Source organism: Variovorax sp. J2L1-78, assembly GCF_030317205.1.
Lineage (GTDB): Bacteria > Pseudomonadota > Gammaproteobacteria > Burkholderiales > Burkholderiaceae_C > Variovorax > Variovorax arabinosiphilus.
Genome location: NZ_JASZYB010000001.1, coordinates 226,069 through 336,439, shown reverse-complemented (window position 1 = coordinate 336,439; position 110,371 = coordinate 226,069). Strand labels below are relative to the sequence as shown.

Annotated in this window: 111 protein-coding genes, 2 tRNA genes, 5 pseudogenes and 1 riboswitch (1 of these 119 cut by a window edge); of the genes and pseudogenes, 46 read left to right on the top strand and 72 right to left on the bottom strand. The window is 66.3% G+C overall.

Translation table 11 applies throughout. The annotated features are described in order from the left end of the window. A protein-coding gene (gene ssuE, locus QTH86_RS01645) for an NADPH-dependent FMN reductase (RefSeq protein WP_286646403.1) crosses the window boundary here: on the bottom strand, positions 1–450 show its 5' portion. 135 nt of this gene lie to the left of the window's left edge; 450 of the gene's 585 nt are visible here — the first part of the coding sequence; the start codon lies at positions 448–450; its stop codon lies off the left edge, out of view. Between the two features lie 19 nt (positions 451–469). Continuing rightward, entirely contained in the window at positions 470–1,504 is a 1,035-nt protein-coding gene (locus QTH86_RS01640; RefSeq protein ID WP_286646404.1) for a sulfate ABC transporter substrate-binding protein, read from the bottom strand. A 165-nt stretch (positions 1,505–1,669) separates the two neighbouring features. Here QTH86_RS01640 and QTH86_RS01635 point away from each other — a divergent pair, with 165 nt between their 5' ends. The 3 genes from QTH86_RS01635 to QTH86_RS01625 all read left to right on the top strand — a co-directional run bounded on the left by QTH86_RS01635 (position 1,670) and on the right by QTH86_RS01625 (position 4,427). Beyond that, a complete protein-coding gene (locus tag QTH86_RS01635; protein WP_262078033.1) occupies positions 1,670–1,942 on the top strand; it encodes an oxidative damage protection protein in 273 nt (90 codons plus the stop codon). A gap of 4 nt (positions 1,943–1,946) precedes the next feature. Beyond that, on the top strand, positions 1,947–3,791 hold the full coding sequence (gene mnmC / locus QTH86_RS01630) for a bifunctional tRNA (5-methylaminomethyl-2-thiouridine)(34)-methyltransferase MnmC2/FAD-dependent 5-carboxymethylaminomethyl-2-thiouridine(34) oxidoreductase MnmC1 (protein ID WP_286646405.1): 1,845 nt from the start codon (positions 1,947–1,949) through the stop codon (positions 3,789–3,791). A gap of 186 nt (positions 3,792–3,977) precedes the next feature. After that, a complete protein-coding gene (locus QTH86_RS01625; protein WP_286646406.1) occupies positions 3,978–4,427 on the top strand; it encodes a hypothetical protein in 450 nt (149 codons plus the stop codon). A 34-nt stretch (positions 4,428–4,461) separates the two neighbouring features. Here the strand turns inward: QTH86_RS01625 and QTH86_RS01620 are convergent, their stop codons facing one another. From QTH86_RS01620 to QTH86_RS01575, 10 genes are all read right to left on the bottom strand, one after another. Continuing rightward, entirely contained in the window at positions 4,462–6,435 is a 1,974-nt protein-coding gene (locus tag QTH86_RS01620; protein ID WP_286646407.1) for a S8/S53 family peptidase, read from the bottom strand. After that, positions 6,432–7,433, bottom strand: coding sequence for a phosphatase PAP2 family protein (locus tag QTH86_RS01615; protein WP_286649368.1), 1,002 nt, complete (start codon positions 7,431–7,433; stop codon positions 6,432–6,434). Before QTH86_RS01615 ends, QTH86_RS01620 begins: the two co-directional genes overlap by 4 nt. A gap of 116 nt (positions 7,434–7,549) precedes the next feature. Continuing rightward, positions 7,550–9,322 (bottom strand): adenylate/guanylate cyclase domain-containing protein, encoded by a 1,773-nt coding sequence (locus QTH86_RS01610; RefSeq protein ID WP_286646409.1) that lies wholly within the window; start codon positions 9,320–9,322, stop codon positions 7,550–7,552. 229 nt (positions 9,323–9,551) lie between these two features. Next, positions 9,552–11,981, bottom strand: a complete 2,430-nt coding sequence (locus QTH86_RS01605) for a PepSY domain-containing protein (protein WP_286646410.1) — start codon at positions 11,979–11,981, stop codon at positions 9,552–9,554. Between the two features lie 2 nt (positions 11,982–11,983). Next, a complete protein-coding gene (locus QTH86_RS01600; RefSeq protein ID WP_286646411.1) occupies positions 11,984–14,101 on the bottom strand; it encodes a TonB-dependent siderophore receptor in 2,118 nt (705 codons plus the stop codon). 165 nt (positions 14,102–14,266) lie between these two features. Beyond that, positions 14,267–15,556, bottom strand: a complete 1,290-nt coding sequence (locus QTH86_RS01595; protein WP_286646412.1) for an EAL and HDOD domain-containing protein — start codon at positions 15,554–15,556, stop codon at positions 14,267–14,269. 341 nt (positions 15,557–15,897) lie between these two features. After that, positions 15,898–16,581: a Vgb family protein gene (locus QTH86_RS01590; protein WP_286646413.1), complete on the bottom strand. Its 684-nt coding sequence runs from the start codon at positions 16,579–16,581 to the stop codon at positions 15,898–15,900. 44 nt (positions 16,582–16,625) lie between these two features. Then, a complete protein-coding gene (locus QTH86_RS01585; protein ID WP_286646414.1) occupies positions 16,626–17,846 on the bottom strand; it encodes a helix-turn-helix domain-containing protein in 1,221 nt (406 codons plus the stop codon). A 10-nt stretch (positions 17,847–17,856) separates the two neighbouring features. Beyond that, positions 17,857–18,327 carry a metallophosphoesterase family protein gene (locus QTH86_RS01580; RefSeq protein ID WP_286646415.1) on the bottom strand — a complete coding sequence of 157 codons (471 nt, stop codon included), beginning with the start codon at positions 18,325–18,327 and terminating at the stop codon, positions 17,857–17,859. A 102-nt stretch (positions 18,328–18,429) separates the two neighbouring features. After that, a complete protein-coding gene (locus QTH86_RS01575) occupies positions 18,430–20,142 on the bottom strand; it encodes a methyl-accepting chemotaxis protein (RefSeq protein ID WP_286646416.1) in 1,713 nt (570 codons plus the stop codon). 242 nt (positions 20,143–20,384) lie between these two features. Here QTH86_RS01575 and QTH86_RS01570 point away from each other — a divergent pair, with 242 nt between their 5' ends. Further along, positions 20,385–20,789 carry a hypothetical protein gene (locus QTH86_RS01570; RefSeq protein WP_444813536.1) on the top strand — a complete coding sequence of 135 codons (405 nt, stop codon included), beginning with the start codon at positions 20,385–20,387 and terminating at the stop codon, positions 20,787–20,789. 116 nt (positions 20,790–20,905) lie between these two features. After that, positions 20,906–21,376 carry a hypothetical protein gene (locus QTH86_RS01565; protein WP_286646417.1) on the top strand — a complete coding sequence of 157 codons (471 nt, stop codon included), beginning with the start codon at positions 20,906–20,908 and terminating at the stop codon, positions 21,374–21,376. Here QTH86_RS01565 and QTH86_RS01560 read toward each other — a convergent pair. From QTH86_RS01560 to QTH86_RS01550, 3 genes are read right to left on the bottom strand one after another with little or no spacing between them, the layout of a single operon-like run. Further along, entirely contained in the window at positions 21,306–22,613 is a 1,308-nt protein-coding gene (locus tag QTH86_RS01560; RefSeq protein ID WP_286646418.1) for an SAM-dependent methyltransferase, read from the bottom strand. The genes QTH86_RS01565 and QTH86_RS01560 overlap by 71 nt on opposite strands. After that, on the bottom strand, positions 22,610–23,404 hold the full coding sequence (locus QTH86_RS01555; protein WP_286646419.1) for a DUF1365 domain-containing protein: 795 nt from the start codon (positions 23,402–23,404) through the stop codon (positions 22,610–22,612). The genes QTH86_RS01560 and QTH86_RS01555 overlap by 4 nt, the downstream gene beginning before the upstream one ends. Next, positions 23,401–24,789 (bottom strand): NAD(P)/FAD-dependent oxidoreductase, encoded by a 1,389-nt coding sequence (locus QTH86_RS01550; RefSeq protein WP_286646420.1) that lies wholly within the window; start codon positions 24,787–24,789, stop codon positions 23,401–23,403. The genes QTH86_RS01555 and QTH86_RS01550 overlap by 4 nt, the downstream gene beginning before the upstream one ends. 207 nt (positions 24,790–24,996) lie before the next feature. On the opposite strand from QTH86_RS01550, the gene QTH86_RS01545 reads away from it, so the two are divergent. After that, positions 24,997–25,554 carry a sigma-70 family RNA polymerase sigma factor gene (locus tag QTH86_RS01545; protein ID WP_286646421.1) on the top strand — a complete coding sequence of 186 codons (558 nt, stop codon included), beginning with the start codon at positions 24,997–24,999 and terminating at the stop codon, positions 25,552–25,554. Continuing rightward, positions 25,554–26,207 carry a ChrR family anti-sigma-E factor gene (locus tag QTH86_RS01540; protein ID WP_286646422.1) on the top strand — a complete coding sequence of 218 codons (654 nt, stop codon included), beginning with the start codon at positions 25,554–25,556 and terminating at the stop codon, positions 26,205–26,207. Before QTH86_RS01545 ends, QTH86_RS01540 begins: the two co-directional genes overlap by 1 nt. A 15-nt stretch (positions 26,208–26,222) precedes the next feature. On the opposite strand, the gene QTH86_RS01535 is transcribed toward QTH86_RS01540, so the two are convergent. The 4 genes from QTH86_RS01535 to QTH86_RS01520 all read right to left on the bottom strand — a co-directional run bounded on the left by QTH86_RS01535 (position 26,223) and on the right by QTH86_RS01520 (position 29,225). Further along, a complete protein-coding gene (locus QTH86_RS01535; protein WP_286646423.1) occupies positions 26,223–26,636 on the bottom strand; it encodes a DUF2177 family protein in 414 nt (137 codons plus the stop codon). A gap of 75 nt (positions 26,637–26,711) precedes the next feature. Next, positions 26,712–27,347 carry a DUF6134 family protein gene (locus QTH86_RS01530; RefSeq protein WP_286646424.1) on the bottom strand — a complete coding sequence of 212 codons (636 nt, stop codon included), beginning with the start codon at positions 27,345–27,347 and terminating at the stop codon, positions 26,712–26,714. Further along, positions 27,344–28,132 (bottom strand): DUF1295 domain-containing protein, encoded by a 789-nt coding sequence (locus QTH86_RS01525; RefSeq protein WP_286646425.1) that lies wholly within the window; start codon positions 28,130–28,132, stop codon positions 27,344–27,346. Before QTH86_RS01525 ends, QTH86_RS01530 begins: the two co-directional genes overlap by 4 nt. Further along, a complete protein-coding gene (locus QTH86_RS01520; protein ID WP_286646426.1) occupies positions 28,125–29,225 on the bottom strand; it encodes an SAM-dependent methyltransferase in 1,101 nt (366 codons plus the stop codon). Before QTH86_RS01520 ends, QTH86_RS01525 begins: the two co-directional genes overlap by 8 nt. 67 nt (positions 29,226–29,292) lie before the next feature. On the opposite strand from QTH86_RS01520, the gene QTH86_RS01515 reads away from it, so the two are divergent. The 9 genes from QTH86_RS01515 to QTH86_RS01475 all read left to right on the top strand — a co-directional run bounded on the left by QTH86_RS01515 (position 29,293) and on the right by QTH86_RS01475 (position 37,516). Next, a complete protein-coding gene (locus QTH86_RS01515; protein WP_286646427.1) occupies positions 29,293–29,523 on the top strand; it encodes a small membrane protein YohP in 231 nt (76 codons plus the stop codon). 52 nt (positions 29,524–29,575) lie between these two features. Then, positions 29,576–30,475, top strand: coding sequence for a transglutaminase family protein (locus QTH86_RS01510; RefSeq protein WP_286646428.1), 900 nt, complete (start codon positions 29,576–29,578; stop codon positions 30,473–30,475). Between the two features lie 264 nt (positions 30,476–30,739). Further along, complete coding sequence (locus QTH86_RS01505) at positions 30,740–32,533, top strand: nitrite/sulfite reductase (protein WP_286646429.1); 1,794 nt, start codon at positions 30,740–30,742, stop codon at positions 32,531–32,533. Then, positions 32,530–32,928 carry a DUF934 domain-containing protein gene (locus QTH86_RS01500; RefSeq protein WP_286646430.1) on the top strand — a complete coding sequence of 133 codons (399 nt, stop codon included), beginning with the start codon at positions 32,530–32,532 and terminating at the stop codon, positions 32,926–32,928. The genes QTH86_RS01505 and QTH86_RS01500 overlap by 4 nt, the downstream gene beginning before the upstream one ends. 227 nt (positions 32,929–33,155) lie before the next feature. Next, complete coding sequence (locus tag QTH86_RS01495) at positions 33,156–33,776, top strand: phosphoadenosine phosphosulfate reductase domain-containing protein (protein WP_286646431.1); 621 nt, start codon at positions 33,156–33,158, stop codon at positions 33,774–33,776. Between the two features lie 10 nt (positions 33,777–33,786). Beyond that, positions 33,787–34,737 (top strand): sulfate adenylyltransferase subunit CysD, encoded by a 951-nt coding sequence (gene cysD, locus QTH86_RS01490; protein ID WP_286646432.1) that lies wholly within the window; start codon positions 33,787–33,789, stop codon positions 34,735–34,737. Continuing rightward, positions 34,737–36,059: a sulfate adenylyltransferase subunit 1 gene (locus tag QTH86_RS01485; protein WP_286646433.1), complete on the top strand. Its 1,323-nt coding sequence runs from the start codon at positions 34,737–34,739 to the stop codon at positions 36,057–36,059. Before cysD ends, QTH86_RS01485 begins: the two co-directional genes overlap by 1 nt. 84 nt (positions 36,060–36,143) lie before the next feature. Continuing rightward, positions 36,144–36,473 carry a ferredoxin FdxA gene (gene fdxA / locus QTH86_RS01480; RefSeq protein WP_286646434.1) on the top strand — a complete coding sequence of 110 codons (330 nt, stop codon included), beginning with the start codon at positions 36,144–36,146 and terminating at the stop codon, positions 36,471–36,473. A gap of 8 nt (positions 36,474–36,481) precedes the next feature. Further along, a complete protein-coding gene (locus QTH86_RS01475) occupies positions 36,482–37,516 on the top strand; it encodes an NAD(P)/FAD-dependent oxidoreductase (RefSeq protein ID WP_286646435.1) in 1,035 nt (344 codons plus the stop codon). Here the strand turns inward: QTH86_RS01475 and QTH86_RS01470 are convergent. Together QTH86_RS01470 and thiD are read right to left on the bottom strand one after the other, a co-directional pair. After that, positions 37,513–38,496: an NAD(P)H-quinone oxidoreductase gene (locus tag QTH86_RS01470; RefSeq protein ID WP_286646436.1), complete on the bottom strand. Its 984-nt coding sequence runs from the start codon at positions 38,494–38,496 to the stop codon at positions 37,513–37,515. The two genes, QTH86_RS01475 and QTH86_RS01470, sit on opposite strands and share 4 nt — an antisense overlap. A 99-nt stretch (positions 38,497–38,595) precedes the next feature. Continuing rightward, a riboswitch (TPP riboswitch) is annotated at positions 38,596–38,698 on the top strand. Positions 38,699–38,794: 96 nt separating this feature from the next. Further along, positions 38,795–39,652 (bottom strand): bifunctional hydroxymethylpyrimidine kinase/phosphomethylpyrimidine kinase, encoded by an 858-nt coding sequence (gene thiD, locus QTH86_RS01465; RefSeq protein WP_286646437.1) that lies wholly within the window; start codon positions 39,650–39,652, stop codon positions 38,795–38,797. A 47-nt stretch (positions 39,653–39,699) separates the two neighbouring features. On the opposite strand from thiD, the gene QTH86_RS01460 reads away from it, so the two are divergent. The 7 genes from QTH86_RS01460 (at position 39,700) to QTH86_RS01430 (ending at position 45,468) form a co-directional block, all read left to right on the top strand. Continuing rightward, positions 39,700–40,797, top strand: coding sequence for an FAD-dependent oxidoreductase (locus QTH86_RS01460; protein ID WP_286646438.1), 1,098 nt, complete (start codon positions 39,700–39,702; stop codon positions 40,795–40,797). Then, complete coding sequence (gene thiS / locus QTH86_RS01455; protein ID WP_286646439.1) at positions 40,785–40,982, top strand: sulfur carrier protein ThiS; 198 nt, start codon at positions 40,785–40,787, stop codon at positions 40,980–40,982. Before QTH86_RS01460 ends, thiS begins: the two co-directional genes overlap by 13 nt. Before the next feature lie 3 nt (positions 40,983–40,985). Beyond that, complete coding sequence (locus QTH86_RS01450; protein ID WP_286646440.1) at positions 40,986–41,804, top strand: thiazole synthase; 819 nt, start codon at positions 40,986–40,988, stop codon at positions 41,802–41,804. Further along, positions 41,801–42,712 (top strand): thiamine phosphate synthase, encoded by a 912-nt coding sequence (locus tag QTH86_RS01445; RefSeq protein WP_286646441.1) that lies wholly within the window; start codon positions 41,801–41,803, stop codon positions 42,710–42,712. Before QTH86_RS01450 ends, QTH86_RS01445 begins: the two co-directional genes overlap by 4 nt. Before the next feature lie 35 nt (positions 42,713–42,747). After that, on the top strand, positions 42,748–44,880 hold the full coding sequence (locus QTH86_RS01440) for a TonB-dependent siderophore receptor (protein ID WP_353505989.1): 2,133 nt from the start codon (positions 42,748–42,750) through the stop codon (positions 44,878–44,880). A gap of 68 nt (positions 44,881–44,948) precedes the next feature. Then, positions 44,949–45,024 (top strand) — tRNA-Asn (locus tag QTH86_RS01435). Between the two features lie 168 nt (positions 45,025–45,192). Continuing rightward, positions 45,193–45,468 (top strand): thermonuclease family protein, encoded by a 276-nt coding sequence (locus tag QTH86_RS01430; RefSeq protein WP_444813780.1) that lies wholly within the window; start codon positions 45,193–45,195, stop codon positions 45,466–45,468. Here the strand turns inward: QTH86_RS01430 and QTH86_RS01425 are convergent. The 4 genes and pseudogenes from QTH86_RS01425 to QTH86_RS01410 form a co-directional block, all read right to left on the bottom strand. After that, positions 45,465–46,100: pseudogene (locus QTH86_RS01425) on the bottom strand (terminase large subunit domain-containing protein); the annotation flags it as partial. The gene QTH86_RS01430 and the pseudogene QTH86_RS01425 overlap by 4 nt on opposite strands. After that, a complete protein-coding gene (locus QTH86_RS01420) occupies positions 46,075–46,620 on the bottom strand; it encodes a helix-turn-helix domain-containing protein (RefSeq protein ID WP_286646443.1) in 546 nt (181 codons plus the stop codon). The pseudogene QTH86_RS01425 and the gene QTH86_RS01420, both read right to left, overlap by 26 nt. A 73-nt stretch (positions 46,621–46,693) precedes the next feature. Next, a complete protein-coding gene (locus QTH86_RS01415) occupies positions 46,694–47,293 on the bottom strand; it encodes a hypothetical protein (RefSeq protein WP_286646444.1) in 600 nt (199 codons plus the stop codon). 295 nt (positions 47,294–47,588) lie between these two features. Then, positions 47,589–47,665, bottom strand: a tRNA-Met gene (locus QTH86_RS01410). Positions 47,666–47,712: 47 nt separating this feature from the next. On the opposite strand from QTH86_RS01410, the gene QTH86_RS01405 reads away from it, so the two are divergent. Continuing rightward, positions 47,713–47,928 carry a hypothetical protein gene (locus QTH86_RS01405; protein ID WP_286646445.1) on the top strand — a complete coding sequence of 72 codons (216 nt, stop codon included), beginning with the start codon at positions 47,713–47,715 and terminating at the stop codon, positions 47,926–47,928. A 183-nt stretch (positions 47,929–48,111) separates the two neighbouring features. Here QTH86_RS01405 and QTH86_RS01400 read toward each other — a convergent pair whose 3' ends face one another. The 8 genes from QTH86_RS01400 to QTH86_RS01365 all read right to left on the bottom strand — a co-directional run bounded on the left by QTH86_RS01400 (position 48,112) and on the right by QTH86_RS01365 (position 51,798). Next, a complete protein-coding gene (locus tag QTH86_RS01400; RefSeq protein WP_286646446.1) occupies positions 48,112–48,510 on the bottom strand; it encodes a hypothetical protein in 399 nt (132 codons plus the stop codon). Between the two features lie 37 nt (positions 48,511–48,547). Beyond that, on the bottom strand, positions 48,548–48,799 hold the full coding sequence (locus tag QTH86_RS01395; protein WP_286646447.1) for a hypothetical protein: 252 nt from the start codon (positions 48,797–48,799) through the stop codon (positions 48,548–48,550). 34 nt (positions 48,800–48,833) lie between these two features. Next, positions 48,834–49,382: a hypothetical protein gene (locus QTH86_RS01390; protein WP_286646448.1), complete on the bottom strand. Its 549-nt coding sequence runs from the start codon at positions 49,380–49,382 to the stop codon at positions 48,834–48,836. A 291-nt stretch (positions 49,383–49,673) separates the two neighbouring features. Continuing rightward, positions 49,674–50,393: a hypothetical protein gene (locus tag QTH86_RS01385; RefSeq protein ID WP_286646449.1), complete on the bottom strand. Its 720-nt coding sequence runs from the start codon at positions 50,391–50,393 to the stop codon at positions 49,674–49,676. Positions 50,394–50,396: 3 nt separating this feature from the next. Continuing rightward, positions 50,397–50,711: a hypothetical protein gene (locus QTH86_RS01380; RefSeq protein ID WP_286646450.1), complete on the bottom strand. Its 315-nt coding sequence runs from the start codon at positions 50,709–50,711 to the stop codon at positions 50,397–50,399. Positions 50,712–50,729: 18 nt separating this feature from the next. Then, positions 50,730–51,341 (bottom strand): hypothetical protein, encoded by a 612-nt coding sequence (locus QTH86_RS01375; protein WP_286646451.1) that lies wholly within the window; start codon positions 51,339–51,341, stop codon positions 50,730–50,732. Positions 51,342–51,440: 99 nt separating this feature from the next. After that, entirely contained in the window at positions 51,441–51,587 is a 147-nt protein-coding gene (locus tag QTH86_RS01370; protein WP_286646452.1) for a hypothetical protein, read from the bottom strand. Positions 51,588–51,597: 10 nt separating this feature from the next. Further along, positions 51,598–51,798 (bottom strand): hypothetical protein, encoded by a 201-nt coding sequence (locus tag QTH86_RS01365; protein ID WP_286646453.1) that lies wholly within the window; start codon positions 51,796–51,798, stop codon positions 51,598–51,600. 25 nt (positions 51,799–51,823) lie between these two features. Between QTH86_RS01365 and QTH86_RS01360 the strand changes: the two genes are divergently transcribed. After that, on the top strand, positions 51,824–52,489 hold the full coding sequence (locus QTH86_RS01360; protein ID WP_286646454.1) for a hypothetical protein: 666 nt from the start codon (positions 51,824–51,826) through the stop codon (positions 52,487–52,489). Positions 52,490–52,563: 74 nt separating this feature from the next. On the opposite strand, the gene QTH86_RS27090 is transcribed toward QTH86_RS01360, so the two are convergent. The 12 genes and pseudogenes from QTH86_RS27090 to QTH86_RS01310 form a co-directional block, all read right to left on the bottom strand. Further along, a complete protein-coding gene (locus QTH86_RS27090) occupies positions 52,564–52,677 on the bottom strand; it encodes a hypothetical protein (protein WP_506555347.1) in 114 nt (37 codons plus the stop codon). 62 nt (positions 52,678–52,739) lie between these two features. Continuing rightward, positions 52,740–52,883: pseudogene (locus QTH86_RS27025) on the bottom strand (helix-turn-helix domain-containing protein); the annotation flags it as partial. Positions 52,884–53,581: 698 nt separating this feature from the next. Beyond that, complete coding sequence (locus QTH86_RS01355) at positions 53,582–53,749, bottom strand: hypothetical protein (RefSeq protein ID WP_286646455.1); 168 nt, start codon at positions 53,747–53,749, stop codon at positions 53,582–53,584. A 187-nt stretch (positions 53,750–53,936) separates the two neighbouring features. Then, positions 53,937–54,553 (bottom strand): annotated as a pseudogene (locus tag QTH86_RS01350) (cysteine dioxygenase family protein); the annotation flags it as partial. Positions 54,554–54,583: 30 nt separating this feature from the next. Then, positions 54,584–55,177, bottom strand: a complete 594-nt coding sequence (locus QTH86_RS01345) for a TetR/AcrR family transcriptional regulator (protein ID WP_286646456.1) — start codon at positions 55,175–55,177, stop codon at positions 54,584–54,586. A 173-nt stretch (positions 55,178–55,350) separates the two neighbouring features. Beyond that, positions 55,351–56,145 carry an ABC transporter ATP-binding protein gene (locus QTH86_RS01340; RefSeq protein WP_286646457.1) on the bottom strand — a complete coding sequence of 265 codons (795 nt, stop codon included), beginning with the start codon at positions 56,143–56,145 and terminating at the stop codon, positions 55,351–55,353. Continuing rightward, complete coding sequence (locus QTH86_RS01335) at positions 56,142–57,155, bottom strand: ABC transporter ATP-binding protein (RefSeq protein ID WP_286646458.1); 1,014 nt, start codon at positions 57,153–57,155, stop codon at positions 56,142–56,144. The genes QTH86_RS01340 and QTH86_RS01335 overlap by 4 nt, the downstream gene beginning before the upstream one ends. Then, positions 57,152–58,075 (bottom strand): ABC transporter permease, encoded by a 924-nt coding sequence (locus QTH86_RS01330; protein WP_286646459.1) that lies wholly within the window; start codon positions 58,073–58,075, stop codon positions 57,152–57,154. Before QTH86_RS01330 ends, QTH86_RS01335 begins: the two co-directional genes overlap by 4 nt. Then, positions 58,072–59,112, bottom strand: coding sequence for an ABC transporter permease (locus QTH86_RS01325; RefSeq protein ID WP_286646460.1), 1,041 nt, complete (start codon positions 59,110–59,112; stop codon positions 58,072–58,074). Before QTH86_RS01325 ends, QTH86_RS01330 begins: the two co-directional genes overlap by 4 nt. Then, positions 59,109–60,710, bottom strand: coding sequence for an ABC transporter substrate-binding protein (locus tag QTH86_RS01320; RefSeq protein ID WP_286646461.1), 1,602 nt, complete (start codon positions 60,708–60,710; stop codon positions 59,109–59,111). The genes QTH86_RS01325 and QTH86_RS01320 overlap by 4 nt, the downstream gene beginning before the upstream one ends. A gap of 40 nt (positions 60,711–60,750) precedes the next feature. Continuing rightward, positions 60,751–61,914 (bottom strand): acyl-CoA dehydrogenase family protein, encoded by a 1,164-nt coding sequence (locus QTH86_RS01315; protein WP_286646462.1) that lies wholly within the window; start codon positions 61,912–61,914, stop codon positions 60,751–60,753. A gap of 31 nt (positions 61,915–61,945) precedes the next feature. Next, entirely contained in the window at positions 61,946–63,130 is a 1,185-nt protein-coding gene (locus QTH86_RS01310) for an alkene reductase (protein ID WP_286649367.1), read from the bottom strand. A 303-nt stretch (positions 63,131–63,433) separates the two neighbouring features. On the opposite strand from QTH86_RS01310, the gene QTH86_RS01305 reads away from it, so the two are divergent. Further along, complete coding sequence (locus QTH86_RS01305) at positions 63,434–63,778, top strand: ketopantoate reductase C-terminal domain-containing protein (RefSeq protein ID WP_286646787.1); 345 nt, start codon at positions 63,434–63,436, stop codon at positions 63,776–63,778. A gap of 561 nt (positions 63,779–64,339) precedes the next feature. On the opposite strand, the gene QTH86_RS01300 is transcribed toward QTH86_RS01305, so the two are convergent. Genes QTH86_RS01300 through QTH86_RS01290 form a run of 3 tightly spaced genes read right to left on the bottom strand, consistent with a single transcriptional unit; the run spans position 64,340 to position 66,903 of the window. Beyond that, the gene (locus QTH86_RS01300) at positions 64,340–65,737 is read right to left on the bottom strand and encodes a DUF5666 domain-containing protein (protein WP_286646464.1); all 1,398 of its coding nucleotides are present in this window, start codon (positions 65,735–65,737) and stop codon (positions 64,340–64,342) included. Then, positions 65,734–66,570, bottom strand: a complete 837-nt coding sequence (locus QTH86_RS01295) for a DUF6502 family protein (RefSeq protein ID WP_286646465.1) — start codon at positions 66,568–66,570, stop codon at positions 65,734–65,736. The genes QTH86_RS01300 and QTH86_RS01295 overlap by 4 nt, the downstream gene beginning before the upstream one ends. 39 nt (positions 66,571–66,609) lie before the next feature. Then, complete coding sequence (locus QTH86_RS01290) at positions 66,610–66,903, bottom strand: hypothetical protein (RefSeq protein WP_286646466.1); 294 nt, start codon at positions 66,901–66,903, stop codon at positions 66,610–66,612. Positions 66,904–67,529: 626 nt separating this feature from the next. Between QTH86_RS01290 and QTH86_RS01285 the strand changes: the two genes are divergently transcribed. The 5 genes from QTH86_RS01285 (at position 67,530) to QTH86_RS01265 (ending at position 71,651) form a co-directional block, all read left to right on the top strand. After that, positions 67,530–67,772 (top strand): hypothetical protein, encoded by a 243-nt coding sequence (locus QTH86_RS01285; RefSeq protein ID WP_286646467.1) that lies wholly within the window; start codon positions 67,530–67,532, stop codon positions 67,770–67,772. Between the two features lie 3 nt (positions 67,773–67,775). Further along, the gene (locus QTH86_RS01280; protein WP_286646468.1) at positions 67,776–69,173 is read left to right on the top strand and encodes a glycosyltransferase family 87 protein; all 1,398 of its coding nucleotides are present in this window, start codon (positions 67,776–67,778) and stop codon (positions 69,171–69,173) included. A 91-nt stretch (positions 69,174–69,264) separates the two neighbouring features. Beyond that, the gene (locus QTH86_RS01275; protein WP_286649366.1) at positions 69,265–69,705 is read left to right on the top strand and encodes an IS3 family transposase; all 441 of its coding nucleotides are present in this window, start codon (positions 69,265–69,267) and stop codon (positions 69,703–69,705) included. A 408-nt stretch (positions 69,706–70,113) separates the two neighbouring features. After that, complete coding sequence (locus QTH86_RS01270; protein ID WP_286646470.1) at positions 70,114–70,380, top strand: hypothetical protein; 267 nt, start codon at positions 70,114–70,116, stop codon at positions 70,378–70,380. A 296-nt stretch (positions 70,381–70,676) separates the two neighbouring features. After that, positions 70,677–71,651: a helix-turn-helix domain-containing protein gene (locus tag QTH86_RS01265; RefSeq protein WP_286646471.1), complete on the top strand. Its 975-nt coding sequence runs from the start codon at positions 70,677–70,679 to the stop codon at positions 71,649–71,651. On the opposite strand, the gene QTH86_RS01260 is transcribed toward QTH86_RS01265, so the two are convergent. The 9 genes from QTH86_RS01260 to QTH86_RS01220 all read right to left on the bottom strand — a co-directional run bounded on the left by QTH86_RS01260 (position 71,648) and on the right by QTH86_RS01220 (position 79,274). Continuing rightward, the gene (locus QTH86_RS01260) at positions 71,648–72,568 is read right to left on the bottom strand and encodes a transporter (RefSeq protein ID WP_286646472.1); all 921 of its coding nucleotides are present in this window, start codon (positions 72,566–72,568) and stop codon (positions 71,648–71,650) included. The two genes, QTH86_RS01265 and QTH86_RS01260, sit on opposite strands and share 4 nt — an antisense overlap. A 75-nt stretch (positions 72,569–72,643) precedes the next feature. Continuing rightward, positions 72,644–73,228: a nitroreductase family protein gene (locus QTH86_RS01255; protein WP_286646473.1), complete on the bottom strand. Its 585-nt coding sequence runs from the start codon at positions 73,226–73,228 to the stop codon at positions 72,644–72,646. Beyond that, positions 73,225–74,571 carry an FAD-dependent oxidoreductase gene (locus QTH86_RS01250; RefSeq protein WP_286646474.1) on the bottom strand — a complete coding sequence of 449 codons (1,347 nt, stop codon included), beginning with the start codon at positions 74,569–74,571 and terminating at the stop codon, positions 73,225–73,227. The genes QTH86_RS01255 and QTH86_RS01250 overlap by 4 nt, the downstream gene beginning before the upstream one ends. Before the next feature lie 16 nt (positions 74,572–74,587). Beyond that, a complete protein-coding gene (locus tag QTH86_RS01245) occupies positions 74,588–74,893 on the bottom strand; it encodes a ferredoxin family protein (RefSeq protein ID WP_286646475.1) in 306 nt (101 codons plus the stop codon). Positions 74,894–74,926: 33 nt separating this feature from the next. Continuing rightward, positions 74,927–77,071, bottom strand: coding sequence for a molybdopterin-containing oxidoreductase family protein (locus QTH86_RS01240; RefSeq protein ID WP_286646476.1), 2,145 nt, complete (start codon positions 77,069–77,071; stop codon positions 74,927–74,929). A gap of 118 nt (positions 77,072–77,189) precedes the next feature. After that, positions 77,190–77,387 carry a hypothetical protein gene (locus QTH86_RS01235; RefSeq protein ID WP_286646477.1) on the bottom strand — a complete coding sequence of 66 codons (198 nt, stop codon included), beginning with the start codon at positions 77,385–77,387 and terminating at the stop codon, positions 77,190–77,192. Continuing rightward, positions 77,384–77,689: a DUF2274 domain-containing protein gene (locus QTH86_RS01230; RefSeq protein WP_286646478.1), complete on the bottom strand. Its 306-nt coding sequence runs from the start codon at positions 77,687–77,689 to the stop codon at positions 77,384–77,386. Before QTH86_RS01230 ends, QTH86_RS01235 begins: the two co-directional genes overlap by 4 nt. Then, positions 77,686–77,985, bottom strand: coding sequence for a TrbI/VirB10 family protein (locus tag QTH86_RS01225; RefSeq protein ID WP_286646479.1), 300 nt, complete (start codon positions 77,983–77,985; stop codon positions 77,686–77,688). The genes QTH86_RS01230 and QTH86_RS01225 overlap by 4 nt, the downstream gene beginning before the upstream one ends. An 80-nt stretch (positions 77,986–78,065) precedes the next feature. Beyond that, complete coding sequence (locus QTH86_RS01220; RefSeq protein WP_286649365.1) at positions 78,066–79,274, bottom strand: multidrug effflux MFS transporter; 1,209 nt, start codon at positions 79,272–79,274, stop codon at positions 78,066–78,068. Positions 79,275–79,358: 84 nt separating this feature from the next. Here QTH86_RS01220 and QTH86_RS01215 point away from each other — a divergent pair, with 84 nt between their 5' ends. Then, complete coding sequence (locus QTH86_RS01215; protein ID WP_286646481.1) at positions 79,359–80,309, top strand: AraC family transcriptional regulator; 951 nt, start codon at positions 79,359–79,361, stop codon at positions 80,307–80,309. A 686-nt stretch (positions 80,310–80,995) separates the two neighbouring features. On the opposite strand, the gene QTH86_RS01210 is transcribed toward QTH86_RS01215, so the two are convergent. Then, on the bottom strand, positions 80,996–81,181 hold the full coding sequence (locus tag QTH86_RS01210) for a hypothetical protein (RefSeq protein ID WP_286646482.1): 186 nt from the start codon (positions 81,179–81,181) through the stop codon (positions 80,996–80,998). Between the two features lie 472 nt (positions 81,182–81,653). Here QTH86_RS01210 and QTH86_RS01205 point away from each other — a divergent pair, with 472 nt between their 5' ends. After that, positions 81,654–82,076 (top strand): hypothetical protein, encoded by a 423-nt coding sequence (locus QTH86_RS01205; protein WP_286646483.1) that lies wholly within the window; start codon positions 81,654–81,656, stop codon positions 82,074–82,076. A 411-nt stretch (positions 82,077–82,487) separates the two neighbouring features. On the opposite strand, the gene QTH86_RS01200 is transcribed toward QTH86_RS01205, so the two are convergent. From QTH86_RS01200 to ligD, 3 genes and pseudogenes are all read right to left on the bottom strand, one after another. Continuing rightward, positions 82,488–83,093: an alpha-ketoglutarate-dependent dioxygenase AlkB gene (locus tag QTH86_RS01200; protein ID WP_286646484.1), complete on the bottom strand. Its 606-nt coding sequence runs from the start codon at positions 83,091–83,093 to the stop codon at positions 82,488–82,490. Positions 83,094–83,211: 118 nt separating this feature from the next. Further along, positions 83,212–85,290 (bottom strand): hybrid sensor histidine kinase/response regulator, encoded by a 2,079-nt coding sequence (locus tag QTH86_RS01195; protein WP_286646485.1) that lies wholly within the window; start codon positions 85,288–85,290, stop codon positions 83,212–83,214. Between the two features lie 112 nt (positions 85,291–85,402). Beyond that, positions 85,403–87,970 (bottom strand): annotated as a pseudogene (ligD, locus tag QTH86_RS01190) (DNA ligase D). A gap of 169 nt (positions 87,971–88,139) precedes the next feature. On the opposite strand from ligD, the gene QTH86_RS01185 reads away from it, so the two are divergent. From QTH86_RS01185 to QTH86_RS01175, 3 genes and pseudogenes are all read left to right on the top strand, one after another. Further along, positions 88,140–88,319 (top strand): DUF3606 domain-containing protein, encoded by a 180-nt coding sequence (locus QTH86_RS01185; protein WP_286646486.1) that lies wholly within the window; start codon positions 88,140–88,142, stop codon positions 88,317–88,319. 431 nt (positions 88,320–88,750) lie between these two features. Then, positions 88,751–89,041 carry a YciI family protein gene (locus tag QTH86_RS01180; RefSeq protein ID WP_286646487.1) on the top strand — a complete coding sequence of 97 codons (291 nt, stop codon included), beginning with the start codon at positions 88,751–88,753 and terminating at the stop codon, positions 89,039–89,041. Positions 89,042–89,201: 160 nt separating this feature from the next. Then, positions 89,202–89,803: pseudogene (locus tag QTH86_RS01175) on the top strand (transposase); the annotation flags it as partial. 138 nt (positions 89,804–89,941) lie between these two features. Here QTH86_RS01175 and QTH86_RS01170 read toward each other — a convergent pair. Continuing rightward, positions 89,942–90,664 carry a TetR/AcrR family transcriptional regulator gene (locus QTH86_RS01170; protein ID WP_286646488.1) on the bottom strand — a complete coding sequence of 241 codons (723 nt, stop codon included), beginning with the start codon at positions 90,662–90,664 and terminating at the stop codon, positions 89,942–89,944. Between the two features lie 96 nt (positions 90,665–90,760). Between QTH86_RS01170 and QTH86_RS01165 the strand changes: the two genes are divergently transcribed. The 4 genes from QTH86_RS01165 to fahA are packed head-to-tail and all read left to right on the top strand — an operon-like array spanning position 90,761 to position 95,127. Then, complete coding sequence (locus tag QTH86_RS01165) at positions 90,761–91,762, top strand: tripartite tricarboxylate transporter substrate binding protein (protein ID WP_286646489.1); 1,002 nt, start codon at positions 90,761–90,763, stop codon at positions 91,760–91,762. Positions 91,763–91,795: 33 nt separating this feature from the next. Further along, positions 91,796–92,560, top strand: a complete 765-nt coding sequence (locus QTH86_RS01160; protein ID WP_286646490.1) for an enoyl-CoA hydratase/isomerase family protein — start codon at positions 91,796–91,798, stop codon at positions 92,558–92,560. A gap of 1 nt (position 92,561) precedes the next feature. Further along, a complete protein-coding gene (locus tag QTH86_RS01155) occupies positions 92,562–93,791 on the top strand; it encodes a CaiB/BaiF CoA transferase family protein (RefSeq protein ID WP_286646491.1) in 1,230 nt (409 codons plus the stop codon). Further along, on the top strand, positions 93,784–95,127 hold the full coding sequence (gene fahA / locus QTH86_RS01150; RefSeq protein WP_286646492.1) for a fumarylacetoacetase: 1,344 nt from the start codon (positions 93,784–93,786) through the stop codon (positions 95,125–95,127). The genes QTH86_RS01155 and fahA overlap by 8 nt, the downstream gene beginning before the upstream one ends. Positions 95,128–95,148: 21 nt before the next feature. Here fahA and QTH86_RS01145 read toward each other — a convergent pair whose 3' ends face one another. Further along, positions 95,149–95,637 carry a MarR family winged helix-turn-helix transcriptional regulator gene (locus QTH86_RS01145; protein WP_286646493.1) on the bottom strand — a complete coding sequence of 163 codons (489 nt, stop codon included), beginning with the start codon at positions 95,635–95,637 and terminating at the stop codon, positions 95,149–95,151. Between the two features lie 191 nt (positions 95,638–95,828). Here QTH86_RS01145 and QTH86_RS01140 point away from each other — a divergent pair, with 191 nt between their 5' ends. Both QTH86_RS01140 and QTH86_RS01135 read left to right on the top strand, forming a co-directional pair. After that, on the top strand, positions 95,829–97,211 hold the full coding sequence (locus QTH86_RS01140; protein WP_286646494.1) for an MATE family efflux transporter: 1,383 nt from the start codon (positions 95,829–95,831) through the stop codon (positions 97,209–97,211). Next, positions 97,208–98,149, top strand: coding sequence for a 2-dehydropantoate 2-reductase (locus tag QTH86_RS01135; RefSeq protein ID WP_286646495.1), 942 nt, complete (start codon positions 97,208–97,210; stop codon positions 98,147–98,149). The genes QTH86_RS01140 and QTH86_RS01135 overlap by 4 nt, the downstream gene beginning before the upstream one ends. A 207-nt stretch (positions 98,150–98,356) precedes the next feature. On the opposite strand, the gene QTH86_RS01130 is transcribed toward QTH86_RS01135, so the two are convergent. After that, a complete protein-coding gene (locus QTH86_RS01130; protein WP_286646496.1) occupies positions 98,357–99,034 on the bottom strand; it encodes a TetR/AcrR family transcriptional regulator in 678 nt (225 codons plus the stop codon). 138 nt (positions 99,035–99,172) lie between these two features. Here QTH86_RS01130 and QTH86_RS01125 point away from each other — a divergent pair, with 138 nt between their 5' ends. From QTH86_RS01125 to QTH86_RS01110, 4 genes are all read left to right on the top strand, one after another. Then, a complete protein-coding gene (locus tag QTH86_RS01125) occupies positions 99,173–99,958 on the top strand; it encodes an SDR family NAD(P)-dependent oxidoreductase (RefSeq protein WP_286646497.1) in 786 nt (261 codons plus the stop codon). 366 nt (positions 99,959–100,324) lie between these two features. Then, positions 100,325–101,539 carry an NADH:flavin oxidoreductase/NADH oxidase gene (locus QTH86_RS01120; protein WP_286646498.1) on the top strand — a complete coding sequence of 405 codons (1,215 nt, stop codon included), beginning with the start codon at positions 100,325–100,327 and terminating at the stop codon, positions 101,537–101,539. 24 nt (positions 101,540–101,563) lie between these two features. Next, complete coding sequence (locus QTH86_RS01115) at positions 101,564–102,565, top strand: Bug family tripartite tricarboxylate transporter substrate binding protein (protein WP_286646499.1); 1,002 nt, start codon at positions 101,564–101,566, stop codon at positions 102,563–102,565. Between the two features lie 42 nt (positions 102,566–102,607). Next, entirely contained in the window at positions 102,608–103,387 is a 780-nt protein-coding gene (locus QTH86_RS01110) for an alpha/beta fold hydrolase (protein ID WP_286646500.1), read from the top strand. On the opposite strand, the gene QTH86_RS01105 is transcribed toward QTH86_RS01110, so the two are convergent. The 8 genes from QTH86_RS01105 to QTH86_RS01070 form a co-directional block, all read right to left on the bottom strand. Continuing rightward, positions 103,365–104,135 carry an IclR family transcriptional regulator gene (locus tag QTH86_RS01105; protein WP_286646501.1) on the bottom strand — a complete coding sequence of 257 codons (771 nt, stop codon included), beginning with the start codon at positions 104,133–104,135 and terminating at the stop codon, positions 103,365–103,367. The genes QTH86_RS01110 and QTH86_RS01105 overlap by 23 nt on opposite strands. Before the next feature lie 41 nt (positions 104,136–104,176). Continuing rightward, the gene (locus QTH86_RS01100) at positions 104,177–105,109 is read right to left on the bottom strand and encodes an alpha/beta hydrolase (RefSeq protein ID WP_286646502.1); all 933 of its coding nucleotides are present in this window, start codon (positions 105,107–105,109) and stop codon (positions 104,177–104,179) included. After that, positions 105,106–105,591 carry a DUF6841 family protein gene (locus QTH86_RS01095; protein ID WP_286646503.1) on the bottom strand — a complete coding sequence of 162 codons (486 nt, stop codon included), beginning with the start codon at positions 105,589–105,591 and terminating at the stop codon, positions 105,106–105,108. Before QTH86_RS01095 ends, QTH86_RS01100 begins: the two co-directional genes overlap by 4 nt. A gap of 1 nt (position 105,592) precedes the next feature. Next, the gene (locus tag QTH86_RS01090) at positions 105,593–106,393 is read right to left on the bottom strand and encodes an enoyl-CoA hydratase/isomerase family protein (RefSeq protein ID WP_286646504.1); all 801 of its coding nucleotides are present in this window, start codon (positions 106,391–106,393) and stop codon (positions 105,593–105,595) included. Between the two features lie 120 nt (positions 106,394–106,513). Beyond that, a complete protein-coding gene (locus QTH86_RS01085) occupies positions 106,514–107,740 on the bottom strand; it encodes a multidrug effflux MFS transporter (protein WP_286646505.1) in 1,227 nt (408 codons plus the stop codon). After that, the gene (locus QTH86_RS01080; protein WP_286646506.1) at positions 107,737–108,366 is read right to left on the bottom strand and encodes a TetR/AcrR family transcriptional regulator; all 630 of its coding nucleotides are present in this window, start codon (positions 108,364–108,366) and stop codon (positions 107,737–107,739) included. Before QTH86_RS01080 ends, QTH86_RS01085 begins: the two co-directional genes overlap by 4 nt. 155 nt (positions 108,367–108,521) lie before the next feature. After that, positions 108,522–109,175, bottom strand: a complete 654-nt coding sequence (locus QTH86_RS01075) for a 2-hydroxychromene-2-carboxylate isomerase (RefSeq protein WP_286646507.1) — start codon at positions 109,173–109,175, stop codon at positions 108,522–108,524. Beyond that, positions 109,175–109,903: an SDR family oxidoreductase gene (locus tag QTH86_RS01070; RefSeq protein ID WP_286646508.1), complete on the bottom strand. Its 729-nt coding sequence runs from the start codon at positions 109,901–109,903 to the stop codon at positions 109,175–109,177. Before QTH86_RS01070 ends, QTH86_RS01075 begins: the two co-directional genes overlap by 1 nt. Between the last annotated feature and the right edge of the window lie 468 nt (positions 109,904–110,371).

The window sequence follows — 110,371 nt, the reverse complement described above, 5'->3', positions numbered from 1 at the left end:
GCCCTCGGGCGTCAGCGTGACCTGCGAATCGGTGGCGTAGACACCCGGCAGGATCTGCCGCGCGGCCAGCGCCTGCAGCACCGGGCGCAACGCGTAGTCGAGCGCCAGCATGTGGTGCGGGCTGCCGCCGGTGGCCAGCGGCAGCACCGTCTTGCCCTTGAGGGCGTCCTGCGCGAGCAGGTCGAGCAGCACCTTCAGGATGCCGCTGTAGGCGGCCTTGTAGACCGGCGTGGCGATCACCACCACGCGCGCCTCGGCGACCTGCGCGATCACGCGCTCGACCGCCGGATGGCTCCAGTCGGCATGCAGCAGCGGCTGCGCGGGCAGGTCGCGCACGGCGATGCGTTCGATCCGGGCGCCCCGGCCTTCCAGCCGCTGGCCCACCGCTTCGAGCAGGGCCGACGAACGCGAAGGCGTGGTCGGGCTACCGGCAATCAAAAGAACAGTCACGCGATGCTTCCGGCTGGGGTCACTTGTTGGTGTAGATCTGGTCGAAGGACCCGTTGTCCGCGAAGTGCGCCTTGTCGGCCTTCTCCCAGCCACCGAAGGCCTGGTCGATGGTGAAGAGCGTCAGCTTGGGAAACTGCTTGTCGTACTTCGCCTTGGCCTTCTCGGAGGTCGGGCGGTAATAGTTGCGGCCGGCGATGTCCTGGCCTTCGTCGGAGTAGAGGTACTTCAGGTATTCCTCGGCGACGGCGCGCGTGCCCTTCTTGTCGACCACCTTGTCGACCACCGCCACGGTGGGCTCGGCCAGGATGCTGATGGAGGGCGCGACGATGTCGAACTTCTCGGGGCCGAATTCCTTCAGCGCCAGGTAGGCCTCGTTCTCCCAGGCCAGCAGCACGTCGCCCACGCCGCGCTGGACGAAGGTGATGGTCGAGCCGCGCGCGCCGGTGTCGAGCACCGGCACGTTCTTGTAGAGCTTGGCGACGAAGTCCTTGGCCTTGCTGTCACCACCGTCCGGGCCGCCGTACTTGCGCTTGGCGAATTCCCAGGCGGCCAGGTAGTTCCAGCGCGCGCCGCCCGAGGTCTTGGGGTTGGGCGTGATGACCTGCACGCCCGGTTTGATGAGGTCGTCCCAGTCCTTCAGGCCCTTGGGGTTGCCCTTCTTCACCAGGAACACGATGGTCGAGGTGTAGGGCGCCGAGTTGTGCGGCAGGCGTTTCTGCCAGTCGGCCTTGACCAGGCCGCCGTGCTTGACCAGTGCGTCGGTGTCGCCGGCCAGCGCGAGCGTGGCGACGTCGGCGTCGATGCCGTCGATGATCGAGCGCGCCTGCTTGCCCGAGCCGCCGTGCGACTGCTTGATCACCACGTCCTGGCCGGTCTTGCCCTTCCAGTAGGCGGCGAAGGCCTTGTTGTAGTCGACATACAGCTCGCGCGTGGGGTCGTACGACACGTTGAGCAGATTCACCGTCTGGGCGAAGGACGGCACGGCCGTGAGGGCCATGCCGCTCGCGAGGGCGGCGCCGAGGGAAAGCTTGATAAAGTCGCGGCGAAGGCTCATGGTGGTCTGCTCTCTGTTCTGCGCAAGGGGCATATCGATGAAGTCGCCGATTCTGAATACGGCATAAGGAACAGGGAACGACTGAGTTCTCAGTTCTAAATAGCGAAATCAACTAAGCGGGTGGCGCCCACGGCACGCCCGGCAACCCACACGAAGGCAAACAAAATGGCACGCATGGTCCAGTGCATCAAGCTCGGCAAAGAGGCGGAGGGGCTCGACTTCCCGCCCTACCCTGGCGACCTCGGCAAGCGGCTGTGGGAAAACGTCAGCAAGGAAGCCTGGGCCGCCTGGCTCAAGCAGCAGACGATGCTGGTCAACGAGAACCGCCTGAACCTGGCCGACCAGCGCGCCCGCGAGTACCTCAAGCGGCAGATGGAGAAGCACTTCTTCGGCGAAGGCGCCGACGTGGCGCAGGGCTACGTGCCGCCCGCGGCCTGACGCGGTGGCCGAGCCGGTCGCCTGGCGCGCCGACGGCGTGCCCCTGAGCGAACGCTTCGGCGATATCTACCACACGGAAACCGGCGCACTGGCGCAGTCGCGCCATGTGTTCCTGCGCGGCTGCGGGCTGCCCGGGCGCTGGGCCGGCCGGCCGCAATGGCGCGTCCTCGAGACGGGCTTCGGCTTCGGCCTGAACTTCCTGGCGACCTGGCACGCATGGCGCGGCGATACGCAGCGCCCCCGGCTGCTGCATGTCGTGTCGATCGAGGCCCACCCGGTGTCGCGCGACGACCTGCTGCGCGCAGCCACCGCCTACCCTGAACTTGCCGAGCTGGCGCGCCTGCTGGCCGCGCAGTGGCACGGGTTGCTGCCCGGCTTCCACCGCCTGTCCTTCGACGATGGCCGCGTGCTGCTCACGCTGTGCATCGGCGACGTGCAACCCATGCTGCGCGCCCAGCGCTTCGAGGCCGACAGCATCTTCCTCGATGGCTTCAGCCCGGAGTGCAACCCCGCCATGTGGTCGCCCGAGACGCTGAAGGCCATCTCGCGCTTCGCCCGGCGCGGCACGGGCATCGCCACCTGGACCATCGCCCGCGCCGTGCGCGACGCCCTGGCGCAGAACGGGTTCGCCGTGAAGAAGGCGCCCGGCCTGCCGCCCAAGCGCGACTGCCTCGAAGGTGAGTTCGCGCCGGCGTGGACGGTGCGAACCCGCACGCCGCCGGCCCAGGCGGCGACGCCCGGCCACTGCGCAGTGATCGGGGCCGGCCTGGCCGGTGCTGCGGTGGCCGCCAGTCTGGCGCGCCGCGGCTGGCAGGTAACGGTGCTCGACGCCGCCGATCGGCCCGCCACCGGTGCCTCCGGCGTACCGGCGGCCGTGTTCGCGCCGCATGTGTCGCCCGACGACGCCCTGCTCTCGCGGCTCACGCGCGCGGGGCTGCGCCTGACCCGGCAGCAGTTGCAGGACCGGCTCGAGGAAGGCGTCGACTGGCGCGCCAGCGGCGTCATCGAGCGCCGCGCGCCGGGCGATGTCCGGCTGCCGACCGGCTGGTCGGCCGAAGGGCCGAACGAATCATGGCGAGCCGATGCGGCGCAACTGCGATCGGCCGGCCTGCCCGAAGACACGACCGCGCTCTGGCATGCCGGCAGCGGCTGGGTCAAGCCCGCGCGACTTGTGGCGGCATGGCTGGCGCAGCCGGGCGTGACCGTGCGCTGCGGTGCGCGTGTGGCGCGCATCGAGGGCTGTGATGCGTCAACGGATTGGCGGCTGTTCGACGGCGAAGGCCGGTTGCTCATCGACGCCGACCGCGTGGTGATCGCCGCTGGCGCCGACAGCGCCGCACTCGCCCCGCGATTTCCCCTTCAACCGGTGCGCGGTCAGGTCGCCTGGGGCCGCATGGTCTCGGCGCCCGATCTGCCCACGCCACCGCTCAACGGCGACGGCCACTTCATCGCCCACGTGCCCGATGCCGATGGCGCGTATTGGCTAACAGGCGCCACCTTCGACCGCGACAGCCGCGAGACGACGGCACGCGAGGCCGACACCGAAGCCAACCGTGAGCGCCTCGCCCGGCTGCATCCCGGCGCAGCGGCGATGCTGGACGGTGCGTTCTCTCACGGCCAGGTGCAGGCCTGGGCCGGCGTGCGCTGTGCATCGCACGATCGGCGCCCGATGGTCGGGCCCTGCGATGCCGATGCCCCGCAGGGCCCCTGGCTGTGCAGCGCGCTCGGCTCGCGCGGGCTCAGCTTCGCGGTGCTGTGCGCTGAATGGCTCGCCGCGCAGTGGCATGCCGAGCCGTGGCCGCTGCCGATGGCACTGGCGCAATCGCTGTCGACGACCCGCGTTCGTTGACCACCCTCAGGAAGGCGATCCGGCTGAGCGCCGAGCTGGCGCCACCGGCCGTCATCGCACACCACGTCGGCACGACCTGTCGAAAGCTGTGAGCAGGCTCACATCCCTTTCGGCCGCCGATCGGCACAGTGACATCCGTGACGGCAGCGATCCCCGCTCACCGCACGCACATCCGGAGTACACATCATGAATGCCAAGCACATCCTCAGCATCTCTGTCCTGGCGCTGGTCGCGCCCGTCTTCGCTCAGACCGTCCCGGCCGAAGCCTGGGTGGGCGCGCCGCTGCACGCCGTGAGCGCGGCCAGCCGCGACGAGGTGATCGGCGAATTCATCGCCGCGCGCGCCGAAGCGTCGGCGCCGCAGGAACTGCGCGTCGGGCCCGCGCCGACGCCGACCGGCGCACTGACCAGCGCCGAGGTCGCCGCCGACCTGAACCTGTGGATCCGTTCGGGCATGGCCCAGGTGGCGGGTCAGGAGAACTTCGACCCGAACGCGCCGGCCTTCCGCGCGCAGCTGGCGGTCTTCGAACAGATGCGCCACGGCCCGGCCTTCGTGGCCGAGGTCGAGCGCATCCGCCACGGCGGGCTGGCCGTGATCACCAGCGCGCAGCTGGACGACGGCACGTCGACGCGCTGACACGGGTGATGCCCGCATGGCCATCGCACCGCGGTCAGGGTGGGTCCAGCGGCCCGCAACCGAACACCGGGTCCTGCTGCCCCGCGGGGCACCCCGGTGGCGCCCCCGGGCCGGCCAGCAAGCGCGCGAGTTGCGGCGACGCTGCGCTGGTGCCGACCAGCCTGACCGTGCAGCCGCCGAGCGTGCCCGCGCCCGACACGCCTCGCCGTGCCGACGATTCGTCGGTGGGCAGCGCATGGTCCGGCCCCTGCCGCCCGACGCCGCGCAGGGGGCCGATCGAGGCGTACGGGCTGGCACACCGTCCGAACGACCGATAACCGCCTGCCACCTTCACGCGCGCGTGATTTCCGGTCGCAATGCCATTGAAGGCGCCCGCTTCGTCCAGCAGCGAGCCGGTGGCGGCCGGCGATTCGCGCACCGGCCGCTGTGCCGCGGATGCGCCGTGAAGCGCCTCCCAGGGACCGTCGACGAAGCGTGAGCCCTTGGCGGCGCTCCGGGCGCCCATGTTCGGCGACGTGCGCGCCACGTAGGCATGCAGCACCACGCCGGGCGCGGCGATGTCCACTCGAATTGTCCAGTCACCGTGCAACGCTGCCTGCAAGCCTGTGGTCGGCGGGACGACGAGGAGCCAACAGCAATCCTTGGCCGTCTCCACGCACTCCAGGATCGGTGGCTCGCCCGCGTAGCCGGAGGGGGCCAGCAGCTCGCCGCTGATGGTCGCCCGGTGGGCCGTGTCGACCCAGAGCTCGACGAAGACCGGGACGGGATTGTCGGGCGGGATTCGCCACGTCCACTCCACGTGCTTCTTCTCGGCGGTCGACACAAACCGCAGGTGGCCGTTGCTGAGCCTCGAGTTGCCCGAGGGAAGCACCACCTGAAGACGCGGTCGGTCCGGGCGTCCATCGTAGAAATCGGCCATGGCGGCCAGAAAGCCCTCGAGTGCCGCCGTGCCGTTGTGCGGTCCGGTGGACGGGCCATAGCTGATGTTCACGATCAGCTCGGGACTCTTGCCATCAGGCAGGCACGACATGATGTAGCGCAACCCTTGGGTGATGTGGTCGTCGAGCCAGAGGCCCGACGCATCCTCGACAGCGGCACGCGGGATCTGGACGAACACGATGTCGGTGTCTGCGTCGCTCGCCACATCGGTGGCAGGTGCAAAGCTCGGCGGCGCGACACGGTCAGGACTGACGCGTGCGCTGGGTGGCAGGCGCCCGGCCAGCAGGTCGAGCACATGGCTGCCGTGCGTTGCCCGGCGGCGCAGCGACGTGAAACCAGACTGTGCATAGCAGCCAGCCTCGTCGATCGTCTCATCCGCGTCGGCGAAGCGCCGAATCCATGCGTCGATGCCGATCTCCGGCGGGTTCTGCTTCGGCGCATCGGCACGCAAGAACTCCAGCCCATAGCCGAAGTCGGGCGGCACCCTGCCGAAGTTCAGCGGCGCGAGCGACGTCGATGCATCGATCGGACTGCGCGTCTGCTGGTCCCAGATCGCGAACACGCGCGAATTCAACCCGAGCTTGCGCAGGCGTGGATGCGCGAAGGCACATCCATCGTCAATGACGCCGATGACCGTCTTCGCCAGACTGCGTGGACGCTCGCTGTCGTAGTGCAAGTCGCCTCTGGCCTCCAGCAGGTTGGAGGTCGAGCGGACCGGCATCGCCAACGTGACGCTGACGGCCAATTTGCCCCAGAGCGCCGCCCAGCCCGCGTGCCGCACGATCACCGTGTCTCCGCGCACACTGACGTAGGGCGCGTCATCCTCGGTCGGCCCGATCTCCGGTTCGCCCGGCAGGCGCGGATCGGCGCGGGTCACCGCGTCGAAGAAGGATTGCGCACTCACGCCCGGCTTCAGCTGAACCAGCAAAGCAAGGCGCCCCCCCGATGCCTCCAACGTGAAGTACCTGAATTCGGTATCGATCGCATAGCGCAGATATGGGCCGAAAGAATCGGGGTGCGGCGACGCGTTGTCGATCTGGGGCAGATCCGTTCCTTGCGACCGATTCATGGCAGATCACCGAAGAGGCCCGACCACTCCTGGGCGGCGCTGCTCCACAGCGCGGCCAGGAGCGGCGTCTCGACGGCGCTGCCATTCACCGCCCCGCTGTAGAACTGGTTGCCCGCCAAGTCCTGCTGCGCATGAAAGGGGTTGAAATCCGTGGAGGGGTGGTCATCGGCGAAAGTCGCGTTGAAGGTGCGGTGCATGAACGAACTTGCCGCCCCGCAGCGCGCCTCGAAAAACTCTGCGATGGCGACGCCGAGCATCCGGCCCGCCATGCTGTCGACGGGGAAATGCACGCCCGCGACCACGCGGTTGGTCGCAATACGCGCCGCCTGCCGCGCCAACTGCCCGGTCACCGTGACATGGCGCGCATCCAGATCGAGAAGCCGGCCAAGCATGTGCGCGACCGCATGCGCCTGCGTCGCGTGGCCGCTGGGAAAGCTGCCATGTCCCGGTGTCGTGATCATCGGCTGGATCTGCGGGTTGTATTCCACCGGTCGCCAGCAGCCCAGCGCATGCTTCAGGCGCATCTCGATATAGACGCAAAGCTGCAGCAGGACGTTGATGAGCTCGAAGGTCCGGCGCGTGCGGGCGGGATGCATGTAGACGATCGACGACCAGAAGGCGTACTGGGGATCGATCTGCGCCATGATTTCCGTGGCACGTTCGCTGCGCAGGTCCGCCCACGACGCCACGAGTGCGAGCTGTTTTTCGAAGGTCGCGGTACGGGGCCGCTCGATCGTGGCGATGGTCGCCTGCACACCGGAGGCGCCGGTGAACTGGACAGACGCAGCGGTGCCGGTGAAGCCGAAGTCGATCCCGCGCAACAGTTCGCCGACCGCGACATAGGCGCGCACCCAGGGTTCCCAGCGTTCGATCGGATGGACGGCGCCGATGGCAGGAAGCGGCGGCGCATAGGAGGTGGCGTCCTCCAGGAGCACGGTGGCTTCGCGCGCCTGGATGAGCGCATCGACCATGACCGAATTCACGTACGCATCGCCCAAGGTGCCGACGATGGCACCTCCTGCACCGCCAGCGCCCCCTGCACCGCCCGCCCCGCCGGCGCCTCCTGCACCACCCGCACCACCGGCACCCCCCGCGCCGCCCAACATGAGTTGACTCATTGCAGTTCTCCTCGTCGTTGAAAAGACGTGGTTCGCGCAGGCAGCCCGGCGGCGGCCAGACTGCGTGCCCAGGCATGACCGGTGGCCAGCGTGCCGTTCGGCATGCGTTCGATGTAGCTGTCGATGGTCAGGTCGGGCTCGAGATGCAGCACTTCTCGCAGAGCTTGCGAGGCCTCTGCGATGCGCTGCTGCGCAACGAGCGCGATGGTGAGCACCCGCCAGGTCGACGAATGCAGGCGGTTTCGCGCCAACGAGGCGCGCGCGAGCGCTTCGGCCCGCCCGTGGTCCTGCGCCGCCAGTGCCGCCGTGGCGGCGAGCGACTCGTAGTAGTAGCGCTGCGGATCAATCGGCGAAAGCGCGAGCGCGCGCTGTGTGGCATCGACCGCGCGTGCGCCCTCACCCTCGAAAGCTTCAATGGCCCCCATGTACAGCCACGCCATCGCGCAGTTCGGGTTGGCGCCGATCGCCTGGGCGCATCGGCGACGCGCACTCGTGAGGTCCTTGCGCAGGTGGCAATGCACGAACCCTTCGATCGCCATTGAGCGCGCGTCCGACGGATCGCAGGCCAGCGCACTGCGCGCCGCCGCCAGCGCCTGTTCAGCGTCATGCGCCCGGCTGTCCGACAGGCCGCGCGTACCACGCAGCACGTACCAGTTCGCCAACCAGGCCCGCGGTGCGGCGACGCGACCGTGCCGCTCGATGAGCTGCTCGAGCACCTCGTGCGCGCGGTTGAACCCCGTGCGACTGGCGCGGTGCATGAGGTTGATGCCGCCAGCCAGCAGCGAGTAGCTGGCCAGGGTCGGCAACGGTTGCGTCGACACGCGCTCCATCTCGGCGTCGAACACGGCGACATGGACCGCCTGCGCGAGCTGCTGCGCGAGTTCGCTGTGCGCCTCCAGCAGATCGTCGATGCTGCCGACGAGGCGATCGGCCCAGACCACCTCCTGCGTCTGCACCTCCGTCAGTTCGGCCGTGACGAGCAAACGCCCGGCGTTCACCGCGTACCCGCCGCCCAGCACATAGGTCGCGCCCAGATGCGTCGCGATCGCCTGCAAGGCATCGGCGCGGTCGCGAAAGAAACTCGTCGAAAGACGCGAGATCACGCGGATGTTCGGCGAGCGCGACAGGCGATCGATGACGCCATCGGCGATCAGGTCGCCAACCGCCGCATGCTCGGCACCGGCGCTTCGCATCGAGAACGGGATCACGGCCACGGTGGGCTGCATCGGCGTGCGGTCGTCGCGTCGGTTGACCACCGGCGGACGAACACCCGGCCGGCTCGCGCGGTAGGCCCGGACGCCATCGCCAAAGCTCTTGATGTAGCAGATGCCCAGGTCTTCGCAGTCGATGTCGACGTTGCCGGCGATCTCGTCGCGCGCTTCGACGCTCAGGATCGTCTCACCAGGCCCCGCGATGCTGCCCAGCCGGGCGGCCATGTTGACACCTGCGCCATAGAGATCGATGCCGTCGGTCCAGGCCTCGGTGGCATGAATGCCGGCCCGCAAGACGACCTTGGCATCTTCTGGGAGCCCGGCGTTGGCCTGCGTCAGGTGCTCATGCAGGAGGAAGGCCGCACACACCGCGTCAGCGACCACCGGGAAGCGTGCCATCAAGCCATCGCCCAGGCTTTTCACCAAAGCGCCCCGCATCTGCGGCAGCACGGCATGGCGCGCGTGGCGCACACAGTCGGCCCAGACCCGCACGGTGGTGGCTTCGTGCCGCTGCATCAGCCCGACGGAATCGACGATGTCGACGACCAGGACCGCCATCGCCTCCGGCGCCTGGAGAACATCATCGGCAGGCCCTGCGCTCGAGACAGGCAATGCCGAGTCCGGATCGGAAGACGGACGCTTCTCGACGGCCATGGTGCTCCTCGCAACGGTCCGACGGACTGAAGGGAAAGTCGGCGTCAGTCTAGTAAGGAACCCCTGATCTCGCGGCTAAAAAATTGTGAATCTGTGTCACGACATCGCCGAGCCCCGTTCCGAAGGCTCAGCGTCAATACACGTCCCGCCGATACCGCCCCCGCGCGATGAGCTCGTCGAACGCAGCCACACCCAGGATGTCGGCGAAGGCCGCGTCGACGCCCGGCGCCATGCCGGCCAGGCTGCCGCAGACGTAGACAACGGCGCCGCCGTTCACCCACGCGGCCAGTTCGTCGGCGGCGGCGCGCAGCTTGTCCTGGACGTAGATGCGCTCGGGCTGGTCGCGGGAGTAGGCGATGTCGGCGCGTGCCAGCAGGCCACGTGCGCGCCAGTCTGAAAGTTCGTCGACGAAGAACGCGTCGTGCCGCGATGCGCGTTCGCCGTAGACCAGCCAGTTGCGCCCGTGCCCGCGGCGCACGCGTTCGCGCAGATGGGCACGCAGCCCGGCGAAGCCCGAGCCGTTGCCGATGAAGATGCAGGGCTGCGCGTCGTCCACCAGCGTGAAGGACGGGTTGGCGACCAGCCGCAGCGGCACCTCGTCGCCGAGGGCGGCCCCTTCGGTCAGCCAGCCCGAGGCCACGCCCAGGCCGTTCGCGTGCCGTGCCTGGCGCACCAGCAGTTGCAGGGCGCCGTCGGACGGCAGCGAGGCCACCGAGTAGCTGCGCGGCGCCACCGGGGCATCGCCTGCCGCCGGTGGCGCGGGCGGCAGCACCTCGACCAGCGCGCCGGGCGCCCAGGTCGCCGCCGACGGGCCGGACAGTTCGATCTCGTAGAGCGGATCGCCTTCGCTGCCCGGGTTGAGCAGGCGGCGTCCTTTCAGGTACCAGGGCTCGAACGCCGGCGCACGGGCCGCGGTGTCGGCCGTGCTCCACGACGAGGCCGCGTCGCCCCCCAGTCCGAACACGCGTGCCAGCGCCGCGCGCCAGGTGCCGAGCGCGGCGCCGTCGTTCGCATCGACCTCGACCATGGGGAACAGCGCCTGCGCGCTTTGCGTGCGCAGGTCGTGGTCGAGCTTGCGGCCGAACCCACAGAAGGCCGCATAGCGTCGGTCACCGAGTGCGAGCACGCCGTACTGCAGATGCCGCAGGTCCGGCCCGAGCCGCGCGAAGCCGCGTGCGAAGGCGCGCGCGGTGTCGGGCGGGTCGCCTTCGCCGAAGGTGCTGACGATCCACAGGGCCTTCTTGAAATGCGCCAGCACGTCGGCCGTCAGTTCCGACACCGGCTTGACCACCGCCGCGATGCCGGCCGACTGCAGCGCGCCGGCGGTCTGCAGGGCAAGCCCTTCGGCCTGCCCCGTCTGCGTGGCGAAGGCGATGAGCACCGCTTCGCCACCACTTGCGGGCGCGCCCTCGCCCAGCCGCGCGCGCTCGGCGCGCACCGCCTTCTTCGTGCGGCGCCGGCCGAGGTAGAGCATCCAGCCAGTGATCGCGAACAAGGCCATCGCTAGGCTGCTCGCCGTCATCACGATGCGCCCCGGCAAGCCCCAGTACGTGCCCATGTGCATCGGGTAGATGCTGTTCACCAACCGGCCCGCGAGCGGCTTGTCGGCATAGCGTTCGTGCTGCGACGGCTCGCCGGTCGCGGCGTTCAGGTAGAGGCGGTTGCGGGCTCGTTCATGCTCGGGCACCGCGCGCAGGTAGGTGGCCTCGACGTTGGACGCGTTGCGGGCCGGCAGTTGCAGCGTGACCTGGCTCCAGTCGCCCTGCGTCACGTCGCCGAAGGATTGCCAGACGCGCGGCAGGTCGAGCTTCACGGGTGCAGGCGGCGATGCGGCCTTGGCACCGCCGCCCTGCGCGCGCTGCGCACGCATGGTGCGACCCTCTCCCGCCGCATCGTCGACCCATGTGCGGACCGTATCGAAGCCCCAGTAAACGCCGGTCAGGCTCGACACGAGGTACACGACCAGCGCGACCGTGCCGACCACCGCGTGCAGGTTCCAGAGAAAGGCCCGGCCGGTGAGCCCGAAGTCGAGCCGCAGCCACGCGCGCCAGGCGAGCGGCCGCCGTGGCCAGCGCAGGTACAGCCCCGACAGCGACAGCACCAGCAGGCCGGCCGCGAGCGTGCCGGTGACGGACTTGCCGGTATCGCGCGGCAGCAGCAGCCAGCGGTGCAGGCGCTCCATGAATTCGAAGAAGTCTTCGCCCTGCGGCTCCGGCAGCAGCGCCGCGGTGTACGGGTCGACCAGGCGCGCCTCGCCGCGACGTTCTCCGGGCGCCGGCGCGAAGCCGATGCGGGCTGGCCGGCCCGGTTCGGAGAAGACCCGGATGTTGGCGACGCGATGCCCGGGGGAGTGGGCCTGCACCCGATCCATCAGTTCGGCCGGCGTGAGCAGGCGCGCACCCGGTGGCGGTGCCACGTGCCGCAGGCCGGGGTTGATCGCCTCCACGATCTCGGCACGGAACGACAGGGCGGCCCCGGTCACGCCGATCACCACCAGCACCGTGCCGGCCGTGATGCCGATGAACCAGTGGATCTGGAACCAGACGCGTCGCAAGGAACCCATGGTCAGAAGTCGACCTTGAGGCCGGCGCGCAGGGTGCGCGGCGTGCCCACCGCCAGGCGCGTGCCGGCGGCCGACCAGTAGCGCTTGTCGGCCAGGTTGTCGACGTTCAGCTGCCAGGTGGTACGACGGCCCATCAACTGGCTCACGTAGCGCACGCCGGCGGCGTAGATCGTGTAGCCGGGGATGAAGCCCTGGTTCAGGTCGTCGATCGGGCGACGGCCGGTGAAGTAGGCACCGCCGTTGACGGACAGGCCCGGCAGCGCGTCGATGTCGTAGGCCAGGAACAGGCTGGCCGTCTTGCGCGCGGTGTTCTCGGGCATCTTGCCGTTGTACTGCGCATTGATGTCGGCGAACTCGGCATCGAGCCACTGCGCCGACATCTGCCAGGCCAGGGCCCGGGTCAGCCGGCCCTGCGCCGACATCTCGATGCCGCGGTAGGTCTGGCGGCCGTCGGCCACATAAACGTTGGCGGCATTCGTGTACGTGCCGGGCCGTTCGATGTCGAACAGCGCGGTCGACAGCAGCGTGCCGCTGCCGGTGAGCCAGCGCAGGCCCAGTTCCTTCTGCTTGCTCACGCCGGGTGCCATGCGGGTGTTCTGGTTGGCCGTGCCCGCCGGGGCGATGTCGCCCTCTTCCACCCCCTGCGCATACGACACGTAACCCACGAGGTCCGGCGTGAACTTGTAGCTCAGCGCGGCCAGCGGCGTGGTCTTGCTCACGTCGTAGCCGATGCGCGGCAGCGTGGCGCTCGCGTCCTGCGTGCTCTCGTACTGCGTGTGGCGCGCGCCGATCACCAGTTGCCATTGCGGCGTCAGCGTGAGGCGGTCGAGCGCGTAGAGGCCGAGCTCTTCGCTGTCGAGCCCGCCGCTGGTCGGCCGCGTGGGCAGCGCCGTGGAATTGAGCGTGCCGATCGACACCGGGTTGTAGAGGTTCTGCACCGTCGTCGCACCGCCGTAGGTGCGCTGGTAGATCGGGTCCTGGGTCTTGGCGCTGCGCGCTGCGCCGAGGGTCAGTTCATGCTGCACGCCACCGGTGGCGAAGGTGCCGAAGAGCTCGGTGCGGAACAGGTCGGAGCTCTGCTCCAGATGCTGGTCGTTGCCGGTGATACGGCCGACGCCCGTGCGCACGTTGTAGTTGCTGAACGACGCCAGGCGCCGGTCGCGCTCCCCTTCCGAATGGCCGGCCTCGACCATCAGCCCCCAGGTGTCGGTCAGCGCATAGTCGGCACGCAGCTGCGTGTTGGTCACCTTGGCATCGAAGACCGCGGAGAGCGGCCCCAGCCGCTTCGTCGGGTCGGGCAGCGCCGGCAGCGCGATCACGCCGTTGACCGCTGCGAGCCGCGTGATGCCGGCCTGCTCGACGATCTCCTTGTGGTACTGCTCGACGTCCGCGCGCAGCGTGAGACGGCTGTTGACGCGCCAGTCGAAGGCCGCCGAGCCGAACTGGCGATTGCCGTCGATGCCGTCGATCGACGAGCCGATGCGGCCGCCAGCGGCGTTCACGCGCAGGCCGAACTGGTTCTCGTCGCCGAACTGGCGGCCGATGTCCATCGAGCCCTGCGCCGTGCCATGCTCGTCGAACACCAGGCCCAGCGAGGTCACCGGTGTGGCGCTCGCCCGCTTCGTCACGAAGTTGATCACGCCGGCCGGCGTGGTGAAACCGTAGTACAGCGCCGAGGCGCCCTTGAGGACCTCGACGCGCTCCTTGTTCTCCATCGGGATCTCGGAGATGTTCGGGATCGCGAGCGAGCCGTTGAGCCGGTAGTTGGTGCGGTTCTCCACCGGGATGCCGCGGATGACCAGCTGATCGAAGGTGTCGCCGCCGTTCTGCTGGCGCGTGACGCCGGCCGTATTGCGCAGCACGTCGTACACGCCCGCGGCGCCCTGCAGCTCGATCACCTCGCGCGTCACGGTGTTGACCGTGGCGGGCACGTCCATCAGGTTGGTGCCGCGGAAGGTGCCGGCCTCGACGGTGCTGGGCACGAAGCCGTTGGTGCGCGAAGCATCGACATTGACGGTGGCGAGTTCGCCGGCCACGCCGCCGGTGGTGGACGTGGTCTGGGCGTGAACCTGCGCCAACGGCACGGCGGCCAGCGCCAGGCCGAAATACAGCCTCCTCATTGGGGGGACTTCCTCGTGTCTGCTGAGTGGTCGGCGGATCGCCGATCCGCGCGTGCAACCGTGCAGCGCTAGGGATAACCCCGATTATTATCGATAGTAATTCTCATTAGCAACGGGACATGGTGGGTTGCGCGCCACAGTCCCGCCCCGCCCGCAGCGTCGGCCTCAGTAGGTCACTTCGGCCGGATTCACGTCCAGCGCCCAAGCCATCGCGGCGAGATGCGACGCATTGACCTTCTCGGCGTCGACCCCGATCGACGCCGCCAGCGCGGCCGCCTCGCCGACATCGACCTCGCACGCTTCAGCCAGCGCGACGAAGGGGCCGTAGAGACCGCCGCGCGTGCGGACGGCTTCCTGCACCGCCTCGGGCAGTTGCACCTTGGCCAGCACCTCTTCCATGGGCACGCCCAGCACGCGGTCGATCAGCGAGAACATGCCCGCCACGAACAGGTTGTTGGCCTCGTCCGCCGGCAGCGTGCCCTGCCCCATCAGTTCGACGAAACGGCCGCGCATGATCGACTTCTTGGTCATGTACGCCATGCTGTTGGCCTTCTTGCTGGTCGCCAGCAGCAGCGACAGCCAGCGGAACAGGGGCCCGAAGCCGAGCAACGCGACCGCGTGGTGCAGCGAATGCACCTCCACGTTGTGGCCCATGGTCAGCGTGTTGATGTGGTGCAGCAGCCGGGCCGTGAGCGCCTGGTCGTGCGCGAGCGCCGCCTCGATGGACCGCACGTCCTCGTTGCGCTGGATCATCTGCATGACGCGGATGATCAGCACGGACTCGGGCTGCAGCGTGACACCCGCCTGCAACGGCGCCGCGATGGCTTCCTTGCCGCGCACGAAGGCGTCCAGCCGGCGCGCGGCGCAGGCGTCGAACGCGGCCCAGCTGGCGATGCGGGTGGCGATCGGATGGATCGCGGGTGTTCCCGGCCCCCGGAGATGCCGCGCGCCGTCGACCAGCTCCTTGCGCCCCTCCAGCATGTCCAGGTGCGTGATGCGGGACAACGCGCCGAACGGGTCCGGCGCTTCGGCAGCGTCTGCTTCCTCGACGGCGTCGGACACCGGGGGTTTGTTCGACACCGTCGGCGGGGCGGGCAAAACGTCCACGTCGCACAACATGATGCCGAAACCCTGTGCACGCAGCGCGTCGACCGTGGGCCAGATCTTCTTGTCCGCCAGTTCCGCCAGGCGCAGGCAGAGCACGACGCTTTTCGGCGGCAGGGCCTGCAGTTCCTCGAAGGCCAGGCCCTCGGCGGTCGCGTCCAGGTAGACCATCAGCCTGCCCAAGCGCCAGCCGGCCTTGACGCTGTTCAGGTTCGACGCCACGGTGGACAGCAGCGCGCGGAAGTCGTCGGAAGCGCTCGTGCTGCCGGACGCCGCGTGCCATTCGAACTTGTAGCCCTTGATGTGCCGTTGCGCGTCCAGGTGGAGCGCGTAGGTCAGAAAACCGTCCACCGGCGCAGGTCCGGCCGGTTCTGCGACGGCCACTGCGATCGCCTCTTGGGCGGGGGGTGGGACGGCTTCGGGCTCGTGCCGCCGGAAGAAATTGAATGGCATTGCCGTTATTCCATGCCGACGCACACAGCGCCGTATTGTTTCAAACGCCGCCTCGATGCGAGGCGGCATTTAAATCCCATGGATTAAGTAAATCAGCCTACTTCGCGGCACCGAGGAAACCGATGAATATTTCCAGGTTGCCGCGAATGGTAGCCGAGAGCAACAGCGAAAAAATTTCTGAAAACACCACTGTAGAAAACCGGTTTTGGAGCCGATATCAGTCAAATTTCCATTTGAATTCAACTGTCTTTGGCCGGCACGCCGGGCCGCCGCACCGCGCGAACCTTGCCGCTGCCGCCCCCGCCGCAATAGAAGAGATCGGCGCCGTCGGATTCCAGCCCGCTGATGCCGGTGCCAGCTGGCATCGCGAGCCGCTCGAGCACCGCGCCACTGGCCGCATCGATGCGGCGCAGCTCGCTCTCGTCGCCCTCCCAGGTGCCGTGCCACAGCTCGCCGTCGACCCAGGTCACGCCGGTGACGAATCGGTTGGATTCGATGGTGCGCAGCAGCGCCCCGGTCGCCGGGTCGATCCGATGGATCTTGCGGTCGCGGTACTGCCCCACCCAGAGGCTGCCTTCGGCCCAGGTGAGGCCCGAATCCGCACCGTGGCCCGGCGCCGGGATGCTCGCCAGCACGTCGCCGCTGGCCGGGTCGATCTTGTCGATGCGCGATTCGGCGATCTGCCAGAGGTGGGTGCCGTCGAACGCGGTGCCGGCGTCGCAGGGGTGCTCGATCGTGCGCAGCGTCTTGCCGTCGCGGCCGTCGAAGGCCACGAGCCGGGTGCCGGTGGCGGCCCAGACCAGGTGGCCGTCGTGCGTCACGCCGTGCACGGCCGCAGCGTCGGGGAAGGGGCCGAATTCGCGCACGATCTCGGCGGTGCGCACAGCGGGTTCGGTCGATCTGTCGAGGGTCTCGGGGGTCATCAGTGGCTCCTTCGGCACGCACACATCGGTGCCGTGGATGCACTTTAGGCAGGCGGCAGCGTGGTGGGGAGTAACAAGATCGTCGCGAATCCGGCGAGCGATGGCGCCAGCCAGCGGCGCGATCGCGCCCGGCCGACGGCGCGCACGCGGGCCTCGGCTTCCAGCGTGGCCAGCGCGCGCTGCACCGTGCGCTGGCTCGCACCCAACGCCAGGGCCAAGGCCGAGGTCGACCACGCCGCGCCGTCGGACAGCAACGCCAGCAGCGCCGCCGAGTCGCCGTCGATCGGCGGCGCCAGCACCGCGACGTCGCGCCCGTCGTTCGGCCGCAGCACGAAGCCGCGCGCCGTGGCATCGATGTCGGCGAAGGGCTTGGCCAGCGCACGCAGGCGGCCGATCTCGACGCGCAGGCGCGCCCGGTGCGTTTCGTCGGGACGGCGGGTGCGAAAGGCGCGGGCGATCAAGACCTCTCGCCCCACATCGCCCGGCCACGCCTCGCCCAGCGCGCGGACCAGCACGAACAGCACCGGCCGACGCGCCAGCGACAGGGCCTCGTCGCCCCGGCGCAGCCCATGGCGGCACGCATCGACGACCAGCGCCCCGCTGCCGAGGCACGCGGCGACCTCGTCCAGGCGCAGCACCTGCTCGCCCGCCACGCCCTGAAGCCGCGCCGCCGGGCGCTCGAGCACGCCCTGCGCATCCGCCGCCTCGGCCATGAGCGCTGGCACGCCCGAGCGCGCCGCCGCGGCCTGCGCACGGGCGAGCGCTGCACGCGCCGTGTCCACGCGCAGCGCGCGCAGTTCCAGTTCGGCCGCGACGAGCTCGGCCACCGCCGCCAGCGCGGGCGTCAGCCCGTGGGGATCGACCCGCGCCAAGGCGGCGCGTGCGTCGTCGAGCCGGCCGAGGAGCAGCCACCGGCGCGCGGCGATCAGCCGTGCGTGCACGCCGTTCGCGGCGTCGCCGCGGGCTTCGAGCGTGTCCACGGCGGCGGCGAGATGGCGCGGCGACTCGGCCAGGTCGCGCAGGGCCAGCGCGACCTCCGCCTCCGCGACGACGCAGCGCGCCTGCGCCAGCGGCTCGTGCGAGCCGAAGGCATGGGCCGCATGCCGCAACAGCTCGCGCGCCCGGGCATGCTCGCCGAGCTGCGCCATCGCGATACCGCGCTGCGCCAGCGCCGGCGGGTCGTCGCGCAGCGCCACGCGCTGGAGCGCACCGAGCGCATCGCCCATGGCGAGGGCGCGCGCGGCGGTGGCGATCAGCGCATCCATCGCGTGAGGCTCAACGCGAATTCGGCACGAGCGTGACCAGCCGCGGCGTTACGCGGCCTTCGGCGATGCGAAGCTCCCCCACCGAAATCGGCAGCGTGAAGCGGCGCGGCCCGGCGCTGCCCGGATTGACGTAGAGCACACCCGCGCGCTCGGTCAGCGACGGCCTGTGCGAATGGCCGCTGACCACCACCTGGACGCCGGCCTCGGCAGGCACGATGTCCAGCTCGGCGATGTCGTGCACCGTATGCAGCCGGATGCCGCCCAGCGCGAGCGTCAGCGAGACGGGAATGGCCGCGGCCCAGGGTGCGTGGTCGTTGTTGCCGCGCACCACCGACAGCGGGGCGATGGCGGCGAGGCGTTCGAGGATGTCCGGCCCGCCGATATCGCCGGCGTGGACGAGGTGGTCGCATCCCGCCAGAAAGGCGAGCGCCTCGGGCCGCAGCAGGCCGTGGGTGTCCGAGATGAGGCCGATGCGCAGCATGGGCCGATTCTGCCGTCGGACAGTGGTGGCCTAGGGTCGGCTTTCCCCGGTGTTTCGCTGCGCGATCAATGCCAGCTGCGCCTCAGTGCGCACGTCGGCAGATCAGAACGACGCCCAATCGTCGGCGCTCGACACGACCACGTCGCGGGCAGCGCTCGGCTCGCGCTTGCGCGTCGGTGCGGAAGACGGGCGTGCCAGGGCGGCCCTTGAAGCGACCGCCGGCCGGCGTGTCGCCTCACCGCTCGCACTGCTCGCACTGCTCGCGTCGCTGTCCAACGTGAACACGCTCACCACCTGCGACAGGCTGCCGGCCTGCTCCTGCAGCGAAGCAGCAGCGGCCGCAGACTCTTCCACCAGCGCCGCGTTCTGCTGCGTGACCTGGTCCATCTGCGTGATGGCCTGGTTGATCTGCTCGATGCCCTGCGTCTGCTCGTGGCTCGCCGCGCTGATCTCGCCCATGATGTCGGTCACCCGGCGCACGCTGGCCACGATCTCTTCCATCGTCTGGCCCGCTTCGGCCACCTGGTGGCTTCCCGCCTCGACCTTGCTGACCGAGTCGTCGATCAGGCCCTTGATCTCCTTGGCCGCTGCGGCCGAGCGCTGTGCCAGGCTGCGCACTTCCGAGGCGACCACGGCGAAGCCACGGCCTTGCTCGCCGGCGCGTGCCGCTTCCACCGCCGCGTTCAGCGCCAGGATGTTGGTCTGGAAGGCGATGCCGTCGATGACCGCGATGATGTCCACGATCTTCTTGCTCGACGCGTTGATCGAGCCCATGGTGTTGACCACCTGGCTGACGACGGTACCGCCGCGAACGGCCACTTCGGAGGCCGAGGCCGCCAGCTGGTTGGCCTGGCGGGCGTTGTCGGCGTTCTGCTTGACCGTCGAGGTCAGCTCTTCCATCGACGCGGCCGTCTCTTCCAGCGAGCTGGCCTGCTCTTCGGTGCGCGAGGACAGGTCCTGGTTGCCCGAGGCAATCTGGCTCGAGGCCGTGGCGATCGTGTCGGTGCCCTGGCGAACTTCGCCGACCACCTTGGCCAGGCTGTCGTTCATGGCCTTCAGCGCGCTGAGCAACATCCCGGTTTCATCCGTCGTCTTCGGCTCGATGCGGCTGGTGAGGTCGCCCGCGGCGACGGTCTGCGCGATCTGCACGGCTTCGCGCAATGGCCTGGCGACGATGCGAGCCACCCAGAAGGCGAGGGCCAGGCCGATGGCGATGGCGCCGAAGATCACACCGATGACCCACGCGCGAGACGAGAGATAGAGCGCCGTGGCGTCGTCGCTGGCCTTGTCGCCGCCGTTGACGCTGATCTGGATCAGCTTGTCCAACTGCTCGACGATTTTCCGGTAGGCGTTGAACACATCGCCGCGGACGAAGGCGCGTGCTTCTTCATCGCGCCCGGCGGTGGACAGGGCGAGCAGCTTGTCGTGAACAGCCAGGTAAGGCGGCATCGCGGCCAGCATCTGCGTCGTGATCTCCTTCTGTTCGGCCGTCGAGGAGATCTTCTGGTAGGTCACCAGGCTCTTCTGCAATTCGGACCAGATGCCGGCCATCGATTTCTCGTAGAAGGCGCGATCTTCGCTGCTCTCGGACAACAGGTGGTTGAGTTCGGTCGACCGGTAACGCGCCAGGATGATCTTGATCTCGAGCAGGACGCGTGCGCTGGGCATCCAGTTGTCGGCCAGGTCGGAGGCCTTCTGGTTGACCTTGCCCAGTTGAACGACGGAGAACGCGCCCAGGCCGGCCATGAGGGTCAGGACGATGACGAAGGACAGAAGCAGCTTGTTGGCCAACTTCAGGTTGTAGAACGCTTTCATGGTGCTTTCGACGAAGAGGGGTGCCGACGTCCGGCGGCGCGAGAAGGAGAATGAACGTCTTCGTCTATCGGCGGCTCGCCGCCAAAATTAAGGGTAACCCCCTAGATCGATCCGATGCCCTTCGACACCTTCGGAAGCCTCTGTCACGGCCTGCACCGGATGACGGCACAGTTTGTTTCGCAGTGCCTGTCGACTTCGGCGGGGGTTCGGGCGTTGGAGTGCACACCACTTCACCACGGTCCATGACACACCCCACCCTGCGCCGCCTCGGCACGACGACTTTCTTCTTCATGGCCCTGCTGGCCGGTGCCGGCGCACAGGCGCGCACCGACATCGGGGTCAGCATCGGCGTGCCCGGCGTGGTGGTGTCGCCCGGCTATGCGCCGGCGCCCATCTACGTGCCGCCACCGCCGCCCGTGTACTACGCGCCGCCACCGCCGGTGTATCGCCCGCCCGTGTATCTGCAGGCGCCGCCCGTGGAATACGTGCCTGCGCCGGGCTATGCGCCCTACTACGCCGTGCCGCGTCCGCGCTATTACGACGACCGCCGCTACCCGCCGCCCGGCTATCGCCGCGACCGCGACCATGACGGCATTCCGGATCGCTACGACGGCTACGACAACCGGCGCGACTACTACCGACGCTGATCGGGCGGCGGCTCGCGAGGCTGCGTCCGACGGGCAGAGCCTGTCCTCGGCCGATTCGACGCCATGGCGTTCAAGGTCCAGAATGCGCTTCCCGCAGCCTGCTTCGAGGTATGGACATGGACCGGACATTCGATGCGATGACGGCGGCACTCGAGGCAGGCGGCCTGGTCGCTGCGCTGAAAGTGCTCAACGATCGAGTCGTTCAACGCTACAGCGCCGTGTACCGCCTGACGCCTGATCGGCGGCTGGAAAACGTGGCGTTCGTCGACAAGCTGGCAATGCCTTACCCCGAGCACCTGCTGGCCGTGCCGTATGGCATGAGCTTCTGCCAGTTCACTTTCGCCGACGGCGAATTTCGGACCTCGGACTCCTCGATGGACCGCCGCCTGGAAGGGCATCCGTACAAGGGGCTGGTCAATTCGTACCACGCCGTCTCCATCGTCGGCGACAACGGGGACATCACGGGATCGATCTGCCATTTCGACCTGGATGCCGCCCCGCTCGCCGATGCGGATTTCAAGCTGCTGCGGTCGGCTGCCCGTGCCCTTTCAGCCTATCTGCCGCCTTCGACATCCGTGACAACCTGAGCAGCCGCACGTCGACCCGTCCGGCGCGAAAGCCGGCCTCGCAGTAGCTCAGGTAGTACTCCCACAGCCGCTTGAAGGCGGCGTCGAAGCCCAGCGGCTCGATGGTGGGCCAGGCCGCCAGGAAGCGGCGTCTCCACTCGGCCAGCGTGGCCGCATAGCTCATGCCGAAGGACTCGGCCACCTCGAGCCTCAACCCGACGCGCGCGGCCTGTGCGCGCAACGCCTCCACCGGTGGCAGCATGCCGCCGGGGAAGATGAAGCGCTGGATGAAGTCGGGCGTGGCGCGGTACGACGCGAACTGCGCCTCGTCGATGGTGATCACCTGCACCACCGCCACGCCATCGTCGGCGAGCCGGTCGCGCAGCGTGTCGAAGTACACCGGCCAGTAGCGCTCGCCCACCGCCTCGAGCATCTCGATGGACACGATGCGGTCGTAGCGGCCATCGACGTCGCGGTAGTCCTGCAGGCGCAGGTCGATGCGCGCCTCCAGCCCCTGCGCCTTGACCTGTTCGCACGCGTGCGCCAGTTGCTCGGTCGACAGCGTGAGGCCGGTGACCTGCGCGCCGCCCTCCCCGCCCATCGCCAGCGCCAGCGCACCCCAGCCGCAACCGATCTCCAGCACGGTCGAGCCCGGCTGGAGCTCGAGCAGCTCGACGATGCGCGCCAGCTTGGTGGCCTGCGCCTCTTCGATCGTCTCGTCGCCGCGGGCGTACAGCGCGCTCGAATAGATCATCTGCGGATCGAGCCACTGCGCATAGAAGGCATTGCCCAGGTCGTAGTGGAAGGCGATGTTCTGGCGGCTGCCGCGCCGCGTGTTCGAGCGCAGCCGGTGCGCCACGCGGCCGATCCATCGCGCCGGCAGCGAGGGCTCGTAGGCGCGACCGCAGCCGGCCTCGTTGCGGATGCCGAATTCGAGCAGTGCGCTCAGGTCCGGGCTCGACCAGTCGCCGTCGCGGTAGCTTTCGGCCAGGCCGATGTCGCCGCGCAGCACCATGCGCGCGAGTGGTCGCCAGCGGTGCAGCGTGACCGCGGCATGCGGGCCGGGCTGCGCGCCGCGGCCGAGCACGCGCTCGCCGTTGGGCAGTTCGACCAGCAGCGATCCGCAACCCACGCCGCGCAGCAGGCGCACCAGCAGACGGCGCAGCGGTCGCCGCGTCCACGAGGCCATCGTGCTGCCATCAGCCAGGTGCAGGACATCGGCCTCCAGGCCGTTCGGTGCGGAGGTGGAAGTGCTCATGGTTCGGGGCTTGCCACGATGGTGACGGGCTGTGCGGGTGCCGGCGGGCAGCGGCGAAAGGGTGCGCCCTTCAGCCACAGCCGCAGGGCTTCCCAGTGAATGGCCACCACCACCTTCAGGGTGAGCAGCGGATGCGTGACGAAGGCCAGCGCCAGCGCGCCGTCCGTCAAAGACTTGCGGCGAGCGTCGATGCGCGCGACGAGCACCGGCCCGTCGGCATCGGCCACGGTGATGCCCACTGCCAGCCCGGGTCGATCGGGCGCCGGCGGCTCGATGCGGAAGGCGTAGCGCATGTCCAGGTCCATGAAGGGCGACACGTGGAATCGCTTGGCGCAGTGCTGGTCGATGTGCGCGGCCTCGCGTTGCGCCCCGTCGACCGGGATCAGGTAGCTGTGGCGCTGACCGAAGGTGTTGTTCACCTCGTAGAGGACGGCCTGCAGCCCGCCCTCGGGCCGCTCGCAGTAGTACACGCTCAGCGGGTTGAAGACATGGCCGAGGATGCGCGGCATGGTGAGCAGCCGGATCGCGCCGCCGCCCGCCAGCCCGGCCGCGTGCAGCTGGCGCTCGACATGCGCGCGCAAGCCGCCGCCATCGCCGGCGCCGTAGTCGCGCTCATGCAGGCTGAACAGGTTGAAGCGGTTCAGCGAGAACAGGCGCAGCCGCCCTGCCAGCGCAGGCAGCGCATCGATGTCGAGCAAGAGCGAGAACACGCGGTACCGCAACCGGTGCCGCACCGGCTTCAGCCGTTGGTGCATCACCCGGCCGACGTAGAGCGCGCCGTCCGCCGTCAAGCCAGCGCCCCACTCGTCGATGTTGCCGCTGTCGTGCCCAGGCGGATGCGTCCGGATTCGTTGGCCACCGACCACGGCCGGCGCACCCCGCCCAGCGTTTCGGCCACCGCCAGCCCGGCCTGCAGGCCATCCTCATGGAAGCCCGCGCCGAAGTACGCGCCGCAGAACCAGGTGCGGTGGCGGCCCTGCAGCGACCACAGGTCGTCCTGCGCACGGATCGCCGCCATGTTGAACAGCGGGTGCTCGTAGATTTCGCTGCGGATCAGGTGTTCCGGCCGCGGCTCGCGGGTCGGGTTGAGCGTGAGGAACAGCGGCGTCTCCGTTGGGAGGTCCTGGAGTCGGTTCATCCAGTAGGTGACGCACGGCGGCTGCTGGCGGCGGCGGTCGGCCGCGTAGTTCCAGCTCGACCACACGGCGCGGCGCTGCGGCATCAGCGCCGGGTCGCTGTGCAGCACGGCGCGGTTGCGGCTGTAGCCGAAGGCGCCCAGCATGCGCTGCTCGTCGTCGCTGGCGTCGGGCAGCAGGCGCAGCGCCTGGTCGGCGTGCGTGGCGATCACGACCTGGTCGAAGCGCTCGGCGCTGCCCGCGCCCTCGGTCCGCACGCACGCGCCACCGGCATCGCGCCGCACCTCGACCGCCGCGCTGTCGAGCCGCAAGCGATCGCCCAGGCCCTCGGTCAGGCGTTCCACGTAGCGCGCGCTGCCACCGGTCACGGTGCGCCAGCGCGGGCGGTTGGTCAGCTGCAGCAGGTGATGGTTCTCGCAGAAGCGCACGAAGGCTTCGGTCGGGTAGTCGCCGACGCGCGCGGCCGAGGTCGACCAGATGGCCGCCGCCATCGGGTAGAGATGGTCGTCGCGGAAGGCCTGGCCGTAGCCGCGTGCGTCGAGGTAGCTGTCGAGCGGGATCAGCCCGAAGCGCTCGGCATCCTGCGGCGCCTGGCGGTAGAAGCGCACCAGGTCGCGCAGCATCGACCAGAAGCGCCCGCTGACCAGGTTGCTGCGCTGCGCGAACAGGCCGCGCAGGTCGGTTCCTGAATACTCGAGCGCACCTTGGTCCAGACTCACGGCGAAGGACATTTCCGAGGGCTGCGTCGCCACACCCAGGTGCGCGAACAGCGCGCTCAGGTTGGGGTACGCCGCCTCGTTGTAGACGATGAAGCCGGTGTCGACCGCGATCCGACCCGAGGCGCCTGGCACCTCCACCGTGTTGCTGTGGCCGCCGGGCCGGCTGTCGGCCTCGAACAGGGTTACGCGGTGGCGCTGCGACAGCAGCCAGGCGGCCGACAGCCCCGAGATGCCGCTGCCGATGACGGCGATGTCGAGCACCGCGCGGTCCGAGCCGAGGGCGGGCGGCAGGCCATCGTCGTGAGCGGTGGCGAAGGTCATGGGCGTCTCCGGAAATTTATGCGTCGCACCTTGTACGCAGCCACGCCCGGTTTGGATTCGTTGCAGTATCACCGTGATCTAATCGCGCCGAAGGTGCGTATGCCGAGCATGAACACCGTCCGACAACCCACGGCGCCAGCCTCTTCGCGGAATCCATCGCGCTCACCCTGGCTGTCGATCGTGACACCGCACCCAGGCCGCGACACGATGCCCACAAGCGAAGAACTCAACAGGCTGGCCCAGGCCGTGGCGCGCTCCGCCGACCGCCAGGCCTTCGCGGCCCTGTTCAAGCATTTCGCGCCCCGCGTGAAGACCTACCTGGTGCGTCTGGGTACCGCCGACGGCCTGGCCGAGGAACTGACGCAGGAGGCGATGGTGAGCGTCTGGCGCAAGGCCGCCACCTTCGACGCCGAGCGCGCCAGCGTCTCGACCTGGATCTTCACCATCGCGCGCAACCTGCGGGTGGACCACTTTCGCCGCATGGGCAACCGCACCGTCGAGGCCGAGGCGCCAGACGGCGAGGAGATGCCCGATACCCAGCCCCAGCCCGACGAACTGCTGCTCACGCACCAGCGCGAGGCCGGCCTGCGCCAGGCGATGGAACGGTTGCCGGCCGAGCAGCTGCGCGTGCTGCGCCTGTCTTTCTACGAGGAGCAGCCCCATGCGCAGATCGCCCAGGAGCTGGGCATTCCGCTGGGGACGGTCAAGTCGCGCGTGCGGCTCGCCGTGCTGCACCTGCGCCGACTTCTCGACGGACTCGAATGATGACGATCCAACACCATCCCGACGACGATCTGTTGCTGGCCCTCGCGGCCGGCAGCCTGGCGCGCGGCCATTCGGTGGTCGTGGCCAGCCACCTGGAACATTGCGCACATTGCCGGCAGCGGGTCGAACTGCTCGAAGCCGTGGGTGGCGCGATGCTGGACGCGCTCCCGCCGGCCCTGCTGGCGCCCGAAGCGCTGGCCCGCACGATGGCCGCCATCGACGCGCCCGTGAAACGCACCGGTGCCCGCCCGTCGGCGCCGCACCCCGCGTTGCCGGCCGGCATGTGCTGGCCGCAGTCGCTGGTCGGGTGCAGCGCCACCCGCTGGCGCTGGCTCGGCCCCGGCATGCGCTGGAGCCGCGTGACGCTGCCCGACGACGCGGCCGCCAACGTCTTCCTGCTGCGCATCGGTGCCGGCAAGAACCTGCCCGCGCACACGCACAGCGACTGCGAGCTGACCCAGGTGCTGTACGGCGCCTTCCATGACGGCCGGGCCCGCTTCGGCCCCGGCGACTTCGACGAGGCCGACGGCAGCTTCGAGCACCAGCCGGTGGTCGAGGCCGGCGGCGAATGCATCTGCCTGGCCTCGGTCGATGGCCGCGTGCTGTTCAAGGGCGCGATCGCGCGCACGCTGGGCGCGCTGGTCGGGATGTGACAGCGCCCCGGCCGCTCAGCGGCCGGTGATCGCCATCGTGATGCGCGCTGCCGCCGCAGCCGACACCGCCGTCACGAAGGTGCCCCAGCAGAGGTCGGCGATCGTGACCGTCCACGACCAGTCCTTGAGCGTGGCCTGGTTCGTGAGGTCGTAGGTCGCATAGGCCATCAGCCCCAGCATCGCGCCATAGCCCAGCGCGGTCGTCCAGCGCCCGCTCTGCAGCGCCGGCGTCACGGCGAACACCACGACGCCCGCGATGTAGATCAGATAGAACGCCGCGGCGGGCGCCAACGCGAAACGCTCCAGCATGATCGCGCCCATCGCGGGCCGGTACAGCCGGTCGGCCATCGTGCCGAGCCAGATGGCGTCGAGCACCAGGAAGACGACGGCCGTGGACACGTAGGCGATGGCGTAGTGCCGGATGGACATGGGGGACTGCTCCTGGAATCGATGGTGCGGCACGGATCGTGCCTCGACGCCTTACGCATCAAGCCCGCGCCCGGATCACTTCAGGCGATAGCTCAGCTTGCGCCCACCGCCGACGGTCGAGTCCAGCCCGACCCACTCGCCCTGCGCGGTGTACCAGACATCCACCGGCTGCGCCGGCCCGTCGATGCGCCAGCGCACGGCCGGCACCGTCTGCCCGCGCGCCTCGACCGTACCGCTGGCGACGCGACTGACCTGCACGGCTTCATGGCGGCCGGTCTGCGCATTGAGGAGCCGCGTCTGCTGGCGGATGGCGGGGTTCCAGTAGGCGAAGCTCATGACGCAGCCCTCGATCGACCGCGTGCCCTCCGGCATCACCACCTTCAGCGCGTCGCCGGCGGCGTCCGCCGCGACGCGGCTCGCGCGGCCGTCGTCGTCGGTGCTCGCCACGAGCGAGCGCAGGCAGTTCCCGCGCCACTGCTCCTCTGCCCGGTGCGTGTAGCGGTACACGGTCAGGCCCATCAGCTTCACCGCGAAGCGCGCATCGCTCAGCACCGTGTGCGCCTCGGGCGGCCCGCCGACCGTGAAGCGGTGCTCGCCGATCGGCTTGTCGTCGAGCAGCACCTGGAAGTCGTAGGTGGCGTCGGCGGCCACGCACATCAGCGGCGCGGCGCTCAGACATGCCGCGATGCCGAAGCGCCACCGCGCCCTCACGCCGCGTCCTTCGGCGGCCCCGGCACGAAGGCGTTGGTGCGCGCGATGTAGTCGCGGTAGGCCGGGCGACGCTCGCCGATGTCCTTCTCCAGCAGACTCACGCCCGACACCTTCAGCAGCAGCACCGTCATCAGCAGCGGCGACACCACGCTCCAGGCCGCGCCCGAGCCCGCACCGGCCAGCGCGACCAGCCACAGCCCCCACCACACGCAGGCCTCGCCGAAGTAGTTGGGATGGCGGGTGTAGCGCCACAGGCCACGGTCCATCACCTGGCCGTGGTGGCGCGGGTCGGCCTTGAAGCGCGCCATCTGCGCGTCGCCGATCGCTTCGAAGACGATGCCGAAGGCGGCGAGCGCCAGCCCGGCGATGTCGAGCAGGCCCCATGGCCGGCTGCCTCCGAGAACGGCCAGGAAAGGCGCGGCCACGACCCAGGCCAGCCCTGCCTGCAGCAGGAACACCAGGTACAGGCTCTTCACCCCGAAGTGGGGCTGGTTGCGTTCGCGGATCTGCCGATAGCGGCGGTCTTCCCCGTGGCCCCAGTTGCGCCAGGTGATGAACAGGCTCAGCCGCAGCGCCCACAGGCTGCCCAGCACCAGCATCCACAGCGCTCGCCCGCTGGCGTCGGGCGTCTGCAGGAAAAACGTCCAACCGGCGCCGACGATGGCGAGCGACCAGACGCGGTCCACCACGCTCGCGTCGCGTCGCACCAGGCTCGCCACCCAGGTGACGAGCAACACGCCCACCGTGAAGGCCAGGCCGGCGAAGACCCCTCGAAGCTCAGGCATCGGCGGCCAGCGGTGCGGTCCGAGTCGATGCCGGCCGGGCGGTGACGACATGCACCCGCTTCTCGAACAGGTAGTGGCTGACCCACCAGCGCTGGCCGCCGTCGTAGCCGAACAGCTCCGACACCGACAGGAAGAACAGCCGCCACCGGATCCACCACACCGAGGCGTCGGCGCCGTAGGTCTGCCTGAAGAGCGGCATCAGCGTTGCGGCGCGATCGTCCATGTTGCGCAGCCACGCCTCGGCGGTGCGCCGGTAGTGGGTGCCATTCCAGCGCCATTGCTGCAGCACCCGCAGGTCGTCCTGGCAATGCAAGGCGAGGTCGTCGCTCGGCATCATGCCGCCCGAGAAGAAGTGGCGGCTCATCCAGTCGCTCGCATCGCGTTCGACGAAGGGGTACGGCGCCCCGCGGTGGGCGAAGACGTGCATGAAGAAGCGGCCCTCGTCGCGCAACCAGCGCGCCACGTTGGCGAAGGCCCGCGGCCAGTTGCGCAGATGCTCGAACATCTCGACCGACACCACGCGGTCGAAGCGCGCCGCCGTGTCGAACACGTTGATGTCGCAGGTGACGACCCGCACGTTGGTCAATCCCAGGCGCTGGGCCTCGGCCTCGATGTGGACGCGCTGCGAGTGCGAGTTCGACAGCGCGGTGATGCGGCTGCCCGGGTACTGCGTCGCCATCCACAGCGTGAGCGAGCCCCAGCCACAGCCGAGTTCGAGCACGTCCTGCCCGTCGACCAGGCCGGCGCGCAGGCAGGTGGCCTCGAGCGCCGCAGCCTCGGCGGCCGACAGCGTCTCGACGCCTTCCGGCCAAAAGCAGCTGCTGTATTTGCGGTGGGCACCCAGTACCTCGCCGAAAAAGGCGGCGGGCACCTCGTAGTGCTGCTCGTTGGCTTTCTCGGGCAGCGGCGCCAGTGTGGCCCCGCGCATCTCCTGCAGGAAAGCAGCCGTCAACTCGGCCGCCGCCCCCGTGTCGTCCGCACGCATCTCGCCAAGGCGCGCCTTCAACAGACGGCGAATGCCGAGGCGGATGAAACGGTCGGGCACCCGCCCCCGCTCGACGGATCGGATCGCGATTTCGGTGGCATGCGGCATGGGCGTTTCCTCGGGCACGGCCCCCAGATGCGGAAAGGCCTGCCAGCCTTACGCAGCGAGCGACGCCGTGGATCAGCCGCTGTCGCCTCTTGTCGCCTTGCCATGCCGTGGTTCGCTCCTACATCACGACTGCGCGCCCACCGAGCGCCCGGAAGCCCGGTTCGCGGCACGCTGTGCGCTGTTCGAACTCACCTCCCCGACTGGAACCCCTTTCATGAAAATCGTCCTGTGGATCATCTTCATCATCTTCCTCATCGGCCTGGCCGTCGTGCTGGGGCTCGGCAAGCTGATCTTCTGAATCCGCCCGCCTCCGCTTCGCCGCAGACACCTCGCGCGCGCAGAATGGCGCCATGCCCATCCGCTACGACATCGTCCACACCACGGTCTACCGCTACCGCACGCCCGTGACCTTCGGCGAGCACCGCGTGATGTTCCGCCCGCGCGACAGCCATGACCTGCGGGTGCTGGCGACCGACCTGCAGGTGAGCCCGGAGGCGATCGTGCGGATGATCCAGGATCCGCACTCCAATTCGGTGGCGCTGGTGCAACCGATCCGGCCGGCTACCGAACTGCGTCTGGTGTGTTCGTTCACCATCGAGCGGGCCGACGTGACGCAGGACCTGTCGCTGCTCTCGCCTTCGGCCGAACACCTGCCCTTCGCCTACTCCGTGCAGGACCGGTTCGACCTGGAGCACTACCTGCGTCCCCACCACGACGACCCGGAGGGCAAGCTCATCGCCTGGGCCCACCAGTTCTTCCGGCACGACGGGCCCACTGGCACGCGCGACCTGCTGGAGCGCATGAACCAGCACATCAACCAGAACTTCCGCTACGAGACACGCGACGAGGAAGGCACGCAGACGCCATTGCAGACGCTTGCGTTGTCCAGCGGCAGCTGTCGCGACTATGCGCTGCTGATGATGGAAGCGGCGCGGCGCCTGGGCGTGGCGACACGCTTCGTCTCGGGCTACCTGTACGACGCGGCGCTCGACGACAACACCGTCGTCGGCTCCGGCGACGCGATCACCGGCGCAGGCGCGACGCACGCCTGGCTGCAGGCCTACCTGCCGGGCGCCGGCTGGGTGGCCTACGACCCGACCAACAACCTGCTGGGCGGCAGCCAGCTGATCCGCGTCGCGGTGGCGCGCGACCCGGCCTTCGCGGCGCCGGTGTCCGGCAGCTGGTTCGGAGAGCGCGATGCCTACGAGAGCCTGGAAGCCACCGTCCAGGTCAAGCGCCGCGCCGGCTGACGCCCCGGGGTCTCGACGGGAGCGCGCCTGTTGCCGCAGGACGACCCCGTCGGCGTAGGCACCGCTCGGTCGTGCCGGCCAGCGTGGCGCGCCCTTATCCGGACAAGGCCTCCGATCGCCCGCCAACCCGCATGGCCACTGGTGAATATGCTTATCCGCATAATGCGTGAACCAAAAAATAGTTGGTTTTGACAAGCGGCGACCCTACAGTCGACGCCCTTCTTGGCGGTACCGACCGCAGGCCGCGCTCAAGCCCCCTACACGATGTATCAATACACAGATTTCGATCGCCAGTTCGTGCGCCAGCGCGCGGCGCAGTTCCGTGACCAGCTCGAACGCTGGCAAGCCGGCAAGCTCGCCGAAGACGAATTCAAGCCGCTGCGCCTGCAGAACGGCTGGTACGTGCAGCGCTACGCCCCGATGCTGCGCGTGGCGGTGCCCTACGGCGAACTGTCGAGCAAGCAGTTGCGCGTGCTCGCCCGCATCGCCCGCGAGTACGACGAACCCGAAGCCGAGGTCTACCGGCGCGCCACCGAGAAGCAGGGCCTGCTGGGCACGAAGCACATGCCGACCCATTACGGCCACTTCACCACCCGCCAGAACGTCCAGTTCAACTGGATTCCCCTGGCCAAGAGCGCCGACGTGATGGACCTGCTGGCCACGGTCGACATGCACGGCATCCAGACCAGCGGCAACTGCATCCGCAACATCACGAGCGACGAGCGCGCCGGCGTCGCGCATGACGAGATCGCCGACCCGCGCCCCTTCGCCGAGATCATGCGGCAGTGGAGCACGCTGCACCCTGAATTCGCCTTCCTGCCGCGCAAGTTCAAGATCGCGATCACCGGCGCCGCGGAAGACCGCGCCGCCACCGGCTGGCACGACGTGGGGCTGCACCTGGTCAAGAACGAGGCCGGCGAGCTGGGCTTCCGCGTGCAGGTGGGCGGCGGCATGGGCCGCACGCCGATCATCGGCACGGTGCTGCGCGAGTTCCTGCCGTGGAACCAGATCATGAATTACCTGGAAGCCGTGGTGCGGGTCTACAACCGCTACGGCCGCCGCGACAACATCTACAAGGCGCGCATCAAGATCCTGGTGAAGGCCGAGGGCCAGCGCTATATCGACGACGTCGAGGCCGAGTACAAGCAGATCATCGAGCACGACGGCGCGCCGCACACCATCACGCAGGCCGAGTTCGACCGCGTGGCCGCGTCCTTCGTGCCGCCCGCGCTCGCCACCCGCGTGCTGCAGAGCGCCGAGAAGACCGAGGCCGAACTGCGCCAGCACGCCGCCGACGACGTGATGTTCGCGCGCTGGCTGGCCCGCAACGTGGCGCCGCACCAGAACCCCGCGCTGCGCGCCGTCACGCTGTCGTTCAAGCGCCTGAAGCAGGCGCCCGGCGACGCGTCGGCCGACCAGCTCGACACCGCCGCACGCCTGGCCGACCGCTTCAGCGCCGGCGAGGCCCGCGTGACGCACGACCAGAACCTGCTGCTGCCCTGGGTGCACGCCGAAGACCTGCACGCGCTGTGGCTGGCGGCCCGCGAGGCGGGCTTCGCGAGCGCCAACGTGCGCCTGCTGACCGACATGATCGCCTGCCCCGGCGGCGACTTCTGCGACTTGGCCAACGCCCGCTCGATCCCCATCGCCGAAGCCATCACCGAGCGCTACCAGGACCTGGACGAACTCGATGACCTGGGCGAGATCGACCTGCACATCAGCGGCTGCATCAACAGCTGCGGTCACCACCACAGCGGCCACATCGGCATCCTCGGCGTCGACAAGGACGGCAAGGAGTGGTACCAGGTCACGCTGGCCGGCTCCGACGGCTCCGACCTGAGCGGCACGCCCCAGGCCGGCAAGGTGGTCGGCCCGTCCTTCACCGCGGCCGAGGTGCCGGAGGTGATCGAGGCCGTGCTCTCGACCTACCGCGACACCCGCCAGGTCATCGACGGGAAGCGCGAGACCTTCATCGACACGCTGCGCCGCGTCGGACCCGATCCGTTCAAGGCGGCCGCCAACGGCGCGCGCTTCAAGGCCGAAGAGGTGGCCGCATGAACAAGACGCTGAAGCTCGTGGCCGCCGAAGACCACGTCGACGACGGCGACCCGAAAGTGCTGCAGCTGGCGAACGACGCCGACCCGCTCGCCATCGCCGTGTGCCTGCAGGACATCGACCGCATCGACCTGCACTTCCCGAAGTTCACGGATGGCCGGGCCTACAGCCAGGCCTTCCTGCTGCGCCGTCGCATGGGCTTCCAGGGCGAGATCCGCGCCACCGGCGACGTGCTGATCGACCAGTTGGTGCAGATGCAGCGCATGGGCTTTTCCAGCGCCGTGCTGCGCGAAGGTGTCGACGCATCGGCAGCGCAACGCCAGTTCGACCGTTTCGCGGCCTTCTACCAGGGCGATGCGGTGACGGCCGACCCGATCTTCAAGCGCGAGCACGCCTGACGGCCCCTCGGTGAGCACACCCAGGCCGCGCCTCGTGCGCGGCTTTTTTTCGTGCGTTCGATGCGTGACCCGGTGACAGCCCATATCCAGGGGGACGCCCGAATCGCCCCGCAACCCGCATGAACAGGGGTGCATTTGCTTATCCGCATAAAGCGCGAACTAAAAGATCGTTGGCTTCCATAAGCCGGCTCCCTACAGTTCGGGCTCCCCACGGAAAACTTCGCCCCATGCGCATCGATCTCGCACACGTCAACACCGAACTGGGCCGCAATGCCAGCGGCTTGGTCGACTGGGCCATCGGCCTCGGCCAGCCCGCGATCATCACCACCAACTTCCGCCCCTTCGAGGCCGTGATCCTGCACATGGTCACGCGCGCCAAGCCGGACGTGCCGGTCGTGTGGATGGACAACGGCTACAACACCGAGGCCACCTACCGCTTCGCCGACGAAGTGACGAAGCAGCTCGGGCTGGACCTGCACATCTACCTGCCGCGCCGCTCGCGGGCGCACCGCGAAGCGGTCGACGGCCCCACGCCGGCGCTCGACGACCCGCGCCATGCGGCCTTCACGGAAGAGGTGAAGCTGGAGCCCTTCGCCCGCGCCTTGCGCGAGACGGCGCCGAAGGTGTGGTTCACCGCGCTGCGCGCCACCGACACGGCCGTGCGCGCGCAGATGGACCCGGTCAGCCTCAACCCCGACGGCCTGATCAAGGTCGCGCCGCTGCTGCACTGGTCGTCGAAAGACCTCTACGACTACTGCGAGGCGCACGGCCTGCCCAACAACTTCGATTACGTGGACCCGACCAAGGGCGAAGACAACCGCGAATGCGGCTTGCACCTGTCGCACTGAGGACCCTCCGATGAACGCCCGCACCGACTCCGAACTGCTGCAACCGATGCACTCTCCCGCGCAACTGTCCAACACGCACCTCGACGCACTCGAGGAAGAAGCGATCTTCATCCTGCGCGAAGTCGCCGCCGCCTTCGAGCGCCCGACGCTGCTGTTCTCGGGCGGCAAGGATTCGCTGGTGCTGCTCAAGTGCGCCGAGAAGGCCTTCGGCGCGGGGCGTATCCCGTACCCGCTGCTGATGATCGACACCGGCCACAACTTCCCCGAAGTGACCGACTTCCGCGACTTCCGCGCCAAGGAGCTGGGCGCCGAGTTGGTCGTGCGCAGCGTCGAGGATTCGATGGCGCGCGGCACGGTGCGGCTGGCGCACCCGGGCGAGTCGCGCAATGCGCACCAGTCGGTCACGCTGCTCGAAGCCATCGAGGAATTCCGCTTCGACGCGCTCATCGGCGGTGCCCGCCGCGACGAGGAAAAGGCGCGCGCCAAGGAACGCATCTTTTCGCACCGCGACGCCTTCGGCCAATGGCAACCGAAAGACCAGCGCCCCGAACTCTGGACGCTGTTCAACACGCGTCTGGCACCGGGCGAGCATTTCCGTGTGTTTCCCATCTCGAACTGGACCGAGCTCGACGTGTGGCAATACATCGAACGCGAGAACGTCGCGCTGCCTTCGATCTACTACACGCACAAGCGGGAAGTGGTCGAGCGCCGCGGCCTGCTGGTGCCGGTAACGCCGCTGACCCCGGCGCGCGACGGCGAGACGGTGCAGACGCGTGACGTGCGCTTCCGCACCGTGGGCGACATCACCACGACCTGCCCGGTCGCCAGCCTCGCGGCCGATGCCGGCGACGTGGTGCTGGAGACGCTGAGCGTCGACGTGAGCGAGCGCGGCGCGACGCGCATGGACGACATGACTTCGGAAGCTTCGATGGAGAAGCGCAAGAAAGACGGGTACTTCTGATGACCGCCACCACCCTTGAATCCACCATCGCCGCCGACACCGGCGCAGCCCTGCGCTTCATCACCTGCGGCTCGGTCGACGACGGCAAGAGCACGCTGATCGGTCGTCTGCTGGTCGACAGCAAGACCGTGCTGCAGGACCAGCTGGCCGGCGTACAGCGCGGCGGCGAAACCGACCTGGCGCTGCTGACCGACGGTCTCTCGGCCGAGCGCGAGCAGGGCATCACCATCGACGTGGCCTACCGCTATTTCGCGACCGCCAAGCGCAAGTTCATCATCGGCGACGCGCCGGGCCACGAGCAATACACGCGCAACATGGTCACGGCGGCATCGAGCGCCGACGCGGCCGTCGTGCTGGTCGACGCGACCAAGCTGGGCTGGGCGGCCGAGGTGACCGACGGCGAAGTCGTGAAGGGTGAGCTGCTCGCCCAGACGCGCCGCCACACGCTGCTGTGCCATCTGCTGCGCGTGCAGTCGATCGTGTTCGCGGTCAACAAGCTCGACGCCATCACGGATGCCGAGCTGGCCTTCGAACGCATCTCGAACGCGCTGAACGCCTTCGCTGCGAGCGCGGGCGTGCAGGTCGCCGCCATCGTGCCGATCTCTGCCCTCAAGGGCTGGAACGTCGTGTCGGCCCACGAAGGTTGGTGCGGCTACCAGGGCCCCGCCCTGCTCGACCTGCTCGAAGGCCTGCCGGTGACCGCGCAGGACGAGGCTGTGCCCTTCGCCTTCCCGGTGCAGTGGGTGGAGAAGTTCTCGTCGTCGTCGGACACCTCGCAGGGCCGACGCGTGTTCTGGGGTCGCGTCGCCAGCGGCCATGTCGAGCCCGGCCAGCAGGTCACCGTCATGCCGAGCGGCCAGAGCGCGACGGTGGCGCAGGTGCTGGGCCACACGCGCCAGTCGAAGACGGTGCATGCCGGCCACAGCGCCGGCATCGTGCTCGATCGCGAACTCGACGTATCCCGCGGCGACTGGCTGCTGGCGCCAGGCGCCTTCACGCCGGTGCGCGAGATCACCGCCACGGTCGCCTGGCTCGACGACGAGCCGCTGGTGCCCGGCCGCGTCTACTGGGCGCTGCAGGGCCACCGCTGGGTCAAGGCCAAGGTGGCGCGCATCGTCGACCGGGTCGACATCGCCACGCTCGAAGCCCGGCCGGCCGACCAGCTGGAAGCCAACGCGATCGGCGACGTAGTGCTGGCGCTGCAGCAGCCGCTGGCGGTGCTGCCCTTCACGCGCTCGCGCACGCTGGGATCGCTGGTGCTGGTCGACACGGCCACCCACAAGACCGCGGCCGCGGTGCTGGTTCGACCGGCCGCCGCCTGACGCCTCCCGCGAACCTTTAAAATGCGGGGTTTCCCCCGATTTCACTACGCCGACACCCGGCGGCACAGGCCGGCACAGACTCTCATGACCCACGTCGTTTCCGAAAACTGCATCCGCTGCAAATACACCGATTGCGTCGACGTGTGTCCCGTGGACTGCTTCCGCGAAGGTCCCAACATGCTGGTGATCGATCCGGACGAATGCATCGACTGCGCCGTCTGCATCCCCGAATGCCCGGCCAACGCCATCTTTGCCGAAGAAGACCTGCCGGCCGACCAGCTCGCCTTCATCAAGCTGAATGCAGAACTGGCCCTGGCCGACGGCTGGAAGAGCATCACCAAGCGCAAGCCGCCGCTGCCGGACGCCGACGACTGGAAAGACAAGCCCAACAAGATCTCGGAACTGGTGAAGTAAGCCCTCCGATGTCGGCGCGCCCACCGATCGAGACCGACGCGCTGATCATCGGCGCCGGGCCGGTCGGGCTGTTCCAGGCCTTCCAGCTCGGCCTGCTCGAGATCTCCTGCCACATCGTCGACGCCCTGCCCCACGCGGGCGGCCAGTGCGTCGAGCTGTACGGCGACAAACCCCTCTACGACATCCCCGGCACGCCGGCCACGACCGGCCGCGGCCTCGTCGATTCGCTGCTGCTGCAGGTCGCGCCATTCAAGCCCGTGATGCATCTGGGCCAGCGCGTCGAGACACTGGCGCGCGAGCCCGACGGGCGCTGGCGCCTGTCGACCGACCACGCCACCGAATTCCTCGCGAAGACCGTCATCATTGCGGCCGGCGTCGGCGCCTTCGTGCCACGCCGCCTGGCCATCGAGGGCGTCGAGGCGTTCGAGGGCTCGACGCTTTTCTATCACCCCGACACCCTCGACCGCTTCGCGGGCCGGACGGTCGTGGTGAACGGCGGGGATGACTCGGCGCTCGACACCGCCCTGGCACTGGTCGGCCAGGCCGCCCATGTGACGCTGCTGCACCGGCGCGATGGCTTCCAGGCCGATCCGGCCAAGGTCGCGGCACTGCGTGCGCACATCGGGGACGGCACGCTCAGCTTCGTCGTCGGCCAGCCGTCGGGATTCGACGGCAGCGAGCTGGAAGTCACGCTGCCCGACACGCGCATCGTGTCGCGCTCGATCGACGCCTTCATCGCCTGCCTCGGCATCTCGCCGCGGCTCGGCCCGATCGCCGACTGGGGGCTCGAACTCGAGCGCAAGCAGGTGCCGGTCGACACCGAGAAGTTCGAGACGCGCGCGCCCGGTGTCTTCGCGGTCGGCGACATCAACACCTACCCGGGCAAGAAGAAGCTGATCGTCTGCGGCTTCCACGAGGCCACGCTGGCCGCCTGGGGCGCCGCCGCCCTGGTGTTCCCCGGCAAGGCGATCCACCTGCAGTACACGACGACCAGCACACGCCTGCACCAACTGCTGGGCGTGGGTGGCTACGCGGGCGGTTAAGGCACCGACAGCACGATCTTCCCGACGCTGAGGCCGGACTCCATGCGCCGGTGTGCGTCGGCCGCCTGCGCCAGCGGCCACACCGTGTCGATCACCGGCTGCAGTTCACCCGAGCCGAACTGCGCCAGCCAGCGCTGCGCGAAGCGCCGCGTCATCGCCTGCTTCACGGCCGGCGTGCGCGACTTCATCACCGTGCCCATGATCTGCAGATGACCGAAGAGCAGGCGGTCGATCGGCATGCTCGCGCCCGCCGTGCCGCCCATCACGCCGACCTGCACCAGCCGCCCACCGTCGGCCAGCGCGCGCACATTGCGCTCGAAGTAAGGCGCGCCGACGAAATCGATCACGACATCGACGCCGCGCCCGCCGGTTTCGGCCGCGACGACCTCCGCGAAGTCCTGCGCGCGGTGGTCGATGCCGACGTCGGCGCCGAACGCGCGCACACGGTCGAGCTTGTCGCCGCTGGCGCTCGCGAACACCTGGGCGCCGATCGCATGGGCCAGCTGCACCGCCGCCGAGCCGACGCCACCCGCCGCCGCGTGGATCAGCACGCGCTCGCCGGCCTCGAGCCGGCCCAGGTGCACCAGGGCCTCGTGCGCGGTCACGAACACCTCGGGCACGGCGGCCGCCTGCACATCGTCGAGGCCATGCGGCACCTGCACCGCCATGCGGTGGTCGATGCGCGCGATCTCGGCGTACGCGCCGCCGCCCACGATGCCCATCACGCGGTCGCCCAGCGCAAAGCCGGACACGTTCGCGCCCATCGCGATCACCTCGCCGGCGATCTCGAGGCCCATCAGTGTCGAGTCGCCGAAGTCCGCGCGGCCATAGGCACCCCGGCGCTGGTTCAGGTCGGCACGGTTGACGCCCACCGCGCGGTTGCGCACCAGCAAATCGTCGGGGCGGAGCACGGGCTCGGGAACATCGGTCAGTTGCAGAACGTCGGCCGTGCCGAAATCGTCGAAGGTGATGGCTTTCATGCAGAGATCAGGAATCGGGATGAGGCGCGTGAGCCTACCCAAGACGCGCGACCTGCGCCGGTGTGACTAGAATCACCCTCGCTGCGCGCAACCCGCGCAGCGATCCGCTAGGGGTGCCGACGCACGCGAGTGCAACGGCTGAGAGAGTCCCTTTGAACCTGATTGAGGTAATCCTCGCGCAGGGAAGCCGGCCCGACACGCCGCAATGCCGCACCGCCGATCGGTCGCGTCGCTTGTGCTTTCGGGCCATGCCCACCTGCCAAACACTTTGCATGGAGCAAATGGATGGCACACATGATCACTGCGGCAGCCGATGCGTCGGCACCGGCGCGAAGCCGTGGTTGAGCGGGCCGTGCCCGCCACCGGTCTGGACGTCGACGCCCGCCGCGATCGCGCCGAGCACGTAGCGGCGCGCCAGGCCCACGGCGTCGGGCAACGCATGGCCCAGCGCGAGTTGCGCGGCGATGGCCGACGAGAGCGTGCAGCCGGTGCCGTGCAGGTTGCGGCTGGCGATGCGTGCCGAGGCGTAGCGATGGCGCGCCCCGCCCTGCTGCCCGAGCAGGTCGACCAGGTCGTCGCCCGGCAGATGCCCACCCTTGAGCAACACGCCACGCATGCCTTGCATCAACAGGGCGTCGACTGCACGGTCGAGCGCATCGATGTCGCCGATGCCGTGGCCGATCAGCCATGCCGCCTCGTCGAGGTTCGGGGTCACCAGCACCGCGCGCGGGAACAGCAGCGTCACCATCAGGGCCACGGTCTCCGATGCGATCAAGCGGGTGCCGCTGGTCGCGACCATCACCGGGTCGAGCACGACGTTCGGCAGGTGGTAGTGCTCGATGGCCCAGGCGACCACCTCGACGCTTTCGGGCGTCGGCAGCATGCCGAGCTTGACCGCGTCGACGCCGATGTCCTCCACCACCGCCCCGATCTGCGCCTTCAGGAACGTGGGCGGCACGGCATGGATGCCGGTAACGCCGCGCGTGTTCTGCGCGGTGAGCGCGGTGATGGCCGTCATGCCGTAGCAGCCGAGTGCCGCGAAGGTCTTGAGGTCGGCCTGGATGCCGGCACCGCCACCGCTGTCGGAGCCGGCGATGGAAAGCACGCGGGCATAGCGCTGCGTCGGTGGCGCGTCGGTGGCGGGCAGGTTCGTCATCTCGAAAATTATGGGCGATGGGTGCGATGCACCGTCGCGGCGACGCGATGAGCTCCTTGCCTTTCGACGCGGCAACCGTGCTCGGCGCCGGCCTGATGGGCCGCCTGATGGCGCTCGGCCTGGCGCGCGCCGGGTGCCAGGTCGCCGTGTTCGACGCGGGTGGCCCGGAGGCCGAGGGCGCCGCCGCGCGCGTGGCCGCCGCGATGCTCGCGCCGCTGGCCGAATCCGCCGTGGCACCCGCGTCGGTGGTGCGCATGGGCCATCACGCCCTCGCACGCTGGCCCGCGCTGCTGCAGTCGCTCGACACGCCGGTCTTCTTCCAGCGCGAGGGCACGCTGGTGCTGTGGCACCGGCAGGACGCGGCCGAAGCGGCGCGCCTGGCGCGCGTGCTCGAACACACCGGCGAACAGGTACCCGCACTGCCGGCGATGCAGCGCGTCGACGCCGATCGCATCACGGCGTTGGAACCGTCGCTGGGCACCCGCTTCGCGCAGGGCCTGTTCCTGCCGGACGAAGGCCAGCTCGACAACCGCGCGCTGCTCGATGCACTGCGCTCTGCATTGGAAGCGATGCCGAACGTGCGCATGCACTGGCATGACGCCCGCTCGCTCGACGACTTTTCGCCCGCACCGAACGAACGCGTGATCGACTGCCGGGGCCTTGGCGCCCGCAATCAATGGCCATCGCTGCGTGGCGTGCGCGGCGAGGTGATCCGGGTGCACGCGCCCGAGGTCGCCCTCACGCGGCCGGTGCGGCTGGTGCACCCGCGCTACCCGCTCTACATCGCGCCCAAGCCCGATGGCGTGTTCGTCATCGGCGCCACCGAGATCGAGTCGGCCGACCTGTCACCGGCCAGCGTGCGCTCGACGCTCGAACTGCTGAGCGCGGCCTATGCGGTGCACAGCGGTTTCGCCGAAGCACGCATCCTGGAGATCGCGACGCAGTGCCGGCCAACGCTGCCCGACAACCTGCCGGCCCTGCGCCAACCGCGCCCGCGCGTGCTGCAGATCAACGGCCTGTACCGGCACGGCTTTCTGGTGGCGCCCGCGATGCTGGACATGGCGATGGAACTGCTGGCCACCGGGCACTCGGCACTGGCCGAGCGCTTCGACCTGCCGATGGAGGCCATGGCATGCACGTGCTGATCAACGACACGCCGCACACCTTGCCCGAGCCGGCCACGGTGGCCGATGCGCTCGTCGCGATGAACGCCGTGCCGCCCTATGCGGTGGCGGTGAACCGCGAATTCGTGCCGCGCTCGGCCTATGCCGCGCACGCGCTGAAGAACGACGACCGGCTCGAAGTCATTCGCCCGGTGACTGGAGGCTAGCCCATGCACGCATCGACATCCGACGACCCGCTGGTGCTCTACGGCCAGACCTTCCCCAGCCGCCTGCTGTTGGGCACGGCGCGTTACCCGTCGCCCGACGTGCTCGAGGCCGCGGTGCGGTGCGCGCGGCCAGCCATGCTCACGGCATCGCTTCGCCGGCAGACCGCGGTGCCCGGCACCGGCGGCCATGACGACAACGGCTTCTGGCACATGCTCAGACAACTCGGCGTGCCGGTGCTGCCCAACACCGCCGGCTGCCACGGGGTACAGGAAGTCATCGCCACCGCGCAGATGGCGCGCGAGCTGTTCGACACGCCGTGGATCAAGCTCGAGCTCATCGGCGACGACTACACGCTGCAGCCCGACACGCTGAACCTGGTCGACGCCGCCGCGCAGCTCATCCGCGACGGCTTCCTCGTGCTGCCCTACTGCACCGACGACCTGGTGCTGTGCCAGCGCCTGGTCGACGTCGGCTGCCAGGCCGTCATGCCCTGGGCCGCGCCCATCGGCACCGGCCGGGGTCCCGTCAACCCGTACGCGCTGCAACTGCTGCGTGAACGACTCGACGCGCCCTTGCTGGTCGACGCCGGCCTCGGCCTGCCCTCGCACGCCTGCCAGGTGATGGAGTGGGGCTACGACGGCGTGCTGCTCAACACCGCCGTCGCGCTGGCGCAGGACCCTGTCTCGATGGCCGGCGCCTTCGCCGATGCGGTGCGGGCCGGCCGCAATGCACACCGTGCGGGTGCGATGGCCGCGCAGGCCTGCGCGCAACCCAGCACGCCGGTCCTCGGCACGCCCTTCTGGCACCACGACACCGCATGAACGACACCACCCCCACCGCCGCCGAGATCGTCGCCGCGCATGCCGCGCGCTTCGGCACGGTCACACCACCACCGGTCGGCTTTCGCTCCGCGCATCCGGTGTACCGCGCCGCCAAGCAGGCCTGCATGGCGCTCGGCTTCATCGACGCCGATGCCGAATGCCTGGCCTGCGCCTGGCATGCGCAGACCGTACGCACCGGCCGCTTCGACGCCCGGGCCTGGCCCGATTCGCCCGCGGACTTCGGCATGGGCCGCTTCCCGCCCAGCGCGCGCAGCGATGCCTTCGCGCCCTGCCCCGAACAGCTCGGCCTTTATGCCGTGCTCCCCGACGCCGCATGGGTCGGTCGCATGGCACGCGCTGGTGTGCCGACGGTGCAGTTGCGCTTCAAGTCGACCGACGCTGCTGCGATCGACCGCGAAGTCGCCGCTGCGGTGGAGGCCGTGCAAGGCACCGGCGCGCGGCTCTTCATCAATGACCACTGGCAGGCTGCCATCGCCGCCCGCGCCTACGGCGTGCACCTCGGGCAGGAAGACCTCGATGCGCTCGCATCCGACGACCTGCGGCGCATCCACACGGCCGGCCTGCGGCTGGGCGTCAGCACGCACGGCTATGCGGAGATGGTGCGTGCCGACATGGTGAGCCCGAGCTACATCGCGATGGGGGCCGTCTTCCCGACCACGCTCAAGCGGATGGCGACGGCGCCCCAAGGCATTGCCCGTCTGCACGCCTACGCGCGCCTGCTGCGCGGCTATCCGCGGGTCGCGATCGGCGGGATCGATGCCGAGCGGCTGCCGGCCGTGCTCGCGACCGGCGTCGGCTCGGTCGCGATGGTGCGTGCACTGATCGCCGCCGACAACCCCGAGGCGATGGCCGCACGACTAACCGCCGCCGTTGCCGCTGCGCACTGAATCCGATGACTTCTTTCCCTGCTCCCACCCGCCCCATGCACACCCCTCGCCCCACCTCCGTCGCCCTGGCCGTCGCGGCTGCCCTGCTCTCGATGACGGGTGCCGTCGCGCACGCCCAGGAGGCCACGCTGCCGTCCGTCACCGTCGACGCGCGCAGCACCCCGCCGCAGGCCGACATCAGCGGCTTCGGCGACCTGCCGCTGAAGGACGTGCCGATTTCCGCCACCGTGATCGACAGCCAGCAACTGCAGGCCAGCGGCGCGCGTCGACTCGCCGACCTCACGCAGTTCGATCCGTCGGTGACCGACGCGTACAACTCGGCCGGCTACTGGGACTATCTGACGGTGCGCGGCTTCGTGCTGGACAACCGCTTCAACTACCGGCGCGAGGGCCTGCCGATCAGCGCCGAGACGGCGATCCCGCTCGACAACAAGGAGCGCGTCGAGATCCTGCGTGGCACCAGCGGCATCCAGGCCGGCACCAGCGCGCCCGGCGGCCTGGTCAACTACGTGGTCAAGCGACCGACCGAGCAGAACCTGCGCAAGGTGCGCACCGAGGTGTCGGGCCGTGGCAGCGTGCTCGGTGCGGTCGACCTGGGCGGGCGCTTCGGCGAGGACCGCCAGTTCGGCTACCGACTGAACGTCGCGGCCGAGGACCTCAAGCCGCGCACCTATTCGCTCGACGGCGAGCGCCACCTGTTCTCGCTGGCAGCCGACTGGCGCATCACCCGCGACTCGGTGTTCGAGGCCGAGATCGAGTACAGCAAGAAGCGCCAGCCCAGCCAGAACGGCTTCAGCCTGCTCGGCAACACGCTGCCGGCGCCGGTCGACCCGCGCATCAACCTCAACAACCAGCCGTGGTCGCAGCCCTCGGTGTTCGAAGGGCTGACCGGCACGCTGCGCTTCACGCAGGCGATCAACAGCGACTGGCGCTGGAGCGCGCAGGTCGGCCAGCAGCGGCTCAAGAGCGACGACCGGCTCGCCTACGCCTCCGGCTGCGGCGCCGAAGGCAACTATGACCGCTACTGTTCGGACGGCACCTTCGACTTCTACGATTTCCGCAGCGAGGACGAGCGCCGCACACAGACCGCGGGCAACCTCAGCCTCAAGGGCAACGTGATGACCGGCAGCGTGCGGCACGACCTGACGGTGGGCCTGCTGGCGAGCCGCGTGCGCAACCGCTTCCAGGACCAAGCCTACAGGCCGGTCGGCATCGGCAATGTGTGGGGTACCGCGATCGTGCCGGCCGATCCGACACCAATCATCCCCAACACCGACCGCGACGAGCGCTCCACGGAGCTGTCGCTGCAGGACGCAATCCGCTGGAACGACCGCTTCACCAGCTGGCTCGGCGTGCGGCATACGCGGCTCAATCGCGACGGCGTGCGCACCGACGGCTCCGAGCCCACGGGCTACAAAGACGGCATCACCACGCCTTGGGTGGCCGTGAGCTATGCACTGCAACCGGGTCTCATGGCCTACGCGAGCTGGGGCGAAGGCGTGGAGTCGCAGGTCGTGCCGAACAACGTCGGCTACGCCAACGCGGGCCAGGGCCTGCCCGCGCTCGTGTCTCGCCAGCGCGAGGTGGGCTTGAAGGGGAGCAAGGGCGCGCTGAACTGGCAGGCAGCACTGTTCGCCATCACACGGCCGGTGACCGACATCGACACCTGCGGCAACCCGGCTGCGCCGTGTACCGCCGGCTTCGATGGCGAAGCCGAGCATCGCGGCCTGGAGCTGAACGGCGACTGGCGCGACGGCCCCTGGCGTCTGGCAGCCGGCATGACGCTGATCGATGCGAAGCGCTCTGGCAGCGCCGATGCGTCGGTCAACGGCCAGCGCCCGACCAACGTACCGCGGCAAGTGCTTCGGGCGCAAGCCGCCTACCGCATCGCCGCAGTCCCCGGCCTCGAACTGCAAGGCCAGATGTCGCACGAAGGCCGCCGCAATGTCCTGCCGGATGGATCGATCACCTTGCCTTCATGGACGCGCTTCGATGCGGCGCTGCGCTACGACACGAAGATCGGTGGCGTCGCGACGCAGTGGACCTTCGGCATCGAGAACCTCGCCGACAAGCGGTACTGGAAGGAATCGCCCTACCAGTACGGTCACGTGTACCTCTTTCCCGGCGCGCCGCGGACCTTGCGGCTTGCCGTCACGGCAGCGTTGTGAAAACTTTGCAACGCGACAACCGCCCTCTTCAAAAGAGCCAAAAAACCACGCTATAATCTGAGGCTTGTTCCTCGATAGCTCAGTTGGTAGAGCGCCGGACTGTTAATCCGTAGGTCCCTGGTTCGAGCCCAGGTCGAGGAGCCAAAATTAACCCCCGTGGTTCTTGGAAGCCCCGCTACTCAAAAGGTAGCGGGGCTTTTACTTTTGGCGGGCGATATTGGAAGGAATATTGGAGACTTCCAATATCCAGTGTTCTACGGCAGCGTGACATCGTTCGCGCAGGCCTCGTCGAAGCAGCGCACACAATCCTGCATGTCGTTGATTTGCCGCACCACGCTGGCCCTCCTGCTCCTCCCCCTCGGCGCCAGCGCCGCGCCGCGCATCTGTCTCGTCGTCGGCATCGTTGACGGTGACACCCTCACCGCGCGCTGCGGGCAGGCCGGCGCCTACGAGCAAGTAAAGGTGCGCCTGGCCGAGATCGACGCGCCCGAGAAGAAGCAGCCGTTCGGCGAACGCAGCCGGCAGAGCCTGGCCAGTTTGTGCTTCCAGCGCGAGGCGGTGCTGCGGCCCACGACAATCGACAGGTAGCTGGCCAGCAGCGACGGGATGTAGTCGGCCGGGAGGTTCTTGGCGTTCTCGTACGTGCTGGCGTGGATCAGGCCGTACAGGCTGGCCAGCTCCGGCTTGTCGCGCACCGCCTTCACGAATTGCTGGTAGACGAACTTGAAGCCCTCGGGCGTGGTCGTCACGTCGACGCCGTTCTTCAGCCCGTCGACGCTGTAGCGCATGCGGGCGATGATCTTGCGCCAGGCCATCTCGGCCTTCAGCGCCTTCATCACGTCCAGCTCGTCGATCAGCGCCTTGCCGATCTTGAAGCCGACGATGTCACCCGGCTTCTCCATGGACCTGCACAGGATCGTGCTGCGGTACACCCCGTTCGAGTAGAGGTGGACCTCCTTGTTGCTCTCGTGGATCTCGGTCGTCAGGCCCCAGTCGAAGGCGGCTTCGTCGATGGTCGGATAGAAGATGTCCCGGATCTGCGCGTAGGTCGGCGCGAAGTACCCGCTGTTGACCTTCGGCCACTCCCATGCGTGCTGGCAGAGACCAGCGCTGCCGACCCAGGTCTTTCCGTTGCCGAAGCCGGCCACGAATGCCCGGTACTTGTGCTCCAGCGCGAGGAAGCGCGCCTGAGGCCTATTCAGCCTCGGGCTGACTTGCATCTTCGACCTGCACCACGATGCGCACAGGTGTCACCGGCGCGTCCTGGTTGGCCAGCTTCGTGAGGTCCTTGTTCGCCGCCAGCAGGTTCAGACCGATCTGGCTCGACTCGTTGGCCATCTTGCTCAGCGCCGAGATGCTGGTCAGGGTCTTCAGCGACTTCTCGGGGTTCACGTCGTCGACCTTGGCCGACTGCACATGCGCGATCCCAGCTAGGCGCCGCGCCGTGGCTGCGCCGAAGTTCGCAGCCGGCGCTAGGTGTTCCGAAATGCTGCGCAGCGAATCGGCCAGCGAGACAGCGGACAGCTGATCGGCAATGGGCAGAGCACGCAGCGCTACCTCTGTGTCGACCATCTTGTTTGCCACCTCGCGGACCGTTTCGATTCGTTTCGAAACCTGAACGCTGATGGCTGTTTTCGACACGCCGAACTCGCGGGCGAGGTCTGCGGGCTTCTCACCAGCGAGTATGCGGGTCTTAATCGCTTCCCACTGTGCAATGGAGAGTTTGGAGGGACGGCCCATCTGGTCACCTGAAATGAAAAAAGCCGCCAGTTGGCGGCTTGATTGAGTCGGCTGTAACACCACTGGGACGGCATCAGTCGAGGGACTGCATTTGCTCAACTAACCCACGGACCATTCCGTCGACTTCAATTTCAGCGGCCAAGAGTTCGTTATCAAGCACCCCACCATCTTCAAGCGCGGGCCTGCCGGGAACGCAGAATTGCAGGGCTTGTGTGACCAACCCGCTGTAATTCGTCAAAAGCCTTCGCTGAGAGGTGTCGATGAATACACTGACCGAGTAGATGGCATCGCGCAGCGCCCTACTTCGTGCGTGGATCTCCTCGAAGCGCTCCGCAGTCTTGTCGTCCATGTCGACCGCCTGTGTGATGACGTCTGCGTAGAGACCCAGCGTTGCCTTGTGAAGGGTGCTGTACGCCTCGAATTTCATTTCAAGCACGCGAAGCGCGCCAGTTTTTTTTACTTCCTGCCCTGCCTTGCTTCGCTCTGTCGCTGCGATCAGCGATACCCGATAAGCCTCGAGGTCCAACTGATACTGTGCTTTTTGCGCTTCCAGATCCTTACTCAACCAGTGGCTGATCTGACCCTTCAGCAGGAACGCCAGGGCGGCAAGGAGTGCAGTAGTGCCCGCGCTGCTCGCTATGACAGTCCAAAGAAATTCGGTTACGTTTCCCATGCTCGCCTCCTCCGGTGAGCATAGCGGGGCCGGACACGCCGCCGGCATCCCTGGGAGATGGGTGTACAGCCGACGGCGGACACGGGGCGCACCGTTGACCCGACGGGTAGGCGCTGCGGGTTGAGCAAGACGGCAGACGGCAGCGAATGTGAATGCTGCACGCCGAAGAAAGCGCTCAGGGGAAAGATTCGGAAGCCCGGCGATGCGGGCGGCGGTCGGGGCTAGGTCTTGTGCGCGAAATCCTCACGCGGCGCCATGAGCGCTTTGACATCACCCGACCGGCTGTCACAGAAAGTGGTTGCGATGGCCCGATTCGAACGGGCGACCTCAGGGTTATGAGCCCCGCGCGCTACCAGGCTGCGCTACACCGCTGAATAATTGACCTGCCGGCGTCACACCGTCGCCCACGGGAGAATTGAATGAACGATCACCAGATGCCGACCGCCGTCAACCTGCGACTGTTCGCCCTGACCGCTGCAGTGGCTTCGATACTGAAGCACCTGCCTGCAGCCAAGGACGAATTGCTCTCGATTGCTGCCAGCCTTGATGACGCCCCTCCGGTCGCCGTGTCCGACGAGCTCCTACAAGGATTCGCTCAGGAGATCCGCGACGTCGTCGCAGGCAAGTGGAAGTAGGCACGAAGAAGCCACCTCGGCGGGTGGCTTGAATCTGAAGGCACCTGTCCATCGAAGGGCGAGCGCGCTGTGTTGCAAGCGTGACGGTCGATGTAGGCTGGTGCCGTTGTACGGGTGGCGACAGCTTCAGCAAACTGGTCCGGTCCCGATGGGGCGGCGATTGTATGTAGAGTTTCGAAACCGTCAAGTAACGATGTCCGAAACCTCATGGCCAAGTCGATAGCTGACTAAGGCGCGCAGTGCCGCCTCGAAAAAATCTGAACTGCAGTACCAACCGCCACCCTTGGGAAGCGGCGTACCGGGCACATGCTCGACCGCTGCCATGACGAAGTCGCCGAGGAACGGGCTCTCCTCGTGTCTTACCGTAAATTCAACATCGACCACCACCTTCGCAAAATCATCCGGTGCGGACGACGGACTGAAGACTGAGTATTCGTCCAAGGACCCCTTATCCCGCACTGCCAAGGGTGGCGCCAACTGCCCAAGCCTGACCACGACTGCAAACGCCGGATGGATGTCCAAGTCCATCGCGCGCGCCGTCCAGTAATCAAGAAGCGTTCCGCTCAAGTTTTCAACTTGCATGGCAGTACCTTGTGGTGATGCCGAAGTATCCAACACGTCAGCTGCGCGTGGCCGAGCTGATTCCGCCGCGCGCCTGGTTCAGCGCCTTCTCCATCTCGCCCAGCAGCCGGCGGCCCTCCCACCCGTGCGGGATGTCGGTGTCGCCCGAGCCCTTGCACTCGCCACAGGCCCGCGCCGAGTGGCGGTTCGTGCCGGGGATCAGTTCCCACTTTCCGCCATGACAGACCGGGCAGGTGTGGTGCAGCCACCAGGACACGATCGCCGCGCCCTTCGTGTGCGCGCTGTCCATGCGCAGCAGCCAGCCCTCTTTCGCTTCAGACTGGCTAGCCCACGCTCCTGCGCAGGGTGGAAATTTGCGCGTCCAAACTTGCGCTGTAGTCGAGCCCAGGCTCTTCGTAGTCAAAAACTGCTGTAGGCAGCCAGCTGGCCCACGCATCAACCAGCAGCGCGATCTCTCGCACCGCCTTTACCGCCTCGCCAGATGGGAAACCTTCCACCTTGAGAGAGTTAAAGAACGTCAACTCACTCTTGACGTGATCGCAAATGGCCACCGCAATCTCGCGCTTAGTTTGATCCTCAGCATCCAGACAGCTAGTCGCATTTTGCAATTCCTCCATCATTGCCTCAGCGGTTGCAATATGCGCCGCAAGTACGCGCGCTCGGGCGGCTTTTTCGAGTTCGCGTTGCTGCCGCAATCCTTGCCGATGCTGTACGTACGCCACACCGACTGCAGCCGCAATCGCAAGCACCGAGAAAAGCGCTTGCGCCCAACTCGACCACTCGGCCTTCGTCATGCACAGCGGCCACCAGTCCGTCCAGAACCAAAAGAGACAATACTCAGGGGTGGGCGGGAGCTGCACGGTGGTATTCATAGCTTGGAAAAGATGGAGTCGGCGGCATCGTAGCGTGGAGAGGGGCCGCCCGATGAGCCCCCGCTTCAACTCACTTGCCAGCTTGATCGCCCAGGCGGTATCTCACCTGCGCAGCCAGCACTGCCAGCCCCCGAGCTACAGCCCGCAAGCCACGGTGCGCTGCACAAAGTGCGGCGGCACCCTTCCGTATCTTGTATCGGTCACCGGCAAGACCTCGGGCCGCTGCTCAAGCGCGGGGTGCGTAAGGTGGAACGACCTATGACCCCGGCACGCCCACTCGCCATGCCGGTCTCACTTTTTCTTTCCAGCCTTGAAAGGCGGGAATTGTGTCCTGTCAAATTCGTCTTCTCGAAGGATCTTCTTGTCGAATCGATCATTAGGGACATCGAGGTAAAAGCAGAGAAGCTTTGCTGCATCCCGGAAAGCAATTGCACTTTGAGTAGCTACGCTTGTAGCGACGAAGACTTTTTCAGCGGTCACCGCATGACCAGCGGCGAGCTCGCCTTTGACAGTGTCGAGCAGGGTCGAGAGTTGAATCTTTGTAGTGCAGCCCCACGCGAGGTAAGTCGCTGCCTCTGGCGCCGCTTCAGCCAAAACAAGCAGTTGGTTTTCGGTGGGGATGACGAGGGAGCGAAGCGTATCGGCCGCCGCGTTGCTTTTGAGCTGTGCTACGGCACTCGAACTGCCAAGGTTTTTGGTCACCATACGCAAGAAGGCGATAAGGGGCGGCATCATCTCCAGCACTCCATACGCCACGACGTCGGCGCGCGCCTTTCTAATCGAATCGCTTTCAGCTCGGTCACTGTGCCGTTGCCACATGGCAATACCTACGGCAACAAGGATCGCCAAGATCGAGCCAACGGCTTGAACCCATGCTGGCGCGTCAGCGCGATCGAGCCATTTACCGATCACCCCCCAGCCTGGATAAATGGCCAGTACGAGGCCGCCAAAAAGCAGCACGAGTGCCGCCATTCCGATGGCCGCGCCTGGCGTGCCCAATTCTTTACGCATTACCTACTCCTCCAGGTCGAACTGCATCTGCAGGTCGCGAATGATCCGCGCGATATCGGCGCGGTGCATGGCACGGCTGGTGAGCACCGGAACCGTCCAGTTCGGGCCGCCCTCGCCCGGGTCCATCCAGACCACGCCGCCGCGGTGCACGTCGGTCTGTTGGCCGTGGGCGAAGTGCCAGACCCGGAGGAGCGCGGCCAGGTCTATAACGGCTCGCACATCGGCGATGAGGAAGGGGGGCGTCTGTTCGCCAGCCCCAATGGCGGCACCGGCGATCGACATGGCCCTTGCGGCATGGTTCGGCGTCGCGAAGGTCATGACCGAGCTGGCGCCCAACTACTGCGGCTTCGGATTGGAGAGAGTTGCAGCGTGACGTCCGACCCGTTCAATTTCGACCTCGCAACGCCGTTGAAGGTCTCGAGTGCGCTCCAACCATCCCCTTCTAAGAGGAGGCGCGCGAGTAAAAGCCTCCTCGCCGTAGGCGTCGTATCGCTCGCAAAATTCGATCAGTTCGCCCAAGACTCCCTCTGCTTGGAGCAGAACATCCACGGCTTCAGCAGTTGGCAACTCAAAAACTGGAAGGCGCCCGATGACATCTCGGTGACGCCGCGTCCTCTCAAGAAGCGCAGCCACGTTGAAGTTAGGGTGTGCAGCCCAACGAAACGCGTGGCAGCAAGACTCTATTTCCTTGAGGACACCGCGCAACACGCCGAGCCGCACCGACGCAGCGACTCGTTGTCGCTTGAGTTCATTCTGTTCGCCGCGAGTCGCTTGCCACGTCGCAATACAGACGGCAGCCAAGATCGCGACGATCGAGAAGATCGCCTGCACCCAAGCAGCGAGCCTCTCGTGGCTCTCCATCCAAACAAGCATTGGCCCCAAACCGGCAATGGCCACGATGCAGAGGGCTGTACCTGTCCAGGTGGCGATCAAAAGCAATCCGTTCATCGCTCAATCAGTTCCAAAGTAAAGCTTCATCCACCTCTGCCAAATGACGAGTGTCACGTGGAGTCGATCATCCTCGCGCTGCGCGTTAGTGGGCATATGTTAGGTTGGCTCGCCCGGGCGGGCGTTTGTCCAGCGCACGCTGGCGGTGTGCACGTCCGTAGCCTGGCCGCTCAGCTCGAGGATGCGCTCGATGTGCTCCAGCAGCAGAGCCTTCAGCTGCTCGGCGGTGCGGATCGGCTTGGCCATCGCTCCCTGCCTATGGCTTCCAGTGCACGAAAGGCTTGCTCTTCTCGAGGAACACCTTGTGGAGGGCGTCCATCTCTTCGATCGCCACCTGGACAGCCCGCTGGTCGTAAGGCTCTCCGCGCTGGATCTGCTCCATCAATCCGTCGTAGACGGCGCGCTGCGCCTTCATCGCCTGGTAGGCCGCAAAGAACTCTTCCTGTTGGATCGACATCCCGACTCCTTGTGAAAGCCACAGTATGACGATCACCGCCTTCCCCCTGTCCTGGCCGCCGGGCTGGCGCCGCACCGAAGACGACATGCGCGAGTTCGGCCGCTTCGGCGTGCGCCGGCAGACCGCCGGCCGCTCCTACGCTTCGCTGCAGGACATCAGCGTCGCCGAGGCCAGCCGCCGGCTGCTCGACGAGCTGGAGCGCATGCGCGTACAGCGCGACTCGATCATCCTGAGCACGAACCTGAAGCTGCGGCTGGACGGCCTGCCGCGGTCCGACCAGGCCGCGCCGAAGGATCCTGGCGCTGCGGTGTATTGGGAAGACCCGTACAACGGCCAGCCACGTACCATGACCATCGACCAGTACACCAAGGTCGAGCAGAACATCGCCGCTCTCGCGGCAACGATCGAGGCCATGCGGGCGATTGAGCGCCACGGCGGCGCCATCGCTCTGGAGCGTGCCTTCACGGGCTTCACAGCCCTGCGGGCACCCATCGTGGCAGGCATACGGCGCGACTGGCAGGTGGTGCTCGAGCTGCAGGACCTGCTGCTTCCCACGCGCGAGGACGTCGAGAAGGCATATCGCCGGCTCGCCCTTGAGCGGCACCGGTATCGCCTTTCTCGCCTTCGCCTGGTCGGGGTACCCGGTCCTCCTTGGCCGTCGCCTTGTGCGACTGCTCCTTCAGCCACCTGACCGCTGCGTCGTTCCTGGTCCTTCGCGGCCTCTCGCCAAGCTTGACGATCCGCCACAAGTCGGACTTGAACCGATCATGGTTCTTGCGCGAGGGCTTTGTTGGCAGTCCCAGTAGTTCGGCGTACTCGCTCCCCATTGGGAGCGATGAGGTCGACCCACCAGACACCGCCGCGTTTGCGTAGTGACATTCCGATTCCTTTCTCAGTGTCACTTGCAACGCTTGCCGGGGAACAGCATACCGTGAGCGAATGTGCTCGGCCAGGTCCTCTTCAAGGAAGACCCAGGCACGGTCGATCTTCGCGCCGGGGATCTTTCCAGCCTTGGCACGCGCGCGAAGCTCCTGAGGATGGCAACGCAGGAATGCAGCGGCTTGCTTGAGGTCGAAGGTCTTCACGGCGGCGTTCCTTGCTGACGCAGCAGCACAGCTTCGCGGGGCACTCGCAGCACGCAGACAGGCCCGCAGCAACACAGGTCGAGCGTGATCCCAGCGTCGGAGATTCGGAACCCATCCGAGCGCAGCACATCAAGGGCTGTCGAATCCATAACGCCATCGAACCGCGGATCAATGGTCAACTCGCGAGCGACGACGCCAATTCGCTTACCGCGAAGAGCATCTTGAGTCGCCCGACAACGCCGTCCCCCATGCTGCTGCGATCGAATCGGCTGCGTCATCCACGCCAGTGCGAGCACATGTCAGTTGGAAGAGCCCGTATTCGCCGCCGCGCGCTGCGATGTACGGCGCAGGTCCCCTGCTTACGTGGCCGCAACTCGCCCCACACAACTCGAAAAGTCGGTCGCCGGGATCGTGAAGAAGTGTCGGGGCGGTGTGTAGCTGGCCGTATCCATTCGAAGGCCTCGCTGCGCAAAGCCGAGCTTGCATTGGTCTCCCGCTATCAGGCTGACCAACTCGGGCACGAAGTCTGCGGACTTGTTCCCGAACTCACCACTGCCCTGGGAATGGCAGCCCACTGCCGCACACCCGGTCGCAATGTTCACATCTACCCGATTCTTGGTAGACAAGTCCTGCAAGAAGGCTTCCACGAACGCTCAGTACCCATCATCAACTTTTGAATCGGCGTCTCGCAAAGAGAATCACCCGATGACCCAAACATTGTTCTCGCCCTGAAGCGCTGCATTGAAGCTTGCCCACCGCGCGGTGATGGCGGCGCTCACCCGGATGCTCGCCAGGCCCTCAGTCATTGGCGTCATCGCGAGCTGCAGGCGGTGGACTTCGAACTTGCGGCCGATCAACGGCTGCAAGATGGCGGCGAGCCGCGCTGATTGGCAAGAGAGTTTATGAATAGTCGATCGGCTGCCTGAACAGGCTTCACTTCAGCGTTGTAGAGGTCGCCTTTCGAGGAACCGTCTTGAAACTCTGACTAGAGTCGTTAGCGTCTTCGACGCCAAGGCCAAGCCTACAGCGGTCTGAACGCATTCCCGCACTACGCAATTCGGCCGAGCGATCCCACAGATTCGGCAGTTCGGTATTTGAAAAGCCGGATACAAACGTCTTGCGACCACCTTCGTCAGGATAGGTGTGTCTCCGGACGGCACCGATATTGGTGCCATAGACATGGATGCTGATCGACACACGATCGTCGAAAAAATTGCGGACGCGATGCACGTCACCCACAGTAGGCGAAACATGTTCGATATCGCCAGGCACTAGGCGAACCGCCTGCCCCTTCGGAACCATGCGACCGTCACGCTCAGCATAGGTGTGACTTTCTTCCGCGCCGCGCAGCATGCCGATCAGTCCCCAGACGGTGTGATCGTGCACCGGCGTAGATTGTCCCGGCCCCCAGGCGAAGCAGACGACTGAAAAGCGCTCTGTCGAATCTGCATGGAGCAAACTCTGCTGGTAGTACGTGGGATGCGGCTGTGCGCATGTTTCGGGAAGCCAGTCATCGCGCGAGACCACTTTCGAAGCAATGCCCCATCCTCATCGAAGATCGTCTTCTCGCTGGGTGCGGAGTCCAGCAGATGGCCGAATTGCACGACGAACTCGCGCAACGGTGCGATAGCGGGTGCGGCCGATGTCTTGCTTGCGGTAAGGGCATTCAAGAGACCTCCGGAGGGAGGGTCAAGTGATGATCAAAACTGAGGCGCCGACGCGTGAAGATCCGAGCAGCTCAGAATCATCTCCGCGCATTCCTTCGCGACAAGCGCTGCCTTCGGGTTTCGTTGCACCAGGATCTGCGCCATGGCGCCGTCGTACAGAAGGTTGAGCTGGGCCGCCGTTTTGGCGGGGCGCGGCCAATCGGATGGAAGGAGCGACACGAACAGGGCAAGCACCGCATCCTTGTGGGCACGCGCAATCCGACGCACTTCATCGGACACCTCGTTCTCCGCGACAGCGAGCATGAAAGCGCAACCCCGGAAATCGGGCGATTCCGCCTTATCGTGCAGCAGTTCAAAGACCTTCAGAATGCGCGCATGCCCCTTGGGCCGCCCCTTGCCGATACCGCTCTGCAGCGCCTCCATCACCCGGTCGTGACGGCGCTGCAGGCACGCCGCCACGAGTGCGTCCTTGCCCGAGAAGTAGCGGTACATCGTCGCCTTTGCGACGCCAGCTTCAAAAATGATGCGATCGACACCCACCGACTTCGTGCCCTCCTTGTAGAAGAGCGCGCCTGCGGTGTCGATGATGTGATCGAGGATGGTGGTCGATGTAGACGTCATGGTCATGGAACTTCAGCTTTCGAGCCAGGCGTCCTCGAGCGAGTCGTAGCGCCCGGCCAATCGCGGGTTGCGCGTTTGGCGCTTGCGCGAGTGGACAGTCAAACGGTGATTTTCCGGCAAGGTGCAACCTGGACGGTTGCGACGGCGCGGCGATGTCCTTTGCAATGGGCTCGCTGCGCTCATAGGCCCGCCGCCAGTAGTTCGCGGGTGTAGGCATGTGCGGGTCGGTCGAGCACCTGGTGCACCTCGCCGGTCTCCATGAGTTCGCCGTGGTACATCACGGCGATGCGGTCCGCGATGTACGACACCACCGACAGGTCGTGAGTGATGAACAGCAGCGCGAGCCCGCGTTCGTTCTGCAGGTCGACCAGCAGGTTGAGGATCTGCGCCTGCACCGAGACGTCGAGCGCGGACACCGCCTCGTCGCAGATCAACAGCTGGGGTTCACCCGCCAGTGCCCGCGCGATGCCCACGCGCTGGCGCTGGCCGCCCGACAGTTCGTGCGGCCGCCGCGAGAGCACGTTGGCCGACAGGCCGACCGCGTCGAGCAGCGCCGTCGGCGCAGCGGCCGCCGACTGGCGCCGCTGCGCGTCGCGCGCGAGCAGTTCGATCGGCTCGCGCAGGATGCGCTCGATGGTGAAGCGTGGGTCGAAGGCGGCGGCACTGTCCTGGAACACCATACCGACCTGACGCCGCTGTGCGAGCGACCGGGCCGACGCCGACAGCGGCACCGGCTCGCCGCCCAGGGCCAGCGTGCCTTGGCGCACCGGGACCATGCCCATCAGCGCGCGCGCGAGCGTCGACTTACCCGAGCCCGACTCCCCCACCACCGCCAGCACCTCGCCCGGATGCACCCGCAGCGAGACGCCGCGCACGGCATGGACGCGGCCGTGCCGACCATCGAAGCTCACGTGCAGGTCGTGCGCAGCCAGCAGCGCTGGTGTCGCTCCTGCGGCCGAAGCAATGGCCGTCATGCCAGTACCTCCAGCACGGCGTCCAGCCGGCCTTCGCTTGCCGCATGGCACCAGACCACGCCGCGGGTCACGGGCAGCGCGTCGGGCGCGACCGTCTCGCAGCGCTGCGTCGCGAAGCCGCACCGACCGGCAAAGGCGCAACCGGGACCGGCGTCGCCGGGCGACGGCACGCGCCCGGGGATCTCCGCCAGCCGGGGGCGCAGTGCGCCGGCCGGCCGGGGCCGCGGGCGCGCCGCCATCAGCGCGCGCGTGTACGGGTGCACCGAACCGTCGAGCAGCACGTCGCCAGGCCGGTCCTCGACCGCGCGGCCCGCATACATCACCGTCACCCGGTCGGCCCAGCGCGCGACCAGGTTCAAGTCGTGCGTGATGATGACCAACGCCATGCCGCTCTCGCGCTGCAGGCTGCGCAGCAGCGCCAGGATCTCGGCCTGCACCGTAGCGTCGAGCGCGGTCGTGGGTTCGTCGGCGATCAGCACCTCGGGGCGGTTGGCGATGGCGATGGCGATCAGCGCGCGCTGGCGCATGCCGCCCGAGAGCTGATGCGGATAGGCCGCGAAGCTGCGCTCTGGGTGCGGCAGCTTCACCCGTGCCAGCAGTGCCACCGCTTCCTCGCGGGCCTGCTGGGTGCTCGCCGGGCGGTGGGCGTGGATGGCCTCGACGATCTGCTCGCCGATGGTGAGTACCGGGTTCAGGGCGGCCATCGGGTCCTGGAACACCATCGCAATGCGGCACCCGCGCCTCAAGCGCCAGCCCGCCTCGTCGAGCGCGGTCACGTCTTCGCCGAACAGCTCGATGCTGCCGCCCGACACCTGCACGCCGTCGGGCAGCAGGCCGGCGAGCGCCAGCGCGGTGAGCGACTTGCCGCAGCCCGATTCACCGACGATGGCCAGTGTCTCGCCGCGCGTGACTTCGATGTCCATGCCGCGCACGGCCGGCACGCGGCGGCCGCCGGAGCGCACCGAAATGACGAGGCTGCGCGCACGCAGCACGGCAACGGGCCCGCTCATGCACGCACATCCCGGCGCAGGTGCTGCGTCAGCCCGTCGCCGATGAGGCTCAGCGCCATCACCGCGAACACGATCGCCGCGCCTGGAATCAGGGTCATATAGGGCGCGTCGAGCAGCGCCTCGCGGGAGGCGCCGATCATCCCGCCCCAGCTGACGCGGTTGCTGTCGCTCATGCCGAGAAACGCCAGCCCCGCTTCGGTGAGCACCGCGAGCGCCGTGAGGATGGACGCGGCCACGATCACCGGAGCGAAGGCGTTCGGCAGAATGTGCGTGAGGATCACGCGCGTCCGACTGCCGCCCATCACCGCGCAGATCTTCACGTAGTCGCGCTCGCGCAGGGCCAGGGTCTCGGCGCGCACCAGGCGCGCCACCATGGTCCAGCTTGTGACGCCGATGGCCAGCACGATGTTCTGCAGCTTCGACCCCATGATCGAGACCAGGATGATCGCGAACAGGAAGTGCGGAATCACCTGGAACAGCTCGGTGAAGCGCATCAGCAGGTGGTCGAGCCAGCCGCCGAAGTAGCCGGCCAGCAGGCCGATGGCCGTGCCCAGCACGGTGGCGATGAGCGTGGCCGAGAGCCCGACCAGCAGCGACACGCGCGCCCCATGCATCAGGCCGGCCGCGATGTCGCGGCCCATGATGTCGGTGCCGAGCGGGAACTGCGGGTCTTCGAAGGGCCGGACGAAGGGCGCGCCCGCCAGGTCGAACGGATCGCCGGGATACAGCCAGCCGGCGGCGAGCGCGACGATCAGCTGGATGCCCAGCAGCACAGTGCCGATGCGCAGCGACAGCGGCCATTCGCTCCAGGCGCGCCAGGGACGCCGAGCCCGGACAAAGCGCACGGGCGTAGCAGCGGCCACGGCGGGCGGCGGCCGCTTGGCGAGTGCCGAAAGGGTGGTGCCGGTGCTGGTTTTCATTGGAGCCTCACACGCGGGTCGAGCACGGCGTAAAGCAGGTCGACTGCCAGGTTGACGAACACGACCAGCGTGCCGCTGCAGAGGATCAGGCCGGCCAACAGGTTGTAGTCGCGCTGTTGCATCGCTTCGAAGGCGAGGCGTCCCAGGCCGGGCCAGGCAAACACGGTCTCGACCAGGATCGCGCCGCCGAGCAGTGCACCCGTCTGCATGCCGATCACGGTCACCAGCGGCAGCAGCGCGTTGCGCAACACGTGGCGCAGCGTGATGCGCTGCGCCGACAGGCCCTTGGAACGTGCGGTGCGGACATGGTCCTGCCCGTAGACCTCCAGCATCGCGCCGCGCGTGAAGCGGGCATAGATGGCGGCATGCAGCGCGCCGAGCGTGATGGCAGGCAACACCAGGTGCCGCGCGACGCTCAGCGCGTGCGCCCAGGCGCCGTCGACGCCGTAGGGGTCGACGAAGCCGCCGACGGGCAGCCAGCGCAGCGCCACTGAGAAGATCAGCATGAGGCCGATGCCCAGCAGGAAACCCGGCGTCGCGTAGATCAGCAGCGCCACCACGCCGATGACGCGGTCGGCCGCGCGGCCGCGGCGCGCCGCCGCCAGCGCACCGCCGGCGACACCCAGCACCACCGCCACCGTGAGGCCGGCCGCGGCCAGCAACAGCGTCGGCCCCAGTCGTGCGCCGATGAGCGCCGTGACCGTGGCGTTGTTGCGGAACGAGAAGCCCAGGTTGCCGCTCAGCACGTTCTGGATGTAGAGCAGGAACTGCATGTACAGCGGCTGGTCGAGGCCAAAGCTCTGGCGCAGGCTGGCCAGATACTCGGGCGAACCGCCGCCCGCCTCGCCCGCCAGCACCTGGACCATGTCGCCCGGCGCGAGCTGCAGTAGCACGAAGGCCGTGAGCAGGATGAGGAAGAGCGTCGGCACCATCTGGGCCACGCGGCCGACCACGTAGCTGCGCCCTCGCCCGCGAGAGGGCACGCAGCCTAGCGCCGCGCCGACCACAGAGGCGTCAGCGGCGGCGGTGGCGTTCAAGGTGCGAGCCATACGTTCTTCAACGACTCATAGGAGCCGTCCGATCCCTTGCTCAGGCCGCGCAGCCGCGCTGAGGCGACGGTGTACATGCGGTTCTCGAGCAGCGTGAAGCTAGGGAGGTCCGTCTGCGCCAGGCGCTGCACCTTCTTGTAGAGCTCGATGCGGCGCTCCTCGGTCGGGGCCTCGTGCGCCGCCTCGATCAGCCCGTCCATCGCAGGGTTGCTGTAGCCCGCACCATTGGACCAGGGTACGTCCTTGAGGATCGTCTTCGACCAGAGGAGCCGGTCGGTGCCGATCTGCGGGTCGCCAAACCCTGCGATGTGCGTGACGATGAAATCGAAATCGTTCTGGCTGTAGACGCGACGCATGAACTGCGGCAGGTCCTGTCCGCGGATCGTCACGTCGATGCCCACGCGGCGCAACGACTGCTTGATGAACTCCGCATAGCGCAGGTAGTTCTCGCCGAAGGGCAGCCAGTCGAGCGTGACCGCCAGGCGCGTGCCGTCGCCCTTGCGCGGGAAGCCGGCTTCGTCGAGCAGCTTATCGGCCTGCTTCACGTCAAAGGGATAGGTCGGCAGGTCGGTCGTAAAGAAGCGCGTCTGGGTCGACAGCACCGGCGATGTGCCCGGCTTGGCGAAGCCGCGGGTCGTGACCTTCGACATCGCGGCGAGGTCAATCGCATGCGCGACCGCACGACGCACCCGCACGTCGTTGAACGGCGGCTTGCGCACGTTGAACTCCAGCACGTTGCGCGACGCCAGCCACTCGTAGCCGTGGAAATCGACCTGCAGGTTCTTGTTCTTCTGGGCGCGTTCCAGGTCGTTGACCGAGATCGGGCTGAGCACGCCATACTGGACCGAGCCGGTCTCGAAGGCGGCATAGCGCGCGGTCGCGTCGGGGATGATGCGGTACACCACTTGGTCGAGGTAGGGCTTGCCCGCGTCCCAGTAGTCGGGGTTGCGTTCGAGCACGATGCGGTCACCGCGGACCCACTCCTTGAAACGGAATGGCCCCGTACCTACCGGCTTGGCGTTCCAGGGGTTTCGCACGATGTCCGTGCCTTCATAGAGATGTTTAGGAACGATCTGCGATTCGGCGCTGTTCAGCGCGCTCAGGATCACGCCGGAGGGGTTACGAAGTTTCAACACCACGGTCAACGGATCGGGCGTCTCGATCGCTTCGACTGCGGCAAAGGTGGAGCGTGCACGCGGATGCACCTTGAGCCACACCTCCTCGAAGGAGAACTTGACGTCCGCCGAAGTGAATGGCTTACCGTCGTGCCACTTGACGTTCGGACGCAGCCTGAAGCGGATCTCCTTGCCGTCCTTGCTCACATCCCAGTTTGTCGCGAGTTCAGGCTCGAGCTTGAAGTTCTCGCCGAAGTGCAGGAGGCCGTCGAAGATCTTGGTAGAGATGGCCGCCACCGCGCCCTGCTGGTTGAAGGCGGCGGTCAGCACGGCAGGCTCGCCGGGGTTCGACACCACGACCAGTGTGCCGCCACGCACCGGCGTCTGGGCCTGGACGGGCGCCTGCAACGTGATCGCGGCAATGGACAGCAACAGGCTGCGCCAGGCAATGGCTGGAATTAAAGTTCGCATCGGGAGGTTCGGATCGAGAAAGAAGAATCGTCAGCGGCGATCAGACGCCGAGTGCGGCTTTGCCGACGTTCAGCAGCACGGTGTCGGCCTGAGGTGCATGCACGCGGCCGCACAGCGCGTCACGGTAGTGCCGCTCCAGCGGATTGGCGCGGTCCAGGCCATGATTGCCGGTGGCCGAGAGCGCCAGGTCAAGGATGCGGATGGCGTTGCTGGTCACGGTGTACTTGACCTGCTGCGCACGCAGCGTTTCGAGCCTCGGGGAGGCATCGGCACGATGCGTGGCGTCGTCGATCAGCGTGCGGTTGATCAGAAGCAGCGTCTCGATCTCGCCCACGATCGTTTGCAGCCGCGGCACGGTGGCCAGCGCGGCGCCGAGGTTGGCCGGCTTGCGGTCGTGCAGGAAGCTATGCAGCCAGTCGCGTCCGGCGCGTGCGATGCCGTCGTACAGCGCTGCGATCAAAAGGCCGTTCCAGACCTGCACCACGGCCTGCCGCGCCTTCAGCTCGGGGGCGCCCGGCGGGTGGAAGCCCAGGGCGTACTCAGCCGGCACTTTGACGTCGACCATCTCGATCTCGTGGCTGGCGGTGGCGCGCAGGCCGGCATGGTTCCAGGTCGGCTTGACCGTGAGGCCGGGCGCATCGCCGGGTACCAGCACCGTGCCGAGGCGCGGCGCATCGACGGTACCGGTGCGCGCACCCACCAGCCACCAGCGCACGATCGGGCTGCCCGTCGCATAGGCCTTGCGGCCACTCACGCACCACGTGCCGTCGGTCTGCTGCGTGGCCACGGTGCCTGGCAGGCCGCCGCGGATCACCGACCCGAGTTCGGGCTCGGCCTGCAGTGCATTGAGTACGCCGCGGCCTTCGACGGCGGCTTGGGTGATCGCGTCGTAGCCCTGTGGCTGGTTGCGCGCGAGCGCGTGGTGCATCAGGTAATTCATCGCCAGCAGCAGGCCGGTAGAGGCCTCGCCCCCGCCGACGGCGCCGACCACGCGGGCGGCATCGGCCAGGCCGCCGCCGAGCCCGCCGTGCGTGACCGGCACCGTCAGCGCGAGCAGGTTCAATCCACCGAGGCGCTCGAAGTTTGCATGCGGGAAGCTGGCTTGCTCATCATGCGCGGCGGCCGTCGCGGCGAACTCGGTGCGCAGATCGGCGAGGAGCTCGTCGCTGATGCGTGCGAGCGGCAGGGGGTCGGAATGGCCCATGGGATGTGCTTTCTTGAAAGGAGCGGCGATGTCACGCCGCCGCGATATCGGACACGGCGGCCTCGGAAAGGCGCTGTTCGGACAGCGTCGGATAGTCGATGTAGCCGCGCGGTCCGCCGCTGTAGTAAGTCGAAGGGTCGGCCTCGGTGAGCGACGCCTTCTGCCTGAAGCGCTCGGGCAGGTCGGGGTTCGAGATGTAGAGGCGACCGAACGCCACGGCATCGGCCAGGCCCTGCGAGAGCACCTGCTCGGCGGTCTCGCGGGTGTAGCCGCCGTTGAGGATCAGCGGGCCTTTGAAGAGCGGCCGCAGGATCGGCGCGAGAAACGGATCGCCCGGGACCGGGCCAGGACCTGTGGCCTTCGAACTGGGCTTTCTGGAGAGGCGGAGGTACAGCGGCACGAAGGGGTCTTCGTCGTGCGTCGTCCCCTCCAGCATGTGCAGGTAGGCGATGCCACGGCGGTCGAGTTCTTTCACCACGTACGAGAAGGTTCCCACCGGGTCCGAGTCGCCGATGCGGTCGGAGCGAAAGTGCGGCGAGATGCGCACGCCCACCCGATCCGCACCGAGTTCGGCGATGGCTGCATCGACGATTTCCAGCAGGAAGCGCGCGCGGTTTTCCACCGGGCCGCCGTAGGAATCGGTGCGCCGGTTGGTTTCGTCGCGAAGAAACTGGTCGATCAGGAAGCCGTTGGCCGCCAGGATCTCAACGCCGTCGAAGCCGGCCTCGCCAGCTCGGCGGCAGGACGCGCGAAAGTCCTCGACGATTGGTGCGATCTCGTGGAGCTCGAGCGCGCGCGGCACCGGGAACGCCTCCAGCACTCCCGCGGTCAGGATGCCGCCGACCGCCGCGATGGCCGACGGGGCGACGGGCAACTCGCCCGGCGGCAGCGTCGACAGCAGGGCCTTGCGCCCGACATGGTAGAGCTGCTGGAAGATGATGCCGCCAGCGGCGTGCACCTTGTCGACAACCCGCGTCCAGGCGTGGTTCTGCAGGTCGGTGTGGTGCGCCGAGGCGTTGGCCCGCGTGGTGCTCTGCGGCGAGATGTGGCACCCCTCGGTAACGATCAGCCCCGCCGAGGCGCGCTGAGCGTAGTAGATGTCGACCAGCTCGGTCGGTGCGCGGTTCGCGTCGGAACGCGCACGCACGAGCGGCGCCATGATCACGCGGTTGCGCAACACGTGCGATCCCAGCGCCAGGGGTTCAAGAAGCTTCATGACATTCCGCGGCATTCGCCGGTGAGATTTCGGAAGGCAAGAAGATAAGACAGACCGGTCTGTCTATTTAGAAGGATTGCGTGTTTGCTTATGCGGTTGATGGAGGTGGCGGAGATTCACCCGTCCAGGGCTCGCTGAGTACACCCGAATGCGAAGGTGTGCCCATCAATCGGTGAAGCGCTCCCTGCCTGGATCTCGGCTTTTCCGTACGAACCTCCAACGGGACGAGTGGGAGGTCGACGCCAGCGTGCGCGAGGGCATCACGACCAACGCCAGCGGATCGAGGTGTCAACGTAATCGGACATCCTCGCCACCGAGGACGGTGCGGTGCTCATGCGCCAGGCGATGGCCGAGTGCCGGGCGGTGGCCGCCGCAGAGGGTCATGCCCTGTCCGAAGCAGACGTCCAGCGACTCGAAGGGCGCCTCCTGGATGCTCGATCGACCTGGGCGGCCTCGATGATGCGTGACATCGCCTCGGATTCGCCGCGGCTGGAATCCAAGGCGATTGTGGGCGGCATGCTGGAGCGTGCGAAACGCCATGGCTCCGACAGCCCGCTCACGCGCGCCGCTTACTGCCATCTGCAGGTCTACGAAAGCCGTCGCAGGGACCGCCCCGGGGCCGTAGGCGGCCTCGCTGACGCTGGGTGAGCGCGCAAGACGCCAGGCGCCCGTCTAAATTCGGCGGCTATTCTCAGGAATGCGGCTCATCCGATGAGTGCTCGCGGCAGTGGGTGCTTTCTGAATGTCGCGCGGGTGCAAAACCGATCGCGTCCATTGTGCGACACGGAGAGGAACATCCGCTGCAATTTGGTCCCGCAATCACGCGCTTCCCGCTCCATGCGTCGGAGCAAGGCGATCAGCCTACGCATCTCGTCGTGTTCGGCAAGACTTCCGGAGGGACCTGATCGCTGCTTACTGCGCGCAGCGCTGGATAGAAGATCCCTTCTTCCAATTGGGCATGCACTTCGAGGGCGGTGCAAATGACAAGCACGAGGCCCTTTTTGACGCGGCGTGGAGCACGCTTCCTTGTACTAATGAAACATAGAGAAGACGTTCGTGTGATCCAAGCGGATCATGTTCGTCGCAGATGGAAGGAGCTCGGTCAGCACAAGCTTGGTTGCAACTGCGATGCATGGTCCGGCAAAACGCTCCACAGCTCCGCAGAGGAATCGGCAGCGCCTCTGAGGTCTGTATCCACTCTCCGCGCGGTCAATCGAAGGCGACCTGGGTCGCGATCAACACGTCGCTAACGATTCGATCCCCAGTGATCGTGACCTTGGCTCCGTCGTCAAGGCTCGCCGCTGAACCACTGACGAATCGAACCCCGGCACCGCTGGCGTCCACCCGCTGGCCCTTCACCTTGAAGTCGGCGGCCGACTTGAAGGCGCTGATCGTGCCCATGGCGGTGAACGAGGCCGTACTGGCACCACCCGGCGTCTTCTTGATCCTGATCTTGGTCGCGACCAGCACGCCGTTGGCGACCGTGCCGGCCACATCCAGTTCGACCCCGTTGCCGATGGCCGCGAGCGGGCCGCCGGAGACCTGCGCTGAGGAGGCATCCACCGGCGTGCCCAGCACACGGAAACTGCCGGGGCCGCTGAAGTCGGTGACCACGCCGCCCAGCTGGCGCCGCGTGCCGTCCCTGAGCGAGACCGGATACCAGAGCTCGACCGAGGCCGCTTCCAACGCGCTGGCGGCAGGCTGCGCATTGGCGCGCACCCGAACGTTCACGCCAGCGGTCAGGCCGGCTGGAAGATCGTTCGGCCTGAACAAGATCACAAGGCTTCCTAGCTGGAACCGGCCGTTGCCCAAGTCCAGGTTCTGCACCGTGCCGGTGACGATGGGCGCGTTCACCGGCTGGTATTCCACACGCGTCGCCCGTAGGAGCCCTGGGCCGGCCGGCAGGCCCCACACCTGAAGGGTCATGCCAGGCGCGACGTCGCCCAGCCCTGTGAGATTGCCCCAGACGGTTGTTGCATCGGTGTTGATGGTCGTGCCGAGGACCGTCAGGTTGCCGGTCGCCACGTCCACGGCAGTGACCACGCCGCGTGCGTCGGCGGCCGATTCGACCTCCGTCGCATTGCCGGCGGTGAAGTCCGCATTGGTCGCTCCGTTGACCTTGACCGTCATGCCTAGCTGAAGTGCTGGTGCGTCGCGCAGCTTCAGGACGGCGCCGGTCGTGCTGTACCGCACGCCGTTGACGATGATGCTGGCCACCCCGCCGACGCCACCGACGCCGGAGTCACCGCTGTCGCCGGCCGAGGCCGATGCGCCGGTGCCACCAGATCCCACGCCGCCCGTGTCGCCGGCTGAGGCGGACGCACCGGTCCCGCCCGAACCCACGCCGCCCGCCGAGGCGGAAGCCTCGCCGCCGCTGCCGCTCGATCCACCGACGCCCCCGCTCGCATCAGAGCCCGCGCCGCCTTCGCTGCCCGAGCCCGTCTGGCCGGCAAAGCCCCACTCGGGCGCGCTTGCATCCTTGATGCTCGAGATGCGCTGAGTACCGGCCGACGTGCCTTCACCAGAGCCACCGCCGTCGCCGCCGCCACAGGAAAGAACGAGGGCAGTCGACAGGGCGGCCAGACCACGCAGGAGAATCTTGTTCATCGCTGCGAATTGTCGGAGGGCACCTCGTCGGAAGACGTATCACCCGGTGTCCATGCGTCCTCTAAGTACGTATAAATGCCCACTCGCATACGAGCTGTTGCGTTCTCGCCACCGGCATCGACAGCGGTTCTCATTTCATGCGCGAGTTCATGGTGCAAGGTGGTCCAGCGGGCGCGTACGAGTTGGTGAATTTCTTCGCAAGCTTCGATCGGCAAGCCGTGCGCGAAGATGGAACGCTCCAGCAACGGTGGGCGTTCCCCAAGGATGTTCGACACCGATGCGTTCAGGTGGTCGCGCCCGTTGTCGGCGAAGAAGGCCAACATACCGCCGAGGTCGTTGGCTGGAATGAAGCCATCGGCCTTCAGTTTGACGCGATCCCCGTTCTCCGCCACCATCCCCAGACGAATGAGCTCGGCCAGGATCGTGCGATGGTGGACATTGCCGCGGCTGCCAATCCAGGCCATCGACTCGAAGGACGGAATCTTTCCCTCGGCCACGATGGGCAGAGTGCGCAGGGTCTCGTTGTCAGTCGCCATCTCCAGCCAGACCGTGAGGGTCTTGGCGGCCGAAGAGAGCTCGGTGGGCGCAAGGGGATCACGTGGCGTGCGCACCCGGGTGGTGACGGCCTTGCGGTTGATGCCGGTCGTGATCGACAGCTGGCTGATGTTAGGTCGAACGCCCTTGGCTTCCCAAGATTTCTGTGCCTCGTCCAGCAGCAGGTCGTTCAGCAGTTCCTGCAGGTGCGGCTGTTTCAGTCCCATGGCCATCGCCAGCTTGATCACTGGCCGCAGCACGCGTGCACAGGCGGACAGTGCAAGAGCGAGCTGGTTCACGGTGTGCGGGTGCGGTTGGTGATGGGATAAGGCGGGTGGTCAGTGCAGCAGGGCTATGTTGTCGGGAGGGCCGAACAACATGGCAGCTGCCGTCTTGATCCAGCCAGCTTTGGGCGGCACGCTGGGCTGGGGCAGGCTTTGACGCACGGCCGACGCTCCATTTGCTCCGTAGAGCTGCTGGTACTGACTCATCCGTTTGGCAATTTCCATCGTCCGGGCCGAGGCACCGGGCTCACGCCGCCGCAACGCGTCCATGCCCGCAATGTACTCGTTGGTCAATTCGGACCAGTCAGAGAAGGCATGCCCAAGGATGAAGGGCTGTTCGCGATGCATTTTTCTGAGTCTCCGAGGCTGTGTGTTGTTGTAAACAACTGTATGTGAAAGATTCACATTTGTCCAGAATGGCGGCAGCGGCAGATCTGAAATGAGAGCGTGACTTCTTCGGCACTCAGCAATCCGCGTCTCGCACCCTCCGAGCTTCGCTATGGGTGCTGCTCAAGCCCCTTGCGCTGGTCGACCGTGCGTGACATGGCCTGGGTCTCAAATCGACAATTGCCAGCAAGAGATTCGAGGCCGCAAGTTTCACTATCTGCGAGACGGGGATGAGCCTAGAAGGTCGCCAGCTCACGACCGACCCCAGCCGAAACATCGCAGCTGCCTTGTCCTAGTTCACCAGCTTCTGTGCCGGAGGCCATCGGCTGGGCTTGATCTTGGCCTTGAGGACGTTCATGGCAGGGTTCTCCGCGCTTGCACCTGAAGCGGCTTGCCGCAGCCGTGGACGGAATATCGCAGCCGTGCGATAGCGCCTATGCGCTAGGTGCCTACCCAACCTAAACGGCGCGGACAGGCGCGCCGAGCAAGGAAGAAGATAGTCCTTTTGACTACATGCATGCGGCCCCGTTCCCGGCAAAAATCGCCAGATGTGAAGTATTCACATACGACAGAGGTATTCCTATTCGATGTCCGACGGGCGTTTTCAACTTCAATGGGGCTTCCGCTTCCTCGGAAGCAAAGGCGGGAGTTCGCTCATCGCCGAAGTCAGCTATCGGGAGCAAGTGGTGTGCCGTCTGTCACTGCAGGCCCGAGACATGAGCCCCGAAGAAGCCCGGGCGGTGCTGCTGACCAAAGCCGTGGCCTGGATCGCGGACTATCAGAAACGCGACCACGCGGGCGATACGGCCTTCGGCGACATCGCGGTGTAGGTGATGAACACGCCCAGCATTGGTCAGCGCGCGCGAGGCGGAACCCTGCGGCGCTGGACCGTCGGTCTCTTCCTGGCGTGGGAGACGCCGCATGCGTGGTTCCTCATGATCGCGACCTGCCTGGTCGTGGACGGGCTGGTCGGATGGGCGACCGGCGCGTTCTCGGACAGCGCGCTGGCCTATGCGTTCGGCTTCTTCTCCATGACTGTTGGCATGGACTCGTGGGGGCCGATGTTGCGCGCACTCGCCCACCTGCACGGCCCCTCCCCTGGCGACGTCTACGGCACGTTGTTCTTCACGGAACACATCAAGTTCCAGTACCCGTTGACATCACTACCGGGCCTGGAATTGCTGGCCGCGAATCCGTGCCGCTGCGTGAGCCCGGTGCGGGTGATGTGGTTGCTCTCGAAGCTGTCGGTGATCGGGACCGGCGTCGTGGCCGTGCTGCTTTTGTATGGCGCTTCGCCGGGCCGGGCGGCCGGCGGCCTAGGGTACGCGCCAGCCGCACGCCCTCCCCGTCGCGTGCTTGTGCTGGCCGGGGTCGCATCGCTCGCCTTCTACCCGCTGACCCGCGGTGACCACCTGGGACAGATTCAGACGCTGATGACCTTCGTCGCGGCGCTGGCCCTGTTGGCACAGCAGCGCGGACGGCCCATGGCGGCGGGTCTGCTCATCGGCATCTGCTGCACCATCAAACCTCAGTGGGCCTTCGCCATCCTGTGGGCGGTGATGACGCGCCAATGGTGCTTCGCCGGCGCAGCGGCCGCCGTGGTCTCGCTCTTTTGCGCCGGAGCCATGGCGCGCTACGGCTGGCAGAACTTCTTCGGGTACCTGCCCGTGCTGAAGCAGGTCGCCCTTCACGGCGAAAGCTTCTACGCAAATCAATCCATCAACGGCTTGCTGCACCGGCTGCTGTCGAACGGAAACAACCTGGAATGGCTCGGCCACGCCTTCGCACCCTTCCATCCGGCCGTCTACCTCGCCACGGTCCTCAGTTCGGTGGCCTTGCTGGGCGCAGTCTTCTTCACGGCCGGTACGGCGGTCGCTCGCGTCGAGCCCCTGGCGCTGGTGGTGGCGACGCTGACCCTCGCATCTCCCATCGTCTGGGAACATCACTACGGCGTAATGCTGCCGATCCTCGCGCTGGTGTTTCCGACGTGGCTGGCCTCGCGCGGGCGGCGCTGGGGGGCGCTCGCGCTGCTGGGAACTGCCTATTTTTTGATCGCCACGAACCTGTCGCCGCTCGCCAACGCCACGGCCACGGGGCCGATGAACTTCCTCCAGTCCTATCAATTCTTTGGCGGAATCGTCTTGCTGACGGTGTTGCATCGCACGTGCTGGCTGCAGCAGGGAGCGACCCGGATTCCCATTGCCTCGCTTCGCCGCGCGGACGGCGGCTGAAGCGGTGACCAACCCGGTGCTCGAAGTCGACGCGATGCGCGAGGTGCTGAAGGAAAAATAGTGGCCGCAAGGTCGTGCGGCAGTTGCAGGGTTGGGCCTGAGCGAGCGCCGGGCACTGAAGCTGGTGGGCATGAGTCCCAGCACCATGCGCTATCGCCCTTGCAGCGACGGCAACGCCGGCCTGCGAGAGCGCCTGAAGAAGCTTGCGGGCCAGCATTGCCTCCACGGCTACCGAATGCTGCACAGTCGGCTGAGGATCGACGGCTGGATGATCAACGTCAAGCGCACGTACCGGGTCTACCGTGAGGAAGGCCTGATGGTGCGCAAGCGACGGCGCAAGAAGCTGAGGGTGCCCGAGCGTCAGCCGCTCGTGCGCCCGATGCAACCCAACGAGGTGCGGAGCATGGACTTCGTGTTCGATGAACTGGCCAGCGGCCGGCGCGTGAAGACGCTCACGTCCTTCTTCCACCAGTTTTTTCAGCAACGTGAACAAGGCACCGTTGTCCGCCCTCCACGGCGGAAGATCGAGTGACGCTTGGAAGGCCAGGTCCACGCCGGCCGCATCCGCCAAGGGTTGTAAGTAGCTGCCGATCTCATCCAGGAGGGCTCTTGGCTGCACACTGCCGAAGCGATAGTTCTGCGCCTCACGGGACTCGGTCAGTATCAACAACTGCTGCACCTGACGACCCACCCGCTGCACGTCCCTGAACAGCGTTGCACGACTGCGAAGATTGGGCTCCGTTTCAAACTGCGCGCCGATCAACGCCAACGGCGTTTTGAGCTCGTGAGCTGCGGTAGCAAGGAACTCCTGCTGCAATTCGAAACCGCGTTCGAGGCGGTCGAGTGCGCTGTTGAAGCGTCGCACCAGAGGCCGGATCTCTGACGGAACGCGCGCCTCGTCCAGCCGCGCATCGAGCACCTCGGGAGTTATGCGCGAAACTTGTGCCGAGGTTTCGATCAACGGTCTGAGCAGGCGCGTCAGCGTGATGCTGGTGATGACGATCGCCACCAGGAGAAGGACTCCGCCGCCGACCAGCGCGCCGGACCCGACCAATGGCAGCCAGAGATCGTTGCGCAAACGATCGTTCAGACGCTGGCTGGCGGCGAACTGCACCAGCCAGCGCTGCCCGTGGTGCTCGACGGCAACCGTTCGTCCTCGCAACGCAATGCCATCAAGACTCGTCACGAAGACGCCTTCTTCGGCTGACGAAGTCAGCGCCGGGGCGAGAACAACTGCCCCGGACGCATCCAGCACGCGGTAGGTCACCTCCGAGCCCATGCTGTGGTGCATCCATGCGAATTGCTCGGAGTAGGCTACGTCCTGCGGACGCCCGTTGGCGTCGAACTGCAGGGCGTTCACGAGGTCAGCCATCGCTACGCTGCGTTCGGAGCGCAGGCATGCTGACAGCGGCCGCCGGCATGGGTATAACTCTTGCTTGATCGGAACAAGGCCCTGCCGATGCCACGACGTCCCACGCCCTTGTCATTAGATCTGTTCAAGCGATGACGGATCCGAACGCGACCTCGCGGTTGTGCGTGCACGCGCGCGACCCGCAAGAACAAGCCTCCAGCTTCGGACTGCTGCACCAGTCCTACGAGCAGTTGTCCACGGGCGCCTTCTCGGGCACGCTTTTGGCGATCAGCGCGAACGACATTACCGTCTTCCGGGAGACACTCGACCAGAGCGTGTTCCAGACGGGTGTGTCCGATACCGAGCACATCACCATCGCCGCCGCCTGCGAGTTGTCCGAGCGGGCCTACTGGAACGGGCGGCACATCGACAAGGATTCGGTCGTGGCATTCACGCCGGGCCGGGAGTTCGAACTGCGTACCCCGACGCATTCGGTCTGCGTCGGCATTTCGCTGGAGCCGTCGCTGCTGCAGTCGCTGTCGCCGGAGCGCCCGCCCGACTACTGGCAAAAGCTCTTCACGAACCACGACTGCTGGTCGGAAACTGGGCGCCTGAAGTTCGACCTGCAGGCGCGCATCACGCAATTGCTGCAGCAGACAGGTGCAACAGGCGCCCCGGGCGATTGCGCAGCCGATCTGCTCGACCTGCGTGAACTCGCCATCGACTATCTGTGCAGCGTGGTCGAGCGCGGCCAGGCGGGCGGGCAGAAGCTGCGTATCGACAGCTATCCACGCATCGCCAGACGCGCCCGAGCCGCGATGCTCGACCGACTGGGTGAGCCTCTGTCGGTCACCGACCTGTGCAACGAGCTGGGCTGCTCCCGGCGATCACTGCAGTACGCATTCGAGAGCATCTACGACTTGGGACCGGTCGCCTACCTGCGCACGCTGCGGCTGGCGGCGGCTCGCCGGCAGCTCACGTCCGAAAAGCCCGGCATCACGGTGCAGGAGGTAGCGGCGGCCGTTGGCTTTAACCATCTGCCGCGTTTCGCCCAGGAATACGCCCGGATGTTCGGCGAGCGCCCTTCCGAATCGCTCGCGGCGCACCGGGCCCACCGCTTCAGTTAGAACAGATAGAACGCGCGCAGATTGAGTCGTGCGTCCTCGCGCAGACCATTGCGCACGCGCACATCGCGCGCCACCGTGGCCATCAGCTGCAGATTGGAAGAGATGAAGGTGCTGGCGGTGAGCTTGATGGCCGTCGTGCCGGTGCGGTCGTCGAGCGATGTGCCATCGACGCGGCTTTCCGCGCCCCACGCATGCGTCACGCCGATGGCGGCCGACCACGACGCCGTGGGCTCGTAACGCAAATAGAGTTGGCCAGAATACAAGGGGCGCTGCCTGAGCGTGGTATCGGACACAGAACCGCAGGCAGCTGCGCATTCGGTGTTCTTCCCATAGAACGTCACGTCGCCAATGGCGTCCATTCGCCACTGTTTTGCCAGCGGGCGCGTATAGGCGGCCTGCAGCGCGAATTTCCAGCGGTTCTCGCCGAGATTCAATGCCTTGTTCGAATCGTACGAGCCCGTCGGCAAATAAAGATAGGGCGTCACGCCGAATACTTCACCGGCGGCAGGATCGATCTTGTATTTGAACGCGGTCGCCAAAATCAGGTCGCCGACGCCCGATGTGCTGTCGAGTGCGCTCAAATCGCGGGAGGGCTTCAAATGCCCGAAAGGCAGGAGAACCTGCGGGTCGACCGTCCAGCGATCGTTGATGCGCATCACGTGCAGATAGCGGGCGATGCCCACTTCACTGTCCAGGCGCGGGGATGCTGCCGACTTGTCGCCATTCACGTACGAGACATTGCGCCGGGCGTATTGGCCATAGACGACGAAGGCGTTCGCGCCGTCGGGCAGGGCAGTGTAGTCGCCGCCCTCGACATCGATGGCCGAGGCCGTGAGGGGACTGAGGAAAAGGCCCGCCGCCAATGCAATAGCGGTGGCGGAGGAGCCGAAAAAGAAATGGCGGGATTTTGATTTCAATTGATTTCTCCTGGCACCCGGAATTGAGCGCGGGAGAAATTCTGTTTTTCCTGAGGGGGTGTGCGTTATCCGATTTCAGCAATTTGCGGGCCTGCCTCCCAAATAGACGAAGCACGCCAGCAATTCGCTGTCGCCGCAAACGACCGAGCGCACCGCCGGATGACGAATACGGGCGCCGCTGAGCGCCTTGCCTGCATAGCCCAGTGCATTCGCTGCGGCCAGCAGCGCTCCCAGCGAGGCGCCCACGCTCATCCATTGCTCATGCGGCGGCACCTCCGGATCGTCGGTCGCGATGTGCGCCACCACGCTCAGCAGGCAGGGCCCGTTGAACGCCTTGGTGCGCTCGTGCTCGCGCACCGCCGCGTCGAGCAGGTCGGGCGATGCCAGGCCGCGCACCGAGGCGGCATAGGCCAGGAAGGCGTCGGCGTAGCGCTCCCGCTGCGCGGCGTCCGCGACGACGATGCGGCAGGGGCGCTTGCGGCCGTGGTCGGATACGTTGACCGCGGCCTGCAGCAGCAAGGCGAGTTCCGACGTGTCCGGGCCGGGCAGCACCAGTCGGCGGGGACCGACCGACCGGCGCGTCAGCCACGGCGCGAGGGCGGTGCTCGCACGCCTGGCCGGGGCGCAGGCGGGCAGCTCGGGCGCGGCCAGGGCGTTCATGGGGCGGACTCGCACGCCACCGCCCGCCCGGTGGACAGGACGTGGAGCGCCTCGTCCAGCGACAGCAGCTTTTCCCGCGGCTTGCCCAGTGCGGCACCCCGGTCCTTCTCGTGCGCGTCGAGCCGCTGCCAGTCGGCATGGCCGAGCCTGACGATGCCGCGCGCGTCGAGCAGCGCGCCGAAGTCGCTCGCCAGCGTCGGCGCAGCGTCCATCAACGCCGGCAAGGTCGCGACCAGCGTGGCGGCCGTCTCGTAGCCGCAGGCGCGATTGGTGCCGATGATGCCGGTGGGGCCGCGCTTGGCCCAGCCCGCCACGAACAGGCCGGCCTCCTCATCGCCGTCATCGTCGAGCACCTGCCCGGCACGGTGGCGCATCACACCCGCCGCGTCGCAGCCGGGCGCTTCGGCAATCGGGCGGCAGGCGTAGCCCACGCAGGTGACCGCAATGCCGGCCCGGATGGCGAATGCGTCGCCGCTGCTCGAGCGCACCCGCACTTCCTGCAGCGTGGGCTCGCCGACAAAGGCGGTCGGCGCCACGTTGAACCAGAGGTTGACCGTGAGCCTGTCGTCCGCGGCGTCCACCGGCCGCCCCTGTTCGGCGCGAAGCCACTGCAGCACGCGTTTGGCGTCGGGGCTGGACGACTGCTCCCACATGGCCGGCGTGAAATCGGCGGCCTGCGGCAGCCGAATCCGCACGTTGGGCAGGTCGGACAGCTGGCGGAATTCCTTGAAGGTGAACTTCACTGCGCCCGGCGCGCTACGGCCCAGCAGGTGGACCTCGCGGATGCCGCGCAGGCGGAAGGCCTCGAGCATGGGCTGCGGGATGTCCGATGCGGCCAGGTCGTCGAAGGCGCGCACCATCAGCCGGCACACGTCGAGCGCGACATTGCCGTTGCCGACGATCACCGCGCTGTCGGCCGTCAGGTCCGGCTGCAGGCCGGCGTGATCGGCATGGCCGTTGTACCAGCCGACGAAGGCGGCAGAGCTGAACACCTGCGGCAGCGATTCGCCCGGCACGCCGAGCGGGCGGCCCAGCGCCGCGCCGGTGGTCAGCACGACGGCGTGGCTGCGTGCGCGCAACTCGCTCAGGCCCAGGTCGCGGCCGACGTCGACGCCTGCGTACAACCGGAAGCGCTCGTGGCCGGCGATGCCCTCGAAGACGGCCGCGACCTGCTTGAGCTTCTGGTGGTCCGGCGCGACGCCGTAGCGCACCAGGCCATGGGGTGCGGCAGTCCGCTCGAACATGTGGATCTGGGCATCGGGCAGGGATTGCAGCAGCGCCTCGGCCACGTAGAAGCCGGCGGGGCCGGCACCGACGATGGCGACGACCGGGCCGCGTTTCACGGAGGTGTCCATGACATCAGTAGCCCAGCGCGGCGCGGCGCTCGGGGGCCGTCGGGAGCGGCGCGCTGCGATCGCGCACGGTGGGCAGTTCCTTGGCGCGTCGTTCGTTCACACCGATCCAGATCTGCTGATCGTCCTCCAGATCGAAGCTGTCGACGATGGCATGCACCGGGCACATCGGCACGCAGGCGCCGCAGTCCACGCACAGGTCGGGATCGATGAAGAGCCGCTCGCCGTCGCCTCGGAAGCAGGCGACCGGGCAGACGGTCACGCATTCGGTGTAACGGCATTGTTCGCAGTTGTCGGTGACGACGTGGGTCATGGTGGGCTCGCTCTTTTTTATTCAGCCAGTCGGTCAACCGAGGGTGACCTCGACCAGGTTGTCGGAGAAGGTCGGCGCCCGACCGAGGTCGGCGAACGCGGTCGGGTTGAGCGCCGCGGGCGTGGCGCCCGCGATGCTCCGGTCGATCCAGTAGCCCAGCGGCGTGACGACCACGCCGGCCATCGCTTCGTCGGTGACGCGCGCCTGGGCCTTGAAGGTGCCGCGCCCGTTCTGCACGGTGACGATCGCATCCTGCTGGATGCCCCGCGCCGAGGCATCCGCCGGATTGATCATCACGTACTGCTCGCCCTGGTGCGCCACCTGGCGCCGCATGTTGCCGTAGTTGGAGTTCAGGAACGCATGGCTCTTAGGCGACATCATCGAGAGCGGGAAACGGGCCGCCAGGGCCGGGTCCTTGGTGGCGGATTCGTGGCGCACGTGGAAGGTCGGCAACGCGTCGACCGGGCCACCGTCCTGGAAGCCGTTGTAGCCCTGGCGGAACACCGGCAGTACGAAGTTGCCGCCGGCCGCCATCGAGGCCTTGAGTTCGACCTTGCCGGACGGTGTGGGAAAGCCGCCCTGCGCATGCGGTGCATAGGTGTCGGCCGATGGCATGTTCAGCCGTGCGTAGCCGGTGGCGCGCAGGCCTTCCATCGTGATGCCCTGCATGGCGGGGTGGTCCCACAGCATGGAGGCCTGCATGAGTGCTTCGTCGTCGCGGTAGAAGAACGGGTCCTCGAAATCCATCGCGCGCGCCAGCCGGCGGAACAGCTCCGAGTTGGTGACCGCCTCGCCGATCGGGGGCACCGCGGGCTGGTTGAGCGTCAGGTAGAAATGGCCCCACGAGAACATCAGGTCGGCCTGTTCGACCTGGGTCGTGGCGGGCAGCAGGATGTCGGCGTAGCGCGCCGTGTCGGTCATGAAATGCTCGCTCACCACCGTGAACAGGTCTTCGCGCGACAGGCCTTCGATGAGGCGCGCCTGGTCGGGCGCGACCACCAGCGGATTACTGTTGTAGACGAAGAGATCCCGGATCGGCGTTTCCAGCCCCAGGTCATGGGTCAGCGCTCGGCCCAGGTGCCATTGGTTGACGACCGGCGTGCCCTCGGGGATGAAGTCGGCGCGGTGCAGCCCATCCCAGTTGATCGGGAAGGCCCACAGCGGCAGTTGCAGGATGCCGCCGCCGGGCTTGCGCCAGGCGCCGATCAGTGCCGGCAGGCTCGTGACCGCGCGCACCAGCTGGCCTCCGCCGGCCGAGCGCTCGATGCCCACGCCGATGCGGATCGCCGCGGGCTGGGTCGATGCGTATTCGCGCGCCAGGGTGCGGATCACCTCGGCGTCCACGCCGGTCACGTCGGCCGCGAACTCGGGTGTGTATTGCTGCACATGCGCCTTCAGCTCGTCGAAGCCGGTGGTGTACTGCGCCACGTAGTCGTGGTCGATCAGGTCTTCGTTGACGATGACGTTCATCATCGCCAGCGCCAGCGCGGTGTCGGTGCCCGGCTTGATGCGGATGTGCTGGTCGGCCTGCTGGGCGCCGCGGGTGCGCACCGGGTCGATCACGATCAGCTTGGCGCCGTTGCGCTGCGCTTTCTCCACGAAGGGCCACATGTGGGCGTTGGTGCTCAGCATGTTGCAGGCCCAGAGAATGATCAGCTTCGAATGCTGGAAGCTCTCCGGGTCCATGCCGGGCGTCGGCCCCACCGTCATGATGTACGCGGTGGAGGCGCCCGAGTCGCAGAAGGTGCGCTCGGACACCGTGGCGCCCAGCTTGTTGAAGAAGGGGTCGCCGACGGTCAGCCCGTTGACCAAGCCCTGGGTGCCCAGGTAGCTGTACGGCAGGATCGCCCGCGGGCCAGCTTCGGCGATGGTCGTGCGCCAGCGCGCGGCGATCTCGTTGAGCGCCTCGTCCCAGGTGATGCGCTCGAATTGGCCCGAGCCCTTGGCGCCGGTGCGGCGCATCGGGTAGAGCAGCCGCTCCGCGTGGTAGACCCGCTCCTGGTAGTGGTTGGTCTTCGCGCACAGCCGTCCCTGGGTGAAGGGGTGGGTCGGGTTCCCCTGCACCGCCTTGACCTTGCCGTCCTTCACCTTGACCAGCATCGAGCAGGTGTCGGGGCAGTCGTGGGGGCAGGCGCCCAGGATGGTGGTTTCGCCGTCGGCGGATGTTTGCGTGTTCATGGGTCTCTCCGGGGTCACCTGTGGAGAAACCAAATTTGCACCCGTTTGCGGCGGCGCGTTATCCGAAATCGGCAAATTCACCCGCCCCGGCGCGATGCGCAGGAAGCGGCGTCGGCGATCAAAGTTGTGATGGTCTTGCGTCTCGCACGATAAAGCTTCCCTTGACGCCTTCCTTCTGCATGAAGTCGGTGATCTTTACGCGGTTGGTCCGCTGCGGCTTCAGATTCTCCAGCCGACGCTGGAAATCGATCCTGTCGCCCGTCCGGGTTTTGACAAAGGGCAATTCAAGGGCTGCGCGAGGCGGGCGCGGGTTCAAGATCGCTGCGCCTGGCCGCGGGGATCGGACTCGTCATCGCCCCTTCGCGTTGGCCCACGCGCGGAAACTCGTCGACCGGCCTGTTCGACAGGCTTCCTGAAACCTCGATCCCGCTGGACGAAGGCCTCGAGCATGTGCGGAATCAATGCTTCCACGCTGACCGGCTCGCCGTAGATTTGCGTGTGAAGCGCCGCATAGCGCTCCAGAGTGTCCTTCAAGGTGGAGGGCAGAACAACTGTCAACCGGCTTGTCGCCGCACTCGGCAGTGGCCCCAGGCTCAACCGGGTCGCCCCCTTGCTCATTGCGAACCCCCGCGCCCGAAAAAAAGCGGCTGGTAGGGACGAAGGATCAGGTCCTTGCTCACCATCACCCGCACCGGGAATCCCGGCCGGATCGTCAGCGTCGGCTGGATGCTCGCATTGCGCTTCGTGATCTCCTGCCCGACCTGGTTGATCGTGTCCTGAGTGCTGTCACGCCCGGCGATCACGATGCGGTTGCCATCGGTTGCACGCGCTCCGCCAATGGTCAACCGAGATGGGTCCGATGCGGCCCTTGCGCCCGATCTAAAGCCGATAGCACATGGGTAACCGCCGTACACATCTCCACATAGCGCCTGTGCGAAGGCGCATCACCTCAGTCAGCTGACCACGCACCGGGTGTCCCAGCAGTTGCGAGACATCAAGGATTTGGTGCCCTTCTCGACAACCCAAACACCGCCACCGCGCATACCGCGATGCCTGCCACCATCGGCAGCGGCGTGCCATCGGCGAAGGGCGCGACCAACGCGACCATCAGCGCGCCGCCTGCGAAGTTGAAGGTTCCGATCAGCGCCGAAGCGGTGCCGGCCAGCGCGGGATGACCTTCCATCGCCAGCACGAAGGTGGCAGGCACGATCACGCCGTTGCAGCCGTAGCCGACGAGCAGCAACCCTACCAGCACATCAAGCCGATCGACGCCTGCCAGCGTGAGTGCGAGCAGCGCCACCATCGCCGTCACCTGCACCCCCACCGCCAGGCGCAGCAGTCGCGGAAGCCCAAAGCGCGCGACGAGGCGACCGTTTGTCTGAGAAACCGCGACCAGCGATACGGCGTTGAGCGCGAACAGCAGGGCATAGGTTCGCGGCGACACGCCGAAGTGCGCGCTCATCACGAAGGACGAATTGGCGACGTAGACAAAGAAGCTCGACAGCGCAAGCGATGCCATGCACGCGATGACAAGGAACTGCCGGTCGCGCAGCAGCACCCCGTAGCCGGCCATCGCGCTGCGGAAACTGCTCTGCAGCCGCGCCGATGCGGGCCGCGTCTCAGGCAACAGCCACACGACTGTGGCCATACCGGCCATGGCGAGCAAGGCGATCACGCCGAACACGCTGCGCCAACCCGCCGCATCGGCCACGACGCTGCCGACCAGCGGCGCCACGATCGGCGACACGCTATAGACAGTGAGGCCGAGCGACATCAGCCGCGCCGCATCGGGGCCCGTATAGAGATCGCGCACGATGGCGCGTGGCGTCACCATACAGGCGCAGGCGCCCAGGCCTTGGACAAAGCGCAAGGCGATTAACGTCTGCACGTCGCGCGCCAGCGCGCAGCCGATGCTCGCCGCGATGAAGAGCGCCAAGCCAACGAGCATCGGCCGCCGGCGGCCGAGCATGTCGGACAGCGGGCCGGCCACCAGCTGGCCAACCCCGAGCGCCAGGAAGAAGACCATCAGGCTGGCCTGAACCGCGTTCGGCGCTGCACCCAGGCTGCGGGCAATGGCCGGCAGCGCTGGTAGGTACATGTCGATGGCGAAAGGACCAATGGCGGTGAGCAGGCCCAGCACGATCGCATGGCGGCGAAGCTGCGCGGCGTGCGTGCGGGCGGCAGGATTGGCGGCAGAGGACATGGACGCAATGGTCGTGGCCCGCGCCGTCTTGTTGAATAATCAGAAGCGCGATTTTCCTCTTCGATCGTACAAAACAGCTTGGTGATGGACCCGCTCTCCGATGTGCTCTCAATGCTGCAGGTCAGCAGCACGTTGTCGTCTCGCTTCGAGGCACACGGCCGCTGGGCCTTCCGCTTCCCGGCCTACCACTCGCACATCAAGTTGGGCAGTGTGCTCGCAGGTCGCCTGCAGCTTCAGTTGAAGGGCGTGCCTCCGGTGCAACTGGACCAGGGCGACTTCTACCTGCTGACCAATGGTCAGCCCTTCTCCTCAGCCAGCGTTCCACCCGGCCCTGAACAGGAGGCGGCCCTCGCGTACCGCGACCACCGCGGCCCCGACGGCGTGGTGCGCTACGGCGATCCGAAAGCAGGCGCCGCTGTGATGCTCGCGAGCGGCCGCTTCGCCTTCAAGGGCGAGGTGGGCGAACTGCTGCTGCGCCATCTACCACCCTTCATCCACCTGCGCACCGCCGACCCGGGCACGAAGCCGCTGGCAGGCTTGCTGGAGCTGCTGCGATGGGAGACAGGCGCAGCACGGCCGGGCGCAACGATCGCCCAAGCCAATCTTGCGGCACTCGTGCTGGTGCAAGCGCTGCGCGTGTACCTGCAGACGACGCCGCAGCCGCAGGGCTGGCTCGGTGCCATGGGCGACGTCCGTATCGGCGCGGCCTTGTCTGTGTTGCACGGCGATCTGGCGGCGCCTTGGACGGTCGAGCGCCTGGCGACCGCGGCTGGCATGTCGCGCACGGCCTTTGCGGTGCGCTTCAAGCAGCTGACAGGGAGCACGCCGCTCGACTACCTCGTGCGATGGCGCATGACGGTCGCACGTCATGCCCTCAGGCACGGCGACGACAGCGTGGCGTGCATCGCCGAGCGTGTCGGATACCAATCCGATACCGCCTTCAGCGCGGCGTTCAAGCGCGCCACTGGGCACAGCCCGGGGCGGTTTCGGTCCAACGACACAACAGATGGCGTCAGGCGCTTGAGAAGTCACTGAACAGCTGGCGGTGATGGATGTCCGCTCTTGGCGGCGGATTCAGACGTACCGGGACAGGTCGGGTTAGGGGGCGCAACGCTCTGCTATGCGTTCTCTCGGCCGATCTCGAGCAGAGCATTGGCGTCGCCGCGACATCGACGCTGTCGGATGTTTTCGAACTCTAATTCTTCATGCACGGTAGAGCTCCAAGCAGCTTTTGAACTCTATCGGCTTTGTTCATCGGGCGTTCTCTGCGTCGGCTTCGAACGCAGACACGCACCAGCCGACGGCGAGGCCACTTCTCTCAGTGACGACAGTGTCAGGCCGCTGGGCGCGATGCGCGGCAGTCTTTCAGCGGCCTGCGATCAGTCGATGGTCATCGCCCAGGCGATCAATGCCGTAGCGGCAGCTGCTCCAAGACAGACCCAAGTCTCCCAAATGAGATCCTCTCCGTAGCGATAACGGTTGATGTCCAGCCATCTATGCATCAGCTTTGATTCCTTGCCCTGCTTGCGGCGTTACTGCGACGGCCAGAGTAGAGCAAGCACGACAGATGAGGCGTAGGAATCTGTCGAATGTGCAGCCATTACGAGGCGGAGAAACCAAAGCCCGGTATTGCATCGTCGCCTGCGAGGCGACTTATGAGCCCGACTGCCACCGGCGCACGTACCGACCGCCGAGCCTTATCGAAGGACGGCAACGAGACCTCACCCGCCCGAGCCAGGCCCGTCGTCCTTGTAGTCCTGACCGGCTTCCTGGCTGGGGTTGTTTTCGCGGCGGCGCCTTGCCTTCTCGTCTTGCTCCGCGAGCCAGGCTGCTGCGGTCGGTTGTCGGGTGCCCTCCTCCAGGGAAAGCGACTGAATCGTGTCGATGAGCTGTTGGCGCCGGTTCATGAGAACGACTTCTATTTGCTCATCCGCCTTGTCACTGTCAGCGATGAAGGTCAGGCAGCGTTCAGACTTCCCCTACATAGCCGTTTAAGCGACGTACCGCCCGCCTGGAGTACTGGATGCATGTACAGTTTTTGGATTGGATGAGCGGTCACAAAAGCTGACCAGTGGCAATCACCAACCCCGATCAAGTCCTTCTTCGGCAAAGAACTCACGGGCCGCGAGGCCTGGATCCAGGTCTTCGCCGCCACCTGGGAAGCGCTGGAATTCGACAAGGAAGAGCTCTGGGTGCCAGCCTTCGAGATCTTCGGAACCGCAGTGGCGGAGAAGCACGGCGATGAAGACCCCGCAGTTCTGGCACGCCGCCTCTATCCCGAGGCAGGCGAACACTTCGGCGACCTCTACCCGGCGTCTGTGAGGCGACCGCCCAACCCGGCGTCGTTCTCTCGGCCCGACGACGTGCCCTTCTAGCGATGTGCTCGACGTGTTCTGCACCGTCTACCTGTTGCGCCGCAAAGGCGACAAACTGCCGACGCAGGTGGTCCGCCAATTCCCATACCGCGGCGAACTGCGCTACCAGCTGCGCGTCATCGGAAAGAGCCCTCCGTGGAACGTGATGAAGGCGACGCTGATCGGCCAGGACGGCGCACGATACGTGGTCCCTGTCCTCGACAAGGCGCGCATCGTGAAGGTCCAGCGCGACGGCATCTTGATCACTGGCACCGAGGTGATCCCAACGACGCTGGGCATCAAGAACATCAAGGCCGATTACTTTCGCCAGAGCTGGTACTGCATTCCGGAAGCGCGGCCCTTCGACGATCAGTCAGCTGCCGGCGACTGGCGATCGGACGACGCCGAACAATGGGCCGAGCGATACCTCAAGCAGTCCGAGGAATGAGCGCTCGTCGTGCAACGACGCTGCTGGACTACTTGGCCGGCGGCGCGACCTGCTGTGCTGGCTCCTTGCCCAATGGGCTCTCCGCCTCCCCGGCCGGCGCTCGTAGCCAACTGATGACGAGCGCTGTTGCGCCGATGGCCAATGCCCAAAGTAATAACTTCATCCAACGAAGTGGTCGCTTCTCGGTTCTCGAGTCGTCGTGTGTGCTCATGGACGCCGACCATAGTCTCGCTTGAGACGATGGATGTCGGACGCTGACGCGCACCTTTGAGGCGGAAGGCCTGCGTAAGCGTCGCAGACGCATGCAAGCTCGGGGCCCGGCGTCCTCTTGGTCGACCAAAAAAAGGCCCGCGCAAGGCGGGCCGAAAGGCTGGGCTCATCCCGACCAGAAGAAAACCGATTCTCGAAGCGTCATCCGATCGGGCGCGCTGAACTCGCAATCAAGCGCCGGGTTCGAAACGTGATGGACCATCTCAGTGCCTTCACTGGCGGCACACAGTGCTGCCAGTCCCAACGAGCGGCACCGGCCATCTTGTAGATGGACCGCGGCGCGACCTCCAACTGCAGAACCTCCCGCGCGTTCGGATGGGTCGGCGGATAGGGTCGAAAGCGCAGCGTCGCTTCGCCACCGAGCGAGATCCCTGCAATCGTCTCGAAGTCGGGTACGTCGCGATGCCATCCGAGCGGTGTGCCAGGGGTGTACTCGGCGACGAGTGCGTGCACCAGCGACTGCGGTGATACGCCGAGCCACGCACCGACGCGGTTTCTCAATGGCACCAACCGTTCATCGAGCGGTTCCCCTGAGCGAAGGATGTTCTCGTCGTAGTCGAAGGCCCCCCCGAAGCTCACGACACGCCGGCGGGCCACGTAGTCCTTGTACCTCGCCGGGTGCAGAGGAAGTGAACAGACGATGTCGAGCAAACCGGCCGCCTCATCGGCGCTCAGGAAATCTGGCTCGTACCGCAGCCCATCGATCGACACCGCAGCTTCGGCATCTGCAAACAATTCGCTCTGCATTGACCGTTACTCTTCTGGTTGGGTTGATCCAACTACTGTACAAAATAACAGTATTCTAGCGCGGTCAGGACACGCAGCCCGCGACCAAAAGTGAAGCGTGCACCCGCCGGCAGCGTGACTAGGCCCGCCCTGCGTCGAGCCCAACGACAGTTGGGCTGGTACGACTGTGCGGATCGGCGTCGCGAGGCCTCAATAAATCGTCGATGAGTTGCAGAAGCCTCTCGGGCGCGACCGGCTTCGTCAGGTGCGCATGAAAGCCCGCGGCGGTCGTCTTGGCCCGGTCCTGCTCGGTGCCCCAGCCGGTGAGCGCCACGATCCGGGTGTCCTTCAGACCCAGATCGCTGCGCAGTCGCGCGGCAACTTCGTAACCGTCCATCAAAGGTAAGCCCAAGTCGAGCAACGCAAGGTCGGGCTGCCACTCTCCTGCAACGCGCAGTGCCGCCGGCCCGTCGGGGACGCCCAGGACGGTGTGCCCATTCGACTGCAACAGCTCCATCAGGGTGCGCAGGCCGTCAAGGTTGTCCTCGACGATCAGCACCCGACCGCAGTTTCCCGCTGCGGCCGCCTGCGTCACCGTTTGGCGTGCGGCCAAGGAGACGGCCAAAGGCAGCTCGATGCGAAAGGTGCTGCCTTGGTTCAGCCCGCCGCTGCGCACGGTCACCCTGCCGTCGTGCATCTCGACCAGACTCTTGACGAGCGACAGACCGATCCCGAGTCCGCCGTGCGCCTTTTGTCCGGTGTGGGGCAGCTGCGTGAACAGATCGAACAGCCGGACCTGATCTTCCGGCGGAATACCCAGGCCGTTGTCCTCCAGCTCGATCACTACCAACGAACCCTCGACCCAGGACGACAGCCGAATGTCTCCCTCGTCAGGCGTGTACTTTGCCGCGTTGTTCAGCAGGTTCGTCACAACTTGAACCAGGCGAGCCGGGTCGGCATTCACTGGCGCAGTCATGCCAGGCAATTGCAGGGTGAGCCGATGACGGCTCCCTTCCAATGCCGGCGTCGCCGCCTCGACAGCCTGGACCAGCAACGGCGCGATGTCGATCAGCTCGCGCTTCAATTCCACAAGGCCTCGGTTGATGCGGGAGACATCGAGCAGGTCGTCGACCAGGCGAACCATGTGAGCCGCCTGCCGTTCGATGACGTCGATTCGGCGTGCCAGCCGCGAGGGATCTTGCTCTCTCTTCATGAGGGCGATGGCGTACAACATCGGCGCGATGGGATTGCGTAGCTCGTGCGCCAGTGTCACTAGGAACTCGTCCTTGCGGCGGTCCTGCTCACGCAGCATGGCCGCGTCGCGCACACGTTCGATGTGCGTCCAGCAACGCTCCACCACCTCTGTGATCACCCGGAGGTCTTCCTCGGACCATTGCCTGGGGACAGACTGGTGGATAGCCATCATTGCCACCAGTCGCCCGCCTTTGACCAAGCCGGCGCACACGATGGCCTTGATGCCGATGGCGTTGAACATGCTGCCCCCATCGTCATCGCCGAGCTCACGGTCGACGTCGTGTACCACCAGGTGGCGTCCGTTGCGCAAGTTCACTCTGGCTTGCGAGCCGAACAGGTCAAGGGAATAGACGCCGGCGCTCGACGGGACGCCCGGCCGAGCCCAATCGCTGCGAATGGTGAAACGGTCGTTGTCAGGCTCGACGTCCGCATAGGCGCAGCGCGTGGCGCCAAGATGTTCCCCCAGCAACTGCGCTGTCGTCTGCATCACATCGAGAGCATCCACCAGCGGGCGCGTCGCGTGCTCGATACGGTTGAGCAAGTCCAGCCGCCTTTGCGTGGCGTTTTGCACAGCCTCGGCCTGTTTGCGCAAGGTGATATCGATCGCGGTACCGATCGCGCGGATGCATTGCCCGGCGTCGTCAAAGATGCCGCGCCCCTTGGCTGCCACCCAACGTACGATGCCGTCTTCTTTGCCTATGGTCCGGTATTCAACGTCGTAGACCGTGCGGATGGCTGGGTCCTGAGCGGCGGCGAATGCGCGCAGTACCTCGGGTGCATCGACCGGGTGCAGACAAGCCACGAAGTCGTCCAACGTCGCGTCGGCTTCAGGGGAGATGCCGAACATCGCCTTGACTCTTGCGGGCCAGTACAAGGTGTTGGTCGCAACATCGACGTCCCACAGCCCCACCTCGGCGGCGTCAATCGCCAGCCGCAGCTGCTCTTCCCTTTCCCGCAAGGACATGGGGGCTGCCGCGCTGCTGGGCTTTGTTGAACTCATGTATTTCCGCGCACAAAGTTATGGGAGAACTTCATCGACATCGACGTTAGCACGCTGTCGGAGGAGAACATCGAACTCACCGTACAGGCTTGAAGCCCAAGATCTTCATCGGCCCAGCCAGCGCCTGCTTCGAGGTCCAGTAGGCCCGCCAGGGATCGATTGACTGGAACGACAGATGCTCGCGGGCGGTCGCGACCGTCCATTGCGCGCCGCTGCGCAGCTTCGGAAGCTGATCCCAGTCGACGGGCATGGAAACACCCGGGCCGGGCCGAGCACGCGCGGAGAACGCAGCAGCGGTGGTTGCGCCATGTCCGTTGCGCAGGTAGTCGACGAACAACTTTCCGACGCGGTTCGAGGGCCCGCTCTTGGCGACAAAGCGGGATGGAATCGTCCTTGCCAGGTGCTGCACCACCGCCTGCGAGAACGCCTTGACCGTGTCATAGCCCAACCGCGGTGCAAGCGGCACGACGACATGCAGCCCTTTCCCACCGGATGTCTTCAGCCACGACTCGAGACCAAGCTCGCCGAGCAAAGTGCGGACAAGAAGCGCTGCCTCCTGGACATGCTCCCAGGTGGTCCCTTCCCCCGGGTCTAGGTCGAAGACCATTCGGTCGGGCTTGTCGATGTTTCGGGCCGTTGAATTCCATGTGTGGAACTCGATGACATTCATCTGCGCCGCGCTCGCCAATGCCTGGGAGGCTCCGACTTCCAGCAGGGCGCTGTGGCCTGGCCACAGCTTCTCGTCCAATTCCTTGACGCCCGGCATGCTCAGCTTGTCGTCATGCTTCTGGAAGAACAGCTCGCCCTTGACGCCTGCAGGCCCGCGAACGAGCGAGCACGGGCGCCCCTTGAGGTAAGGAAGTATCCAGCCGGCCACCGACTCGTAGTAACGCACCAGGTCGAGCTTCGTGAGGCCGGTACTGGCGTCGATGACACGGTCCGCGTTGCTGACCTTGATGCCACCGGTCGACCCACGCCCGCTTGCCTTCGCCGTCTGCGCGGTGGCCTTGGCCGTTTCACGGGTGATGGCCGCCGCGGGTTTGTCGGTGCGCAGCGAGACGTAGGACGCATGCCGAATCTGGTTGTCGGGCGTCCATTCCGCAAAAGCGACCTCGGCGACAAGCTCGGGCCTCACCCAACGTTCGCTCCCGACCTTGCGCTTCGACCAACGTCCGGGCTTTGCGGCACCTGCACGAAATGGGGGGTCCACGACCTCCAGTTTGGCAAGTCGATTCTTCAGGTCGGCCGCTTCCTGGGCATCCCAACCGGTGCCGACGCTGCCTACCGACACGAGCTGACCGTCGGCAGCGTGCACACCGAGCAGGAGGCTTCCCACCTGCGCCGCCCCATCCGTTCGGTCGGTGTAGCCGCACACGACGAACTCCTGCCGCTGCTTGCACTTGAGCTTGAGCCAGGCTTCCGTACGACGTGACGTGTAGGGTGAGTCCACGCGCTTGGCGATGACGCCCTCCAAGTTCATGAGGCACGCCGACTGCAGAATGGATGCCGGATCGGCCTCGAAGTCGGCGCTGAAGCGGACGTGTTCCGTCCCACGTTCATCCAGAAGCGCCTTGAGCAGCTGTCGCCGTGACACCAGCTCGACATCCCGAAGGTCATAGCCTTCGAAATACGGCGCATCGAAGAGAAACAGCACGATGTCCTCGCTTCCGCGCCCGCGATCGAAGCCCTTTTGCAGTGCGTTGAAGCTTGGAAGGCCGTCGTCGTCCAGCACGACAATCTCTCCATCCAGCCAGGCGGACCTCACCCCCAATTGCTCCAGTTCCTTCAACAGCTGCGGCATCCTGTCTGACCAGTCGTGCCCGCCGCGCGTGATGATCTTGGCCTTGCCCTTGTCGATGCGCGTCATGACGCGGTAGCCGTCAAACTTGATCTCGTAGAGCCAGGTGCCTGCCGACGGCACCCCAGTGGCCAGGGTGGCAAGTTGCGGATTCAAGGTGGCAGGCATCGGCGCCTTCACGGCGCCTGGCACGCCTGCGCGCCCTGTCTTGGCGGCCCGCCCCTCCGGCAGCCTCTCAGCTTCTTTGCGCCCGTGCACTGGCGCGGCTGGCAACTTCTTGAGCGGCTTGGCGATAACGCTGTCCGGCAGCGCCGTGACGACGTCGAATTCAGCTTTCGGCCGAGCGAACTCGTCACGCTTCTTGAAGAGAATCCAGGGCGCCTGTTTTTCGCCCCCCTTGGCGATCTTGACCAGCTCCCAAAGGCCCGACAGCTTCTGCCCGTGCATCCGGAACACCAACTTCCCTTTGGCCAGCCCCTCACGAGGGTCGCCTACCGGCTCCCACGTGCCGTTGTCCCAGACGATGACGGTGCCGGCACCGTACTGCTTCGGCGGAATGGTTCATTCAAAAGAACCGTAGGAAAGGGGATGGTCCTCCACGTGGATGGCCATCCGCTTGTCCAGGGGGTCGAAGCTTGGCCCCTTCGGTACCGCCCACGAAACGAGCACGCCATCGAGTTCCAGGCGAAAGTCGTAGTGAAGCCGCGATGCGGCGTGTTTCTGGATGACGAAGGACAGCGAAGACCCATTCTCACCACGCTCGCCGCGCGGCTCGGACGTGACAGCGAAGTCCCGCTTCGCCCAATAACGCGCCAAAGGATCTCCTGCAGGAGAACGGGTAGCCATCCCGAAAGCTTAGAACGCTCCACCCAAGCTATCGAGGCCGAATGGCTCGTCGCGGTGTGGGACTGCCCCTCCACAGCAGCTGCCTGCGCGCCTGCATGGCGTGGAGGGCATTCGCCGCAACATTCCGCAAGACGGCACGCTTGGTGACGTTCTTTCAGAGGAGAAAACCATGGCAGACGACAAATCCCAATCCGGTGGGCAAGACCGAACTCGCATCAATATCCATGAAGACTATGAGTTACGCGACTGGTCGAAGAAGCTGGGCGTGACGGCCGAGCAATTGAAGGCCGCTGTGCAAGCCGTGGGTCCCACCGTGGCTGCGGTGCAAAAGCACTTGGAAACCAAATGAGTTCCGAAATTTCAACGCCACGGGTCGGCGCGTTGAGGCGCAAGCACCCCACGCTCGCATCCCTTGCTTCGGCATTCGCCTTCGTCTCGGCAATGGGGCTTGCCCCGCAATCTGTCGCCCAGCCGACGGGCAACCCGAAGGGTACCGCGGCGCCGCCGGAAACGAGTGCGCCGAAGCCGAGTGCATCGACCAGCGAACGTGCCCCAGGAAGCGACGGCAGCGGAAAGCTCTTCGGCACAGATGCGCAATCGCGCGCGCGCATGCAAGGCGCCAAACCAGCCGGCGGCGGTACCGAGGGCGGGCTTCAACGCAGAGAGGCCGATGATTCATCGCAGGGAGGCGCGGCGCGGTCCGGCAAAGGCTCCGCGACCGCACGTCCACTGCCACCGTCAAAGTAGGCGGCCCTTTGGTCAAGCCTGTGGGGTGAAGCGATGTTCATCGTCACCCTGACCTATCTGCGACCGCTCGCCGAGATCGATGCCCTGATGCCGCAGCATGTGGCCTGGCTCAGGCGGCACTATGAAGCGGGTCTGTTCATCGCCTCCGGGCGGCAAAATCCGAGGAATGGAGGCGTCATCCTCACGCGAACGGCGAGCCGCGCCAATCTGAAAGCAGTGCTCGAAGCAGACCCTTTTGTCCAGAGTGGCTGCGCGAGCTATGAGGTCATCGAGTTCAACCCGAGCATGACCGCTCCCGGTGCAGAGTCGTTGCGGGAGATTTGATCGGTCAAAGCGATTGGATGCTGGGCGTATGAACCTCTAGCGGACCATGTCCCACAGTTGGGCAATCAGCAAGGCGCCGCCAGCGGAAACCAGCGCAAGCCCAAGAATACGCCGCACCTTCAGTCGGTTAGGGATCAAGCCAAAGGTTGCAGCGGTCAAGGCCGCACGTGAGGCCATGGGCACCAAGAAGCTGCAGGCCTTTGCCGACCGTGGCTACTTCAACAGCACCGAGCTCAAGGCCTGCGAGGACGCTGACATCACGGCCTTCGTGCCCAAGCCCATGACCTCGGGCGCCAAGGCTGCAGGTCGCTTCGACAAGAGCGACTTCATCTACATCCCGAAGGACGATGAATACCAATGCCCTGCGGCGAGCGGTCCATCTACAGGTTCAGCACCGTAGAGAAGAACGGGCTCAACACCCATGTCTACTGGACCAGTGCCTGCCTCACATGCGCGATCAAAGACCGATGCACGACAGACGACTACCGACGCATCCGCCGATGGGAACATGAAGAGGTGCTCGAGCGTGTGCAGCAGCACCTGGACAAGAGGCCCGAGGCCATGACCTTACGACGGCGCACCGTGGAGCATGTCTTCGGGACGTTGAAACACTGGATGGGCTCGACGCACTTCCTGACGGAGACGCTGGCGCATGTAGACACCGAGATGAGCCTGCATGTGCTGGCTTACAACCTCAAGCGAGTGATCGCCATCCTGAGCATGAGGAAAACAATGAAGGCGTTGCGGCTGGTGGGGGCGTGAGGCCCTTACGGCGCTTCAACGGCGCGCAGGGGCCGCTGGGCATCAAATCCGTTCGTGCCTGGTGGAGTACGGGAATACGCGCGCTTCATGAAAAGGAGTCCATTGCGGCTGTCAGCGCGCTTGGCCCGTCCGCGCTTGTCAGGATGGCCGGTGCGCAGCGCGCGAACGTGCCTTCGAGCCGCCCGGCCTCGCCGATGCAGCGAAGGCCTTCGGACCTGCCACGATGGCGCTGAGCAGCATCGCGATGGAGAAGTCGATCATCTGTTGAAGGTCCACCTGGCGGTCGGCCCGCGGCGCTCGATCGCCCAGGATCAAGGTGGCCAGGCCGTGCTCCATGGCCCAGGCGCTGTGGGCGACCAGCTCCAGCTGTTCGCTGGGCCAGCCGTGCTCGCGCGCGAGCTGTACCACCGCCTCCGAGAAAAGATTGAAGGATCTGGATCCTTCTGAGACGAGTTCGGCATGGCGCTGCGTCTCCAGGATCCGGGGCCCGACCATCAGATTGAATAGGCCCTTGTTCGCCTGGGCGTAGCGCACATAGCTCAGCAACATCTCGCGGGTCTTCTCCAGCGTGCTGAGTTCCATGGCCGCGATCGCCATGCGTTGCGCTGCGAGCTCACGAAAGCCATCACTCGCGATGCCCGCCAGAAGTCCCTCCTTGCCCTCGAAGTGACGCGAAGGCGCAGCCTCGGAAACCCCGACGCGTCGGGCACATTCGCGCAGGCTGAGCTCCCCTGCGCCGCGCTCCTCGAGCAGGCGCCGGCCTTCTCGCAACAGGGCATTGCGCAGGTCACCGTGGTGATAGGACGCCGCGGACGCCACCGGCTGTGGCGCCTTTCTCTTCGTGGACAGCGGGGATGGCATCGGTCGATTGTGCGCGAAGCCGGAAAGGGTTTACCCCGAAAACGATTGAAGTTAATGCCGTTAACATTTGGCAGCCAACTACCCCAGGAGACATCCATGAGTTCTCTGTCCAGACGTTTGCTATTGCGCGGCGCCTGCGCCGCCTGCGCTTACGGTGGCCTCGGTCACGCAGGGCTCGCGCAGACCGGGCCGTTTCCCGCCAAACCGATGGTGGTGAAGATGGCCTTTCCCGCCGGCGGCCCCGCCGACGTGTCGATCCGCGCAGCAGCGGTGGTCCTGCAGCAAAGTCTCGGGCAGCCGCTGGTGGTGGACAGCATGCCTGGGGCCAACGGGTCGCTCAGTGCGTCCTTCGTCTCCAGGACCAAGCCCGATGGCTACACGCTGCTTGGGACCACCGGGATCGATTTTCTGGTGGCACCGATGACCATCGCCAGCGCGAAGTACGACCCGGTGGCATTCAGACTTCTGGGGGTGGCGGGCATCTCCGACTTCGTGCTCGTCTCCAGCGCCGCGCACCAGTTCAAGAGCGTGGACGAACTGGTCGAGTATGCGAAGAAGCCCGGCAACAAGGAGCTCTCGATCGCCCACTGGGGCACCGGCTCGGCGCCCCACCTGGTGGCGGCAGACTTCCAGGCGCGAACCGGCGTGCGGTTCCTGGAGGTCCCGTACAAGGGGGCTGCGCCGACCATCGCCGACATTGCCGGGGGGCAGGTAGACCTCACCTTCGTCCCTCTGGGCGGGCCGACGCTCGGGATGATCCAGAACGGAAAGATGCGCCCGATCGCGCTGGCCAGCCCGCAGCGCAATCCTGCCCTGCCGGACGTGCCGACCGTTGGCGAGAGCCGTGCGCTCAAGAACTTCGACTACAGCCTCTGGGCTGCCCTGCTCGCGCCGCCCGAGACGCCCGAACCCGTGGTCGCACGCCTGACCGCCGCGATGAACGATTGGGTGCTGAGCCCGGAGAACCAGGCGCGGATCAAGACCAACGCATCTCGCCGCCTCGACCCGATGACACCGGCACAAGCAAGCGCCTTCCTGCGCAACGAGCACGAGAAGTACGTGCGGGTTGCCCGCTCGCTGAAGCTCGACCCCCAGTAACGCCCATCTCCCGAACCATTGAAGAGGAAACAAATGACCATCGTGCACTATGAGAAGGACGGCGCCGTTGGCGTCGTCACGCTCGCCAAACCTCCCCACAACCTGATCGACGAGGCGTTGCTGCAGGGCCTGCTGGGCGCCTACGAGCAGGCCGTCGCACAAGGTTGCCGCTCGATCCTGCTGCGCAGCGGCATGCGGCACTTCTGCGCCGGCGCGGATGTCGAGGGCTTTCGCGCCGGTGGCCGTCGGCGCGACCAAGCCGGTCTTGAGCAACTCCTGGACGCGCTGGAGAACGTGGCCGTCCCGACGGTGGCCGCAGTGCACGGCGCGGCGCTCGGCGGTGGCCTGGAGCTGGCCGTCACCTGCGACATGATCGTGGCCGCGGACACGGCCTCCTTCGGCATGGCCGAAGCCTCGCTGGGCCTCTTGCCGTTGCTCGGCGGTGTGCAACGCGTCACCCAGCGGGTCGGCCCAGCACGCGCGAAGGAGCTGGCGATGTTCGGCCGGCGTCAGGATCCGGTGGCGCTCGAACGCTGGGGGCTGATCAACCTGGTGGTGGCGGAGTCGGAATTGCCGACGGCATCCATGTCCTGGGCACGGCAGCTCGCGGCCGGGCCGACCGTTGCACTGCGCGGCATCAAGACCCTGGCCAACCTGTCGGCGCGACACGGCATTGCAGGCGCGGATGCGAAGCAAACCGACATCAACAACATCATGTGGGCCAGCGAGGACCAGCGCCGAGGCATTGCCGCCTTCATGGCCACCGGTCCGGGCTCGGCTGTCTTTGAGGGGAACTGAAATGGATGCTCCTCTTGCAGGTCTGCGCGTGATCGATTTCACCCGGGTGCTTGCCGGCCCGCATTGCACCAAGGCGCTGCGCGACCTGGGCGCCGACGTCACGAAGATCGAACCGCCGGCCGGCGACGCCGGCCGTGCGGGTGTGCCTCACATCAACCAGATGTCGGTCTACTACGCGCAGCAGAATGCCGGGAAGCGAAACCTCAGCCTCGACCTGAACTGGCCCGAGGCGCGCGAGATCGTGCGCGACCTGTGCCGCGATGCCGACGTGATCGTGGAGAACTTCCGGCCGGGAACGCTGGCGCGGTTCGGGCTGGGGTATGAGGACGTGCATCGCTTCAATCCCCGGGCGGTGTACGTCTCCATGAGCGGCTATGGCCAGACAGGACCGTGGCGCAACCGGCCTGCCTTTGCGCCGACCGTGCAGGCCGAGACGGGACTGACCGACATTCTCCAGAAGCACTACGGGGAGTCGCTCACAGAGCTGCGCAACGACGCGTGCAGCCACGCGGACGTCTACACCGGCTTGCAGGGCGTGATCGCCGTGCTGGCAGCGCTTCAGGCACGCGAGCGCACGGGGCGCGGTCAGCATGTGGACGTGTCGATGGCCGCCACCATGCTCTCGGTGAACGAGCGCGCGGGCGCCCAACTCTCGGGCATCGACACCATGGGCGAGCCGCCGGCGCTGAGCGCGCCGGAGTCGCACATCTATGCCCTGCCCGACGGGCGCTGCGTGACGATCGCTGCGAGCCCGATCTACTCGCCGATGTTCGTGCGCTACGCCGCCATGATGCGTCGCACCGACCTGCTGACCGACCCGCGCTTTGCGAGTGCGCCGCTGCGCCGCCAGAACCTTCAGGTGCTGCTGGCCGAGGTGCGTGCCTGGATCATGACGTTCACTGATCTGGAGCAATTGCAGGCGCAGGTGAGCGAGGCCGGACTCGCGATCGGCGTCATCCGAACGACCAACGACCTCGCACAGTCGGAGTGGGCCCAGGACTGGGGCGCGGTGGTGGAAGTGGACGACCGCGGCGGCGGCACGATGCGCATGCCTGGAGCGCCTTGGCGGTTCAGCGAATCGAAGCTTCCCGCCCCAGGAATTCCGGCCTTTCAGGGAGAGCACAACGTGGAGTTGCTGACGGAGCGCCATGTCGACCCGGCAGTCATCGAGGATCTGCGTCAGCGCCGTGTGCTGCTGAGCCGTCGTGCGGCGCGCGGTGCGTATGACTGAGCTGGATCACACGCACGACGGGTCGGCCCGAAGCTGGGTGCGCTCGGCCGGACCGATGAGCGATTTCCCGCTGCAGAACCTGCCCTTGTCGGTTTTCAAGCCGGCCGGCGCCGAGGGTGCGTTTCGCGGCGGCATCGCCATCGGCGACCGGATCCTGGACCTCGCGGCGCTATCGGACGGCTCGCTGCTGAAGGGGCTTGCGGCCCAGGCGGCGCGGGCCGCTTCGCAACCCAGCCTGAATGCACTGCTCGGGATGGGCCGGCCGGCTTGGCGCGCTCTGCGTCATGGGGTCTTCGCGCTACTCCGCGACGATGCGCCAGCGGGTGCACGCCTTGCCTGCGAGACGTGCTTGGTACCGCGGGCCGGGGCACAGCACGCTCTGCCGGTGGTCATTGGCGACTACACGGATTTCTACACCTCGGTGGACCACGCGCTGAACATTGGACGGCTCTACCGCCCTGACGATCCGCTGTCTGCCAATTTCCGCTGGATGCCCATTGCCTATCACGGTCGCGTCTCCAGCATCGGCCTTTCTGGCGAGCGGATCCGCCGACCGCGAGGGCAGTGGCTGGCGCCGGGGGCAACGACACCTGTGTACGGCCCGTCGCAGCGCCTGGACTACGAGTTGGAGCTGGGCATCTACATCGGCACGGGCAACACGCTTGGCGAGCCGATCGGCGTTGCCGATGCCGATGGCCATGCGTTTGGCCTCTGCCTTCTGAACGATTGGTCCGCCCGAGATATCCAGCGCTGGGAATCCACGCCGCTCGGACCGTTCCAGGCCAAGAACTTCGCGACCACGCTGTCTCCATGGATCGTCACCATGGAGGCGCTGGCGCCCTATCGGCTGCCATGGTGCCGTGCTGCCAACGAGCCCCAGCCGCTCGCCCACCTCGACGCAGAACCCGTCCGGCAGCGCGGAGCCTTCGATGTGCAGTTGGAGGTGCTGCTCGAGACCGCTGCCGATCGCGCACGAGGCGGTGCTCCGCAGCGGCTGTCCGCCACCAGTTTCAGGCACCAGTACTGGAGCATTGCGCAGATGATCGCCCACCACACGGCCGGCGGGTGCAATCTGCGGGCCGGCGATCTGCTGGGCAGCGGGACCGTCTCGGGCCCGGGCGCCGCAGAGGCCGGCGCGCTGATCGAGCTCGCCCGTGGCGGGGTGGCGCCGCTCGCACTGGAAAACGGTGAGACGCGCAGTTTCCTGGCCGATGGCGACGCCGTGATTCTCAAGGGCTGGTGCCACAAGCCCGGCTATGCGCGCATCGGCTTTGGCGAATGTCGCGGTGAGATCCTGGCGAGCGACGCGCCGGCTCGTAGCTCCCCTGCGTCGTGAACGTCGCGCCGGTTTGCCCGGCTAGCGAGCATTGGGGGCTGCGGCGTCGGATTGGCGGAACGCCTCGGCGAACTCCTCTGAAAAAATCTCCGCCAGGGCGGCCCGCAAGTCGGCTGCGCGCTGTGCGCCGTAAACCACTTCGAAACGGTTCTGTGCCATGCGCCAGAGGCGGTTGGATTCCGCAAGCTTGGCACGCCCGGCCTCGGTCAATGCCACGCGCCGGCTGCGTCCATCGACCGCGTCGCGGCGCTGCACGAGATAGCCATCGCGCTCGAGCGGCCGGAGGTTGTGAGCCAACGCAGAGCGATCCAGGACCATGGCATGGGCGAGCTGCGTCATGGTGGGCGTCCCGGCCCGCTCGACGTGAACCAGCACGGAGCGCTGCGACACGCTGATCCCGCTCGGCGCGAGGACTGCGTCGTAGAGCTGAGTGATACGTCGGGTGGCCTTGCGCAAGGCAGAGCCATTGCAAACAAGCGGATCTTTGGCGCTGAGCAATGGTGATGGCATGACGTGCTTGCATTCTGCCGCAGCACTGCCCGACCTAAGCGCGGGGTGCCTGCAGATATTGGCATGTGCAAGTATATTCAAGTTCATTTCACGTACCGGCCAGTGAACGAGGTCCGTTCCTGGTCCTCACCATCATGCCGGCCTCCCGATCCGCAGCGCAGTTCTCAAGCGTCAACCCGAGGCTGCGCGGCATGCTCGAGGCGCCGGTGTTTGCAACCCTGCTTCGCATGAGCTGGCCGAACATGCTCATGATGCTCGCCCAGTCTTCCACCGGCCTGGTGGAGATGTGGTTCCTCGCCAAGCTCGGCACCAACGTCCTCGCAGGTGTTGCGGTGGTGGTGCCGATCCTCATGCTGATGCAAAACATGTCGCAGGGTGCGATGGGCGGCGGCATCTCGTCGGCCGTCGCCCGGGCGCTTGGCGCTGGCGACGGACCGCTGGCCGATTCGCTGGCGCGCCATGCTGTGGCGCTCAGCGCGGCCATCGGCGGTGTCTTCACCGTGGTCCTGCTGCTGGCGAGCACTGCGCTGTTCGAGTTTCTGGGCGCGAGGGCCCAGGCGCTGACGGCGGCGAGCGATTACGGACACGTACTGTTCGCGGGACTGACGCTCATGTGGACCATGAACGCGCTGGCCAGCGTGATCCGGGGGACGGGCAACATGCTGATGCCAGGGGCCGTCATCTGCGGCGGAGCGCTTCTGCTGGTGCCGCTTTGCGCGTTGCTGATCTTCGGATTCGGACCCGTTCCTGCACTGGGGGTGGTCGGTGGTGCCTACGCGCTGCTGGGGTACTACGCCGCCGGCACGGCGATTCTGGGCTGGTACTGCTGCAGTGGCCGAAACCCAGCCCGTCTCTCGCTCGGCGTGCTTCGGTGGGCACCGATGCGACGCATCCTGGAGGTCGGTGGCCTTGCCTGCCTGAACCCGGTGCTGACCAACGGGCTCATCGCACTCACGACAGCCATCGTTGGTACCTACGCGGGGACCCAGGCGCTTGCCGGCTACGCGACCGCCGCGCGCCTCGAGTACCTGCTGATGCCCATCGCCTTCGGACTCGGCGCGCCGATGGTCGCGCTGGTGAGCGCCAATATTGGTGCCGGCCAGCATGTCCGCGCGCGTCGCATCGCCCTCACCGGCGGGGCGATCGCCTTCGCGCTCGGGGAGAGCATCGGGCTGATGGCGGCACTGTGGCCCGAGGCCTGGCTCAGGCTTTTTGGCACCGAGGAAGCGCTGCTGCAGACGGGCGCGCATTACCTTCGCATCGTCGGTCCCTTCTATGGCTTCTTCGCGCTGGGCTTCTCGCTCTACTTCGCCTCCCAGGGCGCTGGCCGACTCAAGTGGCCCTTGCTTGCAGGGTTCGTGCGGCTGGGCCTCTTCGCGGGGCTGGGCGGGGCGTGGCTCCATGTGGGCGGCTCCCTGACGGCCTTCTTCGCCATCGGCGCTGCGGCCATGGCGTTCTACGGGCTGTGCATCCTCTGGTCGATCGGCGCACGCGGCTGGTCGAGCGGTCCTTCTTCCCTCCCCAACGGCGTTCAAGGGACATCCACGCCCCCTCATCCAGGAGCAAATGCATGAAGATTCTTGTCGTCGGCGCGGGCGCCATCGGTGGCTATTACGGGGCCAGGCTGATCCAGGCCGGTGCGGATGTGAACTTCCTGGTACGCCCGAGGCGTGCGCAGCAGCTGGCCGCGCACGGGCTGCAGGTCAGGAGCGAGCTGGGGGATTTCAGCGCCCCGGTGGTCGCGGTGACCACGAGCGCCCTGGCGCCGGTGTACGACCTGATCGTCCTAAGCTGCAAGGCCTACGACCTGCAGGCCGCGTTGACGGATGTGCACGCAGCCATTGGGCCTTCGACTGCCCTGCTCCCGTTCATGAACGGGCTCTCCGTGTATGACGAACTGGATGCGCGCTTCGGACGGGAGCGAGTGCTTGGCGGTGTTGCCTACATCGCACTCACGCTCGACGCCGATGGCATCGTTCATCACGCGGGCCCCATGGACGCGGTCGTGACGGGTGCACGGTCGGAATTGACAGTCGGCACCGCCCACCGCCTCCATGCACTCATCGCGCAGTCGCCCGGTTCGCGCATCCTGTCACCGGAGATCACCGGTGCGTTGTGGAACAAATGGGTGATGCTAGCCTCGGGCGCGATGATGAACTGCCTCATGCGGGGGAGCGTTGGCGACATCCTCGCCACCGAGGACGGTGCTGTGCTCATGCGCCAGGCGATGGCCGAATGCCGGGCGGTGGCCGCCGCAGAGGGTCATGCCCTGTCCGAAGCAGACGTCCAGCGACTCGAAGGACGCCTCCTGGATGCTCGATCGACCTGGGCGGCCTCGATGATGCGTGACATCGCCTCGGGTTCGCCGCGGCTGGAATCCAAGGCGATTGTGGGCGACATGCTGGAGCGTGCGAAACGCCGCGGCATCGACAGCCCGCTCACGCGTTCCGCGTACTGTCATCTGCAGGTCTATGAGCATCGCCAAGCCGCCCTGAGCGCTAACGCAGGCTGAGCGCGTGGCCAGCAGCCTTGACCGGTGTTCATCGTCGTGAGCAAGTGCACCAGGAGCCTGTACCAGGGAGATTCGCAGTGGGGCCGATGCAACCTCCGAAGAGCTTGGCTTTGCGGATGTCAACGTCAACAGCTTTAACGCGCTGTTCGCGCTGAAGGCCTTGTCGACAGCTGCGCTTTCTTCCGATGCCACATGGCGGTCGCCGACTCAACCGCTGGGCTCCTGAACCGTGGCCAGGCCGCCCAGCAAAGTCAGCAGGCCGCGCTCGAAGTCGCTGCGAAATTCATAACGCAGGCTTTCAAGCCCAGGCTGGACCAGCACCTGCGCTGAAACCTCGGAAGGATGACTGAGTGGCCACAATCCAATGAGCAGCGGCAGAGCATGCCGTATCAATTGCTCGAAAGCACGCACGGACATGGCAGGATGGCTCGAATGAAAGTCGAGGGCGGCTTGCTGCTGGACGGCGAGGAGGTTGCGCTTGAACCCGACCATGCGTTCCAGCGATACGTTCCGCTCAAGAATGGACGGCAAGATGCTCGTCAGCCGGCACAGCAGAGGCCGAGCAGCGATGGTCTCTGAGAACGCCCAAGCAATGTGTTCTGCCGTCACCTTCAACTTCCGCCGAGCCAGCGCCGCGCGCAACTCAAGCTGCCACCCGACGAACTCCTCGACGAGCACGTCCATCAGCACAGCTTCAACGCTCTCGAAATAGCGGTACACGTTTGACTTCGTCATCCCCGCCGTGCGGGCCAGTTCATTGAGGCCGAGATCAAGAAGCTTTGGGGTGTCGCTCAGCATCAGCCTAGCCGTGACCAGCAGGTGGCGACGGCGCTCTTCCTTCTGCTCTGCCGAGCGGGCTCGAACGTACGTGGTTGGGAGATTCATGGACTGATCCAGGTGACAACTCGTTTAGGAGACCGTCGGTCTGCTATATTAAAGACCGCTGGACTCTTAGTCTCGACTGAAGACAGAAATTCCGACCTCCGGCAGCAGATTCATCGGCTTAAAAAAGGAAGAAATTTCATGACAACCAACGGCGATTCTTGGGTGCTCGTCACCGGCGCATCCAGCGGGTTTGGCGAAGAGTTCGCACGGCAGTATGCAGCTAAGGGGCATCCACTTGTGCTGGTGGCGCGCCGGCTCGACCTCCTTCAAACGCTGGCCAAGAAGCTCCAGCAAGCCTACGGCGTTCAGGTTGTGGTGGAGCAGGTCGACCTCTCGGACATGGAGGCCATCCCCGCGCTGCACGAGCGCCTACGTGGTCAGGGAGTCACCGTGGAGATCCTGATCAACAATGCGGGTCATGGCCTGCAGGGTGCGTTCCTCGACACGCCTCTGGCGGCTACGCTGGACATGGTGCAATTGGACATTGCCAGCCTTACGGCCATGACCCGCGTCTTCGGTCAGGACATGCGTGCTCGCGGACACGGAAAAATCCTGCTGGTCGCGAGTCTGCTGGCTCACTACGGGGTGGAAGACATGGCGGTGTATGGAGCGGCCAAGGCCTATGTCCTGCGCCTCGGCGATGCCCTGCACCGTGAGTTCAAGCGCGACGGCGTGACGGTCACGTCGCTGTGCCCGGGCATGTCCGACACGGGCTTCGCTCAAGCCGCGAAACAGAAGGTCACCTTCGCCCTCAAATTCTTGATGATGAAGCCCGAACCGGTGGTGCGCGCCGGCATTCGTGCGCTAAACGCGGGGCGTATCAGCATCGTTCCGGGCATCAACAACAAGGCGGCCGTGGCAATGGTGTGGGCAACCCCGCGTTGGCTGCACCAGCCCCTCTTTGCTCGGATCATGAATGGCTGATCGTCGAGGTGTTCCGAAAGAGGCGTGGGAGTGGTGCGCTAGTTTTACCGAGCACAAAGACTAGATCTTCTGTTGAAGACAGCTGGCGTGAGCGCGGCACGGACGCTAGACCCAGTTGATAAGGCTGCGGGAGGCGGCTGTCCCAGAGTGGAGCCATCGTGGTGGGCCTTGCATAAGGTGGTAGAGCGCCAGAGCGAGTTCAACCCGATGCTGTGAATCTCGCAGAGCGGAATTGGACATCGTTGGCGCAAACCGCGCGTCGATATGCTCGGTAGCAGCTGGCGGCCATAGAGCATGCAGCCACCGGAAGGCTGAAACGGCCGGCCGGGCAACGTGACCCGAGCTTTGCCATCAGGAGACAACCGTATGGCTACGAACGCAATAAGTGCTGGTGCAAGCGCCAATGCGCCTGACGACAGTTTCCCCCTCTTCTCCACTTTCCAGATTGGAGGGGTGGCACTGAAGAATCGCCTTGTGCTCTCGCCAATGTGCACCTATTCCGCCCGCGGTGGCATGGTCGACGACTTCCATCTTGCGCACCTCGCGAAGTTTGCCATGGGTGGCTTTGGGCTCGTCATGACTGAGGCTACGGCCGTTACGCGCGACGGTCGGATCACACACGGGGACCTCGGCATCTGGCAAGACGAGCAAGTGCATGGAATGCGCCGCATAACAGATCTGATACATACGCTTGGTGCTAAGGCAGGTATTCAGCTCGCGCACGCCGGGCGCAAGGCAAGCATGCAACGTCCATGGGACGGCAATGGGCCGCTCGATCATCGCGACGTCGCTCGAGGTGAGCGGGCCTGGGAAATCGTCGGACCTGGTACCGAGCCGATGGAGCTAGGCTGGCTTAGCCCGCGCGCGTTATCGCAACCGGAGCTGACTACATTGGTGGAGCGATGGAAGCATGCAGCGGCGCGTGCCGAAGCGGCCGGCTTTGACGTCATTGAGATTCATGCAGCGCACGGGTACCTGCTGCATCAGTTTCTGTCGCCGCTTGCCAATTCGCGCACTGACCATTACGGCGGTACGCTCGAAAACCGCATGCGGTTGGCACTCGAGGTTGTGGCAGCGGTGCGTGAAGTCTGGCCCGCGCGCAAGCCGCTCTTCTTTAGGGTATCAGCGACCGACGCCGCCGACGGCGGTTGGTCCCTGGAAGACTCAGCCGTCTTGGCGACGGCACTCCAAGCGCTCGGTGTCGATGTCGTCGATTGCTCGTCTGGAGGCGTGGCGGCACCGCAGGCTTCGACCGGTCTGCCGCGAAGCCTTGGCTTCCAGGTACCTCTGGCGCGCAGCATCAAGGACGAAGTGGGCATCGCCACCATGGCTGTCGGCCTCATCGTTGACGCGCACCAAGCGAATGACATCGTCGCATCGGGAGCTGCCGACCTGGTGGCGATTGGTCGCGCTGCGCTGCATGACCCGCACTGGCCTCTGCACGCACAAGAAAATCTGCAGCCTGCCGTCGGGTATGCGGGCTGGCCCCAGCCATACGGTTGGTGGCTAGAACGTCGTAAGAAGGTCCTGCAAGCCGCGCTGAGCGCCGCCGATCGCCGAGGCGCAACGCCTCTTGTTTAACAAAAATCAATAGGAGACAGCCCCATGAACGCATCCACTCGTCGGCACTTTTTGATCTCGGGCGCCTCCACACTTGCCGCCTCCAGCATTGGCCTCCCAGCACTGGCACAGTCTGGCTATCCGAACAAGCCCATCCTTGTGAAGATCGCATTTCCAGCTGGGGGACCGTCGGATGCTTCGGTACGCGCTGCCAACGTCATTCTCCAACGCAACCTTGGACAGACGGTGGTCGCAGACAACATGCCAGGAGCCGGGGGCTCCATCGCAGCCATGTTCGTCGCGCGCGCGCCTGCGGACGGCTACACACTGTTGGGAACCACCGGGACCGATCTACTGGCGTCTCCATTCACGATCTCGTCGGCGAAGTACAGCGTATCGGACTTTCGATTGATGGGCGTCACCGGCATCTCGGACTTCGTGCTGGCATGTAGTCCCACGCTCGACTTCAAGAGTGTCGATGAACTCATCAAATACGCGAAGACCCCCGGCAATCGGCAGTTGAGCATCGCGCATTGGGGCACCGGCTCCGCTGCGCACATCGTGGCGGCCGACTTCCAGACGCGCACGGGCGTCAAGTTCTTGGAGGTCCCCTATAAGGGGGTCGCACCGTCAATGATCGACATGGCTGGCTCGCAGGTAGACATCGGCTTCATGCCCGTCGGCGGCGGCCCAACCCTTGGCATGCTGCAGAACGGCAAGCTGAGAGCTATCGGGCTGGCCGGTCCAGCAAGGAACCCTGCACTTCCCGATCTCCCGGTCATCAATGAGAGCAATACCCTGACCAACTTTGAGCATACGTTGTGGGTTGGCATCCTCGCGCCGTCGAAGACGCCCGGCGCTGTTGTCGATCGCCTGACAGCGGCGATGAACGAATGGATCGTGAGCCCCGAGAACAAAGCCCGGATGGCCGCCAATGCGTCGGGGCGACTCGACCCGATGACCCCTGCACAAGCGGAGGCATTTTTGAAGCGCGAGAGCGAGAAATTTTCGCGCATCGCGCGTGCCATCAAGCTAGAGCCTCAGTAAACGACGGACGGCGGCGTTGCTCGAATCGTCAAGGAATACGAAATGCATCCATCACGCGTAGCGCTATTTGTACACGGCTATACCGACGACTCGGCGGTTTGGCAAGACCTCTTCAGCGCCCTTAGTGAAAAAGAGGTCTCGGACTGGCAGTTCAATGCCATCGATCTGCAAGCTGTGCAGGAAGAGACCGAAGATTCGGAGCGGCTGCTCGAGGCCTTTGCAGACCAAGTCGTCGAGTACGCGCTAGACGTTGCTGGGGATCGCGATTTGGTACTCGTGGGTCATTCCATGGGCGGCGCGGTGGTGGAACTCGCTGCCGGGCGACTCGGCAAACGCGTCAAGGGAGTCATTCTGGTGACGCCGGCGCCCTTGAAGGGTTCACCGCTTCCACCGGATGTCATGCAGCGCTTCGAATCGCGTCTTGGAACGACCGACGCGGAGGTCATAAAGGCGGGACGGCTTGCGATGTCGCAATCCCTCACGGCGCGCGGCTTAACGGTTCTGGTGAACTCAAGCCTGATGACGGGCCGACGCAAGGGACTGCAGCAGCTGAAGGCATGGACCGGAGGCCATCGCGCAGGCATGGCCGCTTCGCCAATCAGCGCCCCGGTGCTCGTCATCGCAACGGACGATCGATTTTTCACACGGTCGGCCCTGGCTGAAGCAACGCGCCGCTTTGCTCGATCGAGTTTGGCGCATATCCCCGCTGCAGGTCATTGGGCGCATGTTGAAAAGCCCGTTGAACTGGCGTACTTCGTTGACGAGTTCCTCCGCAGCGTGTCTAAGCCCGGCTTTGGATTCAGTCCCATTCGTTTCGAATAGACCTCACGGCACTGAGCAGTTGCGGGAGCACCACGTCGAGGTAGTAATTGACAGAGCGAAGCCCCGCCACCCCAGCTGCGCTTATGGCGAAGTTGGGCATTCCTCCGCCCAGAACGAGCGGCACGGCGATGCCTGAAATTTCCGGGCGCCACTCACCAAAAGAGCACGCGCAACCACGCTCTTGCACAGACTGCATTTCGCGCACGATGGCTACTTCGACCTCATCCCAGTTTGACTGGTAGAGGACTTTTTTCATCCGCATGAACAGCGCCTCGCGCTCGGGAGGCGGCATCACGGCAATGCACGCCCTGCCGATCGCCGTCGTCGCCAGCGGGACCTTCGAACCGATATCCAGTCGCAATCTGACGATGGACGTGCTGTTGCAAGTCTCTACGTACAGCATCGACAGGTCGTCGCGCACGCCAAGCGCGATCTGCAACCCGACGCTTTCGGCCAGTTGCTGGAGCACGGCTCTGCTGCGATCGCGAATCTTCAGGCGTGTCAACGACACGCCGCCGATGGCCAGGGCCGACGCGCCGAGACGATAGCGGCCGCTCTTCTTTTCCTGATAGAGGTAGCCGGCCTGCACAAGCGTGAAGGTCAACCGCGCCACGGTCGACCGGGGGAGTGCGCAGCGATCGGCAATCTGGAGGTTGCCAAGGAACTCCTCCCCAGATTCGAAACAGCTGAGCACTTCCAGCCCGCGCACCAGCGAGGTGATGTTGCGTCTGTCCTTTATTGCGTCCATCGTCTCGTCCAGCGCCCTCGGTGACATACGGGCGCCTGCGGTCAGCGTCCCGCCTCTAACAAATGCGTCACGAACCAGGACTTGGCCAGCGCGACGCTCTCCGCATAGCCATCGAAATAGATCCCGTAGTGGTCGATACCGGGAATCACGCGATACACGTAGGGCACGCGCCCTTCTCGCTCCAGGTGATCGCGCACGGCGCCGGCATTGTGGCGGATGTCGAACATGTCCTCTGCACCGGCATCCACCATCAGGGTCGGGGCTTTCAGCTTGGCAAGCTCGTTGAGCGGCCGGTAGGCGCGCATGCGTGAAAAGTGAGGCACGCCTGGTGCTTTCGGGAAACTGTCCATCGATGCGTCGGGCACGGAAGGCAGCACGCCACGCGCCATGTCGATCGCCCGCTGTCGGGCATGCGCGGCGAGCGCCGGCCGCACACCCGCAACCGAGGCGACCTGAATCGCCAGCGCCTTGATGCGGTCGTCGTTGCACGCGTTGTACAGCGCAATGCCACCGCCAAAGCTCGTACCCCAGGCACCCAACCGGTCGGTGTCCACGTTGTGTTCGCCTTCAAGATAATCGACCGCCACCCGGAAGGTCTGCACCCATTCCAGCGGATCGATCACCTCCTTGCCAAAGCGAAGGTCTTTAGCGCTTGCCGGGCCTACATCGTGAGCACCCCCTGCCCGTGACACGTACGCCACGGCATCGGAACCGAACCAACCTGCGTGCGTGAAGGTGAGCGCGACCATGCCTGCATCCGCGAACTCGGCCGCGTATCGCTCGGCCGTCCGCTTGCTGCCCCCAAGCCCGTGGCTCATCACGACGGCAGGCACCTTCCGGTCGGTTCCCACCACGCGACGCGGCTTGTACAGATCCGCATCGATGCGCAGCCCGTTGCTCCATATCTGCACCGCTTCGCGCGACACATGGGCCGGCAGGTCGAGCGCCGGATATTCTGGATGTGTGTGAGTCATAGTACGCCCAGGTTGAGTTCCGACCATGCACCGTCCAGCGTTTCCGCAGTCGTGTGCGTCGACTGAATGGACGCCACGCGCCACGTGCTTTCCAGCTTCGAGACTTCGAAGTGCACGGCAATGCGTTCGATCTCCGAACCATCCTCGCGACGGCGCGACCAGATCACTTCGATGCCCGCGCCGCGACGGTTGTAGACCTTCACACGCCGATCCAGCACCTTGGTCGAACGGTAGCCACTGCCCTTCAGGCGCTTGTGCATCTGGTCCAGAAAAAGCACCACGTCGTCGGCCTGCAGCTTGTGCTCCTGCACGGCGTCGGAACAGACATGCAGCGGATGGCCCCAGTAGTTCGAGATGAAGCTCGACGTGTCTTGGCTCAGGCCGGCGCCGGCATTCACCCAGGTCATCAGGTAGTCGTCAAAGAACCACTTCACCACCTCGGCTTCGACGGCCGAGAGATCGAATCGCACCGTTGTGCTCATGTCACTTCCCCTCGAAAGCGAGCGTGGGGCGCTCGACGCCGCGCTGCAAGGCATCCAGTCCGGAGGCGATTCCCCTTTTCGCGTCGGCGGAGCCGAAGATCGTCTCGGTCAGTTCGGGAATGCAGTCGTCGGCTGCGGCGATGCCATGGTTGGACCATGCCTGGAGCAGGCGCTTGTGTGCGGCATGGGCCAGGGTCGGTCCGGTGGCAAAGCGCTTGGCCCATTCCCGAGCACGCGGCATCACATCATGGGATGGCACCACCTCCGTCAGCACGCCTGCATCGAGCAGTTCTTGCGCCCCTACCCGCTCCGACGTCAGTGCCCATTTCATGGCGCGCGCGCGGCCGGCACGTTCGGCGACGCGCTGCACGCCACCGAGCAGCGTGAAGACGCCGAGGCTTTGCTCGGTGTGACAGAAATGAGCGTCGTCCGCAGCGACGATTACGTCGCACCGGAGGGCGTATTCGAAGCCACCGCCGAAGCAGTCGCCTTGGACCGCGGCGATCGTGGGTACCGTCAATTCTTCCAGCAGGTTGGCGCGCTTGATGGAGCCGATGATCCGCTGCCGCATTTCGGCAGGCGGCACACCAGGCCAGATCGAGATGTCGCCCCCGTGGCTGAAGATGCTGCCTTTGGCCGACAGGATGACGACGCGTACCGAGTCGTCTTCACGGATGGCAGCGATGGCCTGTTCGAACGCGAGAAGCATGTCGCGCGCGAGGCGGTTGTGCGGCGGGTTGTCGAATTCGAGCACGGCCACGCCGGCTTCGATCGACAGATGTGTGGTGCAAGGCGAGGTCACTTTTTTGTCTCCAGAGGATGGGGTCCAGGGCCACCGCCATCCTAGGAAAAACCTGCCCGCACGTGCTTCCATTCGGTTCCGCAGCGCGGAATCGAGACGCCCCGCTGCGATGCTCCGCTGCTAGGTCGCGCTCACGGCGCGCTGCGCCGGCGAAGGAAGAGACAACACGACCAGTGCCACGACCTGCGCCCCGACGATCACGACGCCCAGGGTCGCGATCGTGGAGCCGCTATCGAGTTTCGTGACCAGCGTCGCGCCCAATGCAGCACCCACCATCTGCATGAATCCCAACATCGCCGACGCAGCGCCGGCCTGTGCAGGGAACGGACCGAGAGCGAGAGCGGTGCCCAACGGATTCACCATTCCCATGCCGAGCAGAAAGATGCAAAGTGCCGCCACGAAGGTTGTCAGGTTCGCGTGGGCACTCATCCCGATCGCCCATATCAGCGCGCCACCGATCAGCGCGAGAAGGACGCCGATGCGCGCCACACGCTGGGCGCCCCAGCGTCGCGCGAGGCGTGGCACGGCGATGCCTGCAGCAAACACCACCGGCACGGTGGCCGCGAAGAACGCGCCGAGCGCCAGCGTCGTCAGCCCGAAAGGCCCCATCAGGATGGCCGGCGCTGCGGTGAAGAAGCCATAGAGCGCACCGATGACACAGGCCACGGCGCTCGCGGGCCGCACGAAGCGTGCGTCCCTCAGAAGCGCGAGGTAGCTCGACAGCACCGGCCCGATTGCCAGTGGCATTCGCCGGGCGGCCGGGTGCGTCTCGTGGAGCCGCAGCGCATACCAGATCGCGAGTGCAACCCCCAGGCCACCCACGGCCATGAAACTCAGTCGCCAACCGATCCACTGCTCTGCCAGCCCGCCGAGAAGCGGAGAGAAACCCGGCGCCGCCGCCATCGCCACGATGACCATGGACAACACGCGCGCCAGCGATTCGCCTTCGAAGAGGTCGCGTGCGATGGCACGCGCGAGAACGGATGCGGCGCAGACACCCGCCGCCTGAACCGCACGGCCAAGCATCAGCATCGACAGATCCGTGGCTAACGCACAGACGACGCAGCCGGCGGCGAAGATCAGCAGCCCCCCAATGACCAGACGTCGCCGGCCGAAGCGATCGGAAAGCGGTCCCACCAGAAGCTGGCTCACCGCAAAAACCATGAAGAAGATGCTCAGCGTCAGCCCGAGTTGCGACGTGGCGACACCCAACGACACGGCGATGGCTGGGAAAGCAGGCAGGATGATGTTCGTGGACAGCGCGCCGATGGCCGCCAGTGCGGCGAGCAATGCGATCAGCCCGTGCGTGGGCATGACGGGGATGGCAGTTGGCTTCGTGTGGGTCATGGTGTCTGGCGCTTTGATCGTGGTGCGCGGGTCTCGAACGCTGCGCCAAGGCCGAGCCGGCGCTTCAATCCGAGCCTGCACGTTTCGAGTATTCGTGTGGCCTGAGCAACATCCGTCTGGATTCGAGCAAGCGTGAGGGCACCGACCAACTCGGCAAGTACCGACGTCGCGAGCGCTGTCGGCGGTGGCGCGTCCAGTTGGTCCAGGGCCTCTTGGAGCAAAGCCGTCAAAGCATTGATCCCGGCCGTAAACGCCTGGCGGCCCATCGCCGACATGCGCGGCGCTTCGGTAGCGAGCGCGGCCAAAGGACAGCCGTTGTCCACAGCTTCTAGATGCGAGGCCGATAGGTAAGCGTCGATGTAGCTGGCGAGCCCGTCGGCGACCGGCTTGCCGTGTGCCGCTCGCTCCCACAACGCGAGGCTGTCGTCGAACATGAAAGCAATCGACGCTTCGATCAACGCGTCCTTCGACGGGAAATGCGCGTAGAAGCCGCCGTGCGTGAGGCCGGCCTCCTGCATGACCGAACCGACGCTGATGTCTTGCGGCCCCTGTCGCCGTAGCGCTGCTGCCGCGTGCCGGAGGATTCGAAGGCGGGTCCGTTGCTTGTGTTCTGCGTCGTAGCGCATCGGGCTCCTTGGTTCAAGCGTCGGTCACGTGTCAACGTGTCGCCCCTGAGCGATCCCATTGAATGATGTCCATCATATCAAATGGGCGGCATTGCCTCGTCAGCGCGACGCGCACCGGCAGCGTCAAAGGTGATGCGTACCGATGCCCGCAGCGTTCAACTGGTGCTTGCGCGAATCCTCAGCACTTCCTCCTCCACATCACGCAAACGGTCTTTGCCGAAGAACATTTCGCTGACCACGAAAAATGTCGGCGACCCGAACGCCCCGGCCAAATGGGCGGCTTCGGTATTTGCGAGCAGACGACGCTTGACCTCGGGCGTTTGGCTCAGCCCCATCAGAGCGTCCGCGTCCAGGCCCGCTGCGCGCAGCTCTTGAGCGAACGTGGCAGGCTCGTCCATCTTCAGTTCGCGTTCCCACATGCCGGCAAACACAGCTTCCACATAGGGTTCGAAACATCCCAGTTGCTGCGCGCCTATCGCCCCTCGCATCAGTTGCAGCGTATTGACGGGGAAAAAGGGATTGCGACGGAAACGACTCAAACCATGTCGCTCGACAAAGCGATCGAGTTCTCGGGTCTCGTACGAAAGCTTGTTCGGAATGTCCGCATTCGCCACGGCGGGCGATCGATTGTTGCTGAGCTTGAAAAGCCCACCCAGCAGGATCGGCTCGTACTCGAACTTCGCACCGCTGCGCGACTCGATCTGCGGGATGAGCCGATGGCTGATGTAGGCGTTTGGACTGCCGAAGTCGAACAGGAAGCGAACCGGAATCCGATCTTCCAAAACGTCGGCGATGTTCCCCGTAGACATCACCAGGTCTCCAGCCAGGGACGAATGTCTGGTTCGTGCGTCCACGCGTCACGTGGCTGCATGTGCAACTGCCAGTAGAGGTCGGCAATGTGCTCCGGCTGCACGATGCCATCGTGCTCGCGACTCGCATAGCGGTCCGGAAACTGGGTTCGGATGAACTCGGTGTCGATGGCGCCATCGACCACCGGATGAGCCACATGGATGCCTTTGGGCCATAGCTCGCGTGCCATGCTCTGCGCAAGTGCGCGCAACGCATGTTTAGCGCCGGCGAAGGCGGCGTAACCCTCCCGACCACGCAAGCTCGCAGTGGCCCCCGTGAAGATAATGGTGCCGCGGCCGCGCGGCACCATCACCTTGGCTGCTTCACGGCCCATCAGGAAGCCGCCGAAGCAGGCCATCTCCCAGACCTTGAAATAGACGCGCGCCGTGGTCTCGGCGATGCCGAAGCGCACGTTAGCACCTATGTTGAAAATGGCCGCTTCGATGGGCGCGATGTCGGTCTCGATCTTGTGGATCAAGGCGACCATCTCGTCTTCCTTGCGTGCGTCACTGCCGAAGCCGTGCGCTTCGCCGCCTTCGGCGCGGATCGACTCGAGCAGGGGCTGAAGCTTGTCAAGGCTTCGACGGGTGACACAAGCCACATAGCCTTCGCGCGCAAAGCGCTTGGCGATCGCACCGCCCGTTGCGTCGCCAGCACCGATGACCAGAACGGCCCTTCTTTCTGCCATCTCAACTCCTGGGGTTTTGTATTACTCAAGCGGCACACATCGACCTTGAGAAGCGCTTGCCACCAGCGAACGCGTCGCGCGCAAACGCGGGCTGAAATCCGGTCGAACCGGGCTGAATCCTCAATGGGCCGCTATCTCGATAGCACGCAATCAGGGCGCCATTCTTGATTGAGTGACCACGCACGCGCCGAAGGACTTCAGCCACATGCCTCGATCGAACGTCGACGACCGGCGCGGGCGTACGCTGCCATCCAGTCATTGTTGATCGGCGACCAGCGCAATCCTTTCACACAAGCCGATCTATCGAATCGATGACTGCTCACAGCCATGGCTGGCTCGCAAAGGCCAAACGCGCCTGTATCAAAGCGTCTTGCTCAGCCGCCGGCAATAGCGGCGCGGGCCCGAGGTAATCACCGCATCCACTGTCCTCGAAAAGCTGCAGGCAAAAGCGAATCACTCCTAAAAAGC

Coding starts and splice junctions, on each gene's coding strand:
- QTH86_RS01100 (WP_286646502.1), bottom strand. CDS start 105,109: ATGACTCACACACATCCAGAATATCCGGCGCTCGACCTGCCGGCCCAT.
- fdxA (WP_286646434.1), top strand. CDS start 36,144: ATGACCCACGTCGTTTCCGAAAACTGCATCCGCTGCAAATACACCGAT.
- QTH86_RS01510 (WP_286646428.1), top strand. CDS start 29,576: ATGCCCATCCGCTACGACATCGTCCACACCACGGTCTACCGCTACCGC.
- QTH86_RS01610 (WP_286646409.1), bottom strand. CDS start 9,322: ATGGCGGTCCTGGTCGTCGACATCGTCGATTCCGTCGGGCTGATGCAG.
- cysD (WP_286646432.1), top strand. CDS start 33,787: ATGAACGCCCGCACCGACTCCGAACTGCTGCAACCGATGCACTCTCCC.
- QTH86_RS01445 (WP_286646441.1), top strand. CDS start 41,801: ATGAACGACACCACCCCCACCGCCGCCGAGATCGTCGCCGCGCATGCC.
- QTH86_RS01625 (WP_286646406.1), top strand. CDS start 3,978: ATGAATGCCAAGCACATCCTCAGCATCTCTGTCCTGGCGCTGGTCGCG.
- QTH86_RS01180 (WP_286646487.1), top strand. CDS start 88,751: ATGTTCATCGTCACCCTGACCTATCTGCGACCGCTCGCCGAGATCGAT.
- QTH86_RS01335 (WP_286646458.1), bottom strand. CDS start 57,155: ATGAGCGGGCCCGTTGCCGTGCTGCGTGCGCGCAGCCTCGTCATTTCG.
- QTH86_RS01300 (WP_286646464.1), bottom strand. CDS start 65,737: ATGAACAAGATTCTCCTGCGTGGTCTGGCCGCCCTGTCGACTGCCCTC.
- QTH86_RS01285 (WP_286646467.1), top strand. CDS start 67,530: ATGTCCGACGGGCGTTTTCAACTTCAATGGGGCTTCCGCTTCCTCGGA.
- QTH86_RS01215 (WP_286646481.1), top strand. CDS start 79,359: ATGGACCCGCTCTCCGATGTGCTCTCAATGCTGCAGGTCAGCAGCACG.
- QTH86_RS01095 (WP_286646503.1), bottom strand. CDS start 105,591: ATGAGCACAACGGTGCGATTCGATCTCTCGGCCGTCGAAGCCGAGGTG.
- QTH86_RS01375 (WP_286646451.1), bottom strand. CDS start 51,341: ATGAACGGATTGCTTTTGATCGCCACCTGGACAGGTACAGCCCTCTGC.
- QTH86_RS01470 (WP_286646436.1), bottom strand. CDS start 38,496: ATGAAAGCCATCACCTTCGACGATTTCGGCACGGCCGACGTTCTGCAA.
- QTH86_RS01575 (WP_286646416.1), bottom strand. CDS start 20,142: ATGAAAGCGTTCTACAACCTGAAGTTGGCCAACAAGCTGCTTCTGTCC.
- QTH86_RS01590 (WP_286646413.1), bottom strand. CDS start 16,581: ATGACCCCCGAGACCCTCGACAGATCGACCGAACCCGCTGTGCGCACC.
- QTH86_RS01365 (WP_286646453.1), bottom strand. CDS start 51,798: ATGTCGATCCAACAGGAAGAGTTCTTTGCGGCCTACCAGGCGATGAAG.
- QTH86_RS01545 (WP_286646421.1), top strand. CDS start 24,997: ATGCCCACAAGCGAAGAACTCAACAGGCTGGCCCAGGCCGTGGCGCGC.
- QTH86_RS27090 (WP_506555347.1), bottom strand. CDS start 52,677: ATGTCACTACGCAAACGCGGCGGTGTCTGGTGGGTCGACCTCATCGCT.
- QTH86_RS01130 (WP_286646496.1), bottom strand. CDS start 99,034: ATGAATCTCCCAACCACGTACGTTCGAGCCCGCTCGGCAGAGCAGAAG.
- QTH86_RS01585 (WP_286646414.1), bottom strand. CDS start 17,846: ATGGATGCGCTGATCGCCACCGCCGCGCGCGCCCTCGCCATGGGCGAT.
- QTH86_RS01580 (WP_286646415.1), bottom strand. CDS start 18,327: ATGCTGCGCATCGGCCTCATCTCGGACACCCACGGCCTGCTGCGGCCC.
- QTH86_RS01495 (WP_286646431.1), top strand. CDS start 33,156: ATGCGCATCGATCTCGCACACGTCAACACCGAACTGGGCCGCAATGCC.
- QTH86_RS01140 (WP_286646494.1), top strand. CDS start 95,829: ATGCTCGAGGCGCCGGTGTTTGCAACCCTGCTTCGCATGAGCTGGCCG.
- QTH86_RS01280 (WP_286646468.1), top strand. CDS start 67,776: ATGAACACGCCCAGCATTGGTCAGCGCGCGCGAGGCGGAACCCTGCGG.
- QTH86_RS01360 (WP_286646454.1), top strand. CDS start 51,824: ATGACGATCACCGCCTTCCCCCTGTCCTGGCCGCCGGGCTGGCGCCGC.
- QTH86_RS01265 (WP_286646471.1), top strand. CDS start 70,677: ATGACGGATCCGAACGCGACCTCGCGGTTGTGCGTGCACGCGCGCGAC.
- QTH86_RS01120 (WP_286646498.1), top strand. CDS start 100,325: ATGGCTACGAACGCAATAAGTGCTGGTGCAAGCGCCAATGCGCCTGAC.
- QTH86_RS01640 (WP_286646404.1), bottom strand. CDS start 1,504: ATGAGCCTTCGCCGCGACTTTATCAAGCTTTCCCTCGGCGCCGCCCTC.
- QTH86_RS01560 (WP_286646418.1), bottom strand. CDS start 22,613: ATGAGCACTTCCACCTCCGCACCGAACGGCCTGGAGGCCGATGTCCTG.
- QTH86_RS01070 (WP_286646508.1), bottom strand. CDS start 109,903: ATGGCAGAAAGAAGGGCCGTTCTGGTCATCGGTGCTGGCGACGCAACG.
- QTH86_RS01485 (WP_286646433.1), top strand. CDS start 34,737: ATGACCGCCACCACCCTTGAATCCACCATCGCCGCCGACACCGGCGCA.
- QTH86_RS01390 (WP_286646448.1), bottom strand. CDS start 49,382: ATGAATACCACCGTGCAGCTCCCGCCCACCCCTGAGTATTGTCTCTTT.
- QTH86_RS01550 (WP_286646420.1), bottom strand. CDS start 24,789: ATGACCTTCGCCACCGCTCACGACGATGGCCTGCCGCCCGCCCTCGGC.
- QTH86_RS01340 (WP_286646457.1), bottom strand. CDS start 56,145: ATGACGGCCATTGCTTCGGCCGCAGGAGCGACACCAGCGCTGCTGGCT.
- QTH86_RS01155 (WP_286646491.1), top strand. CDS start 92,562: ATGGATGCTCCTCTTGCAGGTCTGCGCGTGATCGATTTCACCCGGGTG.
- QTH86_RS01075 (WP_286646507.1), bottom strand. CDS start 109,175: ATGTCTACGGGGAACATCGCCGACGTTTTGGAAGATCGGATTCCGGTT.
- QTH86_RS01115 (WP_286646499.1), top strand. CDS start 101,564: ATGAACGCATCCACTCGTCGGCACTTTTTGATCTCGGGCGCCTCCACA.
- QTH86_RS01535 (WP_286646423.1), bottom strand. CDS start 26,636: ATGTCCATCCGGCACTACGCCATCGCCTACGTGTCCACGGCCGTCGTC.
- QTH86_RS01415 (WP_286646444.1), bottom strand. CDS start 47,293: ATGGGAAACGTAACCGAATTTCTTTGGACTGTCATAGCGAGCAGCGCG.
- QTH86_RS01125 (WP_286646497.1), top strand. CDS start 99,173: ATGACAACCAACGGCGATTCTTGGGTGCTCGTCACCGGCGCATCCAGC.
- QTH86_RS01080 (WP_286646506.1), bottom strand. CDS start 108,366: ATGCGCTACGACGCAGAACACAAGCAACGGACCCGCCTTCGAATCCTC.
- QTH86_RS01105 (WP_286646501.1), bottom strand. CDS start 104,135: ATGGACGCAATAAAGGACAGACGCAACATCACCTCGCTGGTGCGCGGG.
- QTH86_RS01310 (WP_286649367.1), bottom strand. CDS start 63,130: ATGAAGCTTCTTGAACCCCTGGCGCTGGGATCGCACGTGTTGCGCAAC.
- QTH86_RS01315 (WP_286646462.1), bottom strand. CDS start 61,914: ATGGGCCATTCCGACCCCCTGCCGCTCGCACGCATCAGCGACGAGCTC.
- QTH86_RS01380 (WP_286646450.1), bottom strand. CDS start 50,711: ATGACCTTCGCGACGCCGAACCATGCCGCAAGGGCCATGTCGATCGCC.
- QTH86_RS01170 (WP_286646488.1), bottom strand. CDS start 90,664: ATGCCATCCCCGCTGTCCACGAAGAGAAAGGCGCCACAGCCGGTGGCG.
- QTH86_RS01290 (WP_286646466.1), bottom strand. CDS start 66,903: ATGCATCGCGAACAGCCCTTCATCCTTGGGCATGCCTTCTCTGACTGG.
- QTH86_RS01185 (WP_286646486.1), top strand. CDS start 88,140: ATGGCAGACGACAAATCCCAATCCGGTGGGCAAGACCGAACTCGCATC.
- QTH86_RS01430 (WP_444813780.1), top strand. CDS start 45,193: ATGTCGTTGATTTGCCGCACCACGCTGGCCCTCCTGCTCCTCCCCCTC.
- QTH86_RS01110 (WP_286646500.1), top strand. CDS start 102,608: ATGCATCCATCACGCGTAGCGCTATTTGTACACGGCTATACCGACGAC.
- QTH86_RS01505 (WP_286646429.1), top strand. CDS start 30,740: ATGTATCAATACACAGATTTCGATCGCCAGTTCGTGCGCCAGCGCGCG.
- QTH86_RS01520 (WP_286646426.1), bottom strand. CDS start 29,225: ATGCCGCATGCCACCGAAATCGCGATCCGATCCGTCGAGCGGGGGCGG.
- QTH86_RS01525 (WP_286646425.1), bottom strand. CDS start 28,132: ATGCCTGAGCTTCGAGGGGTCTTCGCCGGCCTGGCCTTCACGGTGGGC.
- QTH86_RS01635 (WP_262078033.1), top strand. CDS start 1,670: ATGGCACGCATGGTCCAGTGCATCAAGCTCGGCAAAGAGGCGGAGGGG.
- QTH86_RS01440 (WP_353505989.1), top strand. CDS start 42,748: ATGCACACCCCTCGCCCCACCTCCGTCGCCCTGGCCGTCGCGGCTGCC.
- QTH86_RS01240 (WP_286646476.1), bottom strand. CDS start 77,071: ATGAACACGCAAACATCCGCCGACGGCGAAACCACCATCCTGGGCGCC.
- QTH86_RS01160 (WP_286646490.1), top strand. CDS start 91,796: ATGACCATCGTGCACTATGAGAAGGACGGCGCCGTTGGCGTCGTCACG.
- QTH86_RS01345 (WP_286646456.1), bottom strand. CDS start 55,177: ATGACCATGACGTCTACATCGACCACCATCCTCGATCACATCATCGAC.
- QTH86_RS01570 (WP_444813536.1), top strand. CDS start 20,385: ATGACACACCCCACCCTGCGCCGCCTCGGCACGACGACTTTCTTCTTC.
- QTH86_RS01420 (WP_286646443.1), bottom strand. CDS start 46,620: ATGGGCCGTCCCTCCAAACTCTCCATTGCACAGTGGGAAGCGATTAAG.
- QTH86_RS01165 (WP_286646489.1), top strand. CDS start 90,761: ATGAGTTCTCTGTCCAGACGTTTGCTATTGCGCGGCGCCTGCGCCGCC.
- thiS (WP_286646439.1), top strand. CDS start 40,785: ATGCACGTGCTGATCAACGACACGCCGCACACCTTGCCCGAGCCGGCC.
- QTH86_RS01405 (WP_286646445.1), top strand. CDS start 47,713: ATGAACGATCACCAGATGCCGACCGCCGTCAACCTGCGACTGTTCGCC.
- QTH86_RS01565 (WP_286646417.1), top strand. CDS start 20,906: ATGGACCGGACATTCGATGCGATGACGGCGGCACTCGAGGCAGGCGGC.
- QTH86_RS01395 (WP_286646447.1), bottom strand. CDS start 48,799: ATGGACAGCGCGCACACGAAGGGCGCGGCGATCGTGTCCTGGTGGCTG.
- QTH86_RS01200 (WP_286646484.1), bottom strand. CDS start 83,093: ATGCAGAGCGAATTGTTTGCAGATGCCGAAGCTGCGGTGTCGATCGAT.
- QTH86_RS01135 (WP_286646495.1), top strand. CDS start 97,208: ATGAAGATTCTTGTCGTCGGCGCGGGCGCCATCGGTGGCTATTACGGG.
- QTH86_RS01085 (WP_286646505.1), bottom strand. CDS start 107,740: ATGACCCACACGAAGCCAACTGCCATCCCCGTCATGCCCACGCACGGG.
- QTH86_RS01320 (WP_286646461.1), bottom strand. CDS start 60,710: ATGCGAACTTTAATTCCAGCCATTGCCTGGCGCAGCCTGTTGCTGTCC.
- QTH86_RS01540 (WP_286646422.1), top strand. CDS start 25,554: ATGACGATCCAACACCATCCCGACGACGATCTGTTGCTGGCCCTCGCG.
- fahA (WP_286646492.1), top strand. CDS start 93,784: ATGACTGAGCTGGATCACACGCACGACGGGTCGGCCCGAAGCTGGGTG.
- QTH86_RS01605 (WP_286646410.1), bottom strand. CDS start 11,981: ATGGGTTCCTTGCGACGCGTCTGGTTCCAGATCCACTGGTTCATCGGC.
- QTH86_RS01600 (WP_286646411.1), bottom strand. CDS start 14,101: ATGAGGAGGCTGTATTTCGGCCTGGCGCTGGCCGCCGTGCCGTTGGCG.
- QTH86_RS01195 (WP_286646485.1), bottom strand. CDS start 85,290: ATGTCCTTGCGGGAAAGGGAAGAGCAGCTGCGGCTGGCGATTGACGCC.
- QTH86_RS01450 (WP_286646440.1), top strand. CDS start 40,986: ATGCACGCATCGACATCCGACGACCCGCTGGTGCTCTACGGCCAGACC.
- QTH86_RS01475 (WP_286646435.1), top strand. CDS start 36,482: ATGTCGGCGCGCCCACCGATCGAGACCGACGCGCTGATCATCGGCGCC.
- QTH86_RS01255 (WP_286646473.1), bottom strand. CDS start 73,228: ATGAACGCCCTGGCCGCGCCCGAGCTGCCCGCCTGCGCCCCGGCCAGG.
- QTH86_RS01330 (WP_286646459.1), bottom strand. CDS start 58,075: ATGAAAACCAGCACCGGCACCACCCTTTCGGCACTCGCCAAGCGGCCG.
- QTH86_RS01230 (WP_286646478.1), bottom strand. CDS start 77,689: ATGAGCAAGGGGGCGACCCGGTTGAGCCTGGGGCCACTGCCGAGTGCG.
- QTH86_RS01385 (WP_286646449.1), bottom strand. CDS start 50,393: ATGCGTAAAGAATTGGGCACGCCAGGCGCGGCCATCGGAATGGCGGCA.
- thiD (WP_286646437.1), bottom strand. CDS start 39,652: ATGACGAACCTGCCCGCCACCGACGCGCCACCGACGCAGCGCTATGCC.
- QTH86_RS01145 (WP_286646493.1), bottom strand. CDS start 95,637: ATGCCATCACCATTGCTCAGCGCCAAAGATCCGCTTGTTTGCAATGGC.
- QTH86_RS01500 (WP_286646430.1), top strand. CDS start 32,530: ATGAACAAGACGCTGAAGCTCGTGGCCGCCGAAGACCACGTCGACGAC.
- QTH86_RS01220 (WP_286649365.1), bottom strand. CDS start 79,274: ATGTCCTCTGCCGCCAATCCTGCCGCCCGCACGCACGCCGCGCAGCTT.
- QTH86_RS01210 (WP_286646482.1), bottom strand. CDS start 81,181: ATGAACCGGCGCCAACAGCTCATCGACACGATTCAGTCGCTTTCCCTG.
- QTH86_RS01400 (WP_286646446.1), bottom strand. CDS start 48,510: ATGCAAGTTGAAAACTTGAGCGGAACGCTTCTTGATTACTGGACGGCG.
- QTH86_RS01620 (WP_286646407.1), bottom strand. CDS start 6,435: ATGAATCGGTCGCAAGGAACGGATCTGCCCCAGATCGACAACGCGTCG.
- QTH86_RS01245 (WP_286646475.1), bottom strand. CDS start 74,893: ATGACCCACGTCGTCACCGACAACTGCGAACAATGCCGTTACACCGAA.
- QTH86_RS01460 (WP_286646438.1), top strand. CDS start 39,700: ATGAGCTCCTTGCCTTTCGACGCGGCAACCGTGCTCGGCGCCGGCCTG.
- QTH86_RS01370 (WP_286646452.1), bottom strand. CDS start 51,587: ATGGCCAAGCCGATCCGCACCGCCGAGCAGCTGAAGGCTCTGCTGCTG.